The following is a 115343-nucleotide window of genomic DNA, read 5'->3' on the forward strand; positions in this document are numbered from 1 at the left end:
AACTCGCCACTATGCTCAATGCAGGACTACCATTGTCCATGTCACTCAATTTAATACTAAACAACCAGCAAAAAGCTTCATGTAAAGACATGACTTCTGAGATAAAAAATGCAGTTGAAGAAGGGGTTCCATTGTCTGTAGTACTTAACAAAATTGGTTATCAATTTGATGAAATTTACGTGAGCTTAGTTGCCTGTGCAGAGTTATCAGGACAATTAGGAACAACATTTAACCGAATCGCCAATTATCGAGAAAAGGAAGCCTTACAAAAAGCGAAACAAATAAAAGCACTTATTTATCCTTTTGTCGTTATCCTACTAGCATTTTCGATTACTTATCTAATGCTAACAACGGTCATTCCAGAGTTTGAAAAAATGTTTGCTAGCTTCAATGCTCCTTTACCTTGGTTCACACAGCAAATTATTAGCCTATCAAAATGGTTGAGTGCTCATGCCTTTCACCACTTACTGTCCTTATTTTTTCTGGCTGTAATATTTAAACTACTGCTTAAATCTGCACGAGTTGGTTTTATAATAGATAAACAATTAACTTTATTTCCCTTAATTGGCCCCATACTAACCAAGGCGATAATCAGTAGATATAGTGCCACGCTTTCCGTTGCTATACGTTCTGGCATTCCTGTAGCACAAGCGATTATGAGTACTGCTAATGTTACTGGAAACCTGTATTTTAAGCAGACTTTTGAACGGATGTTTGAACAAATTTCCAATGGGCAGCCAATCTACGTTGCAATGAAACAACATCGATGCTTTCCGGGATTAATGATTCAAATGGTCATGGTAGGAGAACAAACTGGCCAATTAGATCTCATGCTCGACAAGGTTTCTGACATTTACACTGTAGAACTGGACCAAACAATGGAGAAACTCGGCGTTCTTATAGAACCATTTTTGATTGTATTTCTAGGCTTAGTTATTGGAGGTTTAGTTGTGGCAATCTACTTACCTATCTTTAAAATGATGAACATATTAGGGTAGAATGATTTTGCTTTTTTCTAATTGAGTCTAACAATGCAATTATTTGACTATTACCCTTGGCTTTATCCTACTTTTATTGGAATTTTTGGACTCATCGTAGGCAGTTTTTTAAATGTTGTCATTCTTCGTCTACCACTAATAATGCAACAACAATGGAAACAAGACTGCATTGATACGTTCCCACAGTTAAATCTAACAAAACATGGCTCAAAGTTAACTTTAAGTACACCTCGCTCTTGTTGCCCTCACTGTAAACAACAGCTAAGAATAATAGATAACGTACCTATTGTGAGTTGGTTACTATTAAAAGGTAAATGCCATCACTGTCAGCAAGCAATTAGCGCCAGGTATCCGTTGATCGAATTACTTACCGCAATCATGAGTATCACTATTGCTATTCATTTCCCTTTTAGTTTTTACTCTATTGCACTGGTCTTTTTTACATTTGCATTAATAGCGGCCACATTTATTGATTTGGACACTATGCTACTGCCTGATCAAATCACTTTGCCTTTAACTTGGTTTGGTATCTTTATCGCTCTAATCAATCAAAGTCCCGTATCTTTAAATGATGCTGTTATTGGAACTATTGCCGGTTACCTCTGCTTATGGAGCGTATATTGGTTATTTAAATTACTAACAGGAAAGGAAGGCATGGGGTATGGTGATTTTAAATTACTTGCCGCATTAGGAGCTTGGCTTGGATGGCAACATCTTCTTATAGTCATCCTCCTGTCCTCTGTAATTGGCTTACTGTTTGGTTTAGTTCAATTGCGCTTACAAAAAAAAGACATAGACATGCAATTCCCATTTGGCCCTTATTTAGCGATAGCTGGATGGGTAAGCTTACTATGGGGAGATAAGATCATGTATTGGTATTATTCCTCCATCTTGAGCATATAATTATGGGATACATAGTAGGATTAACAGGTGGTATTGCTAGCGGTAAAACAACAGTTGCTAATTTATTCCACCAGCATTTTAATATCGGCATCGTTGACGCAGATGTTGTTGCTAGAAAAATAGTACAACCTGAGACTGAAGGTTTAAAAGGTATTGTTCGCCATTTTGGCGCTGAAATACTGCAACAAAACGGTGAGCTAGATAGAGTAAAGCTAAGAGAAATAATTTTCTCCGATAACGATGCTAAAACATGGTTAAATAGTCACCTCCACCCGTTAATCCGGCAAAAAATGCAACAAGACATAAATGAGATTACCTCACCTTATGCATTATTAGTAGTTCCCTTATTGGTTGAAAATCAATTACAATCAATGGCAAATAGAATCTTAGTTGTCGACGTTAATCCTGACGTGCAATTATCACGAACAGTAAAACGTGATAATGTATCTAAAACTCAGGCAGAAATGATACTTGCAACTCAAGCTAGCCGAGAGCAACGACTTAAATACGCTGATGACGTTATTGTAAACAATGATGAAAATTGTAATTTGCTGCCAATGGTAACTAAATTGCATCAACAATATATGCAATTAACTATTAACTATTAACTCAGGGAGAAGATAAGGTCGCGGAATGACAAAACATAAGTTTGAACACCCATTAAATGAAAAAACTCGTATCTATCTGAGAGTCGAAGCACTTGTCAGACAGATGCACCACTCCGCCACTTTTTCCGATAACCTACAGTACCAGCAGTTTTTCCGTTCAATTTTTGATTTACTGGAAATTTTTGAGCAAATCCAATTAAAAGCCGAACTAGCAAAGGATCTGGAAAAACAACGTTTAAACTATAAACACTGGTTAAATGTCGACGGCGTTGATCAAGAGAAATTATCCACTGTATTAACAGAAATTGATACGACACATAAATACCTTATGTCAGCAGAACGATTTGGTCGTTCACTAAAGGATGACCGCTTTTTAAGTTCCATTCGCCAACGGTTTAACTTACCCGGTGGCACTTGTTGTTTTGATTTACCTGCTCTTCATTATTGGAATCATCTTCCATTAGCAGATAGGCAACAAAATGCTAAAAACTGGATGGATACCTTAGCGCCATTATCAAAATCATTAACTCTATGGCTAAAGCTCTGTCGAGAAACGGGTTACTTTACTCCTCAAATTGCTCGAAACGGTTTTTTTCAAAGCGATGCCGACGAAGCAAATATACTCCGACTTAATATCCCACTGGAGTGTGGTGTATTCCCAATGATTTCAGGGCATAAAAATAGATTCGCTATTAAATTTATGTCTTTTGATAGTGGCCAAGCTTGTAGTCAAGACATTGAATTTGATCTAGCTATTTGTAACTAAGCTATTAAAGAACCTGTCATTAATTTTTAAATAACAACTCATTATTTTTGTGTAACAAGGAATAACCTGTCGTGTCAAAACTTACTGTTGTCAAATGCCCTCAATGCAAAACCGATGTTGTTTGGAGTGAGGAAAGTAAATTTCGTCCATTTTGTAGTAAGAAATGTCAAATGATTGATTTTGGTGAATGGGCAGATGAAGAGAATACTATCGCGGGCGCACCAGATATGTCAGATTCTGATGGTTGGTCTGAAGACCAGTATTAACTGTTTTATAGTATGTAATGTTATCTAACTTATAATACTGTAATAAAAAAACGGGTTCCAAATGGAACCCGTTTTCAATTTGAGAATGCTGGTTATAGCATTACTTCTTAGCAAGTTTCTCTTTAATACGAGCTGACTTACCAGAACGCTCACGTAGATAGTACAACTTGGCACGACGTACTGCACCACGGCGCTTAACTTCAATGCTATCAACCATTGGAGAGTGAGTTTGGAACGTACGCTCAACACCTTCACCGTTCGAAATTTTACGAACAGTAAATGCTGAATGTAGGCCACGATTACGAATACCGATTACAACGCCTTCAAAAGCCTGTAAACGTTCGCGATCGCCTTCTTTTACCTTAACTTGAACAACAACAGTGTCACCTGGGCTGAACGTTGGAAGGTCTTGTTTCATTTGCTCTTGTTCAAGAGCTTTGATGATGTTACTCATTTTTTAAATTCCTAGAATAAACTGATACTAAATAAAATAGGTTACTTGATTGCTGTTTATGACGAATTGTCTTTTATAAACTCAACCAGTAATTGTTCCTGTTCGTCAGTCAGAGCTAGGTTTTCCAGGAGCTCTGGTCTTCTTAGCCAAGTACGGCCTAACGATTGCTTTAATCGCCAGCGACGAATATCCTTATGATTTCCGGATTTCAATACCAAAGGTACTTCCACTCCATCTAATACATCAGGACGTGTATAGTGAGGGCAATCTAGCAAACCATTTGCAAAAGAATCTTCTTCTGCTGAGCTAAAATCTCCAAGTACACCAGGAATAAACCTTGAGACTGAATCAATTAACGTCATGGCTGGTAATTCACCGCCTGTCATTACGAAATCCCCTATTGACCATTCTTCGTCAACTTCAGATTCTATAATGCGCTCGTCTATCCCTTCATAACGACCACAAATCAGAATTAAATTCTTATTAGTCGCTAATTCTTCAACACCTTGTTGATCGAGCTTTCGACCTTGAGGTGAGAGATAAATCACTTTCGTCTTTCCTGGTGACGATCTTTTGGCTGTTTGTATGGCATCACGTAAAGGCTGAACCATCATTAACATACCTGGACCACCACCATAAGGTCTATCATCGACAGTTCGATGTTTGTCATGAGTAAAATCACGAGGATTCCATAACTCAACTGACAAAAGACCTTTTTTCACCGCTTGACCTGTAACCCCAAATTCAGTAATTGAACGGAACATATCAGGAAATAGGCTAATTATGCCAACCCACATTTGTTCTCTCGCTCTACTGTGGAGTTAAAACCCAGGATCCCAGTCAACTTCGATCCGTCGAGCATCGCGATCTATATTTATGATCACTTGCTCTTCAAGAAACGGGATTAATCGTTCCTTTTGGCCAAAAGCATCTTTCAAATTTGCTTTCACAACCAAAACATCATTTGAGCCTGTTTCTAACATATCAGAGACAGTACCGAGGTCATATCCTTGCGTTGTTAGAACTTGCATACCAAACAATTCACGCCAGTAGAATTCATCTTCTGACAGTTCTGGTAATGACTCTGGATTAATTGCAATTTCAAAGTTAGTGAGAAGATGTGCATCCTCGCGGACTTCCAAGCCTTCTATTTTAGCCACCATACCTTTGTTATGGCGCTTCCAACTTTCAACTTTGTACTCAACCCATTGACCCTTTTGGTTTATATACCAAGGGCTATAGTCAAAAATGCTTTCAGCATTGTCCGTATAGGAAATAACTTTAAGCCAACCTTTGATACCGTAAGTAGCACCAAATTTGCCCACTACGATTCTTTCAGCTTGCTCTTTCATTAGTTCGTTTCCTTTAACCGACATTTGCTTTGCTACTAACTAATTAAGCCGCTTTTTGAGCGTCTTTAACTAATTTAGCAACACGGTCAGATAATGAAGCACCTTCGCCAACCCAATGGTTAACGCGGTCTAGGTCGATACGTAGACCTTCTTCTTGACCTTGAGCTGTTGGGTTAAAGAAACCAACGTTCTCAATGTAGCGACCAGTAGCTGCATTGCGGCTATCTGCTACTACGATTTGATAAAATGGACGCTTCTTAGCGCCGTGACGTGCCAAACGAATGGTAACCATATCGTCCTCTTTGCTTTCTCAATAATAAAAATAACCCCATACTATGTAAAACAGTTTGGGGTCTCGTGCCAATTTAAAGCCCCCGAATTTTACTCTTATCTGAGGCTTTTGCAAGGATTTTTGTGAGCTTGATTAAATCTAGTTTTAGAAAGGAAAAGGGTTAAAAACATAACCCTTTTATTTGAACTTTTTATACGTTGATAGAGAGATTTTAGCTTCTATTACAAAAGCAACTTATCGACCGAATGGACCACCACCGCCCATTCCTCCCATACCGCCCATGCCACCCATCATGCCTTGCATGTTACGCATCATCCCTTTCATGCCACCTTTCTGCATTTTTTTCATCATTTTTTGCATTTGGGTAAATTGTTTTAGTAAGCGGTTTACATCTTGTACCTGAACGCCTGAACCAGCAGCAATACGTTTCTTACGCGAACCTTTAATCAAATCAGGACGCAAACGTTCTTTCATAGTCATGGAGCTAATAATTGCCTCCATCTGCTTAAACATTTTGTCGTCCACTTTATCTTTCACATTGGCTGGTAAATTATTCATTCCTGGGAGTTTATCCATCATCCCCATCATGCCGCCCATATTTTGCATCTGACCAAGTTGTTCGCGAAAATCTTCTAAATCAAAGCCTTTCTTTTCTTTGAATTTTTTCGCCATTTTAGCGGCTTTATCTTTGTCTACGTTTCTTTCTAAATCTTCAATTAAAGAGAGAACGTCGCCCATACCTAAAATTCGAGAGGCAATACGATCAGGATGGAAAGGTTCTAAAGCATCGGTCTTTTCCCCAACACCTAAAAATTTAATCGGTTTTCCAGTAATATGACGAACAGAAAGTGCGGCACCACCTCTTGCATCACCATCAACTTTTGTAAGAACCACCCCAGTTAATGGAAGAGAATCACCAAAAGCTTTAGCAGTATTCGCTGCATCCTGACCGGTCATAGCATCAACAACAAACAGAGTTTCTACAGGATCAATCGCCTCGTGAAGAGCTTTGATTTCGCCCATCATTTGCTCATCTATTGCTAAGCGACCCGCTGTATCAACTAATAAAACATCATAGAATTTTTTCTTAGCATGATCGATGGCAGCGTTAGCAATATCAATGGGTTTTTGATCAGCCGATGATGGGAAAAAGTCCACACCAATATCACTGGCTAAGGTTTCGAGTTGTTTGATTGCAGCAGGACGATAAACATCGGCAGAAACAACTAATACTTTTTTATTATCTTTTTCTTTCAATAATTTGGATAATTTACCGACACTGGTAGTTTTACCTGCACCTTGTAAACCGGCCATCAAAATAACAGCAGGAGGCTGAGCAGCAAGATTTAGCGCTTCATTAGCCTCGCCCATTACACCTTCAAGTTCTTTTTGAACTATTTTTATAAATTCTTGACCAGGTGTAAGAGATTTAGATACTTCAACACCAACCGCACTTTCTTTCACTCGCTTAACAAAATCACGAACAACAGGAAGGGCAACGTCAGCTTCTAAAAGAGCCATGCGTACTTCACGCAGTGTCTCTTTTATATTGTCTTCGGTTAAGCGGCCTTTGCCGCTTATTGTTTTAAGTGTTCTGGATAGTCTATCCGATAAATTTTCAAACATGTCTGTCTCTTTAGCTGGGACTCTTCGCAAAACCTTTTCGCAAAGCCTTTTAGCAAAGCAAAGGCGAGTAATACTGGCAGTATACCTTAGGTAATTGATCTTCCAAAATCTAAACGCTATTTATTCGATCCTTAGATAGCTCATCGTGCTTAACCGCGTTATAATCGCTTGAATAAATATGAAATCACTAGGACATCATGGACAGTTTAATCGCTATCGCCGCTGCCGTTTTATACACATTAGCCGTCGCAACTATAGTGCCAGGACTCTCTCAACAGAGCTTAATAAAAACTAAAACGGTTTTTGTTAGTGCTTCACTCGCCATTATTTTTCATGGCTGGTTATTACACGGCTTAATCCATAATGGCAATGATGGTCAAAACCTAAGCATGCTAAATGTCGCTTCAGTGGTGAGTTTTATTATCGCTTGGGTTATGAGTATGGCAATGTTTAAAGTCCGACTATGGTTTTTATTGCCAGTAGTTTATGGTTTCTCCATCATCAGTATTCTATCCTCTAGCTTTTTACCAGGCACGTTTATTACTCATTTTGAAGGCAAACATGGATTACTAATTCACATTACAATCGCATTATTTGCCTATGCAACACTCACAATCGCTGCTTTATATGCCATTCAGTTAGCTTGGTTAGATTATAAATTGAAAAATAAAAAAGCGATGGTCGTCAATCCTAATTTTCCGCCGCTGATGAAAGTCGAAAGACAACTTTTTAATATTATTCTCATTGGCAACGGTTTATTAACCTTAACTTTGCTCTCTGGTTTGGTATTCTTAGATGACATGTTTGCAAAAGGTTCTGCACATAAATCCATTTTATCTTTTATTGCTTGGATTATTTACTCCATTTTATTATGGGGGCATTACCAAAAAGGCTGGCGTGGTAAGAGAGTCACATGGTTTGCTATAGCCGGTGCGACTTTATTAACACTTGCTTATTTTGGCAGTCGCTTTGTACGCGAAATTATTTTAGGTTAATCGCTTTATCTACATTCAATATTTCATTTTAATTGACAGTGAAAATTATTTAGGTCATTAATTGTGCGAATAATAAAAAAAGGAAGTCCTAACTTTGGATGACATATCAACGGGTATATTGTTTGCCATTCTCGCATGTCTAATTATCATTTCTGGTTATTTTTCGGGTTCCGAGACAGGAATGATGTCTCTAAACCGTTACAGATTAAAGCACCTTGCAAGTCAAGGTCATAAGGGAGCCAAGCGAGTCGAAAAATTATTAGCTCGACCTGATCGTTTAATTGGCCTCATTTTAATCGGTAACAACTTAGTTAACATTCTTGCTTCTGCTATTGCGACTATTTTAGGCATACGCTTATTTGGTAATGTTGGGGTAGCAATTGCAACAGGATTATTGACGCTAATCGTACTAGTCTTTGCGGAAGTCACGCCTAAGACGTTAGCTGCTTTATATCCAGAAAGAGTTGCCTACGCCAGTAGTATCTTTCTTAATGTACTAATGAAATTACTTTCTCCTTTGGTCATATTAGTTAACCTAATCACCAACGGTGTACTGTTACTCATGGGAATCAAAGCCGATCATGCTGCTCAAGATCATCTTAGCTCCGATGAACTTAGAACGGTAGTAAATGAAGCTGGTGGACTGATACCACGTCGACATCAAGATATGCTTGTTTCCATCTTAGATTTAGAGCATGTCACCGTAAATGACATCATGGTTCCAAGAAATGAAATTACCGGTATTGATATTAATGACGATTGGAAATCAATTGTTCGTCAGTTAACTCACTCCCCTCATGGTCGCGTTGTCTTATATCGGGATCAGATAGATGAGGTCGTGGGCATGTTACGTCTACGTGAAGCTTATCGTTTAATGTTGGAAAAAAATGAGTTCACCAAAGAAACACTCTTACGAGCAGCAGATGAAGTCTATTTCATCCCAGAAGCGACGCCGTTAAATGTTCAACTACTAAAATTCCAGAGAAATAAAGAACGTATTGGTTTAATCGTTGATGAATACGGTGACATTATCGGTCTTATTACATTAGAAGATATCCTGGAAGAAATTGTTGGCGAGTTTACCACCTCTATTGCTCCTAGTTTATCTGAAGAAATCACTCCACAAGGTGATGGCAGTTATCTTATTGAAGGCAGTGCTAATATTCGCGATATCAACAAAGGTTTGAAATGGACGTTACCAACTGATGGCCCAAGGACATTAAATGGACTTATCTTGGAACACTTAGAAGATATTCCTGAAAGTAAAGTAAGCATTGAAATTGAAAAACATTTAATGGAAATTGTTGAGTTTACAGAGAACAAAATTAATTTAGTGAAAGTTTTCCCAGAAAAAAAATAATATAAGTAAAAAAAATGGCATCTTAATCGATGCCGTTTTTTATTTATCTAGACCTATAAATAACTCTATACCTAAATTGAGCTTATTTATTTAGTTCTTGTAGAATGCTATCAGGTAAAGCCAGTTCATCATTTTTATTCACTAACACACCAGCTTTAATAATATCGGTCGCAATGTCTTTTGCTTCCTTCAACGAATGCATATCATAAGTGCCACATTGATATTCATTCAATTCTGGTATTTTATTCTGACTCTCTACTTCAAGCACATCATTCATTGAGTCTAGCCAAGCTTTAGCGACACGCTCTTCTGTTGGTGTACCTATTAAGCTCATATAAAAACCGGTACGACAGCCCATTGGAGATATATCTATAATTTCAACATCCTTCGCATTCAAATGTGAACGCATAAACCCAGCATATAAATGTTCTAATGTATGAATGCCTTTTTCAGAAAGGATGTCTTTATTCGGAGCACAAAAACGTAAATCAAATACCGTTATGGTATCGCCTTTCGGGGTTTGCATTGTTTTGGCCACGCGCACAGCTGGCGCATTCATTTTAGTATGGTCTACAGTAAAGCTATCTAATAAAGGCATTGCTTAATCTCCAATGATTCGATGTTTTGTATCGAATCTTATCATTATTTTAAATATGAAAAATAGTCAGTTAGAAAGTCATCAAAGTTGACCTTATCCGCTTGCTCTATTGCTTTTTGAGCTTGCACAGAAGCTTCTGATTCATTAATCATTTCTTCTTGGCTGTAAACAGTATAGTTGCTGGTTAAATGATATTCCCTATACTGAGAGCCATACTTACAACCTAATTGACCTATACCACCTAACTGTTTGGTTTTTTCTAATAACCGTCCTGAAATAGTAAGTTCAGGATCATCAATCCAGGTCAGCAACTCTTGACAAGTTTGTTGGTATTCATCGCCACCAACGGCTTTATCCATTTCAACAGCAATCAATTTTAAATCAACAAAAATCTGCTTAGTTAGCTCTTGCAGTGATTTTTCGTCACCATTACAACCTTCTGCTAGCATTAAACCGGGTTTACGACCTTCTTGAATCACTCGATTCCAATTCTCTTTCCAGCAACCGAGTTGTTTGTTGTTCATTGGTCCTGTGTCTTTAATTAAACACCAAGTCAAGAAAAGATCGAGGAAACGGATCTGTTGTTTAGTCACACCTACAGGACTAAATGGATTAACATCTAAAGAACGAACTTCAATATATTCTACACCAGCACGCTTTAAAGCTTCTGACGGTTTCTCTCCTTCTTGAGCAACACGTTTTGCTCGTATCGGAGCGTACAATTCATTCTCAATCTGCAAAACATTACTGTTTAATTGCTGATATTCGCCTTCTACTTTAATACCGATTTTAGCGAAATCTTCAGAAGGCGTGTGAATAGCTTTATCTAAACCGACTAAATACTCATCTAAATTATTGTAGCTAATCTTTAATTCACTTTGAGCACTATTGGTATAACCCAGATCACTCAATCGCAATGAAGTTCCATAAGGAAGGTATAAAGTTTGACCGATATTTTCAAATGGAAGAGTGGTTTCTCTACCTTGTAAAAACGAAGAACAAATCGCCGGAGAGGCACCAAAGAAATAGGGAATTAGCCAGCCGAAATGATAGTAATTACGTATTACATTAAAATATTCATCTGAGCGAGTTTGACATCTATCTTGTTCATTTTGTTCGCCATGAAGCGAATCCCAAATGGAATCTGGAAACGAAAAGTTAAAATGCACCCCAGAGATAATCTGCATCAAACTTCCATAACGGTTCTTTAAACCTTTACGATACAAAGTCTTCATCTGGCCAATATTTGAACGGCCGTATTGAGCAAATGCAATATCATCTTCGTTTTCTACATAACATGGCATAGAGAGAGGCCACAGTTTCTCTTGACCCATTGCATTTAATGAGAAATGGTGAATATCTGAAAGTTGACCAATAAGTTCTTCCACATCTGACGAAACAGGAGTAATAAATTCCAACAAAGACTCTGAGAAATCTGTTGTTATCCATTTATTGGTTAGTGCCGCTCCTAATCCTTCAGGGTGAGGCGTTAGCGCTAAATTTCCATTTAAGGTATAACGTAAAGCCTCTCGCTCTACTCCTCTACCTATTTTGGTGAAATTTTCTGGATTCTTTGCTACTTTTTGCAGTCTTGATGAAAAATTTGTCAAAACAAAGGTCACTTTTAATTATGTTTTGGCGTAGATTACGCCTTTTTATATTAATTGCCAGCTTAACAAGCTTCTGTTTTTCAATAGAACGTCTATCGATGTAAGATATGGATTAATGAAACGAATCTATGGCAAATAAACTCACAGTATAAAACCAGTCGATCAAAGAATGGTAAGTATTCACCACTCTTTGATCTCTCTACTCTATGAGATATAGGTACTTTATTTAGCTATTTCAAGTTGTACGATTGGAATAGTTAATTTTTCTAATTGAGGCCTTAAGCTCTTAGCGTCTCCAACCACAATAATCTGAAAATCCTCTGGCTTAAACCATTTGCTAGATACTGCGTTTAAATCGGCCTTAGTGACATTATCTAAAAGAGTATTTCTCTGTTCTATGTAATCTTCATCCAATGAATAATTGACAATATTAGATAATAATCTCGCTTTTTGACTGGGTGTTTCGTATTTTAAAGCATCTTGTTGACCAATCGCTAAACGCATAAAATCGAGTTCGTCACTTGTCATACCTTGCTGGCTGTACTGTTTGAGCTCAGCTAACATTTCTTCAATGGAAGGTAATGTGGAGTCGGCTCTAACTTGAGCGCTGAACAACATAATACCCACTTCTTTATTACTCGCATGGTAGCCACTTGCACCATACGTGTAACCTTTATCTTCTCGCAAATTTTGGTTAATACGGCTATTAAAATTGCCTGCTAAATTAAAATTCGCTAATTGCGTTAAGTATTGTTCACCAACCGTATCGTAAGGCAAACCTTGTTTTACTAATCGAACAACACTTTGTGGTGCATTAGGTTTATCAATTAAATAGATATGTTGAGTCGTATTGGGCTCTATAACTTGTGGTTGTAGAATGGGTGCATCGTACCCTTGCCAATCGCTCAAGAAACTCAGTTTTTTCACTAACGTCGCTTCGTCCACATCACCTACAACCACCACTGACGTTCCCATAGGAGTGTAATTTGAGTGATAAAACGCTTTAACGTCGTCTAACTGTAACTCTTTTATCGATTGTAGAGTGCCGTCATTTGATCGTCCAAAAATGCTGTTACCAAACAGAACTTGTCGAGTTGCTTGCGAAGCAAGCCATGAAGGCTTTTGATGTTCATATATCAATCCTTCGATCGCTTGCTTTTTCAATCGTTCAAAATCAGCAGGATTAAAAGCAGGCTCAAATAACATCTCCTCTACAATCGCCAACGTCTCGGATAAATTTTTATCTAAAGACGAGACACTGATTGTTGTGGTGTAATTACCCGAACCAATACTAATATCACTTCCTAGCTTATCGAGTTCAGATCGAATTTCTTCGATGCTTCGCTGCGTGGTTCCTTCTTGCATCATTTCAGAGGTCAGATTAGCCAGCCCTTCTTTTCCTTTAGGTACATACCGGTGCCCAGCAGGCAAGATTATTTGCAATTCAACCGTTGGAGTTTCTGTGCTTTCAGTCCCCAAGACTTCAATACCATTATCCAAGTACACATTGTACAAATCTGGCATTTTCCCTTTAACCGCCCCTCCAACTTGAGGCATCACGGAACGGTCGAAATCGTCAACCGCCTTAGTATAATTTAACTCACTGTCTTGTATTTTTTTGTACTCGGGTAACGTTCGCTTCGGAGTAACAAAATTGGCTTCTCTCACCGCTAAATCTAATTTACCTTTAGGGATAACACTCAAGGTTACTTTAGATTTTCCATCAACAAATTTTTGATATACCGACATTATTGATTCAGGCGTTACGCCTCTTAATTGCTCTAGTTCCACCTCAATACGATCCGGTTGACCATAAAATGTTTCATTAGCTGCAAGTTGTGCTACCTTTCCTTGTACACTTTGCAGTGCAAACACAGCATTTGATTCGGCACTACCAATAATTTCTTCCAGTTTATCTTGTTCTACACCAGTGACTTTAAATTCATCCAATATAGCCATCAGTTCATCGTATAAATTGGTTAAATTACCACTGTCACCAGAATCCCCCATAGCATAGACATAAAAGCTACAAGATAATTCGGCACATTGATGAAATGCTCCTGCATCAATCGCTTTTTCTGTTTTAACCAGTTTTTGGTAAAGCAGACTATTTTTACCACTGCCCAAAACGGAGGCTAATGTATCTAAAGTGACTTGTTGCTCTTCACCCTTATAGGTGGTTGGCCAGCCGATCATGACCATAGGTTGGCGAATTCTATCTTCTAAGGTAATGTATTTATCTTCTGTTAGAGTGGCTGGCTGCTTCGGAGCGTTGTTGACTTCAGGACCTCTAGGTATTGAAGCAAAGTACTTATTTACCCACTCTAAAGTCTGCTGTACATCAATATCACCACCAATAGTTAACGTTGCATTGTTAGGGCCATACCAGCGTAAAAAAAACGCTTTAAGATCATTCACGTCAACTCGATCTAAATCTTCAACATAACCAATAGTTTGCCATGAATAAGGATGGCCTTCTGGGTACAATGCTTCACCCATTTTTTCCCACATTAATCCATATGGTCGATTATCGTAATTTTGTGCGCGTTCATTTTTTACTGTATCTCTTTGTATTTCGAATTTTTTTTGCGACACAGCATCAATTAAAAACCCCATTCGGTCTGATTCAAGCCAAAGCATTTTCTCTAATTGATTAGACGGAACAGTTTCAAAATAATTGGTTCTATCTTTGTTGGTGGTGCCATTGAGACTCCCACCGGCTTCAGTAATAATTTTAAAATGCTGTTGGTCACCAACATGCTCTGAGCCTTGAAACATCATATGTTCAAAAAAATGAGCAAAGCCAGATTTACCAACCTCTTCTCTTGCCGAACCTACATGATAGGTAACATCAACATGCACCAATGGATCAGAATCATCAGGTGACAATATCAAGGTTAATCCATTGTCTAATTTAAACTTGGAATAAGGAATAGATACTTTGTTCGTTTGATTGGAAGATTGTTCAATAAAGGTAAACCCTTCAGGGATTTGAAGATCATTATCAGGTGACGATAATTGAGAACAGCCATATAAAGCGACCGAAAAGGCCACACTGAGCCAAACTTTTCTCATCAATAACTCCTTAAAAAAAACCAAAATATAGTGCTAGCAAAAAGCTGTATCTTATTGCCTTACCGAAAGCAATTAACATAATACAAGGCATAAATTTCATTCTTAGCCAGCCAGCAACAAGACAAAGAGGATCGCCAATAACAGGTAGCCAACTCAATAAAAGTGCAGCATATCCATACTTATGTAACCATCCCACAGCTTTATGACCATATTTTTCTTTTGAGGTTCGATGCGGCAACCAAAAACCTATCCAATAATTGGTTAAACCACCTAATGTATTTCCCAGCGTCGCAATCAATAGAATCGATACAGCGGTATATTGATGAGTATTCAATGTTGCTATAAAAGTTGCTTCTGACGCGCCAGGTAACAAGGTGGCACTGAAAAAACCTGATATACCCAGAACCCATAGAGCCGATTCACTAAAATAGAGATATAACGACTCTAGCACCGCATATCCAACACTATTTTTCCTCTTGTATGGCCTGTTTCTATCTGCTTATGAGCGTCAACAACTTGTTTGAATGATATGGCGGGCTGTACGTCAACTTTTAACAAACCAACACTCACCATGTATAACATGGCATCAAGTTGCTCTGAACTCGGAGTAACCAACATGCCACTCGCACTAAACCCTAACATTTGTGCTTTTTCACAAATTAAATCTTTAGTTATCGTAGGGACTGTCACTACTCGTGCTTTATCTTTCAGGCATTTAAGTGCATCTAAAGCCGTATCGCCACCAACCAGATCGATCAATACATCAACATCGGAAATTCGTTCAGATGCCGAAGCAAATTCGTAGTTAATCGCGTTAGCACCTAATTGTGCCAAATAATCTAAGTTTGCTTCACTGCACGTTGTATAAACTTCAGCTTGCGCTGCAATCGCAATTTGCACGGCTATGTGACCAACCCCACCAGCACCAGCAAGAATAAGAACTCTATCGCCAGCCTTCACTTCAGCTTGGCTTAGTGCTTGTGCAGCTGTTTGAGATGCAACAGGGAGAGCGGCGGCGGCTTCTAAGGTTACCGCATCAGGCACTAGACTTAATTGCTCTTCAGCCACACATAAATACTGACTATATCCCCCAGCGGTCAATGGAAAACCAACCAACCCAGCGACTGTATTTCCAACCGAAAAACGTTTAGAGTCTTCCCCTAAAGAAACTATTTTCCCTGATATGTCATACCCTGGTGTCCAAGGTAAATTATCTTTATTTTGCTCTGCGGCCCAACCTAATCCTGCTCTGGTTTTTACATCAATCGGATTTAAGCCAGAAAAATAGACCTTAACCAATACTTCACCTTTTGCTGGAACTGGCACTGTGTCAGTCACAAAATCGAGTACTTGAGGCTCTCCAAATTCAGGTATTACTATTTTGATGTTGTCTGTCATAACTATTCCTTTAAATTGACAAAAAAAGGGATGCATTTGCATCCCTTTGACTATAAACCATTTTGTTCTGTTTAGTTAAACCAAATATTCACAGCACAATCTAAGCTATTGAATATTTAATGCTCACTAACCTACCAATGCTAGCAAAATACCGGCTGCAACAGCAGAACCAAGTACACCAGCCACATTAGGTCCCATAGCATGCATCAACAAAAAGTTTTGGGGATTGGCTTCTAGCCCGACTTTATTTACCACACGAGCGGCCATAGGCACAGCTGACACCCCTGCTGCACCGATTAATGGGTTAATATCTTCTTTTGATAGCTTATTCATTAATTTGGCCATCATAACCCCTGCCGCAGTGCCAATACTAAATGCCAAAGCGCCTAGAGCAAGAATACCCAAAGTTTCCAAATTTAAGAATTTATCTGCTTGTAATTTAGACCCAACCCCTAGACCTAAGAAAATAGTGACAATATTGATCAGTTCATTTTGGGCAGTTTTAGATAAACGCTCAACAACACCGGCTTCGCGCATTAAATTACCTAAACAAAACATACCAACTAATGGCGTCGCTGATGGTAAAAACAGAATAGTCATCATTAATACGGCAAGTGGGAAAAGTATTTTTTCTACTTTACCAACATGACGTAATTGAGCCATAGTTATTTTACGTTCATCTGGTGTGGTAAGTGCTTTCATTATCGGAGGTTGGATAATAGGTACTAACGCCATATAGCTATATGCTGCAACCGCGATTGCACCTAATAAATCCGGTGATAGTCGGCTAGATAAAAATATTGCGGTGGGACCATCCGCACCACCAATAATAGCGATAGAAGAAGCATCGGCTAAACTAAACTCCATACCAGGAATGAAATTTAACAAAATGGCACCAAACAGGGTCACAAAAATACCAAACTGAGCGGCAGCACCTAACCATAAAGTTTTTGGATTCGCAATTAAAGCACCAAAATCCGTCATGGCCCCTACACCCATAAATATGAGCAAAGGAAACACGCCTGTCTCTATACCTACATGATAAATATAATATAAGACCCCACCTGGCTCAGTAAAGCCGGCGTTAGGAATATTGGCTAGTATGGCACCAAAACCAATTGGTAACAGCAATAAAGGCTCAAAGCCTTTACGAATAGCCAAAAAGAGCAACAAACAGCCAACTGCAATCATACACAGCTGACCAAACTCAAAGTTGGCTATTCCGGTTTCACTCCAAAGACGCATTAAACCTTCCATGATTCTCCCTTACGTCAAACTTAGCAAAGGAGAGCCAACCGCGACAGCATCCCCTTCTTTTACATTGATATCAGCAACGGTTCCTGCTTTTGCTGCACGAATTTCTGTTTCCATTTTCATCGCTTCCAAAATAATTAACACATCCCCTTCTGCAACTTGTGCTCCTGGTGTAGTAATAACTTTGAAAATAGTACCAGCCAGTGGTGCAACTACTGGCTCTGCATTAGCTGCGGCGGTAGAGTTTATTTCCGGGACTGTAACTTTTTCTGTCGGTGTAGATGACGGTGAAGTAACCGACGTCAACTGTCCTTCAGGGCCAACTTCAACATTATAAACTTGGCCATCTACTTTAACGCTATACGCTTCAACGCCACCACTAGTAGACGACGAAGCGACAGGAGCCGTAGAAATTTCTGGTTCTTTACCAGGGGCAGGTTCGAATGCATCTGGATTACGACGATTTTTCAGGAATTTCAAACCAACTTGAGGGAACAACGCATAGGTTAATACATCATCTACCGTATCTTCTGCTAGTGAAATTCCGTCTGATTTAGCTTTTTCTAGCAGTTCAGTCGTTAGAGTATCTAATTCATCATCGATCAGATCAGCAGGGCGACAGGTGATCGCTTCAGAACCTTCCAATACGCGGGCTTGTAGTTCTTTGTTAACTTCTGCTGGCGCAGTACCATATTCACCTTTTAGTACACCTGCTGTTTCTTTAGTAATGCTTTTATAACGCTCACCAGTAAGAACATTAATAACCGCCTGAGTACCAACAATTTGAGAGGTCGGTGTAACCAAAGGAATAAAACCAAGGTCTTCACGAACACGCGGGATCTCTTGTAGAACTTCATCTATTCGGTCTGCCGCACCTTGCTCTTTTAATTGACCTTCCATATTGGTTAACATGCCACCAGGTACTTGAGCAATAAGAATGCGCGAATCAACGCCTTTCATTGCTCCTTCCCATTTTGCGTATTTTTTACGAACTTCTCTGAAATAAGTAGCAATGGATTCAAGTGGCTCTAATTTCAACCCAGTATCACGCTCTGTTCCTTCAAGCATCGCCACAACTGTTTCTGTTGGAGTGTGCCCATAGGTTTGGCTCATAGACGAAATAGATGTATCTAGAATATCTAACCCCGCTTCGACTGCTTTAACTGCAGTGGCAGTCGAAAGACCGGTTGTTGCATGGCAATGAAGTGCAAGTGGCACATCACAAGAAGCTTTAATTCGAGTAATCAACTCTTCTGCTTCATAAGGTCTTAACAGGCCAGACATATCTTTAATACAAAGAGAATGACAACCTAAATCTTCTAATCGTTTGGCTAAGTCGACCCAAGTATCAGAATTATGCACAGGACTGGTAGTATAAGATAAAGTGCCTTGGGCATGCCCACCCACTTTAACAACCGATTTGACTGCTTGCTGAAAATTACGCACATCATTCATCGCATCAAAGATACGAAAAACATCCATACCATTGACATGGGCACGCTCTACAAATTTTTCTACAACATCATCACCATAATGTCGATACCCCAACAAATTCTGGCCTCTCAATAACATTTGCATTGGCGTGTTTGGCATTGCTTTTTTTAATTCACGCAGGCGTTCCCATGGGTCTTCACCTAAGAAACGAATGCAGGAATCAAACGTCGCTCCACCCCATGTTTCTAATGACCAGTAACCAATTTTATCCAGTTCAGACGCAATAGGTAACATATCTTCAATACGCATACGAGTCGCAAACAGCGATTGATGGGCATCACGCAACACTACATCAGTAATAGCAAGTGGTTTAGGCATGCTCAATAACTCCTTTTAATCTTATTAAAACTACTACTTAGTATTAGAAGTTCGGTATTTATGTACCGCGGCAGATATCGCTGCTACAACTTGTGGACTAACAGTAGATGATGATTGTTGTTGAACTTTAGAATTCTGAAGTGGAGCAACGATCGGCTCTGGGGTTTCTTCCGGTACCATCGAAGACATGAACCGAACGAGGTATACAAGAATGGTAAGAAACAAAAACACAACCGCCATGCCCGTGATCATGAGTGTCGCTGCTTGTTCCAATAAGCTTCCAATATCTGTCATTATGCTTCCTTTCGCTGTCTTAAAGACACATTATCAACAAGTTTGAGATCCATTCGCAAACTCGCACGGATAGGATTATCTCGATTAGTGATCAATTGTCAAACTTGAACTCATAATAAGTTAAGTTAATCAGGTCCTCAGAGCTAGATTATTCATACTAGAAATGCTTATGAACAACTATATAAATAACTGGAATTAACTTGCTTCATAAAACCAAACATACGACAAAAATATATCAAGCGAAAGCAAATACAGACAGAAAAACTGAGAGGCAGGTAATAAAACTAAAATTTCTTTTTTACAAACAAATAATATGTAAACACATAGTGTTTGCAATGATACAAAAATGTTAATTTCAATAAACAGAAATTGGACTATTTAAGAAGAATTGAATTACTCAAGAAAAAGATGGCGCGCTCGGAAGGATTCGAACCTTCGACCGCCTGGTTCGTAGCCAGGTACTCTATCCAGCTGAGCTACGAGCGCGCAGGGTGTAACTAAGATATGTTGTATAAAACTTAACGGGCAATAATTTAATACTCTTACCATCTAAGCTTTTTGAAATAATGGCGCGCTCGGAAGGATTCGAACCTTCGACCGCCTGGTTCGTAGCCAGGTACTCTATCCAGCTGAGCTACGAGCGCGCAGGGTGTAACTAAAATATATTGTATAAAACTTAACGGGTAATAATGTAACGCTTTTACCATCTAAGTTCTTTGAAATAATGGCGCGCTCGGAAGGATTCGAACCTTCGACCGCCTGGTTCGTAGCCAGGTACTCTATCCAGCTGAGCTACGAGCGCGCAGGGTGTAACTAAAACATATTGTATAAAACTTAACGGGTAATAATGTAATGCTATTACCATCTAAGTTCTTTGAAATAATGGCGCGCTCGGAAGGATTCGAACCTTCGACCGCCTGGTTCGTAGCCAGGTACTCTATCCAGCTGAGCTACGAGCGCGCAGGGTATATAATAATAATGGCGGTGAGGGAGGGATTCGAACCCTCGATACGGTATTAAGCCGTATACTCCCTTAGCAGGGGAGCGCCTTCAGCCTCTCGGCCACCTCACCGTTTTTATTCTTTATATTTAACGACTTATCTTTTTAGATGCAAGACTAAAAGGAAAAAACAGCCATTAATTAAATAATATGGCGCGCTCGGAAGGATTCGAACCTTCGACCGCCTGGTTCGTAGCCAGGTACTCTATCCAGCTGAGCTACGAGCGCGCAATTTTTATTTCACAAGAATGGCGGTGAGGGAGGGATTCGAACCCTCGATACGGTATTAAGCCGTATACTCCCTTAGCAGGGGAGCGCCTTCAGCCTCTCGGCCACCTCACCATCTTGCGGAGGCACATATTACGATTTACCCAAAATATGTCAAATACTTTCTGAATTAAATTAGTGAAAAAATGCGTGATAGACCACTAATCAACCAACCAGATGGAAAAACATGCTTTTCTTGCAAATATTCAGCCATTTTACCATCTTCAATGCTCCAACATATTTCAAAGTAATTAGCAGAAACAAAAAAGGCTAGCAACAAGCCAGCCTCCTTCATCAACGGGAAATTTAGAAATTACCTGTTGCTGGAGCAGCACCTTTTTCTGCTTGAATACGCATATAAATTTCTTCACGATGCACGGATACTTCTTTCGGAGCATTAACACCAATTCGAACCTGGTTACCCTTCACACCCAGTACTGTCACTGTTACTTCATCACCTATCATTAGGGTTTCGCCAACCCGGCGAGTTAAAATCAGCATTCTTCCACTCCTTGAGTAATCTCTGAACTTTTAAGCAATAACGCTTATTATCCAACATTAATAGCATTTACGTAAACTAGTCTAGTTAAGAAATAGTTACTTTTATTTGCTTTTCAAGTTCTTCCTTTAAATTTAATTGTTTTTTATCAATAAGCTTCGCACTTTCTTAACAAATTACGGCAACACTAGCTGATATTTCTACCATCAATTGTCAAAATAGCTCTTCCTATTTTATTTTCTACTTATAAAAAGCTTACAGATAGCCGTAAACTTGTTATTTCCTAACTAGAATTAAAGCGTTACTAATAACTATAGTCAACTTATTAACTATTACGGATTTTTTCCACAAAAACCACACCTAACACTACTTATCTTGATGATTATATTGTTTACAACGTCCATAATTCGTTTCTAAGTGTACATAAACAACAGATTTACCATAGGCAGCTCTCACGTTAGCAACACGGAAGTGTTGATTGAACAACCGATAAAAAGCGTTGAGCACACAAAATTCTATTTGATAAAAAAAGCCAACTAATGAGAAATTAGTTGGCTTTTTTAAACTTAACACGCTGAATTAAAAACGTTCTTCTAACCAGCCTTTAACTGTTTTAAGTGCTTCTGGTAAAGCAGCTACGTCTGTACCTCCAGCTTGAGCCATATCTGGACGTCCACCGCCTTTACCACCGATCTGCATGGCGACCATATTTACTAGTTCACCCGCTTTGACCTTGCCAACTAAATCTTTGGTTACACCAGCAATTAGGCCGACTTTGTCACCATTAATATTAGCTAACAAAATAACACCACTACCAATCTGGTTTTTGATGTTATCAACCATAATACGCAAGTTTTTATTATCAGCGTCTTGCAGAGCAGCAACTAATACTTTGTGTCCGGAAATATGCTCAACTTTACCCAGTACATTACTACTTTCTACCGCTGCTAGCTTATTTTTTAGCTGCTCAATCTCTTTTTCTAACCCTTTAGATTTATTAGCAACCTCAGTCAGTTTACTTTCATATTGAGCTTGTTGTGTTTCAATCGCATCAAGAGCAGCTTCACCGGTAGTTGCTTCAATACGTCGGATACCAGCGGCGATACCACTTTCAGAAACAATCTTGAACAGTCCAATATCACCAGTATTATTAGCATGAATACCGCCGCAAAGCTCAGTTGAGAAATCACCCATTGTTAATACGCGAACTTGGTCATCATACTTTTCACCAAACAAAGCCATCGCGCCTTTTTTCTTAGCCGACTCAATGTCCATGATGTTAGTTTCTATCTCATTGTTAGCACGTATTTGGCGGTTTACTATTCTTTCTACTTCGCGCAGTTCTTCCACTTTAACCGCTTCTAAGTGTGAGAAGTCAAAACGTAAACTGTCTGGTTTTACTAATGACCCCTTCTGAGTAACATGTTCACCAAGTACTTGGCGCAAAGCAGCATGAACCAAATGGGTCGCAGAGTGATTTAGAGATATAGCTTGTCGACGTTTTGCATCAACTAACGCTTGAACCACATCTTCTTTAGCAAAAACACCTTCAATTAATTCACCATGGTGGGCAATTGCGCTACCTAACTTCTGAGTATCTTCAACTTTAAATAAGCCCGAAGCCACTTTAAGAATACCCGCGTCTCCACATTGCCCGCCGGATTCAGCATAGAATGGCGTTTCGTCTAAAACAATAATCGCCTTATCCCCTGCTGATAATGACTCAACTTGGTCTCCATCGACAAACATCGCCACCACTTGGCTAGTAGACTCTGTCCCTTGATAACCTAAAAATTCAGTCGTGGCATCAACTTTAATCGCTTCATTATAATCTGTCGCAAATTGTCCCGCTTCACGCGCTCTTTTACGTTGTGCTGACATGGCTTTTTCAAAGCCAGCTTCATCAATCGTAAAGTTACGCTCACGTGCTACGTCAGCGGTTAAATCCGCTGGAAATCCGTAGGTATCATAAAGTTTAAATACCATTTCACCATCAAGTTCTTTTCCTTCAAGCGCATCTAACGCGTCGTTAAGGATGGTCATGCCACGATCAAGTGTACGACTGAAATTTTCTTCTTCAATTCGCAGAACTTTCTCAACCAAAGTCTGTTGTTTTTTCAACTCGACACCGGCCGATCCCATAACATCAGCAAGAACCGCAACCAGTTTATAGAAGAACACCCCTTGCGCACCGAGCTTATTACCATGACGAACAGCACGACGAATAATTCGACGAAGTACATACCCTCGCCCTTCATTAGATGGCATCACGCCGTCAACAATTAAAAATGCACAAGAACGTATATGATCAGCAACAACACGAAGCGACTGATTAGATAAGTCATCATAACCAATCACTTCAGCCGACGCTTTAATTAAGGTTTGGAAAATATCAATTTCATAGTTTGAATGCACACCTTGCATAATAGCGGCAATACGTTCAATCCCCATTCCTGTATCCACTGATGGCTTAGGCAAAGGTTCCATTGTTCCGTCAGCATGGCGATTAAATTGCATAAAGACGTTGTTCCATATTTCTATAAAACGATCACCGTCTTCTTCGGGTGTGCCGGGGCGTCCGCCCCAAATATGCTCACCATGGTCATAAAAAATCTCTGTACAAGGACCACACGGACCGGTATCACCCATTTGCCAGAAGTTGTCTGACTCGTATGCTTTACCGCCTTCTTTATCACCAATGCGAACAATACGATCAGCAGGAATACCGACATCTTTGTTCCAAATATTGAACGCTTCATCATCGGTTTCATACACAGTTACCAATAGTTTTTCTTCTGGTAACTTGAGTACCTTAGTTAAAAACTCCCACGCATAACTAATCGCATCATTTTTAAAATAGTCGCCAAAACTAAAGTTGCCCAACATTTCAAAAAAAGTATGATGGCGAGCAGTGAAGCCAACATTCTCTAAATCATTATGCTTACCACCTGCACGGACACAACGTTGAGCACTTGTTGCTCTTGTGTAAGCTCGTTTATCTATACCTAAAAAACAATCTTTAAACTGGTTCATTCCAGCATTGTTGAACAACAAAGTTGGATCGTTTTCTGGAACCAAGGATGAACTTTCTACTATCTGATGTCCTTTGCTTTCAAAGAACTCTAGAAACGCACGGCGTAACTCGTCGGTGCTCATATACATGCGACTCTTCCTGAAACTTTTGAGATGAATTTAGGGCAATAGCGCCCACAAACAATTATTTGTTGGCTATTGTAAATGAAGGGGCTGGATTCGGCTAGTTTTCTTAAATAAAAGAATTTTACTGTGATTTTTCGATCTAATTATCTAACAATTCACTGTAATAGTGATCATTGTGGCCTTTAATAAAAAATTCCACATACTTCACCTATTAATATAAACAACTCATTTTCAAATAGTTAATAAATCACATCACTTAACTTTGTTGCTCACGGCCCCTTATTAGCATTTAATTTATATTATTTCAATTGTCATGATAATAAATAGCCAAGTATGTTCGAGTAAAGTGCCCTTGATGAATAATCAAATAGTCCGGTTCTCTCTGGATAAATTATCTCTAAAGGGTTTATAAAATGAAAAAAACAAATTTAACATTACTATCTATTGCTGCAATGTTCAGTACTAGTGTTTTAGCTGCACAAGCCAACGTTATTACTTTTCAAGGGGAAGTAACCGACCAAACTTGCGTTGTTGATGTAAATGGAGAAGAAGCAAATCCACTAGTATTACTACCAACCGTATCTACCTCAGATTTAGCAGCAGCAGCGAGCGTTGCGGGTACTACTGAATTTGATATTTCTATTTCTGGATGTACAGCAGGTACTGCAACAGTCATTGATACCGTGTTTGTAGGTAACCAAGTAAATGGTGCTAACCTAGGAAATACCGGGACAGCGGGAAATGTTGATATACAAATTCTAGACACTAAAGGCGTCGCAATTGATTTCAGCAGCAATTATAACGGAGCTGGTGACCTGACTCTTGCTGATGCAACAGCCACAGAAGCTACCGCTACATATAAAGCTCAGTACTATGCTACTGCTGCTTCAACAGCAGGTACGGTAAACGCATCTCTTCAATATGCGATTTCTTATCAGTAAATCGTATTTAGAGAGCGATCTCAAGTACGTGTAATATTAGATTGGATATAAAAATATTTTTATATCCAATCACTTCATTGCCAACGAATAAAACACTCTCAATTATCTACTATTCTTTTAGTTATATAATTTTTTTTTGCAAATATCTTGAACTCTGGGAGTCGTGTTGATCATGAAAAAAATATTTTACTTTCTACTCTTTTTTATTTCGACAAGCACATCTGCCAATATCATTATGACAGGAAGTCGAATTGTATATGATGAAGGCAAAGAGTTCGTCAATGTTCAACTGAACAATAGAAGTGATAAAGTATTTTTTGTTCAGTCTTGGACTGAAAACAGTAACAAAACATCTGAAAATATTGAAGAAACACCTTATGCGGTCATTCCTCCTATTGCTAAATTAGAAGCTAATACTGGGCAGGTAATCCGCACAATTCTCACGGATAAACAGGCGTTTCCTGACGACCGAGAATCGGTATCATACTTCAGTTTTTTACAAGTTCCTGCAAATACTGATGTTGCCGATGGTAATGAAGATAGCAACAAACTTGTCATTACCATAAAGCACAAGGTGAAACTTTTCTATCGACCAAAAAAAATCGCCAATTATGAAACCAATTGGAAACAAGACATTCAAGTGGATGTTATTGAATACAATCATAAAACCATACAATTACGAGTAACCAATAATAGACCATTATACTTATCCATGTCTGGCATGGCGAAGCTTGAGTATGGTGACGAAAAGTTAGCATCGGTAGGCTTAATGGTTGCACCGTATTCTTATCAAGATTTTGAATTTTCTTCAAACTTTGCTGACGATGCATCTTCAAAACCTGCAAACTTTACTTTTTCACCCGTTAATGATCAAGGTGGTCTGACGGAAAGAAAGTATCCTCTTTATTTCTAATTGACGTGGTAACTTTCATGCAAAAAAAGATCCTTGTTGCTGCAGTTTTGGCTCAATTTAGTTGCTTTACTATCGCGGTAGAGAAGCCCCAATTTGATGCTTCTTTATTTCAAGGAAGTGTTAATGTCGATCGTTACTTAAATAATGACTCGGATTTGTCAAACTACGGAATAAATGGCACAAGTACAATCGATCTATATTTGAATGGAAAACTAGTTAAAGCCAATTTTAAGATACGTTCTGCGATGAACCCAACACTGAATAAATTTGAAGGGTGTTTGTCGCTTACTCAATTGGAAATGTTAAGAATACCAGACCCAAAACAGGTTCTTGAGTGTTACTTTGTATCTGATTTAATCCCATCATCGTCATGGAAATTTGAACCATCAAATTTCAAACTTGATTACACGATCCCTCAAGCTTCGTTAATTAGACAACGAGATGGTTACATAGACCCGAGTAAATGGGACGAGGGTATATCGGCTTTATTTATCAAGCATAATTCTAACTATTACTTCACTCAATACGACAACTCAGACAACAGTCAATATTTAAGTAGTAATCTAAAAGTGGGCAGTAACATAGGCTTATGGCAATTTAGGCACGACGGTTTTGTTAGGATCAGTGATGATGAATACGATTACAATACCTTAAATACTTATGTTCAACGGCCAATTTCTAGCATTGGTAGTAACATAATATTAGGTGAATCTTATACTTCAGAAGGCTTATTTGGTAGCTTATCTTACACGGGTATTAAGCTCGAAACAGACAAGCGTATGTGGCCGCAGAGCCAACTAGGTTATGCACCGGAAGTAAATGGAGTGGCTTTAACTAATGCTCTTGTATCCGTTATGCAAAATGGACAGATTATACGGGAAATCACCGTTCCACCAGGCCCATTTGTTATCAATGATTTAAACGATACAAAAAACAACGGTGATTTACAGGTAATTATTCGTGAGAGCGACGGCGTGGTGAATACATTTACTGTGCCTTATTCATCTGTCCCTTTATCAGTAAGGCCAGGGAACGAAGTATTTAACATCGTAACAGGTAAAATACGAGGCTACGACGACGTTAACAGTTGGTTTGCTCAAGGAACTATTCAGCACGGTGTAAGTAATCAACTCACGTTAAACTCAGGAGTCAGAATAGGGAAAGATTATCAATCGTATATGTCTGGTGGAGTACTAGCTACATCAATAGGCGCATTTGGCTTTAAAGGGACCTATGCTTTCACTCAAGCTCATGAAAGCGAACCAGCGACTAAAGGCTGGCAACTAGAAACCTCTTTCTCTCGTTCTTTCGACACGGGCATGCACCTCTCCTTACTCGCCTATCGATATTCGTCTGCTGGTTATATGGAATTAGTAGATGTGTTAAGCAGAAGAGAACAAATAAGTAATGGTGCTACTGGCTATATTTCTGACACTTTTAATCAACGCAACAGATTTACAGTATCACTTAGTCAGTCATTAGCCGAGTTTGGTTCATTAAATATGAGTGGCTCTTTAGTCGATTATTATGACCAAGATAAAGCAAACATCAATTACCAAGCAACATATAACAACAACTGGAACAGTCTTTCTTATAACCTATCTGTGGGAAGGCAATTTAGTTTCACCAATAGCACCGAAGGAAAGTACGAAACAACCATGGCATTAGGTGTATCTATACCATTTGATGCATTCGATCGTTGGTCAACCGTTGGCTTTAACTATACAAAGAGTGATGCAGGAGAATCTGCAACCATTAACGTTGCAGGAACCATAGGTGAAAAGGCTCAAGCGTCATACTCGGCGTACGCTGGTTATGAAAGCGGCAATAATGCTTATGGTGCCAATATGTCAACAAGAACTCGTTATGGCAATCTATCCTTTGGGGCGGCATCGGGTGAAGGCTATAACCGTGTTTCGGCTGGTATGTCAGGGACGGTTATTGCCCACAGCGGAGGCTTGACTTTTGGTCCTTATGTGAGCGACTCGTTTGCATTAGTTCATGCTGAAGGGGGCGAAGGTTTACAGCTACTAAATGGCCAAGGAGCTCAAATAGATGGCAACGGCTATGCTATTTACCCTTCTTTGATGTCGTATCGATATTCTGATGTTGCACTCGGAGCCACCGCAGACACGTACAGTAATGTAGATTTGAACACCAGTAGTAAAAAAGTGGTTCCTTATGCAGGCGCGGTTGTAAAGGTCTCGTTTGAAACTATAACAGGTTATGCCATGTTAATAAGCACGACATTAGAAAACGGTGAATACCCACCAATGGGGGCAGATGCATTTGATGATTCTGGAATGAGTGTGGGAATGGTTGGACAAGCTGGCCAAGTGTATGTTCGGTTGAACAAAAGTGCCAAAGGCATAACTCTACATTGGAATGATAATAAAGAATGTTTTATTCCTATTAACCTCACGTTATTGGATAAAAAGGCACCGCTAAACTCATATTCGCAAACTTGTGAGACAATAAAATGAAAGTAATTATAAAATTAATGACTGTAATGTGTCTATTTTTCAGCTCACTTGCGGTATCTACTTGTCTCAGACTAGATGCCAACAACAATTACTTATTGAGTGCCGAAGCAATCACTGCTGGATATTATACAATGGATAACGTCAACGGTGCTTCTGATGGCAACTATGGCCAACTTGGATTACCTGCGGTTATTAACATTAATAGTGGCAGTGCATTCCAACCCGATGGAACCGTATTAGCATCATCAACCGCTTCATTTTTAACCAGCTCGAACGGTAGTGCCTATGGTGAAAAACAAGTACTTTTTCGCTGCGACATAGAAGATAAAAATGAGTTATACGAATATTATTCAACGAATGCAGATGACCGTTATGCTGGAATGCATGAAGTTAGTGAGCTACCTGGAGTTTCCGGAGCTTACTATACCGAGTACAAATACGCAGCAACACGCTTCACAAACCTAACAACCCAGGAAATTTACTCGCGTAAGTGGAAAGCGAGACAACTCGACCCGAGCAAAATGTTTTCCGACGAACGTTATATTTATGTTCATGCAGGTATGTTTAGCGATGTTTTCGTTGAAGTGATAAAAATATCAGGCGTCAATTTCAATGCCAACAGCAACAGTCGATTTACCCCTTCACGTAGTGGACAAAAAGTATACATTGCTTTTAAAGGAGGGGGGCATAGCTCCGGCTTAACTGTCGGTTGTGATCATCTTACTTGTCATAATGGCTATTATGCTGAGTGGCCCGGTGGGTGGGGATGGCGAGGTCAGGTTACTTTTATTCGTGGGGCTTATTGTGAAGTAACTGACTATACTCCGCATATTCTATTTGCTACCGTTAGTGATGAGTATTTGAATAGTGGTGAAACAGTGACAAGCGATTTCTCTGTCGATTTAACGTGTGAATCCGATGCGATATCAGGTACTACAGCCAATGACAGTACAGATTCATCGACTAAAGCGAGGCCTGTTTCAATGGGATTCTTAGTCAATTCGAGCAACGCGATAATACAAGCTCAAACACTCGGACTCATTAGTACCGGTGGGGGATTAACATACTTACTGAGTAACCACTATGGCGAACAAGGAATAGCCAAAGGTGTGGGCATTAGGCTGTACGATAGTAACAATAGAGCGCTGCAACTGTTACCAAGTTTAACCACCGAAACAGGCAATTCTGGTGGTTGGTATGGTTACCAAGAGCTAACACAGTTGGCAAGTACGGAAGTTGATCATAAAATATATCGAGGCAATTTTTCTGCATCGTTAGAAAAACTGCCCGGAGAAACGGCTACCGCAGGGAGTGTATATGGCCAAGTCCAAATTATTGTTAGTTTTCAATAAACTGGTTATTTTTTTTACTTTCGTCAGCATAAACATTACCAACGCAGCTGCTGAAGTCAACATCGATAAAACACGGCTAATCATTAATGCTAAAGAAGCATTCACCGTATTTAGATTGGTTAATTCTGGCGAGTATCCTACCGCTATTCAATTATGGACCGATACTGGTGATGTATTAACCTCTCCAAACAAGGGGCTAACGCCTGTTTTTGTATTACCGCCCATATTCAAGCTAAATCCCGGTGAAATACGACAAGTCAAAGTGATGGTGAATCGGCAGGATTTAAAAAACTCAACCAATGAAAGCTTATTTTGGTTGAATATATTGCAAATTCCTCAAGACGTCGACGATAGCGAAGTCGTGGCTAAGATCACCTTACCTTTACGCTACCGTTTAAAAATACTAGTCAGGCCCGATGAATTATCCAAACCATCATCTATCGACTACAAAAATATAGGCTTTAAAATAGTAGATAATCAACTCCACATATCGAATAATACCCGATGGCACATGAATTTTTTGGCCATTCAAGTCGGTGATGAACTATTGGAACGCGTTACCACGCCACCTTTAAGTGTCGATATTAAAACGATAGAAATAAAAAATCTTAATACTAACGACATTCGATACTCAATTATTTCTGATGAAGGGCAAGTTGTTGAATTTTCACAATCCATTCAATAACATCTCTTCTTTAAGTTACTCAATATAACGTCTGAAATATCCAATACTAAGATAAATATAACATTCAGCCCAAACCCTCTCTAGCTTTCGCTTTATTCAAGATAACGGTTGCCCCTATATTGCAGGTAAACCGTTTAACTCACCTTCCTACTTATTATTAACTGTTAGCCCATGTTGTAAAGAACATCTTATTTGCAACATGGGTTAACCGTAGTGCCAAATAAGTTGCTATTCCTGCTATGCATTCGCATTAGCATTTAATTTATATTATTTCGATCCAAATGATAATAAACAAATTGATACGTTCAAGTACATTACCCGTATTGATACACGAGCTGAATTATTCAGTTAATCACCAACCAATTATCTTTAAGGGTTTAAAAATGAAAACATTAAATTTAGCATTGCTTCCTATTATTAGCGTATTCAGTACAAGCGTTTTAGCAACGCAAGCAAACATTATTACTTTCCAAGGGGAAGTTACCGACCAAACTTGTACTGTTGATGTAAACGGTGATACAGCTAACCCCGTGGTATTACTGCCTACCGTTTCTACCTCAGATTTAGCTTCGGTTGCTGCCGTTGCTGGTACTACAGAATTCGATATTTCTATTTCTGGTTGTACGGCGGGTGCAACAACCGATATATCCACCGTTTTTATTGGCAACCAAGTCACAACAGATGGAAACTTAGGCAATACAGGTTCTGCTACCGAGGTTGATATACAGCTTATTGACACTCAAAATAATGTGATTGATTTTAGCAGCGATTTTAACGGAAACGGCGACCTTAATCTTGCTGATGCGACGGCCACTACAGCGAATGCTACCTATAAAGCACAATATTATGCAACTGGGGCAACAACAGCTGGTACTGTGAGTGCATCATTACAATATGCTATTTCGTACCAGTAGTCGTTATTAATAATAGCCGTTCGACTACTTCAAATTATGACGGATACAAAAATCATCTTGTCCTCCCTCGATTCATTATCAGCCAATCAAATGAATAAAATGGGCTATCGATTTTCTACTATGCTTTGAGTGATACAAATTTAACTGTTCACTTTCGATAAATGAGTATATGCAGCGAGAGTGTTTGTTTATGCCTAGTTCAATAATAAATTCACAAACTGATTTTGGTACGATTTTGGAAAAAAAATGAAAATAGTTGTCAATCTAATCACTTTAATTTTTCTGTTGTGGAGCTCAATTGCGATATCAAGCTGTAGAAGACTCGATAATAGTAACTCAACTTACTTATTATCTGATGAAGCTATCGCTGCCGGTTATTACGTTAGTAGTAATGTAGATGGTGCGAGTGATGGAAACTACGGCAGTCTTGGGTTACCTGGTACCATTAATATTAATAGTGGCACTGCATTTCAACCAGACGGAACGGTATTAGCGTCCTCTGTCGCGTCATTTTTAACTAGCGCAAACAGAACGGCCTACGGTGAAAAACAAGTCCTTTACCGCTGTGACTTATCGGATAAAGATGAATTGTACGAATTTTATGCAACCAATGGCGATGACGATCGAGCAGGGAAACAAGAAGTGCCCACTCAACCCGGTGCGTATTATACCGATTATCGATATGCGGCATCACGCTTTACAAACCTTGTAACGGGTGAATATTATTCACGTTACTGGAAAGCAAGAAGGCTCGACCCTTCTGAGATGTTTGCTGATAGCAATTATATTTACGTTCATGCAGGTATATTCAGCGATGTTGCAATTGAAGTGATCAAAGTATCAAATGACACTGAAAACGACGGCGCAGATAGTGGCCGATATACCCCAACTAGTAACCGAACATTAGCGTATATCGCTTTTAAAGGCGGTGGCTTAAGTTCTGGGTTGTCTGTTGGATGCGATCATGGCGGGGGTTGTTATAGTGGTTGGTATTCTGATTGGCCTGGCGGCTGGGGGTGGCAAAACCAATTAACTTTTGTTCGAGGTGCTTATTGTAAAGTCACTGATTATACGCCGCATATTATGTTCGCTACGGTTAGTAATGAATATTTGGATGGTGGCGGCACTGTTACAGGCGATTTTTCAGTGGGATTGATGTGCGAAACCGATGCAGTGTCCGGTACTTCAGCGAATACCAGTACGAGTTCTTCAATTACAACAAGGCCAGTATCAATGGGGTTCTTAGCCAATTCAAGTAACGCAATCTCAAAGGCTCAAACACTGGGTCTAACCAGTACAGGTGGAGGACTGACTTATTTGTTAAGTAACAATTACGGTGAACCGGGGATTGCACAAGGTGTCGGCATTAGGATCTATGATAGTAATAATAGAGCGATGCAACTGTTACCAAGTTTGCTTACTGGTACTGGAAATTCTGGTGGTTGGTATGGTTATCAAGAATTGACACAGCTAGCAGCAACTGAAGTGGATCACAATATATATCGGGGCAATTTTTCAGCATCGCTAGAAAAATTACCAGGCGAAACGATTACAGCAGGGAGAGTATATGGTCAGGTTCAAATTATTGTCAGCTTTCAATAACCTGATTGATTCTTTTGAAAAGCATGAGTGTTTTGAAAGCTTGAGTGTTTTGAAAACGTAATTTTTTTAAAAGCTTAACGTTTGAAAACCTCGTGTTAGCGAGGTTTTCATTACTTTTAATTTTTATAACATTGCTTCTGTTACAACTCTGGTTCTGGTTGGATAGCCTCAGGTTCTTCAGATTCATCACTGACGACTGGTGCTAATAGTAATTCACGAAGTTTAGTTTCTATCTCTAGAGCTGTTGCAGTATGCTCGCGCATATATTTGCTGGCATTCGCTTTACCTTGGCCAATTTTATCACCTTGATAACTGTACCACGCCCCTGCTTTTTCAACCAACTTATGCTTAACACCCAAATCAATTAGCTCGCCTTCTCGGTTAAAGCCTTTTCCGTAAAGAATTTGTGTTTCCGCTTGCTTAAATGGCGCTGAGATTTTGTTCTTAACAACTTTAATTCGCGTTTCATTACCTACTACTTCATCACCTTCTTTAATTGCACCGGTACGACGAATATCAAGACGAACAGAAGCGTAAAACTTGAGGGCATTACCACCTGTTGTGGTTTCTGGGCTACCAAACATAACACCAATTTTCATACGAATTTGGTTGATGAAAATACACATGCAATTGGATTGTTTCAGATTACCAGTTAGCTTACGCATTGCTTGAGAAAGCATACGAGCTTGAAGCCCCATATGACTATCACCCATTTCACCTTCAATTTCCGCTTTAGGGGTTAGTGCGGCAACAGAATCGACAACAATAACATCGACTGCGCCAGAACGAGCCAGAGCATCTACAATTTCAAGTGCTTGCTCGCCAGTATCAGGTTGAGAAACCAAAAGTGCATCAATGTCTACACCCAAAGCTTTAGCATAAATAGGATCTAGAGCGTGTTCCGCATCAATAAACGCACACGTTTTTCCTGCACGTTGAGCAGCAGCAATCAACTCAAGTGTTAGTGTTGTTTTACCAGAACTTTCTGGGCCATAAACTTCAACAATTCGTCCCATAGGAAGGCCACCGGCACCTAATGCAATGTCGAGAGACAAAGAACCCGTTGAAATTGTTTCTACGTCCATAGTGCGGTTATCGCCAAGACGCATAATTGAGCCTTTACCGAATTGTTTCTCAATTTGACCTAGAGCCGCTGCCAGCGCCTTTTGCTTATTTTCGTTCATTACTTTCTCCGCACTATTTGCTTAATTGCGATTAATTATACTGTAGATTCATACAGTGTCTATAGCTGTGTGAATCTTTTTTTCTATTTATACCCTAACTCATGGTTTAATTACATGTTGCCATAAAATAATAAGGAAATAGTGAAAAATGGAGATTACTTTTCGCCAAGTAACACGACAAACCACCAGTACAATGCTTGAAATAAAAGATTGGCATATTTCTCAACATCAATCTTGGGGAATATTCAGTACAGAAGGTGATATCGGCTCCATTCTTGGTGATCTACTTTGCCAAGAACAGCAAGTTGATCACGGTGAAATTATAGGTCTGACTAAAAATATCGCACAAATTTCACTAACCGAACAACAGCGTTTATTAGAATCCGAACTGGCTATTGATGATACTGATTTTATGGATAAAATCGATACTGGTAGCACGGTTTATTCTCTTATTTATCAACAGTGCAACGATGATAATCTTACCAACACGCTTATTGAAGAACTTGACCTAACTCACTTGTCACACAGCGGTTTTCGAGTGTTATCAACGGGAGAAACTCGTCGTTTAATGCTTGCACGTGTGCTTGCCTGTCAGCCGAATCTGTTAATATTAGACGAACCCTACGCTGGCTTAGATACATTACATAGAAATAACTTAGCTAGGTATCTTGCTAACCTTGCACAATCCATTCAGTTGATCGTGGTTGTATCACGCGAAGATGAAATGCCAGAATGGGTGGATAACATCGCCTTATTTGATAATGGAAAACTGATCGATACGATGCCGCGATCCAGTTGGAATAATCATCCAATTATAGCTCAACTTGCTGCTCAATCAGAAGTTCAAAGTGAAAAGGTGATGGCTCTCATCCACAAACACAAGCATATTTTTAAATTCGACAATCCACTGTTTGAATTGACCGATGGCAAAGTAGCTTACACTGACACAATCATATTTTCCCAGGTCAATTGGCGTATTAATAATGGCGAACACTGGCAAATTCGTGGCCCAAATGGATGCGGAAAAAGCACTTTATTAGGGCTGATTTTTGGCGATCATCCACAATGTTATAGCAACAACATTCAGATTTTTGGTAAGCAAAGAGGCAGTGGAGAAACGATTTGGGATATAAAGAAAAATATTGGAATGGTGTCATCATCACTTCACCTACAATATAGAGCAAGTTGTAGCGCATTAGATGTCGTATTATCCGGATTTTATGATTCAATTGGTTTGTACACTCAACCATCAAAAAAAGAAATTGATATTGCTAAAGAGTGGCTCGATATTCTGCACATGGAAAAATTTATAAAGACACCATTTAAACAATTAGAATATGGCCAACAACGATTACTGTTGGTTGCAAGAGCCTTAGTAAAACAACCTGCTCTGCTTATTTTAGATGAACCCTATCAAGGGTTAGATAATCTTGGTAGGCGCTTAGTAATGAAAACGTTAGACATGATCGCGAAAGAAAATTTAAGCCAACTACTCTATGTATCTCATTATGAACAAGATACATTAGATAACGTTAAAAACTTTGTCGATTTTGTTACCAATGAAAATAGTAATGGTTATAAAGTCGTCATTCACTCTAGCCAATAATAGCAAGGTAGCAAGGTAGCAAGGTAGCAAAATTATATATAAACAGGACATATTCGGATATAAAAAAGCCGTAATAACTAATCAGGTTATTACGGCTTTATTGTTATTTAATCAGCAAAAAAACTCATTATTTGATTTTTGCATGTAACTCTTGAATTGACGTTACCGATTTACGATTGTCTGCAGTATGCGCCATACAAGTGGCAAATGCGGCATTCAATGTAGTGGTATAATTCACTTTTTCTTGCAGTGCGCCACGACGTAAGACTTTAGAATCTTCAATTGCCTGACGTCCAGCGGCAGTATTAATAATGTAGGTGTACTCATTATTTTTGATACGATCAAGAATGTGAGGTCGACCTTCATGTACTTTGTTTACCAAGCGTGGGTTAATACCCGCTTCGCCTAGAATAACCGCGGTTCCATGGGTTGCATCTAATTGATAACCAAGCTTGGTTAACTTAGAGGCTAAATCTACCACACGTTGTTTATCGTTATTACGAACCGATAACAATGCCCGTCCGCCTTCTGGGTATTCTTTATTACATCCAAGTTCAGCTTTGGCAAACGCTTCAGCGAAAGAGGCACCAATCCCCATAACTTCACCAGTAGAACGCATTTCTGGACCAAGCAATGGATCAACGCCCGGGAATTTATCAAACGGTAATACTACTTCTTTCACCGAATAATAAGGCGGAATAATTTCTTGAGTAAAGCCTTGAGATTGTAAAGACTGCCCAGCCATTACTCGCGCGGCGATTTTAGCTAACGGCGCACCGGTCGCCTTAGAAACAAACGGTACGGTACGCGCAGCACGTGGGTTCACCTCAATGAGATAGACCTCGTTATCTTTAACCGCAAACTGAGTATTCATTAGACCACGAACGCCAAGCTCAAATGCTAGCTTCTCAACTTGCTCGCGCATTACGTCTTGAATTTCTTTACTTAGCGTATAAGCAGGTAAAGAACAAGCTGAATCGCCAGAGTGAACACCAGCTTGTTCAATATGTTCCATAATACCGCCAATGACCACACGCTCGCCATCACAAATAGCATCAACATCCACTTCAACCGCATCATCTAAGAAGCGGTCTAAAAGCACTGGCGATTCATTTGAAACACTAACCGCTTCATTAAAGTAACGCTTTAAATCGGCTTCATCGTACACAATTTCCATTGCACGACCACCAAGAACATACGATGGACGAACCACTAATGGGAAACCGATTTCTTTGGATTTTTCAATCGCGTGTTCCATTGCCGTTACCGTTGCATTCTCTGGCTGTTTAAGGCCAAGACGCTCAACTGCTGCTTGGAAACGTTCGCGGTCTTCTGCTCGGTCAATAGCATCAGGGCTAGTACCAATAATAGGAACGCCTGCTGCTTCTAAAGCTCGTGCAAGTTTAAGAGGTGTTTGACCACCATACTGAACAATGACACCTTTAGGTTTTTCAACTCGAACAATAGATAGCACATCTTCTAACGTGATCGGCTCAAAATAAAGTCGGTCTGATGTGTCGTAATCGGTCGATACCGTCTCAGGGTTACAGTTGACCATAATGGTTTCATAACCATCTTCTCTCAAAGCAAGAGAGGCGTGCACACAGCAATAATCAAATTCAATACCTTGACCGATACGATTTGGACCACCGCCGATAACCATAATTTTTTCTTTATCAGTCGGTTGCGACTCACACTCTTCATCATACGATGAATACATATAAGCGGTATCCGACGAAAATTCTGCTGCACAAGTATCTACACGCTTATAAACAGGGTGAATATCATACTGGTCACGTAAACGACGAATCTCACTTTGCGCTATGCCTAAAAGTGTTGATAAACGTTCATCAGCAAAACCTTTACGTTTCACTTTGCGTAAGATGTCTTTATTTAAACCAGCAAACCCACCCACTTTAAGCTGTTCTTCAATCTGAACCAGTTCTTCAATTTGCACTAAGAACCAACGATCAATAGAGGTAAGATTAAATACGCCATCAACAGATAAACCTGCACGAAATGCATCGGCGATATACCAAATACGCTCAGCACCTGCTTCTTTTAACTCATGACGAATTTTAGTCAACGCATCTGGCGTATCAAGATCAACCATCTCATCGAAGCCAGACGCCCCTACTTCTAGGCCACGTAGCGCTTTATGCATAGATTCTTGAAAGTTACGCCCAATAGCCATAACTTCACCAACCGACTTCATTTGAGTGGTTAGTCGGTCATTAGAACCCGCAAATTTTTCGAAGTTAAAACGAGGGATCTTAGTAACAACATAATCGATGGTTGGTTCGAAAGAAGCTGGAGTCGCGCCACCAGTAATATCATTCATTAACTCATCGAGAGTATAACCAATCGCTAATTTTGCCGCGACTTTTGCGATAGGGAAACCTGTAGCTTTTGAAGCTAACGCAGAAGAACGGGATACACGTGGATTCATCTCAATGATAACCATTCGGCCATCTTTAGGATTGATACCAAACTGAACGTTTGAACCACCTGTTTCTACGCCAATTTCACGCAATACTGCTAACGAAGCATTACGCATTAACTGATATTCTTTATCCGTTAATGTTTGAGCAGGTGCAACAGTAATAGAGTCACCAGTATGGATACCCATTGGGTCAAAGTTTTCTATCGCACAAACAATGATGCAATTATCATTCTTGTCGCGAACCACTTCCATTTCATACTCTTTCCAACCAATAAGCGATTCATCGATCAATAATTCATTGGTTGGTGAAAGATCTAAACCACGTCGGCAAATCTCTTCAAATTCTTCTTTGTTGTAAGCAATACCGCCACCAGTACCACCCATAGTAAACGAAGGGCGAATGATACATGGATAGCCAACCATTTCTTGAACTTTGTACGCTTCTTCCATGGTTTTAGCTGTATCCGCTCTTGGGCACTCTAAACCAATGGATTTCATTGCTTTGTCGAAGCGAGAACGGTCTTCTGCTTTATCGATAGCGTCTGCGGTAGCACCGATCATTTCAACACCGAATTCTTCTAAAACTCCGTATTTTTCTAAATCTAATGCACAGTTAAGAGCCGTTTGTCCGCCCATTGTCGGCAAAACAGCATCTGGACGTTCTTTCTCTATAATATTGCGAACTACTTCCCAATGAATCGGCTCAATGTAGGTTGCATCGGCCATTTCAGGGTCAGTCATAATAGTCGCTGGATTCGAGTTAACCAGAATAACTCGATAACCTTCTTCTCTTAATGCTTTACATGCTTGTGCACCAGAGTAATCAAATTCGCACGCCTGACCGATTACAATCGGGCCAGCACCAAGGATTAGAACACTTTTGATGTCATTACGTTTTGGCATTCTTTTCGACTCCGTTTATGCGCTGTGCTGTTGAATAAGTTCGATAAAATGGTCAAACAATGGGGCTGCATCGTGAGGACCAGGGCTTGCTTCTGGGTGACCTTGGAAGCTAAATGCTGGTTTATCGGTACGATGAATACCTTGTAGTGACCCATCAAAAAGAGAAACATGAGTTGCTCTTAGGTTTTCAGGTAGCGTAGTTTCATCCGCAGCAAAACCATGGTTTTGAGAGGTAATCATCACCACATCTCTATCTAAGTCTTTCACCGGATGGTTAGCGCCATGATGACCAAACTTCATTTTCTTGGTTTTTGCACCCGATGCTAAAGCTAAAATTTGATGCCCTAAGCAAATACCGAAAATAGGCAGTCCTTTGTCCAGAAAAACTTTGGTTGCTTCTATCGCATACGTACAAGGTTCTGGATCGCCTGGGCCATTAGACAAGAAAACACCGTCCGGATTCATCGCGAGAACGTCTTCAGCTGGAGTTTGGGCTGGCACAACCGTTAATCGGCAACCTCTATCAACTAACATACGTAAGATATTTCTTTTGGCTCCAAAATCGTAAGCAACCACATGGTAAGGTAATTCGCTGTCCGCTTTTGCTTCCGGCAAGCCGCCAATCAACGTCCATGAACCTTGCTTCCAAGCAAAAGATTCTTTAGTGGTCACTTCTTTTGCTAAGTCCATCCCTTTTAGGCCTGGGAACTCTTTGGTTTTTGCGAGTGCTAGTGTTTGATCTAAGCTATCACCTGCAACAATACAACCATTTTGAGCGCCTTTCTCTCGTAGGATACGCGTCAGTTTTCGTGTATCAATATCAGCGATACCAACAATATTTTGCGATTTTAAGTAATCCGACAAAGATTGTTCATTACGAAAATTTGAAGCAATAAGAGGTAGATCTCGGATAACTAAACCTTGAGCATGAATTGCGTTAGACTCTTCATCTTCAGTGTTTGTACCGGTATTGCCAATATGAGGGTAGGTAAGGGTAACGATTTGTTGAGAATAGGAAGGATCAGTGAGGATTTCTTGATACCCCGTCATCGAGGTATTAAAAACGACTTCTCCGACTGCAGAACCTAGTGCCCCAATGGAAACCCCGTTAAAAACTGTCCCATCTTCTAGGACAAGCATTGCTGACTTACTCAAGACAACCTCCAGAATAAAAATGCATAAATTTTGTATTAATTTGCAATTCTACCTTCCTTACCGCTGAATACAACAGCTTAATGGAAATTAGACAAATTGGCGGTATTCTAGTGATCCGTGTGATGAGTGTCAACAACATACCGTTTTGTTTTGTTTATTTTTTAAGGGCTAATAAGCTCATCTTCTTCAAAAGCCTTGAAATATGAACTTAACTACAGATAAACGCACCGAAGCACAACAAATCAGTCAAAATAAAACGATATTATAAAAAAACACAAAATATAACACACAGTAACAATAGCAAACGATAACGCACGCCAGTTAAGTAACACTTTTAAAGGAAATAGACTACAAATAGGATAGAAAAGAGAAAAAGAATAGATAAAAACCGAGAATGGCTCAATAATTTCGCTTTAATAGTTAAAGAAAAAAGTCATCAGCTGTATAAGCGCCAACCTGGGTTGACGCATAAATATGTAATTATAAATCGTTGAGTTGTAATACATCTGTCATAGTATAGAAGCCGGCTTGCTTTTGATTTAACCAAACAGCAGCTTTTACTGCACCATTTGCAAATGTCATTCTGTCCGTTGCTTTGTGGGTGATCTCAACTCTTTCACCAATATCAGCAAACATCGCAGTATGTTCACCAACAATATCACCGGCTCTAATAGTTGCAAAACCAATTTCATTTTTGCTACGTTCGCCTGTAATACCTTCACGAGCATAAACCGCTACATCACTCAAATTGTTATCCATTGCTCCGGCAATGGCTTCCCCCATACCGATTGCGGTTCCAGAAGGCGCATCGACTTTAAAACGATGGTGCGCTTCAACAATTTCGATATCGCAATAATCGCCCATTACTTTTGCGGCTTTTTCTAGCAACTTAAATACTAAGTTGACTCCAACACTGTAATTTGGAGCCATAACAATAGAAATTTGTTTAGAGGCTTCATCAATCAACTTTTGTTCATCGGCAGAAAAGCCTGTGGTGCCAATAACTAATTTTTTCTTATGCTTTTTGCATAATTCAATATTAGCTAAAGTACTTTGGGGTACCGTAAAATCAATAATGACATCAAACTCAGCGATCGCCTTTTCTAGATTATCGACAAGAGCAATATTAAAATGCCCTTCTCCACATAGTTCACCAACATCAACACCAACAAGTGATGACTCTGGTCGCTCAGATGCTGCTCCAACAGATGCGTCTGAGGTGTGGTGAGTAGCTTTTACTAAATTGCGGCCCATTCGACCCGCGGCTCCTGCAATCGCAATTCGAACCATTGCGTCTATCTCCATATGTTTGAGTTAAATCCAATTTAACTGAATTAACTATGTGCTTCAAGATTTGTTGAGCATGCTCATTGCTGTAACTTAGCTTACGCGTGCCTATTACGTATAACTTGAACACTGCTTGTAACTTAGAACCGATCATAACTTAAAATCGATCGTAACTTGAAAATTGAATATAGAATGAGGCATTTAAACTCTTAACTCAATTAGTTTATGTACTATAGGTACATTCGCTTTAGGGAATTGGTAATCTACTAGTGATTCTAATTTGACCCATTGTCCTAATTGTCCTTCTTTACCAAAAGGTTCATGTTCAAATTGAGTAACTGTAAAAAAGTCAAATTTTAGTGATTTATCGGGGTAGTCATAATTAAGGTGTTCAAATAGGCTCAATTCGCTTACCACGATCCCTACTTCTTCATACAGTTCTCGAATCAAACCTTGCTGAGCACTTTCATTGTTCTCTACTTTACCTCCGGGAAATTCCCACAAGCCACCTTGATGTGCATCTTTCGCGCGTTTAGTAATAAATATCTTATCTTTTTCGGCATTAAAAATAATGGCCGCGACAATGTGTAACCGTTTCATATTTAGCCCATATACTGATTGTTAGCTAACTAATCTGAACTCTGGATATCCTAAATTAACTGACAGCATAAATGGACATCCTTTATATTTCAACCAACCAATTTTATATTTCATGCATAAAAAAGGCCGCTTTACGCGACCTTTTATTACCCACTACTCAACTCACTGCCCTAGCCTATTTTGCCATGGCACTGTTTGTATTTTTTACCAGAACCACATGGACAAGGTTCATTTCGACCAACTTTACGTTCGTCACGAACCATAGGTTTTGAACCGTCACTTGTTTGTTCTTCTTCTAACTGATTTTCAGTCGTGCTGTGTTGGAATTGTTGGCGACGTGCAGCCTCTTCTGCCTGTGCTTGACGCTCGGCCTCCATTTTATCCACTTCTTCTGGTTGCTGAACTCTTACTTTACTTAAAATCATAATCACATCGGTTTTAAGCATCTCAAGTAAGTTTTCAAATAACTCAAAAGATTCGCGCTTGTATTCTTGTTTAGGGTTTTTCTGAGCATAACCACGTAAATGGATACCTTGACGTAAATGGTCCATCGCAGCAAGGTGCTCTTTCCATAAGTTATCAAGCGTTTGTAGCATTACCGATTTTTCGAAATTACGTAAAACTTGAGCCCCAACGGTCTCTTCTTTTGCCTTATAAACTTCAACAGCAGTAGCTAAAATACGTTCACGCAACGCTTCTTCATACAGTTTATCGTCTTCATCTAGCCAAGTTTGAATGGGTAAATCAAGATCGAAGTCATTTTTCAAACGCGCTTGTAACCCTTCAATATCCCACATATCTTCAAGTGATTGCGGTGGAATATATTCATTCATTACTGCATCGAATACATCTTCTCTGTTGTGATCGATCATTTCGCTGATATCATCAACTTCCATTAATTCATCACGGAGTTCATATACAACTTTACGCTGGTCATTGGCTACATCATCATAATCAAGAAGCTGTTTACGAATATCGAAGTTCCTACCTTCAACTTTACGTTGGGCTTTCTCGATTGAGCGAGAAAGCATACGACTTTCAATCGCTTCACCTTCATCCATACCACTTTGAATTAGACCTGCCATGCGGTCTGAAGTGAAGATACGTAATAATGAGTCTTCCATCGATAAATAGAATCGTGATGAACCTGCATCACCTTGACGGCCTGAACGACCACGTAACTGGTTATCTATACGTCGTGAATCATGGCGCTCGGTACCAATAATATGTAGGCCACCAGACGCAAGCACTTTATCGTGTTCTACTTGCCATTTTGCTTTAATTTCTTCAATTTGAGCTTCACTAGGCGACTCTATTTTGCTGACTTGAGCTTGCCAACTGCCACCGAGTACAATATCGGTACCACGACCTGCCATGTTGGTGGCAATGGTTACCGCGCCGGGAGCACCCGCAAAAGCAACAATGTCTGCTTCTTGTTCGTGAAATTTAGCATTCAGTACATTGTGCTTAATTTTGGCTTTCTTTAAAGCGTTCGAAAGTAGTTCTGATTTTTCAATTGAAACCGTACCGACTAGAATTGGCTGGCCTTTAGCTACTCGTTCTTTTATATCTTCAATAATTGCCGCAAATTTCTCCGATTCTGTGCGATAAACCACATCGGGCATGTCGTCTCTAACCATAGGTTTGTTGGTTGGAATAACTACGGTATCCAAGTAATAAATTGACTGAAATTCAAACGCTTCCGTATCCGCTGTACCTGTCATACCAGAAAGTTTCTCGTATAGTCGGAAATAATTCTGGAAGGTAATAGATGCTAACGTCTGGTTTTCGTTCTGAATTTTTACGCCTTCTTTAGCTTCTACTGCTTGGTGTAATCCTTCAGACCAACGACGTCCTGGCATAGTTCGTCCAGTATGTTCATCAACAATGATCACTTCATCATCTTTAACGATATAATCAACGTCTCTTTCAAACAATACATGAGCTCTAAGTGCCGCATTCACATGATGAAGTAAACTAATATTAGTTGGAGAATAAAGAGTATCTCCCTCTTCCATCATTCCATTACTAATAAGCAGCTGTTCAACAAACTCTTGACCAGTTTCAGTCAAATGAACCTGTTTAGATTTCTCATCTAGCGTGTAGTGCCCATCACCTCGATATTCCTCGGTATCTTCTTCTTCTTGACGTTGAAGTGAAGGAATAAGCGTATTAATTTTGGTATAAAGTTCGGAGCTGTCTTCAGCTGGACCAGATATAATTAGTGGTGTTCTTGCTTCATCAATAAGAATGGAGTCAACTTCATCCACAACCGCAAAATAGCGATCTCTCTGCACTCGGTCTTCTTTACGGAATGCCATGTTATCTCGAAGGTAATCAAAGCCAAACTCGTTGTTTGTACCGTAAAGAATGTCGCATTGGTACGCTTGCTGTTTTTCTGGTGGTGACATATTAGGAACGTTAATGCCTACCGTCATACCTAAAAATTCGAATAAAGCTCGGTTGGTTTCTGCATCTCGTCGAGCAAGATAGTCATTGACTGTAACAATGTGTACCCCTTTACCGGGCAAAGCATTTAGGTAAGCGGCCAATGTTGCTGTTAATGTTTTACCTTCACCTGTACGCATTTCGGCGATTTCGCCAGAGTTCAGTACCATACCGCCGATAAGTTGAACATCGAAATGGCGCATACCATAGATGCGTTTGGAGGCTTCGCGTACCGTTGCAAATGCTTCTGGTAGAATTTGATCGAGTGACTCACCTTTTTCTATACGTTGGCGAAACTCAACAGTTTTTCCTTGCAGTTCTTCATCTGAATAAGCGGTAAATTCAGGTTCGAAATTATTAATTTGTTTTACAATCTTTCGTAATCGACGCAGTGTTCGATCATTACGACTGCCAACAACTTTCGTCAGTAGCTTACTTATCATTTTGTGCCTATCTCATGTTGTTTGGCTTGAAGCCTTCTCAATGCTTTCTCGTTTAGACCGATTAGTCTCATTTAAAACAAGAACTCTGAAAAATATTCTATTGGTCAGATACTTTTTCTATTGAACAAATATTATTCTGTGGACCAGATACTATTCTATGAACCAGATATTGTGGCTAGCCTGATGAAATTCAAGTTATGTTTAAAAAGATCTCATCATATTAAGGGATAAATCGATTTATTCCATCAGCAATTAGATTATTTTGACTCAGATAGAGTTTTTTTGTTCACAATGCTCAGTAAACAAACAAGTTTACTCAATATTTGTCTTCAATAATGATGTTGTAGATCATCAAATCCGGCAATTGAGCGTTATTGTCATCGATAAGTGACAATTGTTGCCGCTTTTTAATGTTGATTAAGACTGGCTCATAACGGTAGCAATTATATAGGAAAAATAATTGGTAAAAAATTAAGTAAAAAAAACCAGACTAAAAGTCTGGTTTTTTACAAATGATGTAAAAGTATTTTTGTTTATGCTAGAACCATATTTGGTTCGACAAAAGCAACAGGCGAGCCAGCTTCTTCTTCAAAGGTTGCCCATTCCCACGCTTCTTGATCGGCAAGAACGGCACGTAATAGTTGATTATTTAGCGCATGGCCAGATTTATAAGCGCGAAGCTCTCCAACAATGCTATGACCACACATATACAGATCGCCAATAGCATCCAATACTTTATGTGTTACGAACTCATTATCAAAACGAAGACCTTCTTCATTAAGAATACGGTATTCATCAAGGACGATTGCACAATCGAAACTACCACCTAAACACAGATTTTGAGATTGGAGGTACTCAATATCATGCATAAAACCGAACGTACGCGCACGCGATATATCTTTAATAAAGGCATGAGTCGAAAAGTCGAATAGAAGGTGCTGTTCATCTGCATCAATCGCAGGGTGCTCAAATTCTATTTCGAAATCCATACGGAATCCGTTATAAGGCACAAGTTCAGCCCATTTATCGCCATCGGTAAAACGCACTGGTTTTTTGATACGAATGAACCGCTTTGGTGCATTCAATGTTTCTATACCAGCAGATTGCAATAAATAAACAAATGGGCTTGCGCTGCCATCCATAATAGGAATTTCCGGCGCATTGACTTCAACGATAACATTGTCGATACCCATGCCAGCCAGTGCTGCATTTAAGTGCTCAACAGTCGAAATTCGTACGCCTTCATCATTAACAAGAGCGGTACACAGCATGGTATCACGCACAGACGAAGGGTCTGCTGGGAAATCAACCGCAGGGTTAAGATCGGTACGACGATAGATAACACCTGTGTTGGCAGCTGCTGGACGCAAGGTAAGCGTAACTTTACGTCCGGAGTGCAAACCAACCCCAGTTGTTTTTACGATTTCTTTCAGAGTACGTTGTCTGATCATCTACCTTGCCTCTAGTTAGTGTTATTTATCACTGCCAGTGATAAAACTGACCGCGGATACTACCACAAACTAGACCTTTGTCAAATTTATAGTCTATTTCTTAGTCAGCTTGGCGACGAAGAAATGCGGGAATATCCAAGTAACCACTTTCTTTATCCGTCTTAGGAGCCGCGCTTTGGCTTGCATTACCGCTTGCTTGTGACGAGCTATTTGCCTCTGAATGACTACTAGCTTGTGCATGCGACTGACTACTATTTGACGTTGTTGATTGTTGTGGCTTTAATTCTTCTTTTTGATGCAAAACCTGTGCCGTTTTATCTTCAACTTTGGCGGCTATAGGTTGAGCATTTGCTGGTTTCGGTTTTGCTGCCGAGCCAGCGACTAATGTCATTTCAGGTTTTCTTTCTGCGCCAATGCCTGTTGCAACTACGGTTACACGGAACTCTTCACTCATATCAGGGTCAAGAGAAGTACCGATTACTACAGTTGCGTTATCTGAGGCAAACGCTTTTACTGTATTACCAACGGTTTCGAATTCGTCTAAACGCATATCTAGACCAGCGGTAATATTAACTAACACACCACGAGCACCTGATAAGTCGATATCTTCGAGTAAAGGGGAAGATATTGCCGCTTCAGCAGCAAGTTCTGCACGCTCTTCACCACTACCAACTCCGCTGCCCATCATCGCATGACCCATTTCAGACATTACGGTTCTTACATCCGCAAAGTCGACGTTAATCATGCCTGGTCGCGTGATAAGCTCCGCGATCCCTTGAACTGCATTTTTTAGTACATCGTTTGCATAACCAAATGCTTCAAGCAAGGTTACGCTTCGACCATATACTTTAAGTAATTTTTCGTTCGGAATTGTTATCAAAGAGTCAACATGTTTAGAAAGTTCTTCAATTCCTTGCTCTGCAAATGCTAGACGCTTTTTACCTTCAAAGCCAAATGGCTTTGTTACTACGGCAACGGTAAGGATATTTAGTTCCTTTGCTACTTCAGCAATAACCGGTGCAGCACCAGTACCTGTGCCCCCACCCATTCCGGCAGCGATGAATACCATATCGGCACCATTAAGCACTTCTTTAAGTTTTTCTTTGTCTTCCAGAGCGGAATCACGACCAACTTGAGGATTAGCACCCGCTCCTAACCCTTTGGTAATATCACCACCGATTTGGATAACACTACTAACACTGGCTTTACGCAATGCTTGAGCATCAGTGTTGACACTAATAAACTCAACGCCCTCTATAGATTCACGAACCATGTGCTCTAACGCGTTACCGCCACCACCACCAACACCAACGACCTTAATTACTGCATCGTCAGACATTTCCATCATCGGCTCAAACATGTGTTATCTCCGCTTTTCCTGCTCTCAGGTTAAAACTCATTTTGTATCCAATTACGCATTCTACTAAAAACTGAGGCAAATGAGGAACGTTTTGGTTCACTATATTCACCATCATCATTAATTTGACTATCTTTTGCGTAATGAAGTAATCCAACAGCCGTAGAATTATACGGCTCTTTAACGTAATCAGTAAGCCCACTGACTTCTAAAGGCTTACCTACTCGAACTCGGTTAGCACCAAAAACACGTTCAGCACATTCAACCATTCCTTCCATTTGCGAAGCACCACCGGTTAAGACAACACCAGCAGCAAGGTGATGTTTAATACCATCATCTCTTAGCTTCGCTTGCACGGTATTCATTGACTGATTAATAAAGCCCATTAATTCAGCGTACCGTGCTTCAATAACGCCAGACAATTCTTGACGTTTTAAGATTCTCGAAGGTCTACCACCAACACTTGGTACATTTACTGTATCATCTTTGCTGACTAATTCGCCAAGTGCACAACCATACCTAACTTTTATTTCTTCTGCATCACCAACAGGCGTACCAAAAGCGAAAGCAATGTCACTGGTTACAGAGTTACCCGCATAAGAAAAAACCTCTGTATGTCTTAGAGCGCCACCAGTCCATATTGAAACGTCCATAGTGCCAGCTCCGATATCAACTACGCAAACTCCGAGTTCTCTTTCATCTTCGGTTATGACAGCATTGCTTGATGCCAAACCAGAAAATACCAGTTGTTCTACTTTTAAGTTGCATCGTTCAACCGCTTTTATAATATTTCTCGCCATATCGTTGTGGCAAGAAATAAGATGAACGCTGACTTCCATCCGAACACCAGACAAACCTAATGGGTTTTTTATGCCTTCTTGATAGTCAATCGTAAACTCTTGTGGGATAACATGCAAAATTCGCTGTTCTTCACCAATTTTTATCGATTTAGCGGTATGGATCGCTCTGTCCATATCATCTTGAGATACTTCTTCGTCGGCAATAGTACCCATGCCTTTTTCTATACGGCTAGCAATATGTTTACCTGAAATAGATAAATACACACTGCTGATATTACACTCAGCCATCAATTCGGCTTGGTCGATTGCTCTTTGTACTGACTTAACTACCGACTCAAGGTCGTTAACACCGCCTTTATCCATGCCTCTGGACGGGCTACTTCCCGCACCGATTATGTTGACTTGACCATCGGGAAGTACTTCCCCAACTAATGCAGATACACTTGCAGTGCCAATATCTAGGCCAACGATAATATTGTCGTCTGCATTTCTAGTCATTTATTCTCTCTTGTTCTAAATCATCTTCAGGAAACCAACCCACCGCAGCTCCTGTATCATATCTAAGATCTATATAACTCACTCGTTGAGTCTCGTCACCTAAACGGTGATACAAAGACAAAAACCGTTCAAGCCTTTCATCCAATGAATCTTTACCTAATTCTAGTCGAATACCATTATCTAGTATAATTTGCCAAGCATGGCGGTCATTCAGTACTAGCGAAGATATATGTAACCCTAACGGTACAAACAATGGGCTAATTTTATGCCATGTAGCAAGCACTTCTCTATTACTGCCTGAAGGCCCATAAAGTTTAACTTTATCTTCTTTCAATTCTGCCACGTCGGCTTTAAATACATCACCAGATAGGTTTAATAATGCGTTTCCATTCCAAATAGCAGACGCTTTATGCTCAACTAAATAAACTTTAATTAAGTCAGGCCACTGCTTACGAATAGAAACCTGCGCTACCCAAGGTAACTCAGTAATAGTTTGTTGTAATTCATCCACATTTTGTGACATGAATGTACCAATACTATCCATATTACTCAGTGCAAGTTGTATATCTTTGCCTGAAATATATTCGAGTTCACCTTGCAATATCAATTTTGAAAGGGGAAGACGTTGTTCATCTAACATCCAACTAAAAGTAAGATGTAATAAAAAGCCGATGGAAAATAATACTAGCAGTAAGAACATGCTTCCAATAGCATGCTTTTTGATTTTTTTTACATACTTCTGATCAACTCTATATTCAGAAGTCATTTCGCTTACTGCTCTATTCATAAATATAACGTTTTTCACACTAACAAGTTAACCTCTTTTTACAAAGAGTCTAATTTATTAATGCATCCATTCTAGCAATCAAATTATACTTAGCCTTAGCAAAGTATCTACCCCTGCCGAATAATATTCGACTAAAAAACCATAAATCATATCATTTTAATCAGAAATAAGATTACTTATTATTTCGCATGGCGTTTATATTTAATTTCAAACTCGCCAGTTGTTTCGCGACTTTTCCAACGTCACCCGCCCCTTGAGTCAAGACTAAATCACCATCTTTCATCAGATTTGCCAACACCGATGGCAAGGCTTCTTGATTAGCAACAAATACTGGGTCAATTTGGCCTCGAGTGCGTATCGTTCTGCATAATGACCGGCTGTCGGCTCCTTGTATTGGTTTTTCCCCAGCAGAATAAACATCTAGCATAATAAGTACGTCGACATTCTCTAATACATTGGCAAAATCGTCATATAAATCTCGAGTACGGCTGTAGCGATGAGGCTGAAAAATCATCACAAGCCTTTTGTCTCCCCACCCTGCTCTTGCGGCTTGAATCGTTACGTCAACTTCACTCGGATGGTGTCCATAATCATCCACTAACATAACGTTACCGTTACCTGTTTCAAACTCGCCTAAATGATCAAAACGACGACCAGTTCCTTCTGTACCGGCCATTGCTTTCATAATCGCGGTATCAGAAATATCATCTTCGGTGGCAACAGCAATCGCTGCTGTTGCGTTTAATGCATTGTGACGACCTGGAATATTTAGAGTAATATTTAGCGGCTCTTTTCCCGCTCGAATAACAGTAAATGTTCCTTGCTGACCTTGTTGTGAGTAATTTTCTAAACGAACATCAGCATCTTTAGAAAAGCCATAAGTAATAACTTGACGACTAATTTGTGGAATCAGTTCTCTAACAACAGGATCATCAATACAGACAATTGCTTGGCCGTAAAAAGGCAAATTATGTAAAAAATCGATAAAAGTTTGCTTAAGGACGGCAAAGTCACCACCGTAAGTATCCATATGATCAGCTTCAATATTGGTTACTATGCTGACCATAGGTTGAAGGTGTAAAAAAGACGCATCACTTTCATCTGCTTCTGCGATTAAAATACGGCTGGATCCTAAGCGTGCATTTGTTCCTGCACTTTTAACTAAGCCACCATTAACAAATGTAGGATCCATTCCAGCTTCAAAATATATTTGAGTAACTAATGCCGTGGTGGTTGTTTTACCGTGAGTACCGGCTACAGCGATACCATGACGAAAACGCATTAGCTCAGCCAACATTTCTGCTCGTTGAACAACAGGAATTCGCTTATTTTTTGCTGCGACGAGCTCGGGATTATCAGCTTTGATTGCGGTTGATACGACAACAACACTAGCCTTTTCAATATTTTTCTCTGAATGACCAAAGTAAATATCTGCCCCTTTACTACTTAGATTATCGGTAACCGCATTAGAAGCCAGATCAGAACCTGAAATTTGATAGCCTTCATTCAGCAACACTTCTGCAATGCCGCTCATTCCTGCACCACCAATACCCACAAAGTGGATACATTTTACGCGCCGCATTTCAGGGACAACTGCGCGAATTTTTAGTAAATCTTGAGTAGGGTCTAAGGTCATTACATTGTTCTCATTTTTCTGTTAAGGCTACAATTGCCTTAGCAACAATTTTATCCGCGTCTAGTTGAGCGGCTATTCTTGCATTCTTTGCCATGATTAAAAGTTGGCTTCTATCTAAAGACGACAACATATTAGTTAACTTTTCTACACTTAGATCGGGTTGTTCTATCATCTTTGCAGCACCACATGCGACCAAATGATCGGCATTAAGAGCTTGTTGTCGATCTTTATGCATAAAGGGGATAAAAATAGCCCCAACGCCTGCCGCAGAAACTTCTGATACTGTGAGTGCTCCGGAACGACAAACTAAAATATCAGCCCATTGATAAGCTGCTGCCACATCATTGATAAATTCGGTGACTTCTGCGTGGCTAACTTCGGCTTTATCATACGCTGCTTGTACCGTTTGTTGATTATTACTTCCAACTTGATGACAAACGACATAATCATTACCCAAATTTTTCATTACGTCCGGCATGGTAGTATTTAGAACTCTTGCTCCTTGACTACCACCCATAACCAAAATTCGTATTGGTCCACTTCTTTGTGACCATCTTTGCTGCGGCGACTCAAGTTGTACTACATCTTGTCTAACGGGATTGCCCACCACTTGCGCATGTTTAAATGCACCAGGAAACGCTTGGAATACTTTCTTAGCTATCTTTGATAGCCATTGATTAGTTAAACCTGCTACTGCATTTTGTTCATGTAGGACAACAGGAATACCACTTAACCAAGCTGCAATGCCTCCGGGACCACTGACATAGCCTCCCATTCCTAACACCACATCCGGTTGCCAATGATTAATATGTCGTTTTGCTTGTATAATGGCATTAATAATCTGAAAGGGCGCCTTAATAAGTTTTATTATTCCTTGGCCTCGCAATCCTTTAACTTTAATAAAGTCTATTTCAATACCGTGCTGAGGAACTAAATCTGCTTCCATTCGATCTGCAGTGCCTAACCAACGAATATCCCAACCTTCAAGCTGCAATTGTTTCGCGACTGCTAGTCCCGGAAATACATGACCACCGGTACCACCCGCCATAACCAATAATTTTTTGTTATTTTTCATTATATTATTCTTGGTCCTTAATAGATTATTGTTAGCTTTACTGCACGGTGCGTTTTCTTGACTGCTTTATCTATGTTGTATAATAGCGTGCTGTTGGGTTTGACTATTTGTATCTTCAATATCTTGTTGGCTATTATTGAACGACCCGAGCCGACGTTCATGATCAATACGCAATAAAATAGAAACAGCAATAGACATGGTAATTAAACTAGAACCACCATAACTAATCAAAGGAAGGGTTAATCCTTTAGTTGGGACAATACCTGCCGCAGCGCCTACATTAACCATAGATTGAAAAGCAAACCAAACACCAATACCAAACGCTAAATAACCGCCAAATTGTTCTCTGGATTCCAACGCTTTTTTACCAATTAAAATCGCTTTCACAACTAACGAAAAAATAAGGAGCAGCACTAACGTCACACCGACAAATCCTAGCTCCTCAGCAATAACAGCAAACACAAAGTCTGTGTGTGCTTCAGGTAAATATTCCAATTTTTGAATTGAATTGCCTAAGCCTTGTCCGAACCAATTACCACGCCCAAATGCCATTAAAGATTGAGTAAGTTGATAACCACTACCAAATGGGTCATCCCAAGGGTCTAAAAAAGACGTTATCCGCCTCATTCGATAAGGTTCAATAAAGATGAGTAGTGCAACCCCCGCGATACCCACCATCATTAGAGCAATAAATTGCCATAATTTAGCACCAGCAATAAACAGCATAGCGAACAGAGTTACCAGCATAACAACGACGGTGCCTAAATCCGGCTGCTTTAACAATAGAACGGCTAAAATGGCAAAAATAATTAACGGCTTGGCAAAACCATTAAAAAAAGTTTCTCTAACGGCTTCGCCTTTACGAACGAAGTAGCCCGCCATAAATATAAATAGAGACAGTTTTGCCAGTTCTGCGGGTTGCAAGTTAAATAAGCCAAGCGGTATCCAACGAGATGCGCCATTAACTGACTTACCAACAACCAACACGACTATTAGCAATAGAATGGAAAATGCGAGTAAGTGGTAGCTGTATTTGAGCCATTTTTCTATCGGAATATACAGAACAACCGCTGACGCTAAAATTGCGAGAACAACAAAAAAACCGTGCCGAAACATGAAATAAAAAGGCTGGTCAGTTAAGCGAGAGCTAATTGGAAATGATGCAGATGTCACCATGACTAAACCGGTCAGCATAAGACACAGAGAAATCCAGACCAACTGGCGGTCAAATAACGCATCTGGCGCATTAGAGCGACTGAGTTGTCGGATACTTTCCTTAATCATGGCAAACTTTGGCACTAATCACTCATCCTAAGCATTCTGTTTAGCTAATTGGGTAAACGCATCCCCTCTAGCCATAAAATTGTTGTATTGATCAAAACTAGCGCAAGCAGGTGAAAGCATAACCATATCACCTGATTGCAGAGTGGGCGCTATAGCCTGAACAATATCATCGATACGCTCCCAACGACTTGCTGAAGGATGCAACGACATAAACTGATCACCGTCTCTACCAAAGCAGTATAACTTCACATTTAACTTTGCTAATACAGGCGCCAATTCAGAAAAATCCGCGCCTTTTCCAACACCGCCAACAAATAAATGTAATGTACCTTGCAGATCCAGTCCTGAAAGTGCAGCTAATGTACTCGCTACATTCGTCGCCTTTGAATCATTGACCCACCGAATACCACGATTATCTACTACCACTTGGCATCTATGTGTCAACCCTGTGTAAGACTTAAGAGCTTCAAGAATATTTTGGTTATTTATACCAACACATGAAAGTAAAGCCAATACTGTCAATACGTTAGCTATATTATGCTGACCGACCAATGCCAAATCAGTCACAGGTAAAATAGGTTCACCAGAATTAGATAACCATTCCATACCATCAATCGACATGATACGAAACTGACCGGATTGTAAACCAAAACTGATAAGATTCTGTTGCGGGATTAACTCAATAGGATATGTTTCTTTATCTTCATGATTTACAATAATATTTTCAGCATTATCAAAAATTTTAAGCTTAGCCTGTTTATAAGACAGCATGCTTGGGTAGCGATCCATATGATCTTCAGAAAGGTTAAGAAATGCCGCTGCAATCAATGACAAACTGGATGTGGTTTCTAACTGAAAGCTGGAAAGCTCTAACACATAAAGGTCACGAGGTTCTATCAGCAAATCGAGAGCAGGGACACCAATATTACCACCAATAGCAACATCAATACCTGCTGCTTCTGCTAATACCCCTGTAAGATCCGTTACCGTACTTTTACCGTTAGAACCAGTAATGGCAATAACCGGAGCATTTACAGCCCAAGCGAAGAGCTCGATATCCCCAACTACTGGTATATTGGCTTGCAGAACTTGTTGAATTTCGCTGGTTGCTAGTGCAATACCGGGATTAACCACCACTAAGTCAGCAGCTAGCAACCATTCGGAATTCCAATTACCTGTATGTAACGGAATGCTCTTATCTAATTCTCTACGGCCTGGTGGTTCTTCTCGTGTATCAATAACCTTAATATTTAACGATTTATTTAATCTAATAAGGTAATTAACAACCGATAGACCGGTAACACCAAGCCCAACTACAACAACATTGTTAATATCGTTCCAACGATCCATTTTTATCGAACCTTCAGTGTTGCCAACCCAATTAACACCAGAACGATAGAGATAATCCAAAACCGAACAATAACTCTCGGTTCTGGCCAACCTTTTAATTCATAGTGATGGTGAATGGGGGCCATTCTAAATACTCTCTGCCCGCGAATTTTATATGAACCAACTTGTAATATGACCGATAAAGTTTCCATTACAAAAACCCCACCCATAATAACAAGAACAAATTCTTGTCGAACTAATACAGCAATCGTGCCTAACGCGCCACCTAAAGCAAGTGAACCAACATCGCCCATAAAGACTTGTGCTGGGTAGGTATTAAACCATAAAAAACCTAACCCAGCTCCGACCATCGCGGTGCAAACAACCACTAATTCACTAGCTAGAGGAACATGAGGAATATGTAAGTACTGTGAAAAATTGACGTTACCTGTTGCCCATGCTATTGCAGCAAAACCAGCAGATACTAATACGGTAGGCATAATAGCCAACCCATCAAGCCCATCAGTTAAATTAACAGCATTACTGGTTCCAACAATAACAAAGTAGGTTAGTACAATATAAAACAGACCTAATTGTGGCATGACATCTTTAAAAAACGGCACCACAAGTTGTGTTGCTACCGTGTCTTTACCGTGCGCATAAAGTGCAAATGCTACCACTAACGCGATCGCTGATTGCCAGAAGTATTTCCATCTAGCAATTAATCCAGCAGGATCTTTTCTCACTACTTTACGGTAATCATCAACGAAACCAACGACACCATAACCAAGTAAAACCGAAATAACAGCCCAAACATAAATATTAGTAAGATCAGCCCAAAGTAAAACGGTAACTAAGATAGAGGCCAAAATCATAACCCCTCCCATCGTTGGAGTTCCGCGTTTACTAAAATGAGATTCAGGCCCATCGTTTCTAACAACTTGACCAATTTGCAATAACTGCAATCGCTCAATTAATTTAGGTCCCATCCATAAAGATAAACTTAACGCTGTAATAACACTTAGTATAGAGCGAAAAGATAAGTACTCGAATAATCGAAAAAACGAGAAATATGGCTGTAATAAATCAGCAAGCCAGATGATCATTTATGCTTCTCCTTTAAAGCTTCAGCCACAATACTCATTCGAGCACCGTTCGCACCTTTAATTAACACCGTATGAACTTGTTCCGTTGTATCTTGCAATTGTTGATTTAGATACTCGATTAATTCATCGTGTGTTGAAAAATGTAGGCCATGGCACAATTTGCTAATCACCTTCGCATCTTCACCGAAGGTAACAACATGTTCAAAATTAAATTGAGCTGCATATTCCCCGAGTTGGCGATGAAGTTCAAGACTTTCTTGACCTAACTCAGCCATGTAGCCAAGAACTAACCAACGCGTACCCTTAAAGGTAGAGAGTAAATCTACTGCAGCATTCATCGCAGGAACACTGGCGTTATAACTATCATCAATAAGCGTCAACTTATCGTGTAAGGGCTTAACTTCAACACGACCGTGAACATTAACAACCGTACCTAATCCATTAACAACGCTTTGTAAGGTTGCGCCAAATTCAATCGCTAACGCAGCCGCAGCGAGTGCGTTAGCAACATTATGTCGACCAATAACAGATAGCCGAATTTTACATTCACCAATAGGAGTGTGCATTATAAAATGGGCGTAACCCAAATGATCTAATTGAATATCTTTTGCGTAATAATCCGCTTGAGAATTCAATTCAGAAAATGATTTAACTGTTTTATTCTCAAGGACGCTTTGCCATAAACTGCCGCCTTGGCTGTCTAAATTCAAAATAGCGATTCCAGTAGAAGGTAGGCCTTCGAATATTTCTCCTTTAGCCTTTTTAACACCATCGATAGAACCAAAACCTTCTAAATGGGCGGCTGCAACATTATTAACTAATGCAACACTAGGCTTTACCAACTGAGTGGTATAGCTAATTTCACCAATATGATTAGCGCCTAACTCTATCACGGCGTAGTCATCATCAGGCTGACTGCGTAATAACGTTAATGGGACCCCTATTTCATTATTAAAATTGCCAGCCGTTGCGAGTACTTTGCCAGTTAAGCTTAAAATAGAACAAACCATTTCTTTCACTGTGGTTTTACCGCAACTCCCTGTTATTGCCAGTGTTTTAACATCACATTGCTTATGTACCCAAGCAGACAGCAAACCAAGTGCCTGTTTAGTGTCTTTGACAATAATTTGCGGTAATTCAATATCCAATTTTTTTTCAACTAATAGCGCACCTGCACCATTTTCTTGCGCAACATGGCAAAAGTCATGCGCATCGAAATTATCTCCAACTAATGCGATAAACAACGCACCATGATTAATGCTTCTTGTGTCTGTAGAGACAGAATCAATGGTTACATTTCTTCCTATTATCTCAGCATCAAGAGCTTGAGCAATAGTAAATACAGAAGTAGAAATCATGATTTTATTCCTAATATCTTCAAAGCGGATTCTCTATCTGAATAATGAATCGTTTCGCCGTTTAGAACCTGATAATCTTCATGTCCTTTGCCTGCCAGAAGAATAATATCATTCTGACTAGCTTGATGACTTGCGGCTTGTAAGGCTTGATATCTATCATGTATAACCAAGGCATTGTCTGGTTTGTTCATGCCAGCCAATAGATCATTCATAATCATTGACGGATCATCACTGCGAGGATTGTCATCAGTCAAAATCACTTTATCGGCTAACCTTTCAGCAATCTTTGCCATCATAGGTCGTTTACCCGTATCTCTTTCGCCACCACACCCAAAAATAACCCAGAGTTGCCCCGAACAATGTACACGCAGAGCGGCAAGTGCTTTTTCTAACGCATCGGGGGTATGTGCATAGTCGACAACAATTTTCGCTTTATGCTGCACTTGAAATAGTTCCATTCTGCCAATTACGGGCTGTAAATTTGATGACTGACTCAATAATTCATCTTTGTCAAAGCCTAGTGATAATAAGGTGGCCAAACTCAGCAGTAAATTTGACGCATTAAAATCGCCAATTAATGATGCTGTAAAGTGCCCTTTTCCCCAATAACCATCAAACCAAACTGTAATACCTTTCTCTGTATATTCGAGCTTATCTGCCCATAAACTTAGTTTTCGTTCTATTTTTCCTTTGAGAGAAACAGCAATTGCATTAGGTAATGAAGCTAACCATCTTGCTCCAACCTTATCGTCAGCATTAATGATCGCTCGTTGACAATCGTGCTCAGTGAATAAAGTTAACTTTGCCTGTGCGTAGGCCTCCATCGTACCGTGATAATCCAGATGATCTCGGCTCAAATTGGTAAATATTGCGGCAGAAAATGGTAAGGTTTTAACTCGCCCTTGAACCAATCCGTGAGAAGATATTTCCAGCATGGCATAACGAGCACCTAAATCTGACAACTCAGCTAATGTTCGATGAATATCGATTGCACTGCCCGTTGTGTTACTGGAAGAACGTAAATCATTTAAAAAACCGTTACCTGTTGTTCCCATCACGGCTGCACGTTGGTCAAGCAATTCAATCCACTGAGCTATTATCTGCGTAATGGTCGTTTTACCATTGGTTCCTGTCACCCCAACAAGTTTAGAATCGCTATGATAAAGACGAGCAGACAATTCAGACAAAATATAATTTAGTTGCTCAATGTAAATAATAGGACAACTAGAATCGACATCAATAAAGCCATGTGAATGCATATTATCAGCTTGAGCAATAACCGCTACCGCACCATTTTCGATAGCATTATTGATAAATAATCGTCCATCAATGGCGTGCCCTTTAATGGCAATAAAAATATCACCTGAAACAACTTTCCTGCTATCTAATTCAAGATTACTCACGGCTATCTTGCGTAAAATAGCTTGCTGGTTGTCAGATATTAACGACTCGAACCAAGGGGACAGCAACGACATTAAACTTTGCTTGTTCAGCATAAAGTTTACCTTTCAATTTTATTATTTTAGTAAGATGACCCAACCCATTAGACTATTTGGCATCTGGCGGGACATTTAAAATTTGTAATGTTGATCTCATCACATCAGAAAAAACAGGACCTGCGACGGTACCACCGTAATATTGATCGCCTTGCGGTTCATTAACCACGACGACCATCGCCACTTTGGGATGACTAATGGGTGCGACTCCCGCGACAATAGCTACATATTCGTCGCTGTACCCACCAGCAATCGCTTTACGTGATGTGCCTGTTTTCGCCGCAATACGGTAACCAGGAACTGCAGCTCTTGTTGCTGTACCACCTTGTTGAGTCACACCTTCTAGCATCTCTAAAACATATTTGGCGTTTTGTTCGCTGATCACTCTCTGAGAACGTTCAAATTTATTGTCATTAATTATATGCAATGAACGATAAAGACCGTGGCTGCCTAACGTTGCGTAGGCATGAGCCAGTTGAATAGGTGTCACCGCTATTCCATAACCGAAAGCCAATGTTGCTATTTCAAACTTTGACCATCGCCGACGATCCGGGAATAAACCTTGGGTTTCTCCCACTAAATCAATGCCACTCAACGAGCCAAACCCAACCGAACTGTACATACCTAACAAGGCATTTAGTGGCATATCTAAAGCAAGTTTAGCAACACCAATATTGCTCGATTTTTTTAGAATAGTCGCGAGATCAGCTTTGCCAATTTTGGAGCTATCTCGAACTCGGCTACCACCAATTTGCATTATGCCCGTTCCGGTATCTATTACCGTATCAATATCTGCAGAACCATTTTCTAAAGCAGCTAGAACCACAAAAGGTTTCATTGTTGAACCCGGCTCTAATGAATCGGTAATCGTCCGGTTTCTCATTTTGAAACTTTGTAGTTGTTCTTTATTGTTCGGGTTATAAGAAGGAGCATTGACCATTGCTAGCACTCCTCCAGTATCAACATCTAATATAATGACGGAACCAGACGTCGCTCGATAATCTGCAACCGCTTGCTTAATCGCTTGATAAGCAATGGCTTGTAGACGCTGATCTATCGTTAACTGAATAGGGTTGCCTTCTTTTCTTTCATTCAGAGCAATATTTTCGACCACTCGGCCATAACGATCTTTGCGGATCGTTTTTTTGCCTGCTTCACCGGTCAAATATGAATCATAGCTTCTTTCTACGCCTTCCAGACCATGATCATCAATACCAGTCACCCCTATAACATGGGCGCTCACTTCTCCAGTAGGGTAATATCGTCGAGATTCACTATTCAAGCCAACGCCAGCAAGTTTCAATTCACGAATGTAATTTGCCATCGCAGAACTAACCTGCCGCTGTAAGTAGATAAAGCGACGTTTCTTATTTTTCTCTATTTTTTGAAGGAGTTCTTCTCGCTTGATTCCAAGAACATCGGCCAAAGCATACCAACGATCTCGCTCTTCAAACCCACCGGCTTTAAAAATAGCAACAGGATCAGCCCAAACGGCTTGAACTGGCACACTAACAGCAAGCTGTTCATCATTTCTATCTGAGATAATACCTCGAGCAGAAGGGATAGATTTAACACGAACGGAGCGCATATCCCCTTGCTTAACAAGATCATCCGGCTCGATTACTTGAATATAAGCTACACGTGCAATAAGAGCAGAAAAAATAATGAACACAAAAGCAATAACAAGATAAAACCGCCAAGGAATAAGCAGAATATCTTCTTTTTTCTCAACTCTTTTATTAGCGACTTTCTTTTTAGCCGGACTTTTCGCTCGCTTTACCACTTTCTTAGTATTCATTGGGAAGAAATCACCACTTCTTTGTCCCCATCTGGACGTTTCATCTCAAGATCATCAATCGCCATTTCTTGAACTCGGCTATGTTCCGCCAACGCATTTTCTTCCAATATTAAATTTCGCCACTCATTATCAAGACGCTCACGCTCTTCATAAGCTTGATCTTTGGCTGAAATAGATTGACGAGTTTGATGGGTATTGAAAACAATACCCATAGCTATCGCAAATATGATTATTAGCAATATAAAAGGAATTGGGCCCACTGTAATAATGTCTTTGCCAATGAGCTTGGTTAGGCTAGGCTTGTGCTCCATTATAGTTTTTCAGCAATCCTTAACATTGAGCTACGTGAACGGTTATTAACTTCAATTTCATCACTCGACGGTTTTATTGCTTTGCTCACAGTTTTTAACGCAGCACTGCCTAATGCGTTAATTTGTTGTTCAGTTAGAGGAATGCCATGCGGTACTTCCGGTCCTCGGCTCTCTTTGCGCATAAATCGCTTCACCATACGATCTTCTAGTGAGTGGAAACTAATCACTGATAATCGACCTTTAGGAGCTAAAACACTCAACGCACCCTTTAAGGCTAAATCGATCTCTTCAAGTTCACTATTAATATAAATTCGGATAGCTTGAAAACTTCGTGTCGCTGGATGTTTCTTTTTTTCTCGAGAGGGAGATACATCAGAAATCAGTTTAGCTAAGTGACTGGTGCGAGTTAGAGGATCTTTTTGTTCATCTTCTCGATGAGCGACAATCGCTCGAGCAATACGTCGGGCAAATTTTTCTTCTCCAAACTCTCTTAATACCCAGGTAATATCATCAAGTTCCGCTTCAAGTAACCATTGAGCAGCGGATATTCCACTCGTCGGGTCCATTCTCATATCTAATGGCCCATCTTTCATAAAACTAAAGCCACGTTCCGCATCATCAAGCTGAGGCGAGGAGACGCCCAGATCAAGAAGAACACCGTCTACTTTACCAACCAGATCAAATTGTGCAGCGTAATCCGCAATACCTGAAAACGGACCATGAATAATAGTGAACCGAGGGTCATCAATCTTTTTTGCTTCCGCTATTGCAGTAGGATCTCTATCAATACTGTATAAACGACCGTTTTCTCCTAGCTTAGAGAGAATATTTCGACTGTGCCCTCCTCGCCCAAATGTTCCATCGATGTAGATGCCATCAGGCTTAATGGCAAGTCCCTCAATAGATTCATTAAGCAATACAGAAATATGTTGGAATGGTTCAGTCATGTTAAGTGCTCTTATCCTTAGGCTTCAATTTGAAGTGTTAACGCTATAGTGTACCGAATTGCAGCCTTCTCGCCAGCAACAATCTTTCAATTCTGGTGTAATCTTAGAAAAAAACCTTAAATACCCTCATTTCTATACTTACTCGAGAGTTAAATAAGCATATTGTGCCGTTCATTAAGCCAATTAGTTATCCGACAACAACAGCGAGAATGTCAAGCGATAAAAGCAGAGATGTTGGTTTGTTTATATTCAATTCAAAGGGTAGAATCAGCAGGTTGCAAAGGAGATATTTTTTGAGTTCAAAATTCACATTTTACGCATGGGAAAAATCCCTAAAATCAGCTGATGAAAAGTTGGTATTACTCAAATTAGCCGATATGGCTGATAATGAAGGTATGGTCTCATTTGAATTAAACAGTATCGCTGAGGAATGTTTATCGAATGAGTTTGGACTAGCCAACACACTAATGTCTATTGCTAACCAAGGCTTGATTGAAAAAACGCATGTAGAAAGACGAGCAGGAAAAGAGATTCATCACTTCAAGTTATTACTTTCTGATACGGTTGAATTACAAGTATTCACTCCTACTGAGATAGTGCAAAACGCCCCAGCAACAATAAAACCAATCGACCAATCTCCCGCACCGCACTGGACAAGTCGCTCTTTTGGGCTTTACAACATACCAGCGGCAAGTAGAGAAATTATTTGGCAAAAATTTGCACGAGAAAATAATATTCAAACCACCAACTTAACTCGACTTGAACGCGATTTTGATAATTGGTTAGATCACGCCAAACAAGCAGGTGGTCTAAGTGAATTTATTGGCGATAAACCCACTACCTTTAAGCGCAGTAATGCAAGCCAGCCTAAAGCCGCCAATGGCGGAGGTTATTTATCAACCCATGATCTTGATGAAAACTCTCTCCCCGACTGGGCACAACAAACTCTTTTACATGGCGGGTTACAAACCGATCCCGTATTGTTTTGGGAAAAATTTGTGGTTTACTATAAATCCAGAGCAAACGAATATATTTCCAAAACTCAGTTACTCAATAAATTACGCTACTGGATCGTCAATGAGAAACAATCTGCCGCAAATAGAAAGCAAGCGGAAGAACGTAGGCAACAAGCATATCAAACCAATAGTACGCAAAAAAAAGCGCTTAGTCCTTCTGAAGAATTCAGGGAATACTTGCGAGCACAAGGTAAAAAGCCTAATTTTTAGTCGTAAGGTCGCGACATCCAAGTCACTCAATACCGTTTATGGATAAAAATATGAAAAAGCCACAAAAACCAGAAAATATTGATTTTTCCGCGATGGAAAAAAAATTACGTGAACTTGGTATTGATAATGGCATTGAACATCTTAGTGAAAATCAAACCACAAGAAATACGCCTACAACTTCTAAGTCTAGCTCAACGTCAACTTCTGGAATAGCTCCTGCTCCACGAACGACTTCTGTTGCCCGAACAAAGAAAATGGCAGAACAAGCACGCCAAGTACCACAAAAATTAGCCATTAAAGATGATACAGAGCGCCTTCCTAGTGATTGGTGTAACTATGTATTTGGTACGTTACTCAGTATCTATGAATCTACTTGGATAAAATCCTATGGTGGCCGTCCTACTGGCCGATTTTTGGACTTTGCTGACAGCCTGACAGAAGAAGAGCTAATGCGAATTATTCAGCATTGTCGTGAACGTTTGCAAGCAGGAGAAACTTGGCCACCTATAATGGGAGAGCTGACCATTTTAAAAAGTCAGCCAACAGGCTCTGAACTCATGGATGCACAAATGAGAGTCATTAATAAAGAACCACAAAATCCAGTAGAAAAATGGATTATACAAAATAAAGGTTTCGAATTACGCCGACTACCTCAATCTCAGTTAGCAAGACGCTTTAAAGAGTTTTATCTTGAAGCAACCAAACTGCAAGAAAAAGGCAAACTAAGAACGGAGATGCCAAAAGCGCTTGCCCCCCATTCTGTTAAAAACTTAAACGACCAGAAACTAGAAGAATACGTACAAACCCATGGAAGACAAATTAACCCACGTATCCAACAAATTATAGACAGCAAAAAAGACACTGAGTAAAGAATCATTAAATGTTGCTAGCTGAGCAAAGATAATGTCATAGTAATAAGTGAGTTAGACGTTAGTTATTTCACAATGATAATTAGTTGAATACCTATAAAAATCAACAATAAAAAAGCCTCGCATAATGCGAGGCTTTTTTATTTACCAATAGGTGGAGCTAACTTGTAAGCCGGGTTCTGTATCCGCTTTCGCGGTGATAGCCATTCGTCTAGGCCAGCAATCGCTCACTGGCTCAAGCAACCTACCCGCTCCCTAACACGAGCCGCGCTATGTGGAAGCCTATTTGGTCTTGCTCCGGGTGGAGTTTACCTTGCTACGAACTGTTGCCAGACGCACGGTGCGCTCTTACCACACCCTTTCACCCTTACCTGTTCAACCTTTTCTTGCGAAAAGTATTGCCATCGGCGGTCTTCTCTCTGCTGCACTTGTCGTGGGCTTGCGCCCCCCAGGTGTTACCTGGCACCCTGCTCTATGGAGCCCGGACTTTCCTCCCCTTCGTCAGTCTCCACAGGATAAACCGTAGGACATCAACGAAGCAGCGACTACCCAGTCAACTCCGGCGCGGATTGTAGCGGAACCCATCAGAGATGTCGAGCGATAGCGTATCTAATTGCTCCAAGCATTCATTTAACTCTACACTCGATTAAAATATTCGCTATGAATTTAAATTCTCTAAGCCCCATTTATAGAGATCATTCTTTTTTAACCCATGTAGCTGAGCCGCTATTGCGGCTGCTTTTTTTAATGGTAATTCTGAAACCAGTGCCTTGATCAGGCGAATTGCCTCAAGTGGGATTTCATCTTTAGCCTGCTCTCTGTAGCCATGAATTAACAAAACCATTTCACCCCTTTTGCGATTTGAGTCTTCTTCTATCCAGGAAATGAGATCAGCCAAAGGCATACCTTGTATGGTTTCAAATGTTTTCGTTAACTCGCGTGCTAATACGACTTGTCGATCAGGGCCTAATACTGCCAGCATATCTTGCAATGAATCCATAATACGGTGAGGTGATTCATAAAAAATACAGGTGCGTTCTGCTCGTTCAATTTCTTTAAACTTATCTTGACGCCCTTTGCTTTTAGCAGGAAGAAAACCTTCAAAACTAAAACGATCAGACGGTAAACCAGAGGCACTTAATGCTGTTACGAAAGCACAAGCACCAGGAAGAGGAACAACTTTAACACCCGCTTGACGACATTGATTGACTAAATGGTATCCTGGATCACTAATAAGAGGTGTTCCTGCATCCGAAACAAGTGCTATTGTTTGTCCTTTCAGTAATCTTTCAACTAGCATTTGCGCTTTTTGTTGTTCATTATGGTCGTGTAATGCAATAGTTTTAGTTGAAATATTAAAGTGAGCGAGTAACTTTCCTGTATGTCGAGTGTCTTCAGCAGCAATGACATCCACGCAGGACAAAACCTCGATGGCTCGCTGAGTTATATCACCCAAATTACCAATTGGGGTGGGTACAATGTAGAGAGTTGGGATCTCTGACGGAAAAGTTTTGTTATCTGTCATTTGTTTACCATCACTTCAGCGATTAATATAGAGATAATTTTACACATAGTTGAATAAAAATTTATGGCTAGAAAGAACCAGCAGCAGATAAGTGTAACACGCCTTGTAACTTCAATTGCACTAGCAATTACTCTTGCAGCGTGTTCTTCTCAATCTAACGTTTCTAATAACGTTGATATCACGACCGATCCCACTTTGACAGCACAAGCTTATACCGTCAAAGCTGATTCACTACAAGGCAGTATTCAAAATGACTGGCTTATTATGGCGCTGAAAGCAGCGATACAAGAAGGTGATTTAGAACGTAGCAATCTTTTGATCATGCGTTTAGACAAACAGCAACTATCCGAAGTGCAACAAGCCGAGCTCTTATTGGCGAAAGCCGAATATAACATCGAGCAAGGTCAACCAACAATTGCTCTGGAACAACTTACCTTTCCTCAATGGTGGAAGTTACCTTCTCAGCAATGGAAAGATTATCATCAACTGCGTGCCCAGTTGCTGACTCAACAAAAAGATTATATTAATGCTAGTCGAGAATATATCTTTATAAACCAGTTGGATTCTCAAGAGCAACCAGCAGAATTAGCTGAAAAAATTTGGATGAATTTATCTCAATATTCACAATATGAGATAAATTCCATCACGCCATTGGACAACGAAGCCGATTTGCAAGGATGGCTTCAACTTGTTACCTACATGAAGACGCTCAATACTAATATTCCACAGTTAAAAGGTGCATTAGAGACATGGTTAATCGATAACCCAATGCATTTAGCGGCTACTTATTTACCTAGTGATATTCAAGCTATTCTTGATCTAGATATTGTTCAACCTCAGAACACCGCTTTGTTACTACCGATATCAGGTAAGTATGAAACACAAGCAAAACTGGTTCGTGATGGTTTTTTAATGGCATTAATGAATGATGCTGAACGTAGTGAAGATGCGACTCTTTCTATTATTGATACCAATAAAACGAGCAATGCAGAAATTGAGAAAATGCTAGATAACAAACAAATTGATTTTATTGTTGGACCACTAATTAAAGATGAAATTGAAGCGATAACTGCATTACAAGCAAACAAAATTGAGCCAGTTCCAATGCTTGCTCTTAACTTTCCTAGTGAGATTGAACTCAATTCTACTATTTGCTACTTAACACTATCTCCAGAACAAGAAGTTCAGCAAGCTGCAAAATACTTGTTTGCCCAAGGGTTTAAGTTTCCATTAATTTTAGCCCCCAAAGGTTCGTTAGGGGAGCGGGTCGCTATTGCTTTTCAAAATGAATGGAAAAAATACAGTAACAATCAAGCTGTAGTAAGTTATTTTGGAACCACTGCCCAACTGCAACAAGATATTAATTCTGTATTAGGTATAAAAGAGAGCCAAAGTCGAATAGCGCAAATGGAAAATCTAGTAGGAATGCAATTGGAGCATCAAGCTAGGAGTCGAAGAGATATTGATTCAATGTATATCATATCAAAAAGCTCGGAACTCACTCTAATAAAACCTTTTATAGAAGTGGCGATCAATCCAGAAGTCAGCCCCCCTAAGCTGTTTGCAAGTTCAAGAAGTAATAATGGCGGTCAACGCCAATTTGAAGATTTATCCGGCGTGATCTTTAGTGATATTCCTATGCTAATTGAGAGTGACAATATATCAAATAGACAAATTGATGAAATTTGGCCAGATCAAAGTAACGCGCAAAAACGTTTACAAGCATTAGGCATGGATGCTTATAAACTGATCAATGAATTACCGCAAATGAAAGTAATTCAAGGTCTCAAAGTGCCGGGACAAACGGGTGAACTTAGTATTGATGAGAACTGTGTTGTTCAAAGAGAACTAAGCTGGGCGGAGCATAATGCTCTTTAATAAAAGAGCCGTTGGCAATCATTATGAATCCTTGGCAAATAAATATCTTATTGGTCAAGGATTAGCTTTAATTGAGCGTAACTTTACAACTAAATTTGGCGAAATAGACTTAATTATGCAGGATAATGAGGCCATTGTTTTTGTCGAAGTTAAATATCGAAAGCAAAACCAATTTGGTTACGCTGAAGAATTTGTCACGCATAGCAAGCGCAAAAAACTTATCAAAACCGCCTTTATATGGCTTAATAAAAAAGGCTATCCAGCCCAATTAACCTGTTTTAGATTTGATGTTGTTGCCATTAATCAAACTGATAACGGTATTAATTGGATTAAAAACGCGATTACCCAGGATTAACGTCATCATGCATGAAAGTATTAAAGCAAGCTTTACCGAAAGTATTCAAATTCAAATAGCCGCTGCCGAGGCATTACCCGATGGGATAACTCATGCGGCTCAAGCCATGGTATCCACTTTACTCAACGGTAATAAGATATTGTGTTGTGGTAATGGAGGCTCAGCGGCTAACGCACAACAATTTGTATCCTGTCTTCTTAATCACTTTGAGACAGAACGCCCAAGCTTACCCGCGATGGCTTTAACGGCTGATAATACGACACTGACCGCAGTCGCCAATGACTACGATTATAGACAAATATTTGCTAAGCAAGTCAAAGCGTTTGGACAAGCTGGCGATATATTATTAGCAATTTCAACCAGTGGTAATAGTCAAAACATAGTTAAGGCAATGGAAGCAGCGGTAACAAGAGATATGACTATTATCGCATTAACCGGAAAAGATGGTGGCGAAATGGCGGGTTTACTAGGAGAACACGATGTCGAAATTCGCATTCCATCTCATCGTACCGCTCGTATTCATGAAGTGCATATGGTGACGTTACATTGCCTATGCGACCTAATTGATCAAGTTCTGTTTCCTGCTCATGAGGAGTAGTTGTCTAAAAATGAAAAAATTACGAATTTTAGTTGTTTGTCTGCTCGTTAGCACGCTGTCTGGGTGTGCTGGCCTTTTTATTGCTGGTGCAGCTACTGCTGTTTACGTCGTTACCGACCCCAGAAGTAGCTCTGAACTTGCCAACGACCAAAATATATCTTTGCAAGTGGGCGCATTAGGTAACAAATCACCTTACCAATTTAATATTAGGGTAACAGCAAATACCTTTAGAGGTAATGTACTGCTTATGGGACAAGCGGTGTCTCAAAGCTATTTAGATCAAGTCGAGGCTGATGTTCGCAAAATTGCCGGAGTTAAAGTCGTTTATAACCAAATGAAAGTGAGACCTCTACTTTCTATTGGGGCAATAAGCAAAGATACCTGGATAACAACTAAGGTAAAATCAGCCTTACTTGCTGATAGTGAATTAAGAGAAACTAAAATTACTGTTTATACGGAAGATACAGAGGTATTCCTTGTCGGTGCTTTATCACCTTATCACGCTGATAAAGCGGTAGACGTCACGCGTAATATCTCTGGCGTAACCCGCGTGATTAGAGCTTTCTATTACGGTGATGCACCTGAAGCGCAAAAAGTACAACAGCAACAACAAGGTGAGATACTGTCGAGTAACACGCCTTCTGAAAGTGAAACCTCTCTGCCAACATCAACCAGTATTCAGATTGACAACACCGACGATAATGATGTGATTGAGGAAGACATACCTTACATTGTCCCTATTGAAGAATAAGATTTAATGCGTTGAATAAATCCAAATTTTCCAGATAAAAAAGCCGCTTTAACTGCGGCTTTTTTGTTAATTATGAAAAGTTATATTACTTAACAACTTTCAGGCTTGGACGACCCTTTGGAGGCGTTGGAGGCTCATCATCCGGTTCTATATCACCATCATAACTTTCGGCTAAACCTATTATCGGAGTGGCCTCGAGATCAGGTGCTTCATCTTCTATTTCTATACTGTGCTCAAACTCACTATCGTAACCTTCTTCAGGTTCAAACATTGTACCAGCACCGTTCTCTCTAGCATAAATAGCTTGTACAGCATAAATAGGGACGATAACTGAATGCGGCTTACCACTAAAACGGGCACTAAATGTCACCGCTTCGTTACCCAGTTCTAGATTACCTACCGCTCTTGGTGCAACATTGAGAATAATTTGTCCATCTTGAACAAATTGCTCAGGTACTCGTACACCAGGTAAATCGGCTTCAACAACCAAATGAGGGGTAAGTTCATTGTCCACTAGCCATTCATAAAATGCTCTTAGCACATAAGGGCGACGTGGAGTCATTTTGCTACTATCCATATCAACTAGCCCAACTTAACGTACTAAACGCATCTCACGTTCAGCTTCTGTTAAAGAAGCTAAAAATGAATCGCGTTCAAAGACACGGCTCATATAAATTTTAAGCTCTTTAGAGCCTGGACCAGTAAGTTCGATACCATAAGTAGGTAAACGCCATAAAAGAGGGGCTAAGTAGCAATCAATTAAGCTGAACTCTTCACTCATAAAATATTCATATTCAGCGAATACAGGTCCTAATGTAAGAAGATCATTACGCAACTTCTGACGAGCAGCTTCAGCTTGCTCAGGGTTACCTTCAATAATTTTCTTAGCTAATGAGTACCAATTACGCTCGATACGATAAATCATCAAACGAGTATTACCACGAGCTACAGGGTATACCGGCATTAATGGTGGATGAGGGAATCTCTCATCTAAGTATTCCATAATGATCTTCGAGTCATAAAGAGCAAGCTCGCGATCAATCAAAGTGGGTACTGATTTATACGGGTTTAGTTCGATTAGTTCATTAGGCAAATTGGCATCATCGACCAACTCAACTTCAACACTTACCCCTTTTTCAGCTAAAACGATACGAACCTGATGACTATATAAATCAGATGCGCTTGAAAAAAGAGTCATAACAGAACGTTTATTGGCAGCTACAGCCATCGAGCCCTCCAGTGCACTTACAAACAGAAAAAAAATGGAGGCTAACCGCCTCCATTACATAAAATTAGCATGGCATTATAGCATATTTAGTGCACGTCGCGCCAATACTCTTTCTTCAAGAAAATAACCACGATAGTAAATATTACTAAGAACCCCATTACCCACCAACCTAATGCTTGACGCTCTAGTTTAACAGGGTCACCTGAATAGGCTAAGAAGTTAACGATATCACGCACAGCATTATCATATTCAGATGTGCTTAGCTCTCCGCTACCATCCGTTGATGTACCAACTACCACTTTCACTTTACTTTCAACTCCATCAACCACGTGAGTTTCAAAGATTGGAGTAGGAATACCTTGCAGTTCTTCTAAAACGTGTGGCATACCAACACTTGGAAAAACAATATTGTTTACGCCAAATGGTCTCGATGGGTCCGCGTAAAATGAACGCAAGTAAGTATATAACCAATCAGTACCACGTACGCGAGCAACTAATGTTAAGTCAGGTGGTGGAGCACCAAACCATTTAGCGGCTGAATCATCAGGAATAGCATTTTCCATTAATTCGCCAACCTTAGTATCAGGATCAAAGATTAAATGTTCTTTCATCAAATCTAATGGAATATCTAAGTCATTAGCAACACGTTGATAGCGCTGATACTGCGTAGAATGACACGCAAAGCAGTAATTCATGAATAACTTAGCACCATTTTGCAATGAAGCCTTATCGCTGATGTCGTTATTTGCTTGATCTAAATGAACACTACTACCACTTGCAAAAGCTAAAGATGGTAACAATGCAAAAAGTACTACAATCCACTTCTTCATTTGAATGTCACCCTTTCTGGTAATGGTTTAGTCGCTTCATTTTTACTGTACACAAACAGTAAAACAAAAAACATGAAATATCCGAGAGAGAAAATACGTGCCAATAGTGTATATAAATCGGTTACAGGCAAGGCTCCCAGAATACCAAGGGCAATAAAGCTTATCGTAAACTGAACAATATTAAGCAAATGTAACTTACTACGATAGCGATATGAACGAACTTTGCAGCGATCTAACCACGGTAGAAGGAATAGCACAACTATGGCACCACCCATTGCTACTACACCTAATAGCTTATCTGGTACAGCACGAAGAATTGCGTAGAATGGTGTGAAATACCATACAGGGGCAATATGCTCCGGTGTTTTAAGAGGGTTAGCCGCTTCGAAGTTTGGTGGCTCAAGGAAATAACCACCCATCTCAGGGTTAAAAAACAGCACGTAACAGAAAAAGAATAAGAAACCAGCAATACCAATGAAATCTTTTACCGTACCGTATGGATGGAAAGGTATTGAATCAATGATGTCATATTTTTTGGTGTAATATTCATGGAACTTAAACGAACTTTCATAGCCTTCGCCCATGCTACCTTTAGGTAATTTAGTATCAATACCATCTGGGTTATTAGAGCCGACTTCATGTAAAGCGAGCAAATGCAAAACAACTAATAGAAGTAGCACTATTGGTAATGCAATAACATGCAGCGCGAAGAAACGATTCAGTGTAGCACCAGAGATAACATAGTCACCACGAATCCAAAGTGTTAAATCATCACCGATAACTGGAATAGCACCAAACAAGGAGATAATAACCTGCGCTCCCCAGTAAGACATTTGCCCCCAAGGAAGTAGATACCCCATGAACGCTTCAGCCATTAATACAAGGAAAATCAACATGCCGAAAACCCACACTAGTTCGCGTGGTTTTTGATACGAGCCGTAGATAAAACCACGGAACATGTGCATATAAATAACAATAAAGAAAGCAGATGCACCGGTAGAGTGCATGTAGCGCAGTAGCCAACCATAATCAACATCACGCATGATGTATTCTACAGAGGCGAACGCGCCATCTCCAGAAGGCTCATAACTCATTGTTAACCAGATACCTGTTACTAATTGATTCACTAACACCAACATGGCTAACGAACCAAACAAGTACCAAAAATTAAAGTTTTTAGGCATCGGATATTCTGATAAATGCTTTTTATAAGCATTTATAGAAGGCAGACGCTTTTCAAACCATTCAGCTAAAGCTTGCATCAGGCTTCTCCTTCTTCATCGATACCAATAATAACTTTGCTATCGCTCAAATACATGTGTTTTGGTATCACCAAGTTATATGGAGCAGGTACACCCTGGAATACGCGCCCAGCCATATCGAATTTAGAGCCATGACACGGACAGAAGAAGCCTGAACTTACTCCCTTAACTTGCTCACTAAAACTGTCAGGTAAATAGGTAGGTGAACAACCGAGGTGAGTACATATTCCAACCGCAATGAAATACTCTGGCTTGATAGAGCGATACTCATTTTGAGCATAAGCGGGCTGTTGCTCTTCAGTTGACGAAGGATCCACTAGTTGATTGTCTGCATCTTTCAGTGCATTAACAATAGATTCAGCACGTCGAACAACCCAAACAGGTTTACCACGCCATTCGACACGGACCATTTGACCTTCTTCGAGTTTACTAATATCGACTTCAACGGGGGCTCCCGCTGCTCTGGCTTTTTCACTTGGGTTCCAAGATTTAATAAAAGGAACAGCTACGGCTGCAGCTCCAAAACCACCAACAACGGCTGTTGTTGCGGTCAAGAAGCGCCTACGTCCGCTGTTTAAAGGCGCATTGCTCATATCCAGCATATCTCCCATTTGCCCTTCTTTATCTTTATGCTTTTAGAAGAGCACGGCTAACAGAAATTAAAATTATTGTATTTATAACAGTACATGATAAGTAAATTCGTACCTTTTGTTAACTTTTATAACAAAAATTCGCTCATTACTTCACAAAAAAGTGAATAGATTCAAGATCTAGTTACCCATCACTATGTTCTTAGGTAAATTCAGCGCATCAACAATATTTTCTATTGCCAATAAATAGCCAACAATTAAAGGTATGACACTAAAGAATATCAACCTTAGATAGCACTGCCAAACCTATATTTTGTTACAGGCATATATTTTAAGTACAAAAAAGCTCGGTATAAACCGAGCTTTTTATTCCACAATCTAGCATAAGCCAGAACGCAATATTCTGACAGAATATTAACGTTTTGAAAATTGTGGGCGACGACGTGCTTTACGTAGACCGACTTTCTTACGCTCGACTTTACGAGCATCACGAGTTACATAACCCGCAGCACGTAGAGCTGGACGTAGTGTTTCGTCATACTCCATAAGAGCACGAGTGATACCGTGACGGATCGCACCAGCTTGACCAGAAATACCACCACCTTTAACAGTAATGTATAGATCCAGTTTTTCTAACATTTCAACTAACTCTAGTGGTTGACGAACAACCATACGAGAAGTTTCACGACCAAAGTAAACTTCAAGGCTACGCTTGTTGATTACGATGTTACCACTGCCTGGTTTAATGAAAACACGAGCAGCTGAGCTTTTGCGACGACCAGTGCCGTAGTATTGATTCTCTGCCATTGTCATAATCCCCGATTAGATGTCTAATACTGTTGGTTGTTGAGCGATATGGTTATGCTCAGCACCAGCGTAAACTTTAAGCTTACGGTACATAGCACGGCCAAGAGGACCACGTGGCAACATACCTTTAACAGCAAGTTCAAGAACCATCTCTGGTTTCTTATCAATCAGTTTTTCAAAAGTGATTGATTTTAGACCACCAGGGAACTCAGAGTGACGGTAATACACTTTACCTTTAGCTTTGTTACCTGTTACAGCAACTTTCTCAGCGTTGATAACGATAATATAATCGCCAGTATCTACGTGAGGTGTGTATTCAGCTTTATGCTTGCCACGAAGGCGAGATGCAATTTCACTTGCAAGACGGCCAAGAGTTTTACCTTCAGCGTCTACAACATACCAGTCACGTTTTACAGTAGCTGGTTTAGCAACGAAAGTTTTCATGCTAATAATAACCCATTAATTTAGTTTTACACACAAGGAGTAGTTATACTCCCACTGTCTAAGAGCCCATATCATCACCCCTTCGAGTGTTGGCACTCTCGGCCATATTTTGGAATAAATAGACCTGCAGTAACGGTGGGTCGCAGGATTATAGAGAAGTGCGAAGAAAAAATCATCTATTATTTGAAAAATCCGGCAAGTTTTTTTCTATTATTTCACTTGAATAAAGCTACTACGCTAAATGCTCTCTCGCTAAGTATTCATGACTTTGCATTTCAATTAAACGAGACAAACAACGTTTAAACTCAAATTCTAATCGACCGGAGACATAAAGTGACGCCATTTTCACTTCGGCTGAAATAATTAGCTTTACGTGTCGCTCATAAAATTCGTCTACCAATGCAATAAAACGTCTAGCCGCATCATCATTCTGAGCATCCATTTGAATCACTCCTGACAACAACACTGTATGATATAACCGAGATATCTCTATGTAATCATTTTGGCTTCGACTTGTCTGACATAATTGTGCAAAACTGGCAAAAAGAACACCATCACAGGCTTTTCTTACTGCCACACTTCTATGGTTAATTTCAATTGATGGCTGCGTATTTTTCCCATCTGAAGTTAACTGTCCATAATAAGTATTTAAATTATATTCAGCCTTATCATCAAGTGGTGAATGGTAAATTTCAGCCTGCTGTAATGTCCTTAATCGGTAATCAATACCGCTGTCTACATTAATAATCTGACAGTGAGTTTCAATCAAATCGATAGCCGGTAAAAAACGCGCACGCTGTAAGCCATTTTTGTATAAATCTTTAGGTGGTATATTTGATGTTGCAACTAACACAATATCTTTTTCAAAAAGGGCTTTAAATAACGTACCTAAAATCATTGCATCAGTGATATCTGAAACAAAAAACTCATCAAAGCAAATAATGTCGGTTTCTGTTTTAAAAATATCAGCGACTTTTTCTAAGGGATCACTAGTATCAACTAATGCTTTTAATTCATCATGCACCCGCAACATAAATCGATGAAAATGCACTCTCATAACTCGTTCACTATTAACGGATTCACAAAAGGTATCCATTAAATAGGTTTTACCTCTACCTACTCCACCCCATAGATAAAGCCCTTTAGGTAATTTAGGTTGCTCTACCTTTTTTCTTAATAGCCGCTGAAAATGGCTAATTTTAGGCAAGGGTGTATTCAAATAGAGAGTGTAGTTTTGATATAGTTGTTCAAGATGACGTACCGCGACCTGTTGTGCTTCATCAACTTGAAAGCCAAATTCTTGAATATCGTTTCGATATTTTTCTAATGGTGTCATTAATTCCCTTCACTACTCAAGCTCATTTGCGGTAACAAAATACCATTATGCTACGTATCTGCTTTATCCTACTGCGTACTCATAGTAACATGGAGAAAAGATATGTGTAATTTGTATGTAAACAACATGTTAACTTAGACCATTTTAAAGGAGCTGTTATGCCTTGGATATATGCAGTTGTAGGCCTTTTAGTAGGCGCTATTTTAGGTATTGTTATATCGCGTATAAAAACCCCTCAATACAAAAAGCATCAACAAATAAAATCAGAACTCGCGTCGACTAAATTTGAGTTAGAACAGCAACGACAAGAATTAACCGATCATTTCTCAACCACCGCCGAATTACTTGATGTACTCGGTAAAGATTACACCAAGCTATATCAACATATTGCCAATACCTCATCTGAACTTTTAGCTAACTTACCCGTTCAAGACCAACCTTTCGATAAAAAACTCGCTAAAGTTGAAGAAAATACAACAGATGCAACAGATGAATCTCAGCCTAAAGATTATGCAAAAGGGGCAACCGGATTATTAACACCAGAGAAAAAAGAAATTATTGAAGCGCCTGAAGTTGTCAAGGCACCGTAATTCAGGTTGAAAAATTTAATAAATATTTTTTAGGTTATTTTGAACTAGAGTCAGGTTTTTGAGTCATACACTTCATAACAAGAAAGAGGAGTAAATGATGAAGAAACACATACTTTCGTTAAGTGTATTGGCTCTAAGTTTAGGTACAATTGTCGCACCAACACCTGTAACCGCAGCACTTCCCCTGACTGTCGGTAACGAACAATTGCCAAGTCTTGCTCCAATGTTAGAGCAAGTCACCCCCGCTGTAGTCAGTATAGCAGTAGAAGGAAAACAAGTTTCACGGCAGCAAATCCCTGAATCGTTTCGATTTTTCTTTGGTCCCGATTTCCCATCAGAACAACTGCAAGAGAGGCCTTTTAGAGGCTTAGGTTCTGGCGTCATTATTGATTCGAAAAAAGGCCATATCGTTACCAATTATCACGTCATAAAAGGCGCAGATAAAATTCGAGTCAAACTCCATGATGGTAGAGAATACGACGCTGAACTTATCGGCGGCGACGAAATGTCTGATATTGCTTTACTAAAATTAGAATCAAGCAAAAACCTGACACAGATTAAAGTCGCAGACTCAGATAAATTGCGAGTTGGTGATTTCAGTGTAGCAATAGGAAACCCATTTGGTTTAGGACAAACTGTCACTTCTGGTATTGTCTCGGCACTTGGTAGAAGCGGTTTAAATATCGAAAATTTTGAAAACTTCATCCAAACGGATGCTGCGATTAATAGCGGTAACTCTGGTGGCGCTCTAGTCAATTTAAGAGGGGAACTCATTGGTATCAACACCGCCATACTTGGGCCAAGTGGTGGCAACATTGGTATCGGTTTTGCTATTCCATCAAATATGGTCGCCAATTTGACTGAGCAGATTTTAGAATTTGGTGAGGTGAAACGTGGCATGTTAGGAGTTCAAGGTGGTGAAGTAACATCAGAGTTAGCAGAGGCCCTTGGCTATGAACATAGTAAAGGTGCATTTGTTAGCCAAGTGGTTCAAGACAGCGCTGCTGATAAAGCAGGGATTGAAGCTGGCGATATTATTGTCAAAATAAATAACAAAGAAATACGAACATTTAGCGAACTGAGAGCCAAAGTGGCAACACTAGGGGCTGGTAAAGAGATCACGCTAGGAATTGTTCGGGATGGCAAAGAAAAAACATTTGATGTAACGCTTGGAGAAGCCTCTGATAGTAAAACTAAAGCTGATTCTTTACATGAAGGCCTTAAAGGTGCAGAACTAGCCAATACGAATTCTAACGATTCAGTAGAAGGTGTAAAAGTCACAGCGATTGAAAAAGGCTCTAAAGCGGATGCATTCCAGCTAAAAGAGGGAGATATCATTGTTGGAGTAAATCGCCAACGAGTACACAACCTTGGCGAGTTTAGAAGCATTTTGGAAGATAATCCAAGTGTTCTCGCTCTTAATATTCAACGTGGAGATCGTACTCTGTATCTTGTTGTACGATAATTAAACCTCTTTACATCACTCAATTAGAGAAGATTACATTGTAATCTTCTCTATCTTTTATAAACGCCTCTCTGTATCCTTAGCTTTTTAATCGTTGATTTTAATAATTTGTTTCACGTTTTGCTCTACAGCACTAGGGGATACATGGCGAATTTTTTCTTACGTTCTATCGGGTTAGGCTTAATAGCTGCGCTAATCATATTGCTCGCAGTCCCTTCTTTACGTTCTAATATTATTCCAGAAGATATCGTAGATAAAGTAACTGATATGCAAGATATCCGCGTATCTTTTAGTGATGCTGTTCAAAGAGCCGCTCCCGCTGTAGTGAATATATATAGCCGAAAATACACAGCGGAAGATCGCACAACACTAAAAACTCAAGGGTTAGGCTCAGGTGTCATCGTTAGTGATAAGGGCTATATCATTACCAATTTTCACGTAATAGCGAAAGCGGATCAAATCATTGTAGCTTTGCAAGATGGACGTATTGCAGATGCGCAACTTGTTGGTAAAGATCAACGCACAGATCTCGCTATTTTACGCATAGAAATGTCTGATTTGCCCACTATTCCGCTTAATCCAGATTATCAAGCTCAAGTAGGTGATATCGTTCTGGCTATTGGTAACCCTTATAATCTAGGCCAAACGACAACATTCGGTATTATTTCAGCAACAGGACGTTCTTCGATTAGTGCTGATCGAAGGCAAGCTTTTATTCAAACAGATGCCGCTATCAACAGAGGCAACTCTGGAGGCGCTCTAGTCAATACACATGGTGAGCTTGTCGGTATTAATACCGCGTCATTTCAACAAGCGACCGACCTTGAAACCTATGGAATATCTTTTGCTATACCTTACACTTTAGCAAATAAAATAATGCAGAAAATCATTGCCGATGGACGCGTTATTCGCGGCTATATTGGCGTTGACGGGCAAGATGTAAATACGATGACATCTCGACTGCTCGGTGGTGATTATGTTGGTGCTATTATTGTATTAGGTATTGATCCTGGAGGCCCTGCAGCATTAGCTGGATTGCAGAAAAATGATGTTTTACTAAGTATCGATGATAGAAAAATAATTGGTCGTCAAAGTGTGATGGATATTGTTGCCGACTTAAGGCCAGGTAGTACAGTTGATGTAATTTTACTTCGAGATGGGGAGACCATGTCTCTACCGGTCGTTGTTGGTGAAGTGGTCGATGAAGAGTAATCAGTCAACCAAAAATTAAGCTCTATATACAAAAAAGCAAAGGGCACTTGACCCTTTGCTATAATATTTTCGGTTAGTTAACGATTACTCGGAAGCATCAGATAATTCTGAATTCGAGCCCACATCTATTTCAATGTTAGTTACTCGTTGCAAACCACGCGGTAAAACACTCCCTCTGCGTCCTCTTTCTCCTTTAAAGTTCTCCAAGTCAGCTGCTTTCAATCCCATTTTACGCTTACCGGCATAAAGAGTAACTGAAGCACCTTCAGGAAGTGATATTAAATGAGACACAATCTCTTCTCTCGCTTTAGCTTTGGCTGCAGGAATATTAATAATTTTATTTCCCTTACCTTTACCTAATTGCGGAAGATCTTTAATTGGGAAGATCAACATTCGGCCTTGATTAGTGATAACTAAAATTTCATCTAAATCGATATTTTCTACCGGTTTTGGCGTTAACACTTCTGAGTTAGCCGGTAAATTAACTAAAGCCTTACCACTACGGTTCTTAGATAAGAGATCCGAGCCCTTACAAACAAAGCCATAACCTGCATCTGAACCCACTAACCACAACTGATCATTTTCGCCCATTACAACTTGACGAATAGACGTGCCTTCAGCAATATTCAGACGGCCAGTAATGGGCTCTCCTTGGCTTCTAGCAGAAGGTAACGAATGGGATTCTAACGAATAACTTCGGCCGTCAGTCCCAAGGAACACAGCTTGTTGGTTACTCTTACCACAAGCATGAGCAAGGTAGCTATCACCCGATTTATAATTCAAGCTGCTTGCATCAACATCATGGCCTTTTGCGTGCCTAATCCAACCTTTATCAGATAAAACGACAGTAATAGGTTCACTCGGAATCAAGTCGCGCTCGGTCAAGGCTTTCGCTTCGCCACGCTCAATGAGTGGTGAACGTCTATCATCCCCGTATTTATCAGCATCAGCTTGAATTTCTTTTTTCAACAGCGTATTCATTCTACGCTCAGAGCCGAGCAACAACTGCAATTTATCACGTTCTTTTTCTAATTCAGACTGCTCGCCTCTAATCTTTAACTCTTCAAGTTTAGCAAGGTTACGCAATCTCGTATCTAAAATAGCATCAGCTTGAATATCTGAAAGAGCAAAGCGTTCCATCAATACCGCTTTAGGATGATCCTCGGTACGAATGATCTCAATAACTTCATCCAAATTAAGATAGGCGATCAATAAACCTTCTAAAATATGCAGACGAGCAAGAATTTTATCCAACCGATACTGCAAACGACGTCGTACCGTAGTACGACGAAACTCAATCCATTCGGATAAAATTTGCAGTAAACTTTTAACTTGAGGACGATTATCTAAACCGATCATATTCAAGTTAACACGGAAATTTTTCTCTAAATCGGTTGAAGCAAACAAATGGTTCATTAATTGGTCACAATCCACACGATTTGAACGCGGAACAATAACAATTCGAGTTGGGTTCTCATGATCTGACTCATCTCTCAAGTCATCGACCATTGGTAATTTTTTCGCTCGCATTTGAGCCGCTATCTGTTCGAGTAATTTCGCGCCAGAGACTTGGTGAGGAAGCGAGGTAATAACAATATCTGAACTTTCTTTATGCCAAACGGCTCGCATTTTAATACTGCCACGACCCGTTTTATAAATTTTCTCGATATCGCTAGCTGGCGATATTATCTCAGCTTCTGTTGGATAGTCGGGGCCTTTAATATGCTCCATAATAGCGGGTAAATCCGCTTTAGGGTTATCCAATATATGGATAGCAGCATTCGCGACTTCACGAACATTATGCGGTGGAATATCGGTTGCCATTCCAACTGCAATACCAGTAATACCATTGAGTAGAATATGAGGTAATCGTGCTGGTAACATTAACGGTTCTTTCATTGTACCGTCAAAGTTTGGTTGCCAGTCGACTGTTCCTTGACCAAGTTCACCTAATAGTATTTCAGCAAACTTGGATAATTTCGATTCAGTATAACGCATCGCGGCGAACGATTTAGGATCATCGGGAGCTCCCCAGTTACCTTGTCCATCAACTAAAGGATATCGATAGGTAAAAGGCTGCGCCATAATGACCATGGCTTCATAACAAGCTGAATCACCATGTGGATGATACTTACCTAATACGTCACCAACGGTTCGTGCAGATTTTTTGTATTTTGCAGAAGCAGATAGTCCCAATTCGGACATCGCATAAATAATACGTCTTTGAACCGGTTTTAAACCATCACCAATATAAGGTAACGCACGGTCCATAATAACGTACATAGAATAATTCAGATACGCGTCTTCGGTAAACTTGCGCATTGGCATTTGTTCAATGCCTTCATAAGTTATTTCAGTCGACATTCATTAAACCTCAGCTAAATCGCCATTACTTTGCAACCAAGTACGGCGGTCATCCGCTCTCTTTTTACCTAGTAACATATCTAACATTTGATTGGTAAGTTCATCATCATCGATTGTCAACTGCACTAAGCGACGAGTATTTGGATCCATGGTTGTTTCACGAAGTTGTAAGGGATTCATTTCACCTAATCCTTTAAATCGCTGCACATTGATTTTGGCTTTTTTCTTGCTCAATCGCTCTAATATCGCCTCTTTTTCATCTTCATCCAGCGCATAAAAAACTTCTTTACCACAATCGATTCTAAACAGTGGCGGCATCGCAACATACACATGCCCATTGGCAACAAGCGATCTAAAGTGACGAGTAAATAAAGCACAAAGTAGCGTTGCAATATGCAAACCATCTGAATCCGCATCGGCCAAGATACACACTTTACCATAGCGAAGTGTATCAAGATTATCGGAATCAGGGTCAATACCTAACGCCACTGAAATATCATGTACTTCTTGAGACGCTAAAACTTGATCCGCAGACACTTCCCACGTATTCAGTATTTTGCCTCGCAGCGGCATTATCGCTTGAAATTCACGATCTCGTGCTTGTTTGGCCGAGCCTCCAGCGGAATCCCCTTCCACAAAAAATATTTCTGTTCGACTTAAGTCTTGGACCGAACAATCGGTTAATTTTCCGGGTAAAGCGGGACCTGATGCCACTTTTTTACGGACTACTTTCTTGCTAGCTCGCATACGTCTATGTGCATTCGAAATACACATTTCTGCCATCAGCTCCGCGACTTGAGGACGCTCGTTTAACCAGAGACTAAATGCATCTTTCACAACACCAGAAACAAAAGCAGCGCATTGTCTTGAAGATAAACGCTCTTTGGTTTGACCCGCAAATTGAGGATCTTGCATTTTGATAGAAAGTACGTAAGAACAACGATCAAAAATATCATCACCGGTCAATTTCACACCACGAGGGAGTAGATTTCGAAACTCACAAAACTCTCGCATCGCGTCCAACAACCCTTGGCGCAAACCGTTAACATGCGTACCACCGAGGGCTGTCGGGATCAAATTCACATAACTTTCGGTTATCTGTTCGCCACCTTCTGGTTGCCAAATAATTGCCCAGCTAGCACCTTCAATTTCTGAGGAAAACTCTCCCGTAAATGGCTCTTCAGGTAATAGGGTATAACCTTTCACCCCTTCAGAAAGATAATCTTTAAGACCATCTTCATAATACCATTTGTGTACATCACCATTTACTTTGTCAGTAAAAACAATTTCTAATCCAGGACAAAGTACCGCTTTAGCTCTTAAATTATTAATCAGTTTACTGACAGAAAAATTGCTCGAATCAAAATATTTTGGCTCAGGCCAAAAATGAACACTGGTTCCGCTATTGCGTTTACCACAGGTACCGGTAACCGTTAAGTCGGAGACTTTATCTCCGTGTTCAAATGCAATGTCGTAAACTTGACCATCACGTCTAACGGTAACTTCAACTCTTTTAGAGAGAGCATTGACTACCGAAATACCAACACCATGCAAACCACCTGAGAATTGGTAGCTTTTATTAGAAAATTTACCTCCAGCATGCAATTTACATAGGATAAGTTCCACCCCAGATACTTTTTCTTCTGGGTGAATATCAACTGGCATACCACGCCCATCATCAATCACTTCTAAGGATTGATCAGCATGAAGAATCACTTGCACTTTAGATGCATGACCAGCCAGTGCTTCATCCACACTGTTATCGATAACTTCTTGCCCTAAGTGATTAGGGCGAACGGTATCCGTATACATCCCAGGTCTACGACGTACCGGCTCTAGGCCATTAAGAACCTCAATGGCTCCAGCATTATATTGTTCAGTCATAATACGGAAATAGTCTTATAAGTTTAGGAGTACTTTGCTATAAAAAATCTGGTTTTACATTTATTTGGCTACAAACCGATGAAATGGGTATTTTGCTATAAAACCGATTGTTTCATACAGAGTAAATTCAATAGAACATAGTCTGGAACAAGGGCCCAGATGTCAAGCCCATTACTCATAGGATGCAAAAATTATGATGCTTGCCCCACCAAAAACTGGGCTTTTACCTATGAAATGATGATGTTTGATCGATAAAAATGATCAAAGTTTTAAAAATTCTACTATTTGTTGTGGATAACGTTCAAAGCCAATAAAGCTATGATTACCACCGTCTTCAACTGTTAATTTGGCCTTACAAGATAAGTTTGCTTCAGAAAACTTATTCACTGCTTGATGATAATCTAATACTTCATCGCCTTTTTGTTGTAATAACCAAAATTTAGATGGTTGCTGTACGGTATCCACTTCCAACGATTTAAGTTGCTCTACATGCTCTTGTTGCAGAACATATATCTCATTAGTATAAGGATTAGTCTGCTCACCTAGATAGTCTTGCAGAAGCTCATATGGCTTAATTGCTGGATTAATTAATACCGCCGAGAACCCATACAAACTATTTAACCAAATTGACATATACCCGCCTAACGAACTACCAACCAAACCAATTTGATAGGTCGATTTATAGTGTTCTACAAGTTCAATCAGATAGGTTTTGGCCTGTTCAGGTAACGAGGGTAGTTGCGGTGTCAGCACTTTAATTTCTGGTCGATATTTCTCGCAGTATACTCTCATCTGATTGGCTTTTAACGACTGTGGTGAACTATTAAAACCATGGAGGTAGAGCAGTAAAGAAGGCTTCATTAATACCCTCCAGCAGTAAAATCTGGAGTAAATTTTCCATTTGCTAAACGTTGTACTTTCGTTTCAATTTTACCATCAGGAAAAAGTTGTAATACTCGCCACCCAGGTGAAACCGTATCTAAAGCAAAGTCTTTAGAATTGGGTTTAAACTGAACACAAGTGGATGGGGTAGTCATTACTCTTGTATTACCAACCAGTTGATTAAAATCTTGATGTACATGGCCACCCAAAATTGCTTTTACATTATTATGTTTCGCCACTATATTCCATAACATATCTGCATTGTGCAAAGTATGTTGATCTAACCATTCACTCCCGACTAAAACAGGATGATGGTGAATCAACACTAATGTATGCAGACTTTCATTTTGTGCTAATTGACTATCAAGAAACGTAAGTTGACTCTCTGAAAGACGCCCATGAGGTACACCGCTAACTTGGCTATCCAATAAGATAACTTGCCAATGTTCCCCTGCTAATAGATGGGTATTGTCGTAAACATTTTCCGATGGAATGATGCTGTCCATACTGAGTCTAAAATCATGATTGCCAGGCAACCAAAAGCAGGGCTTACCCAATTGGGTTATCCCTTGTTCAAACCTTTGGTATGAACGAATAGAATGATCTTGGGATATATCTCCAGTAGCAAATACTGCATCAAACTCGATATCTTGAGCCTTGATTTCTTCGATGACAGCATGAAAACTATCCAGAGTATTAACCCCTAACAAACACCCATCTGCTTCTGAAAACAAATGGGGATCAGTAATCTGTAAAACGCTTATGCTGTCGTTTTTTACGGCTGCTGATATCTTCAAAATATTAAACCTAATTTCTCTTACCTAATTTAAACCGTATTCTCGTGCATCACTTTACTTAGAGTTGTAAATTATAGTTTTAATTTATTATAGTTTTAGCTGTTATATTCAAACATGAATTAGAAGCGAACTCAAAAAAGAGGAGCTCGACTGATACCATGTTTTAAACAGAAAGAAAGCCAATCACTTAAGAATTGATTTAATTGAAACTTTTCGTCTTTCTGCATCATTTTAGCGTTAGGGTAATCATAACGGGGTTGCACTCTAGAAATCTGTTCACTTGCACACACTTCCGCAACCCTAGCATCGTGATACAACCTCACTTTCATTTTTGGCAAAGGAAATATGGGCTCAATATCACACTGACTAACCTCAATCACTGTTGTATATTTAGTTATTTCACTGACTTCCAACTGATAGGCAATCTTCGCAACTTGATATGAACGAATATCACCCACCGCAGGTTGAGCAGGTAATAAAGCATTCAACTTGGCATAGTTCGTTTCATAAATCCGCATTAATCCCGCAAGATCAACATGGTATTGTTTGCCTGAGACAGTTACAGCCATTCTTGTCTTAACCTTTGATAATTAAGCTCTAACCATTGCAGCGCAATAATAGAGGCACCATTTTCTATTTGCCCTTCCGTGATCATTGAATAGGCTTTGCTGCGGCTAACCACATGCGCTTTTATATCTTCATTTTCATACTCTAGGCCGTAAATTCCCCCTGCGCCTACAGTACTCACCTGCCCTACAAACACATCTAATTTTTCCGAGCAACCACCAGCAGAAGGATAATAACTCACTACAGATTCAACCTTTTTAACCTCTAGTCCTGCCTCTTCCATTGCCTCACGTCTAACTAGCTCTTCAACATCTTCATCTGCATCCATAATTCCAGCAACAATTTCAAATTGCCAAGGATTAGTATGTTCTAGAGCTCCAACACGTATTTGTTCAATCAAAACTACTTCGTCTCGAACAGCATCATACGGTAACATTGCAGCAGCATGACTACGGTCAAATAATTCACGTTCAACTGGTTGACTCCAACCACCTTCGAACAATTTGTACTGAAATGTGTACTTAATCATTCGAAAAAAACCTTTAAACAAAGTTTCTTTCGAGATGATCTTTAAATCTTCTGATTTAAATTGCTGTTTCATAGCGTGTATCTCTTATCAGGGCATTCAGCCGAGTATTTTAATCATAGAGCAACTTTTACACCAATGATATGTCTCAAAATTTTTAATAAAGTTTAAATTTTATTTTAATTTATCTTTATTTTATTGCACGTACGTATAATAAAGTGTAAAAAAGAACAAAGATTACCACCAAATAGTCTCAACTTAGGTTAAACTCTTGAAGAATCGATCCTTAATCAAGGCAGGAATACATAAAATGAATAAGCTGCTTCCTCTATTTATTAGCGTCGCACTAGGTACAACGTCTACATTAGCTTTTGCTGATGATCTTGCTGAAATCTATAATTTAGCAAAAGAAAACGATCCAACGTTACTTCGTTCAGCTGCCCAACGTGATGCAGCTTTTGAAGCAATTAATTCTAGCCGCGCCACACTTTTACCGCAAATTGATCTAACGGCTAGCTACGATATTAATCGTAGCGATTATACCAGTTCACAATATAACGTCTTCTCTGCTGCAATAGGCTTCTCTCAAGAACTATATCAACGCTCAAGTTGGATAAATTTGGATACAGCAGAAAAACTTGCTAGACAATCTGATGCAGCTTACGCAGCTCAACAACAAGATTTGATTCTTAGAGTTTCAACCGCTTACTTTGAAGTATTACGAGCACAAGATAGTTTAGAATTCGTTAGAGCAGAAAAAGCGGCAGTAGCCAGACAATTAGAGCAAACAAAACAACGTTTTGAAGTTGGTTTATCGGCTATTACCGATGTACATGATGCTCAAGCTGAATATGATAGTGTATTAGCCAATGAAGTGGTTAGTGAAAATGACCTAATAAACAGCTATGAATCACTCCGTGAGATCACAGGACGTGAGCATACTAATTTAAATGTTTTGGATACAGAGACATTCTCTGCAACCAAAAACCTAGAGTCTCCAGAAGAACTACTGGAAATGGCGCAAACTAAAAACTTGACTCTATTAACAGCAAGAATATCTCAAGATATTGCTCGTGATAACATCTCGTTAGCAAGTTCTGGTCATTTACCGTCACTCACATTAGATGGTGGATATTCGTTAACTGATCGCCATAACAGTGAATCATCAAGTAGTGATTACAATTCCGATACTTTTAATATTGGCTTAAATTTATCGGTTCCACTTTATACAGGTGGAGACATTACCTCTCAGGTAAAACAAGCAGAATATAATTATGTTGCTGCCAGTGAAGATTTAGAAGCAACTTATCGTAGCATCGTCACGACCGTTCGTAGTTCAAACAATAATATTAATGCCACTATTGGTACTATTCGTGCTTACGAGCAATCTGTTATTTCAGCTCAATCGGCTTTAGAAGCGACCGAAGCTGGATTTGATGTGGGAACCCGAACCATTGTTGACGTATTAGATTCAACTCGTCGTTTATACGATGCAAACCGAAATTTATCTGATGCGCGATACAACTACATCATCAGCGTGTTGAATTTACGTGATGCAACTGGTTCACTTAGTGAGCAAGAGATCATCAATATAAACGCAGCATTAAAAGTTGCAGATCCAGCTAAAAAGTAAAAACCTCATCAATTATTGATGGATGGTAATAAAGAAATAAAGGTTGGCATTCGCCAACCTTTATTTCTTATTTAACTTAACCATTTATCCCACTGCACTTGAACACAAGCACGTTCTTCAGTAAATCGTATTTCATCAACATCGGCATCTTGATTCAGTAAATTTCTATGATGGATTTCATCTCTCAATGTTGTATAAGCATGATTCAGCCCTATCGCTTCATCTTTACTGATCAAACCTTCGCTTGCTAATGATTCAAAAATTCGAACATTGTCCGACCAACGAGTCAGTGCTGGATATTTATAACTAAAGTTTAACACCAAGTATTGCGCAAGAAATTCAATATCGGTAATCCCGCCTTTATCCTGCTTTAGCATAAAGCGTCCCGGTTTTTTATTGCCTAAGTGATTACGCATTTTACTTCTCATCTCAACCACTTCTTTTTTTAACGTTGCTTCTGTTCTTCCCTTGCTTATCACTCTATGACGAATATCATTAAAAGCATGTTCTAATTCGGTGTCACCGTAAATTAATCTTGTCCGCACTAATGCTTGATGCTCCCATGTCCATGCATCATTTTGCTGATATTCATCAAAAGCCGTTGTTGGGCTAACCAGTAAACCAGAAACTCCAGAGGGTCTTAATCGAGTATCAATTTCATACAAAATGCCCGACGGGGTTCGAATAGAAAAGATATGCACTATTCTTTGTGCTAAGCGTAAGTAAAACTGCCTTGCATCAATTTCTTTTTTACCATCGGTGTACACATCAGCCGGACAATCATGTAAAAAAACAATATCCAAATCTGAATTATATCCAAGCTCCCAACCTCCTACTTTTCCATAGCCCACAACAGCAAAACCTTTGCCTTCTCGATTGCGCAAATGTGTCGGTTCGCCATACTTTTCTGATAATTGCAGCCACGCCTGATTGATCACCGCTTCGACGATAGCTTCTGCTAGAAAAGTCAGGTGATCACTCACCTTCATGACCGGGAGTACGCCAGCAATATCTGCCGCTGCAATTTTTAAACTGCATATTTGTTTAAACTGACGTAACGCCTCCATCTGTTGTTCCATGTCATCTTCAGGAATACGAGCCAAGTAATCACGCAATTCAGCGCGATAAGATTCAGGAGGCACAGGATTATATAGATGAGTAGGGTCTAGCAGCTCATCAAGCAGTATTGGATATCGACTAAGCTGCTCTGATATCATTGGGCTAGCAGTACAAAGCCGTACTAACTGGGTTAATGCCGCATTGTGCTCATCAAATAACTCTAAGTAAGTGGTTCTAGTTACAATATTTTTTAATAAATGGAGCACTCGAGGTAAGCCAAACTCCGCATCTTTATGTTCAAATATCGCCTGAAATACTTTGGGCATGAGTCTATTTAAAACTTCCCGTCCTCTGGGCCCTAGTGTTTTTTTAACAAGGTCATTTTTAAAACCAATAATGATCTTTGCTTCATAACTCGGCTGTTTTCTCGCTAAATCGTGCGTTAAAACATGCTCAATGACTTCTGTTTCATGAGCCATATCCCATAACTCACAGAAATATTTAGCGACCGCGCAAGATTCTTCTTCCTCTTCTCCAATTAATTGCTCAAAGATTACATGTACAGATTGCATATATTGTTGGGTCTGCTGCAACATTCCATCCCAAGATTCAAACCCCATGGCGAACGCAAGTTTAAGTTGATCCACTTCATTTTCAGGCAAGGTTTGAGTCTGCTTATCAGCCATTGCTTGCAACAAATTCTCTTGTTTTCTTAAAAAACAATACGCATCCTCAAGCTGCTCTACGTCTGCTTTGTCTAACAATTCTAGCTCTTTAACGGCAGTAAGCGTTTCTAATAATCCTCTGCCACGTAAACTTGGTTCTCGACCACCTCGAACCAGTTGAAATACTTGAGCAATAAACTCGATTTCACGAATCCCTCCCGCTCCAAGTTTAATATTATTACTCAAACCTCGACGTCGAACTTCGCTCGATATCATCGATTTCATTCTTCTGAGTGATTGAATTGCACTAAAATCAATATAACGCCTAAAGACAAATGGACGTAACATTTGTCTTAATTCTTGGTATTGAGGATACATTTCACTGCCCATGACTCGGGCTTTCACCATTGCGTATCGCTCCCAGTCTCTACCTTGCTCTTGGTAGTAGTCTTCAATGGCAGCATAACTCATTACTAAAGGGCCACTTTCACCAAAAGGGCGCAAACGCATATCAACCCGATAACAAAATCCATCTAACGTTTGCTGATCTAACGATTTTATAATTCGTTGTCCTAAGCGAGTAAAAAATTGCGCATTAGCAAGACTTCTTCTTCCTCCTTGAGTTTCGCCATTTTCAGGATAAGTAAAGATAAGGTCTATATCAGAAGAAAAATTCAGTTCACCGCCACCAAGCTTACCCATGCCTATAATAAGCATAGGTTGCGTTTCACCAGCTTGATTGCAAGGCGTGCCCCATTCCTTACAACATAAATCATATTGCCAACGGTAGGTTTCGAAAATCATTGCTTCCGCAAGCATAGAAATGTGATTTAAACTTTCATCAAGTTGCCAACTATTAGAAAAATCTCGCCAAGCGATATAAACCATTTCTCGACGCCTAAATTGACGCAAAACTCTAAGGCCACTGGTTTCATCAGGACAATGCTCAAGTAATGCAGCTAACCGTTCTCTATACAATTCAGCTCGTGATTCTTCCGTTAGCATCTGAGGTAACAGTTGAATGAGTTCAACATCTTGGCCAAGAGATTCGCAGACAAACTGACTTAGAATCACCACTCTTTTCAAGTTCTCTCTCATAGATTCAGACCAAGATTGAATGACACATTGTCCTTCTTCACTAATCTGTGCATACGATGTTTTATATTCTGAAAGTAAATGATCGGGCAATTGCATCTGATTTCCTTGTAATGACGAATAAGCAACGAACTATGTAACTAAGCTGGACGCTGGATAAAAAAGTACGGCAGAAAGACTTAGATTATTCAAGCCTATGGTTCACTATAATACTTTAACAATAAAAAAGACCCGCTAAAACTGAGCGAGCCTTTTAAAGTGAGGATAAGTGATCTCACTGACAACTATTGTTCACGACCTGAATGCTAAATTTTAAACGATTGAATTTTTTCACCTAATTCATCTGCATTCTGCTGCATTTCTTCCGACATTTCTAATAGCTCAGAAACAACAAGTACTGACGCTTCAACCAATTCTCTAACATTAGTGAGATTCTGACTCATTTCGTCCGCAACACTGCTTTGCTGTTCAGCAGCACTGGCTATTTGAAAGTTCATATCATTGATATTAGTTACTTGATCGACAATACCACTAAGTTCATCGCCAGCGCTACTGACCAAGTCAGCACCATCCGCCGCCTCTACGACACTTTTTTCCATCATGCTCACAGCTGAATTGGCACTACTTTGCAATTGCGTAATCATATCTTGAATTTCAACCGTTGCTTTTTGAGTGCTTTGTGCCAAGTTTCGAACTTCATCTGCCACTACAGCAAACCCTCTGCCTGCCTCACCGGCTCTTGCTGCTTCTATTGCAGCATTCAAAGCCAACAAATTGGTTTGCTCTGATATATTTTGAATAGTACCTACAACACTGCTTATTGAATCAACTCGAACTTCAACTTGATTCACTGCTTCAGCAGACTTACTTATGTCCGCCGATAATTCTTTCATTTTGTGAATGCTATCCAAAACAAACTGTTGGCCAGTTTGGGCTTGCCCTTGCGCTTGTTCTGTGACTAACGACGCACTCTTAGCATGATCCGCTACGGTTTGAACTGTACTGGTCATTTCACTCATGGCAGTAGCAAGCTGAGCTATTTCGTTAAACTCTTCTTTTGCTGACTCTTTTGTTTCAGCCATACTAATAGACATCACTTCAGTCAATCCTGAGAGCTCTTGCGAACTGTGAACTTGAGTTTTAATCACATCCTGTAACTGGGTTCTGGTTGTTTCTAACTCTCTAGCCAAATCACCGTATTCATCTTTACAATCCATAACAATAGGCGTTGAAAGATTTTTATTAGCCATATCTTTAATTGATTCGGTAATATAATTGGTTTGACGTAACATGATTTTAGCTGCACCGAGTAAAATAATCAGAAAAATAACGATCATGATCGTCGTTTGAAACGCGACACTTTTTATATACGCATCGTAGTGCTTTTGCGCTACATCAGAATTTTGAGACACAACGAGTACAGAATTTGAATTTTGTAACTTAATTGCATGTTCAAAACGCTCTCCACCTTCCAATACAAGACTTCCAGCTGTTGATAGTTGAGAAAAAAACTGCTTTAACGTCTGTCCATCATTAAGCGATAAGGTCATTAAACTGGTAGACGAAAAATCTGGGTGACCAATCACTTCTCCGTTATCTAAATCAACAAAATACGTATAATATTGATTATCCGTGTTTTTATTGCTGCTTTTAATGATCGCTTCAACTGTTTGATTATCAGAGCTAGATAAAATCGCATCGACAAAATTTGCCGTCGACTCAGCTCTAATGGCTATTTGCTCGACCTGAATAGAAATGGCGGAATGATAAAACGTACGAGCATCCCATAGTTGTTTAGATATAATCAAGATAGTACTAAAAATCATCAGTATAAATAACTTAGGTACTAACCTAATATCGGTGATTACTCGTTCCCACGGCCTAAACGTGATACTTGCCATTCTATATTCTCCACGTATTCTTATTAAGACTCGATCCACTAACCTAACTTTAGTGTCGCTTCATTAACATTAGTCGATAACGAAAAACCCACGTAATTTATATTTAATTTGAGCATCGAATGAAAAAACATAATAGCAAAAATGAAATAAAACCTATGGGATTAATGTCTTTAGTTCTGTCTTTTTTATCGTTATTTGTGATCTCTGGTTTGCTATTTTTCAATCACAACCCAGAAACCTATTCATTACTTATCGGCATTGATACGGTTATCTGTAGTCTTTTTTTGTTACAGCTCAGTATTGATCTCTTTCGTGCGAAGAATCGTCGACAATTTATCAAACAGCATTGGATGGATTTCGTGGCGAGCATCCCTTTGGTCGAACCTCTTAGATATGGTCGTATCTTTCAAATTCTGCGGGTTATTCGAGTTATTCGTTCAGGGAAAAATATTTTTTCACAAATAAATCAAAACCGAAAAGAAGCCACAGTGGCTTCTATTCTTTTATTACTAATGTTGCTATTAACTTTAGGCTCTGGCGCTATACTACTTGCAGAACAAGGAAAAATAGGAACCAATATAAACACAATGGGGGATGCACTTTGGTGGGCTATTGTCACTGTTTCAACGGTTGGTTATGGTGATCATTATCCAATCACCGATTTAGGCCGAATCATTGCTTCTGTTATTTTAATTTGTGGTGTGGGTATATTCGGTATGATTTCAGGTTTAATTACCTCATTAATAACCACACCAAACCACACAACACCGCATACTCAGATAGAAAAAAACAACCAATTGCTGCTACAGCTCATTGAGCAACAGAAAATTCTGACTGAAAAAATTAAAAAATTAGAAGAACTAGAAAAATAGAAAGCAAAAAAGTGTGACCTAAAGTCACACCATCACTAATTAGTCCAGTAAGGAGGCACTTCTACGCTCATGGCTCTGGTTTGTTCCATAGCATGTAAAATTGATGTCTCCTGTCTATCTATCCATCTTTCTAGTTGATTTTGATCCGCCGGCTCTAATTCACTCAATAGTGATTGAAGTGGTTGTAACATCAACAAATCATCAATACCGTGCAACAAATCATTCCATGGCATTCTAAAATTATTTCTCTGTTCAATATTATAAATTGAAGCAAAACAAATGCCTGAATAGAGGCTTCGCATTAACTTATAGCGCTCAGCAATATATTCATCGCGCGTCAGTGTTTTATTAGGAGGGAAAGATTCCATCAATTCAGCCCAAATACGATCAAGCTGATGCTGAGAGAAGGGTTTAATATTTTCGGCCATTTTTTCTTTTGATTTTTCATCAAGAAAAGGGTGCCAACCTCTTGCCATCAACCAACGACTTAAATCCAACAACAGCCCAGTGTAACGAGAGGAAGTAAACAACGTTGTCATTTCATCTTGATTAGGAAACTGTTCTTCACGCAGTTTAAGTTTATTTAGTAATAGTTTTTGTGCATCGAGTTTTCGTAACACATGACCTTTATCTTCACATAGACCATCTATGTAATCAGCTACTTTTAACCAAGAGAGCTCTTCATCTAACCATTTTAATTCTTGGCGTAAAATCGCACTAGCTCGACGTGGCACAATGCTGCCATATACGGTTAAGATTTGTCGAATGAAAGAGATGGCATTGCTGATTTGCGACAGTGCTTGATTAGAGGGATGCTCAAAATAAATCTGTTCATGGTAGTGCCAATGAGACAAAGCATGCTCAAGCGAATTAATAAAACAAGTTTCAACACTGTCTTCTATCTTGGTATTAACAAGCGCTAGCGTTTTCACTTCATCGCCTTCATAGCCTTGAGCTAAACGATACCCTCTCGCCGCTTTGCTTAAATTACCAAGCCGCATTCCACCTTCATCAACTAAACTGCGAGCAAGCGTAAATAATGAATCTGCTTGCCCTGATTTTAGTTCTAGTTCCACCTCGCAAATAGGAGATTCATTCTCACCTGCAACTACAACACCTTGATCAAACGCCACTTCAATTTGGCTTCCATCAGGCATGCCAACTAACCACTGTTCACGAGTAAAATTAGTTGAAAAAATAGGCTCTATTTCTTGTTGAAGCTGTTCAATTGATTTGTCATCAGGCCAGATATCTTGAGGATGTAATGAAAGATCAGGCACATTACTACTGTGTTCGGCATTATACTCTGGCCTTTGGTGCAAGCCGGCAACCACTCTTCCTGCCGTTTTTACCGTCTGAACATAAACGTCATCAAAACGTCGAATACGTAAACCAATATCATGCTGACGTAACCAGTTGTCTCGAGTATCAAAATAAATATTACCTAGTTCCCTACAACTGCTCTGAAGAATTTTTGTTTCAGCTAGTTTTCGTTGCAGCTTTTCAGAAAAATCAGAGGCTACAAAAAACTTCAGTTCTATCTCGGTTTCCATTCGCTATTTATACCTTTCAAAGTAAACTTACACAGGATATTGCCTATTATTGTTGACCGCAAGATCGAAATTTAACCGTCTAGATGATCTAAATCAGTTTTATTGGTCAATTTATTAGGTTAACATGCGCCACTTTATAGCCCTACGCAATCATATATTATTTTAGTCTATGGTTTATATAGGTTCTATTTTTAGGTCTAATCACTATGCCAGTAAATACAATTATGGGGTTGTTTGCCAAGTCCCCAATAAAACCACTACAACAGCATGTAGAGGTTGTAGATGAATGTTGCTCGTATCTTGTCGAGTTTTTTGAAACCTGCCACCAAGGTGACTGGGAAAAAGCACAGACGATTCGCACGCGCATTTCTGAACTAGAGAAAGAAGCCGATGTTTTAAAGCGAGAAATTCGCTTAAAACTCCCTAGCGGTTTGTTTATGCCTGTCGATCGTACCGACATGTTGGATCTTATTACTCAACAAGACAAACTGGCTAACCTAGCCAAAGATATTTCAGGACGCGTTATAGGACGCAAACTGAACATTCCAGAGACCATCAATGATAACTTTGTTGCCTATGTGAAACGTTGCCTCGATGCTGCGCACCTCGCATATAAAGTTGTTCAAGAGTTCGATGAACTTTTGGAAACGGGGTTCAAAGGTCGAGAAGTCAATTTAGTGGCTGAGATGATCAATCAATTAGATGTTATCGAAGATGATACGGATTTAATGCAAGTTCAATTACGCCAACAACTAATGGCGATTGAACATGATTACAGTCCAATTGACATCATGTTTATGTACAAAATTCTTGAATGGGTCGGTGAAATCGCTGACCAAGCTCAGCGAGTAGGTAATCGCTTAGAGCTTATGCTTTCTCGTTCATAATTTTTCAGTCACTTTGTAAAATCAGATGAATTAAGTGCAGTAAAATCAGCATAGTAAACCTGTGCTTCACTTAATCGCTGAATTACTAATAAACTAAGGTATAACCATGGATATCCTCGCTAATTACGGCACTGTCCTTATTATTATTGCGGCGTTTTTCGGATTTTTAATGGCAATTGGTATTGGTGCAAATGATGTCGCCAATGCAATGGGTACGTCAGTCGGCTCAAAAGCACTTACAGTAAAACAAGCGATATTTATCGCGATGATATTTGAATTTGCCGGTGCTTATCTTGCTGGTGGTGAAGTCACTGATACGATCAGAAAAGGTGTTATCGATACGTCTTTATTTGAAAGCCAACCTGATATTCTCGTATTTGGTATGATGTCAGCTCTCTTAGCAGCAGGAACTTGGTTATTGCTTGCTTCATTTAGAGGTTGGCCTGTTTCAACAACACATTCCATCATTGGCGCGATAATTGGTTTTGCCGTCGTGTCTGTCGGTTCAGAAGCAGTAGATTGGAAATCTGTACAAGGAATCGTCGGTAGTTGGATTGTAACGCCACTTATTTCAGGTGTTATCGCTTACTATATTTTCGTAACCGCACAGAGACTTATTTTTGACACTGAAACACCTCTTCTTAATGCTAAACGTTTCGTTCCCGTTTATATGTTTATCACCACTTTGGTTATCGCTTTAGTTACTATTAAAAAAGGCTTAAAACATATCGGGTTACACTTAACAGGATTTGAAGCCTGGGGATGGGCAATAGCGGTTTCAGCCATAGTCATGATTGGCGGTTATATTTACATTGGTAAAAAATTCGAAACCAATAAAGATGATCATAGCTTCGCTGGTGTAGAGAAAATATTCAGTACCTTAATGGTGATTACCGCTTGTGCAATGGCATTTGCACACGGCTCAAATGATGTCGCCAATGCCATTGGTCCTCTATCTGCAATTGCATCTACCATTGAAAACATGGGTGAAATAACCTCAAAAAGTGCTATTGCTTGGTGGATATTGCCACTCGGTGGCGTCGGAATCGTGGTTGGCTTGGCAACGATGGGCCATAAAGTAATGGCGACGGTAGGAACAGGTATAACCGAGTTGACGCCAAGTCGCGGTTTCGCGGCTCAATTAGCCACCGCATCGACGGTTGTATTAGCTTCTGGTACAGGATTACCTATTTCAACCACACAAACTTTAGTCGGTGCAGTTTTAGGCGTTGGTTTTGCACGTGGTATTGCCGCACTCAATTTAGGTGTAGTTAGAAATATCGTCGTTTCTTGGGTCGTTACCTTGCCTGCCGGCGCAATTTTAGCAATTATATTTTTCTATATTCTGGAAGCAATATTTATCTAACTCATGTTAGAGTTATGTCATATTTGATTCAAAACTAATAAAAGGCACGCATAGACGTGCCTTGTTGGTTGCATGAAGAGTCTAAAATTCTTACTATTCCCACATTGGAATATTCTAATAACGGCTAAACGAAATATGAGGTCTATACTCCTCATAGTTTTGTAAGGGATACACTGTGAAAAAATTGCTTTCTATTGTTTTGTTTGTTTGCCTATCAATACCTAATGCATTTGCTGCATCAAGATATATCGCGGACAACTTGTTCACCTATATGCATTCGGGTCCTAGTAACGAATTTCGTATCATTGGTAGCGTTAATGCTGGCGATAAAGTAGAACTATTAGATGTAAACTCCAACAGCAAATATAGCCAAATTGTCGATACAAAAGGCCGTAAAGGTTGGGTTGAAAGCCGCTTTATTACTAGCCAAGCAAGTATGGCTGAACGTTTACCAAAATTGGAACAAGAACTTGCAAGCGTGAAAGCGAAATTGGCCGTAGCTCAACAAAGCTCTGACGAAGAAAAAGCCGATTTGGTTCAATCTTTAGATATTCGTAATAAACGCATTGCAGAACTTGAGCTCAGTTACACTGATATGAACCAACAACTTACTAGCTCTCAATCTGAAATTAGAGAGTTGAGAGCCAAGCTAGATACGCAAAAAGAAGATTTGTTGCTGAAATATTTTATGTATGGCGGCGGAGTAGCTGGCGTTGGCTTACTTCTTGGACTCATTCTTCCTCATATTATTCCACGTCGTAAAAAAGCCCCTGACGGCTGGGCATAAATCTCGCTTTAATTTTAGTGTTAGTAAGAGTGAGTTAAATACTTATTGAAAGGTCTCGATAGATTCTATCGCGACCTTTTGCTTTTTTATCTGTCGCCTTGTCTCTTGGTTGCACTTATTTTTAACCCGAATCAACCTTACCTGCTCATCATCGATTCAATAGCAACGGTTTATCCTTTCCATTCGTATAGTGCTGGGATTTCAATAATATCCCCTTCAAACCTTATCGTAATATACCTTGGAGTAATGGTCAGTAGCTGAATATTCCCATCTAACCAATCACCTTCATACAGCTCTACACCGTTGATCTTTACCCAGCGTCCTTGTGCTCGACTCGAATACATATGCGTTTGCAAGTTCATTGCTGGTAAGTGGCCTTTAAACTTATCCGAATAATTAACCAACTCAAATGTTCTTTCTGTATTATTTTTTCCTATTTCGGATGGCGGCTCTTCAACAAGTAATGTGTCCTCATCCAAAATACCTTGAACTTTTGAAGCTAACTCAGGTGAGAGACCACTCAAATCTAGCGATTGTAAATCCCAGTTATCTGTTGGTACATTATCTGAAACGGAAGGTAGTCCTTCCCTTGAGACAAGGACACTATCATCCGCTCGTGTTAACGGATCAGTATCGTTATCTGGTTGTAAAATCGAAACATCTTGTTCTGTAGTCACTAATTGTCGCACCATTTTGTACTCAGACAATAATGCCAAGGGTTCAGGTGCTGGATAATGTAAATATTCAACTGGCGAGACACGAGGTCTACTCTGTAACTCTTTTTGCTTGTTCAATGCTTGATTAGCTTGTTCAATATCTTGTTGCCATGACTGATGGACCTGAAAACCTAAATACCCAATAGCAAGGCAGACAGGTAATAAACACACACTGCCTAATAAAACTAAGCGAAGGTACTTATGCATTCTAACTTGCTCACTTGGTTTAACTTCTGATGAAACATTTGTTTTTATTGACTCAGGCATTAGTTAGCAGCCTCATGAACGGAAAGTAATTTAGGGGCAAAATCCGTTGTGATCAAATCGAGCAGTTTTAAAGTATTTCGGCCAACGATGCCATCTGAAGTGAGTCCTTGCCAGGCTTGAAAGGCTTTTACTCGATTTTCTAATTGCGTACTAAAAATTGAGCTATCTGTTTTGTCTGTCTGCAATGCTTTAGCCAGTAAAGCGTCCAATCTTTCTACCGACTTCCCATTGCTGTCTATTTTTAGTACTTGATCTATTTCGCTGTACCATAATGTCTGATACTCTCCAGACCAATGATTTTCCAGCCACTTTATTGGCAGCGATAAACGTTGTTCGGAATTGATCAGTTCAATTTTATCTTGATAAACACCATATAACACAGCAAAAAAAGGGCCATTTGGGCTTTGCAATGTTAAAACAACCGGCCTATCTTGAGCAATGATACTTTGCAAATCTCCATTTCGACGTTCGCAAAAAAAAGGCATGTTATCTTTACATTCAGCATCTAGAATAGATGCTTTTATACCCCATAAGCGATATAAAGCCACCATTGCATCCATTGGATTGTAACTGTTTTCGACAAAGGATTTTATTTCGTGGTCAATATCATAGACATGATTTGGTGAACTTTGGTCGACAAGAGTACTTTGGTCAACAATAGTAATAGGTGGATAGTAAGAACGAATAACCTCTTTAATTCGTCCTTCGAAATTGAGTGCTAGGCCAAACAAAATAATCGACAATACCATCGCGCTCACTCGAAATGGAAAAACAGCTTTATTGTTCGCGCGGTTATTGCTGGGAATGTTAGCCGTTGTCGTACCATTTATTGGTACGTTAGTCGTGATAGTCGATTTAATAGTGTCGGCTGTAGTTCTAGAAGACTCATGTCTTACAAAGGTTACCGGAGCTTGAAAAGACATCACATCCTGACAAGCGGTTTCCGCTTGATGGACACTAATCTGTTTTTCACCACTATAAAAAGCGTACAGCAGAGCCTTATCACAAATTAAATTAATCAATCGAGGGACACCGTGAGAGTACTGAGCAATAACTTTCAAGGCTTTATTATGAAATAAGGACTGCTGACCTCCTGCAATACGTAAACGAAATTCAATATATTGTGAAATCTCTTCTTCTGACAAAGGCAATAAATGATAGCGTCCGGTAATACGTTGTGCTAATTGCCTAAGTTCACTGGTTTGCAGTTTAGTTTGCAGTTCAGGTTGACCGATCAACAACACTTTTAATAATTTATGTGTGTCGGTTTCTAAATTGGTTAATAAACGGAGTTGCTCTAATACTTGTGCAGAAAGGTGTTGAGCTTCATCGATTAACAGCAAGGATTGATATCCTTTAGCGTGATTATCTAATAAATATCGATGAATACCTTGGGTTAATTGCTTAAATGATGATGGCTGTGAGTATTCAATCGCAAACTCATCACAAATTGCTTCGAGAAAATCCTGTTCAGAAAACGTAGGGGTCAGAATCAATCCAGCTTTCACATTTTCATCAAATGAAGCGAGTAATGCCTTAGATACCGTAGTTTTTCCTGTCCCAACCTCTCCTGTCAACATAGCAAAACCGCCACCATCACCAAGACCTGCTTGAAGATGTCCCATAGCTTCTCTATGCCGTCGACTTAAAAATAGATATCGCGAGCTTGGAACTATCGAAAACGGTGCTTCAATAAATCCGAAAAAATCTTTATACATTAACCGCTCTCTGTTGAGTCATATTTCATATACGTTAGATAAACCAATTACGTTCAACCAAAAATCAATTACATTCAATAGACCAATTGTTGTTATGCAAAGTACCACTGGCTGATAGAATGTAAAGCTTAACTCATCGTTTCACTATGGAGCCTTGTATGCAAACCTATCTTGTTGGTGGCGCTGTCCGAGATAAATTACTGAATTTACCCTGTGACGATCATGACTGGGTTGTTGTTGGCTCCACAGTCGATGACATGCTGTCTCGTGGCTTCCATGCCGTTGGCAAAGATTTTCCTGTCTTTCTGCATCCCAAAACTAAACAAGAATACGCTTTAGCAAGGACGGAACGTAAATCTGGTGTTGGCTATACAGGTTTTCAATGTCACTTTTCCAGCGATGTTTCGTTGGAAGATGATCTTATGCGTCGCGATCTTACGATTAACGCAATGGCGCAAGATGATCATGGTCTAATAATTGATCCATTTGATGGTCAAAAAGATCTTAACCATCGTTTACTTCGCCATGTATCCCCAGCCTTTGCCGAAGATCCATTACGAATATTACGTGTTGCTCGCTTCGCCGCAAGGTTTTTTACTTTAGGTTTTACTATTGCCCCAGAAACAATGGAATTAATGAAAGTAATGGTGAAATCTGGAGAACTGGAACACCTTACCCAAGAGAGAGTGTGGCAAGAATGGCACAAGTCCTTAATAACTGAGCGGCCAGATGTTTTTCTCTCGGTGCTAAAAGAATGCGGTGCACTGGCTGTTATTCTACCAGAGTTAGATTGTCTGTTTGGTGTTCCTCAACCAGAAAAATGGCACCCAGAAATTGATACAGGGATTCATACCTTACTGGTTACTCAACAGGCAGCGAAATTAACACGCTCGCCAATAATTCGCTTTGCAGCCCAAGTGCATGATCTGGGTAAAGGAGTTACACCTCCATCTGAATGGCCAAGTCACAAAATGCATGCGCATACAGGCATTGCCATTATTAAATCCCTCTGTAACCGCGTTAGAGTACCCAACGATTATAAAGAAATAGCTCTCGCGGTTTGTGCTCAACATACCAATATACATAGAGCTGAAGAGCTAAAACCAGCCACTTATCTTAAAATATTGAACAAACTCGATGTATGGAGAAAACCAGAAAAACTTGAACAAGTGCTTATTGCTTGTGTTGCAGATAGCCAAGGACGAACAGGCCACCAACAATCAGATTATCCTCAAAAAGAACGTTTTGAGAACGCGTATAAAGCAGCATTAAGTGTCAACGTGCAAGAGGTAATTAAAGATGGGTTTAAGGGGCAAGGTATCCGTGAAGAATTAGACAAGAGACGAATTACTGCTATTGCAAACATTCTTCCGCCTAAATAATTAGACAGTAATAGAGAATAAAGAAGCTATTGATCTCTTCATTCTCTATTACGTTTTATTCTATTAATGTCCACCAAGTAACAAAAAGCCAAACAAACCAAAACCTAATATCAATCGATAAATGACAAACGGCAACATCCCCATCTTAGAAATAAGTTTTAAGAAAAAGAAAATACAAATATACGCACTAACAAATGACGTCACTATGCCAGTCAATAAAAAACCTAAGTGTACTGGTTCTGCACTACTGACTAACTTTAACCCAAGATAACCACCTGCCAGCATAATAATAGGAATAGACATCAAGAAAGAAAAACGTGCAGCAGCTTCTCGAGTAAAGCCCAAATAAAGAGCAGCTGTAATAGTTGCACCAGAACGAGATGTACCAGGAATCATAGCTAGCGCTTGAGCAATACCGATAACAAGCGATTTTTTGCTATCCACTTGATATTCATCACTGTTCATTTTAGCGTGATTATCTACCCACCAAAGAAGTAGCGCAAATACGACTGTCGTAGTAGCAATAACCCATGCACTTCTAAGATAAATTTCGATAATATCCTTCATAAACAACCCAAACACACAGGCGGGAATAGTAGCCAAAATTAGCATCCATGCTAACTTGCTTTCTTTTGAATTCTGGCGTTTAAATATAGAAGAAAACAGAGCGCTTACAAGCGTCACAACTTCATTTCTAAAATAAATAACCACCGCGGCCAATGTCCCCACGTGCACAGCTACATCAAAAGCAAGCCCTTGATCTTCCCAGCCTAAGATTGCTGATGGCAATATTAAATGGGCTGAACTAGATATAGGAAGAAACTCTGTAAAGCCTTGTACTAAGGCAAGTATAAATGCTTCAAAATATGTCATTATTATTCCATTATTAAATTAATTCTATTTTGCTCAAAGTGTTAAGGTTATCCATATCCTGCCAAATATCTTTCACTGTTCGACCATCCATCGGGATAACCAAATCAGGCACAAGATCATACAAAGGCTGAATGACAAATGGGTACTTAAATATATCTTCCCGAGGCACGATTGGTGATGACAATGAAACTTCTTCACCAAATAATAAAATATCTAAATCTAAGCTTCTATCTTGAAACTTTTTAGCGGTTGAGCTTCTTCCCCACTTAATTTCGATACTACGCATTAATTGTGAAAAATCGGACAAACTTTCAGTTGTTTTTAACTCAACAACAAAATTATAAAATGGCGTACTATCAAACCCTAGTGACTCACATTCATAGATAGACGAAACGCGGCATAAATGTGTCAATGAAGACAACGCCTCAATCGCGGCTTTAGCATGTTTCTCTCTCTCAACATTCGTCCCAACGCCAATATAGACCATTGTCATCAGTCTTTAGCGCCTCGTTCGATTACTACTCCAACACCTGATGCTTGTGGTACCGCTCCTGGTTTAGTTAAGCGAATATGTACCCACGGTACAGAAAACTGCGTCATGATTAATTCAGCAATCTCTTCTGCTACACGTTCTACCAATAAAAATTGACCATTTTCTATGTGAGAAATAACCGCTTGGCTTACTTGTGCATAATCAAGAGCATCTTCAACATCATCGCTTTTTCCGGCTGATTTATTGTTATGAGCCATCTCGATATCAAGTACCAGCTTCTGTTTTATTTCCTGTTCCCAGTCATACACGCCGATAGTCGTTATTACTTCTAATTTTTCAATAAACACTTTATCAAATGCCATTTTTGTTCCTATTCATTCTGGATAAAACACTGAACTTTATATTGCAAGATACTCGCTATCTCGGTCATTTCTCATTCATTTCGATATCAGCCACTATCCGGTATCAACGACTTACTATGTAATTCAACTAATAAGCAACGAAGAATCCCCAAAATATGCCTGTTTGTTGTCGACAATTTATTGCACAACGGAATCAATTCACTAAGGCAATATCGAGCCACTAATTAGTTTGCATGAATGTGCCAGTCTACATGAGGAAAAGTATCCCGCGAAGTAACGAATATAAATTTGAAGAAATTTCATTAAATTATTCTCATAAAGAATAATTTTTCCAGTTTTGTTATACAGGTCGGATAACATATGAAGATAAAAAAACGTATTATTTTTCTTTCGAGCTATACTTTATGCGCGAAAGAAACCATTAATTCCATACTTTTGTTTTAATCATTAGGGATACATATGACACCACTGTCACTTGGTATGATCATTTTTGCCTATCTATTAGGTTCGATATCGAGTGCGGTATTGATTTGTCGTTTTCTAAAACTTCCCGATCCAAGAGAAAATGGTTCTAATAACCCAGGAGCGACTAACGTGTTGCGTATTGGAGGCAAATCAGCAGCCATTACAGTCTTATTCGTTGATATGCTCAAAGGAACTATTCCAGTATGGATAAGTTATTACCTCACTATTGAACCGCTTTATTTAGGCTTGATTGGTATTTCAGCCTGTTTAGGCCACATCTATCCGATTTTCTTCCATTTTAAAGGAGGGAAAGGAGTTGCAACCGCTATTGGTGCGATAGCGCCTATTGGTTGGGGATTAACAGGTTTACTTGGGGTAACTTGGCTTATCGCAGCCTTAGTTACTCGATACTCGTCGCTTGCCGCTATCATCACAGCGTTATTGGCTCCGTTTTACGCTTGGATGTTTAAGCCTCTCTACACACTTCCGGTTGCCATGTTGTGTTGCTTAATTTTACTTCGACATCAAGATAACATTCGTCGTTTAATCGATGGCACTGAGCCAAAAATTGGCTCAGCTTCTTAATATAATACTTAAGAATACATCAATTATTGATAGGCGATAACTGATCGATTGGCCAACGAGGCTGAGCCTTAACAGACAAATCTGAAGATTCATTATTCTTTAAGCGTTGCATACCTGCATAGGCGATCATTGCACCGTTGTCGGTACAAAATTCAGTTCTTGGATAAAAAACCTCTCCGCCTACTTTTTGAGCTAACCCTTCTAATTCTGCTCGCAATTGTTTATTTGCACTTACACCACCAGCAATAACAATTCGTTTCATCCCAGTCAATTCTAGTGCTCGCTTACATTTTATAGCCAAAGTCGCGCAAACTGCTTCTTGAAATGCATAAGCTATATCTGCACGTGTTTGCTCATCATCCTCATTCGCTCTAATTGTATTGGCTGCAAAGGTTTTTAAACCAGAAAAACTCATATCTAACCCTGGACGATCAGTCATTGGTCGTGGGAATTTAAATCGCCCTGGAATACCTTTCTCTGCTAAACGCGAGAGCAATGGCCCACCAGGATAATCAAGCCCCATTAATTTTGCGGTTTTATCAAAGGCTTCACCGGCTGCATCATCAATAGACTCGCCTAAAATTTTATATTCACCAATGCCTTTCACTTCAACTATCATGGTATGACCGCCTGAGACCAATAATGCAACAAACGGAAACGGTGGCGGATTATCTTCTAGCATTGGAGCTAATAAATGACCTTCCATATGGTGTACCGCAATAGCAGGAACATTCCACGCATAAGCCATACTTCGACCAATCGTAGCGCCAACTAAAAGCGCACCAACCAAACCTGGACCTGCGGTATAAGCAATACCATCAATATCATCTCGGCTTAAATTTGCTTGTTTTAACGCTTCTTTAATTAATGGAATCGTTTTTTTAACGTGGTCTCTAGAAGCTAACTCAGGAACTACACCACCGTAATCGGCATGCAATTTTACTTGGCTATACAATTGATGAGAAAGCAACCCTTTCTCGTCGTCATAAATAGCTACGCCTGTTTCATCACACGACGTTTCAATACCTAAAATACGCATTGTTTACTCATTGAAATCGGAAATTAAGCCAATATTACCTAATCTAACAAAATTTGACCACGATAATACTTTACAAAGGCACACTGATCGGATTAAAATTCCGCACCATTTTTGATTTAGCTGATTAACGACCAATCGATAGCGATTTGAGTCCTAATAATTAGCATTAACGAATAACCCCTGAGGTGAAAGGCATATGCCAGTAGTTAAAGTACGTGAAAACGAACCGTTCGACGTTGCATTACGTCGTTTCAAACGCTCTTGCGAAAAAGCAGGTATCCTTTCAGAAGTTCGCCGTCGTGAGCATTATGAAAAACCTACTACAGTACGCAAACGCGCTAAAGCAGCAGCTCAAAAGCGTCACGCTAAGAAGCTATCTCGCGAAAACGCTCGTCGCGTACGTTTGTACTAATAACTGAATCCCAAGAAAGGAATTAGTTATGGCTCTTATTGACCAACTCAAAGAAGAGCAGAAAGTTTCGATGAAAGCCAAGGATAAATTACGCCTTGGCACTATTCGTTTAGCCCTTTCAGCAATTAAGCAACGAGAAGTTGACGAGCGGATTACTCTGACCGACGACGATATCGTAGCAATATTAACTAAAATGGTTAAGCAGCGTCGTGATTCTGTCTCGCAATTTGAAACAGCAAATCGTCAAGATTTAGCTGATGCTGAGAAAGCAGAAATTACTGTACTTGAGGAGTTTATGCCTCAACCGCTATCAGAACAAGAAGTGGCCGCACTCATTGAAAGTGCAATTTCTGGATCTGGTGCTGCGGGCATGCAAGACATGGGTAAAGTAATGGGTGTACTTAAGCCGCAAATTCAAGGGCGAGCAGATATGGGCAAAGTAAGCAGTTTAGTTCGCTCTAAATTAGCTTAATATCCCACATCAATTGAACAAGCCGTGCTATTCTTTGTTGAATACACGGCTTGTTTTGTCTCTGCACACTAGCGAGTAAGTTGAAACAAAAATTAGTTTGTTGATGCATTAAGTTAGTTAATATAAATAAACGAGTTAGCGTAGTAAGGTTTTATGGCTGGACATATCCCACGACACTTTATAGATGATTTGCTTGCAAGAGTTGATATCGTCGACGTTGTCGATTCCCGCGTAAAATTAAAGAAAAAAGGTAAAAATTACAGCGCATGCTGTCCTTTTCATAACGAAAAAACCCCCTCTTTTTCAGTAAGCCAAGAAAAACAATTTTATCACTGCTTTGGTTGTGGTGTTCACGGTAACTCTATCGACTTTGTTATGGAATTCGATCGATTAGATTTCGTTGAAGCCATAGAAGAAATAGCCTCGGGATTAGGCTTAGAAGTTCCAAGAGAACAAAGAAATAATGGAAAGTTTAACAATGCTCCCCGAGCAAATTCTGAGGAAAAACGTAACCTATATGATTTGATGGGAAGTATTGCTCAATTTTATCGTTCACAATTAAAAATATCAGCAAACAAACATGCTATCGATTACTTAAAAGATCGTGGACTTTCCGGTGAAGTGGTACAAAAATTTGGAATCGGATTTGTTCCAGATGAATGGGATGCCGTTCGTAAAAACTTCGGTCAGCATAAAGCAACCCAAGATATGCTTGTTACTGGTGGAATGTTAATAGAAAACGATAAAGGCAATCGATACGACCGCTTCCGTGGCAGGATTATGTTTCCTATACACGACCGTCGTGGCCGTGTGATTGGCTTTGGTGGTCGAGTGATTGGCGATGGCACACCAAAGTACCTCAACTCTCCAGAAACACCAATATTCCATAAAGGAAAAGAACTTTATGGATTATATGAAGTACTGCAAGCTTACCGAGAACCACCTCAAGTTCTAGTAGTAGAAGGCTACATGGATGTCGTTGCATTAGCTCAATATGGTGTCGATTATTCTGTCGCGTCATTAGGTACTTCGACGACAGGTGATCACTTACAACTTTTGTTTCGACAAACAAACACCGTTGTTTGCTGCTACGACGGAGACCGAGCTGGACGCGAAGCGGCGTGGCGAGCACTAGAAAATGCGCTCGGTTATCTAAAAAGTGGCAATATTCTTAAATTTCTTTTTTTACCTGATGGCGATGACCCGGACAGTTTTATTAGAACACATGGTAAAGAAGCATTTGAGAAAAAAGTTAAAGAGGCGACTCCGCTCTCAGAGTACTTTTTTAATAATTTAACTGACCAAGTCCAAGTTGGAAGCGATGAAGGTAAGGCAGCCCTTTCCGCGCTATCGGTTCCACTTATTGAAAAAATTCCAGACGAGTACTTACAAAGTCAGCTGTTTAAAATATTAGGCCAAAAAACGGGCATTTTCTTAGAGCATCAAAATAGCTCAAAAAAAGTCCACACTAGTCAAAATAAGGCGCCACAAAAGATAGCAAAAACCCCAATGCGCGTAGTTATTGCTCTCTTAGTTCAAAATCCGAGCTATAGTGTAGAAGTGCCCGATCTCTCAAGTGTTCAAGATATCGCCGTTCCTGGGTTAAGTTTATTGATAGAAGTGCTTGATAAATGCCTATCAAATCCCCATATAACCACTGGTCAGCTTTTAGAGAATTGGCGCAACGACAAAAATGAAAACATGTTGTCTCGTCTAGCAAGTTGGACTATCCCGTTAAATAAGGATGAAGATAACGAAAGAGATATATTTTTAGATTCATTGGACAAAATAATTTACCAGTGCATCGAAAAACAAATTGAAACTTTGTTGGCACGAGAAAGAAGTGTCGGTTTATCAACCGAAGAGAAAAGGGAGCTACTAGCGTTAATGCTAGACTTAAAAGCGTAACCCTATAGTAGTCAGCACAGTTTATATTTGTTATAATTGGCGGTTCGCAATTCGCAACCTTTCACCATCACACAGACCTCAAGTTGGATATCGTCTATGGATCAAAATCCGCAGTCACAGCTAAAGTTACTTGTCATTAAGGGTAAGGAACAAGGCTATCTGACCTACGCCGAAGTAAATGACCACTTACCTGCAGAAATCGTAGATTCTGAACAGGTTGAAGATATCATTCAAATGATCAACGACATGGGTATTAAAGTCGTTGAAACTGCACCAGATGCAGATGAAATGTCCATCAATGAAGATAACAATATCACTGATGAAGACGCTGCCGAAGCAGCCGCTGCTGCACTTTCAAGTGTAGAAAGCGAGATTGGCCGCACTACTGACCCTGTTCGTATGTATATGCGTGAAATGGGTACTGTAGAACTGTTAACTCGTGAAGGCGAAATTGATATAGCTAAACGTATTGAAGATGGAATTAACCAAGTTCAATGCTCTGTAGCTGAATACCCTGGTACTATCTCTTATGTTCTTGAACAGTTTGATAAAGTTCAAGCAGAAGAGCTACGCTTAACCGACATTATCTCTGGGTTTGTTGATCCGAATGATGATGGTTCTGCCGCGCCAACTGCAACCCACATTGGTTCAGAACTTGCGACATCAGATCTAGAAGATGCAGATGATGAAGACGCAGATAATGACGAAGACGATGAAGAAGAAGATACAGGTATCGATCCTGAACTCGCTTTAGAAAAGTTCACGTCGCTTAGAAATACTTATCAAGATATGCAACTTGCTATCAACGAATATGGTCGTGAAAGCAACCAAACGGCTGATGCAAAAGAAGCATTATTGGAAGTTTTTAGAGAATTTCGTCTGATCCCAAAACAATTTGATTACCTAGTTAACGAACTGCGTACTTCAATGGAACGTGTTCGAACACAAGAACGATTAATTATTCGTCAGTGTGTAGAATACGGAAAAATGCCGAAGAAAACTTTTGTTCAAGCCTTCACTGGCAACGAATCATCTGATGCATGGTTAGATCAAGCTCTTGCTTCTGATAAGCCTTATGCAGAGAAGATCAAACGTAACGAAGAAGATATTCGACGCAGTATTCTGAAACTTCGTACTATCGAAAAAGAAACATCATTACCGGTTCAAACCATTAAAGATATCAGTCGTCGCATGTCTATTGGTGAAGCGAAAGCTCGCCGTGCGAAGAAAGAAATGGTTGAAGCTAACCTTCGTTTGGTTATTTCTATCGCAAAGAAATATACCAACCGTGGTTTGCAATTCTTGGATCTAATCCAAGAAGGTAACATCGGTCTAATGAAAGCAGTAGACAAGTTCGAATATCGTCGTGGTTATAAATTCTCGACCTACGCAACATGGTGGATCCGTCAGGCAATCACTCGCTCTATTGCTGACCAAGCTCGTACCATACGTATTCCTGTTCATATGATAGAAACTATCAATAAATTGAACAGAATCTCTCGCCAAATGCTGCAAGAGATGGGACGTGAGCCGTTACCAGAAGAACTTGCTGAACGCATGCAAATGCCAGAAGACAAAATTCGCAAAGTACTTAAAATTGCCAAAGAGCCAATCTCAATGGAAACACCAATTGGTGATGACGAAGATTCGCATCTAGGTGACTTTATTGAGGATACCACGTTAGAGCTTCCTCTCGACTCAGCCACCTCTGGTAGCTTAAAAGTCGCGACAAAAGACGTTCTAGCAGGGTTAACGCCTCGTGAAGCAAAAGTACTGCGTATGCGTTTTGGTATTGACATGAATACCGACCACACTCTTGAAGAGGTAGGTAAGCAATTCGACGTTACTCGTGAACGTATTCGTCAAATAGAAGCCAAAGCACTACGTAAGCTTCGCCACCCAAGCCGCTCAGAAACTCTGCGTAGCTTCCTAGACGAATAGAAAAGACATTTTTGATTAAAAGGTGAGCAGTTGCTCACCTTTTTTATCAAAAATGGTTTAAGTGGATAAAAACTAAGCGCAATTGACCCATAAAGCATCTAGACAGCTAGAGTAACATCCCCTATAATCGTCAACCTAATTTGGCCCCTTAGCTCAGTGGTTAGAGCGCTCGACTCATAATCGATCGGTCCGCAGTTCAAATCTGCGAGGGGCCACCAAATTTAAAGGCCTGATAGCGTTTTCGTTCTCAGGCCTTTTTCTTTGAAATCTATTTATAGCATATTTATAGCAGTTTTCTGCTATACAGGATTTATAGCAAAGCACTTTTCAAATTAGCGTCAAACTTCCCCCCTTACCCATGTAACTGCTACTCAGAAAGAAAATGTCTCAAGAAAATAACTATACAATTAACGTAGTTGATAATACCTACAAGAAATATCGAAGGCATAAATGTTGAGGAGGTATAAGACACTTTTGGACATAAACGCGTTTGAAGCTTCGGTCGAAATCTACCCATCATAGAGTTTTCCATCTCCAAAGCAGCAGAAGGGCACCACTTCAGGTGATGCCGCTCGTGCACGATACTGGACATAACCTTCCATCTCTGATCCGTGGTGTTAGATTCACTTTATGCAGAACTTTTTGTAGAACATGCACATTACACAGATCCTTAAGTAATTTTTCATGTCGTGTATTTTAAGATATGATCTTTGAAAAAGGGCATTACTATGAAAATTGCAACGTTGGTTATTAATGGATTTCATATAGAAGTTTTATCAGCTCCCATTTGGGGAACTGTGGGGACAGTTGCCACTATTTTTGCCGCAGTAGCAACCGCATTAGCTGCATGGGCGGCACATAGATCTGCTAAAGCGGCTGAAAAAAGCTCTAATCAGTGGAGAGAGCAAGCCATATTTGATCAGATTCTATTATCAACTGCATCAACCAGAACCAGCCTTCCGCTGTATGTCAATTATGCTCTGTTGATATGTAGTCATCGTTCACATGATAAGATAATTGGGAAGTCTTCTTTAAAGACGCATGATTTTCTGAAGTTTTCTTCATTGGAAACCCGTGATCTCAATAAGCTACAACAAACTCGCTTAATAAAATTCAAAGAGTTTGTTTCAGAAAAAAAGAACTTCATTGAAACAGAAAAAAAGAATGAAATTGAAAAGCTTTATTTAACATACTATTTGGCTAGAGATTTTTCTCAGTTGAAGCAAGATGAGAAAGATAAGATTCGAAATGTCATACACAACTTTGAAATAAGTATTAATGATCTGATTAATAATGTTGATCTACTATGGGAAAGTAAAGTTAACAGTAAAGCTATAGAACATTATTTCGGGACAAATGATCAAGCTTCTGAAATGTATTTTTTTTTCTTAATGTGCCAAGAGATCTTTGAACTGTTTTTCGATTATGTGACGAGTCCTACTAGTAGTGAGAATCTAATGCAAGCCATCACTAAGCTTGAAACTAGATTCAATTAAGTTGTAGTAACTCACCGCCACATCTATGTAAAGAGACGCACAAGGGCGTTTTTTTTCATTTCTAATATCGCGTCAAATCAACACTTTAGTTTGAAATCGAGCTCAAATTTGTCCATTCCTATCCAAGTTTTTTGTAATGATAAAAGTAATGCTTTGATGTTTTATCTGAAATCAGCATTACTTTTGGGAGGCAGATGTGGCGAATTCAAAGGCTAAAGATAGTTTATTGCAAATCTATGCACACTGGAAATCTGCAATTAGTACACCTTTTATTGTTCAGAACTGGGAGGTTTTGAGTACTGCTCTTTAGCTACTTGTCACTCCTGCAAGCCCAATTAATTGGGGATGGTATTTATCGGCCTGAATTATGGGCAGCTTCGTGTTACTCGACTCCACGAGAAACAATCTAGGTAAAACCTTACCAGTGATTATTCACGGTTTAATTCCAGCTACAATCTGTTTGAACATCAATGCAGAAGATAGATGCGCTGCTGGGCTTTCTGAGAACGCCTCACCATACTCCTTTAAATCACTTCGGAACTCTTTTTCGTCTTTCTCTAGTCTTCTGATGATTCGATCTACCGAGTTTAAGATACTTTCGATAAACATTGATGTACATTTCTCAGCATTCACACAGCAAATATCCGCATCAATATCGTGATAATCCAAAACTGTAGCTGACAGGTCAATGGAATACTCTCCATTACTGTATTCGCACATTACTCGCAATACTTCTGCGTTAAGAAAGCAGCGCTCAGTGGCTCTTGTTACAACTGAGGATACTCGTTGAATGCGCTTTAAATCATTTATTATACTAGCCATTAACCACTTCCCTTTCCTCTAAAAACTTGGACTCTTCATACTGCGCAGCAACAATATCCCGAACCAAGTTAAAGTCACCTTCAACAAACTCATTTAAAGCCTCTTCAACTTCTTCAAAAGTCAGGTTAAAGAACTCTCTTCGGTGATTGACTTTGTTGACTCTTCGAGAGGCAAACTTAGAATGAAGTTTGTTTTCCAAGGCAGGGGCATCATCAGATGGTATAAGAGCATGGACATCAAAAAAGAACGGAACAGATGCATCTCCCAACTCCCTCACACGATCCATAGGCTCTAAACGTCGTGTCATTCCAATCTTGTACACATTTTCACCAAACGATCCCTTGTTTGAGATAACATAAACATATCCTGACCTTGTGAGCTGAGCCATACTTAGCGCCCGCTCTTTCTCAGAAGTTGCACGTTCCAATTTAAGCTTCAGCTCTTCGATATGAGAGTTGAGCTTTTCTACTTCTTCTTGGTTCGCTGTTTGAACTCTGGCTAGAGCATCACTCAAATCTTTTTGAAAAGCTTTTTCCTCCTTTTCACGAGCAGTGACAAAGCTTTCTATCTCTTTTTTAACTTTGGCTTCTTCACGCAGAGACTCTTTCATGAATCGTTGTTCTTCTAGCTCCATCTCCTTTTTATACTTATATTCAAAGGCATGGCGATGCTCTTCCAGACGCAAAAATAATAGAGTTCTATTCAGCTCTACGTAGCTATCATCACCACTCTTATTGACCTTTTGAAACCACTTGTCTATTTTTTTTGCATTAGCGGTGAAGTTACGTGCGTTAGTATTAGCTATAATATTGTCTACTTCTGCATTAAAGGCAGTTATCAGAAATTTACCATGTCTCTTTTGCCTTGCCTTTCCTTTAGCAAGATTGTCATTCCAAAGAATATCTTGAAGAATATCAAATGCGTTACCCTGTTTTATCAGTTCCTTCTGTTTATTTTTTACTTGTTGCAAAGATACCTTAATTTCATCGCTAGTAGGCCCATCAAGAAGGTGTTCAAATGGTGTCACTGTAGAGAGGAGATCCTGATGTTCTTTAGTTAACTCCAAGTCACGCAACTCTTCTCGGAGCTTCTCAATACTGCTAAAAAGTACCTTTTCGCGGTTTTCTCCTGTTTCAATTTTTTTCTCAACATCCGCTAGTGCTTTATCTGCACGAGCCGTTGCTTTATCGACGATGGCTTGGGCTTCAGCTTCCGCATTACTAAGAACTTTTTTACGTTCAGCTTTCACTTCAGTCAGAATTAGGTCTTTTTGTCTATGTGCATTCTCAATTTCTTCAGCTAATTCTGACTTTGCTAGTCCTATAGAATTTTCATTCTCTTGTAATACGAGTGCACACTGTTTTTCTATATCAGCAAGGTGCTCTCTGGCAGCCGCTTTATCTTTCTCGCACTGGACTCTAACGTCATGACAAGTAGATCTAAGCACGAGCAATTCCTCTTCGAGCTTCATTAAATCTGTAGCCTTGATATATTCAGGGGAGGCTAAAACTTTTTGAATACTCGACAATTCTTCTTTCGCTTCACTTAACTGTTTTTCAAGCTCAGTAACGTTAGCTTGGGCATCCATCAAGAGGGACTTTTTGACTAATCCAAACATTGTTTTTCAAACCTAGATATGTGATGTATTGATTAACTTGGTAAAGAACCGACTGAACACCCACCAAATTTATAGACACTTTGTGGCATAAGGAAAAATAGGTCAAATAACCTCGTATAGAAATGAGACACAAAACAGTTCTAGCTTAGAATGGGGCACTTGTGAGTTATGAAGTGCTAACTGTAAGTGTCC

Annotated in this window: 97 protein-coding genes, 8 tRNA genes, 1 other RNA gene and 1 pseudogene (1 of these 107 only partly in view); 37 read left to right on the plus strand and 70 right to left on the minus strand. The window is 39.6% G+C overall.

Going from position 1 to position 115343, the window contains the following annotated elements:
- The 5 genes from R3X26_RS08580 to yacG all read left to right on the plus strand — a co-directional run.
- Positions 1–998 carry the 3' portion of a type II secretion system F family protein gene (locus tag R3X26_RS08580; RefSeq protein WP_317716898.1) on the plus strand. The gene continues 223 nt to the left of window position 1, outside the view, so the window shows 998 of its 1221 coding nt (coding positions 224–1221); its start codon lies beyond the left edge, outside the window; the stop codon is at positions 996–998.
- 33 nt (positions 999–1031) lie between these two features.
- Complete coding sequence (locus tag R3X26_RS08585; protein ID WP_317716899.1) at positions 1032–1901, plus strand: A24 family peptidase; 870 nt, start codon at positions 1032–1034, stop codon at positions 1899–1901.
- A gap of 2 nt (positions 1902–1903) precedes the next feature.
- Positions 1904–2509, plus strand: a complete 606-nt coding sequence (gene coaE, locus R3X26_RS08590) for a dephospho-CoA kinase (protein ID WP_317716900.1) — start codon at positions 1904–1906, stop codon at positions 2507–2509.
- Between the two features lie 25 nt (positions 2510–2534).
- On the plus strand, positions 2535–3275 hold the full coding sequence (gene zapD / locus R3X26_RS08595) for a cell division protein ZapD (protein ID WP_317716901.1): 741 nt from the start codon (positions 2535–2537) through the stop codon (positions 3273–3275).
- A 71-nt stretch (positions 3276–3346) separates the two neighbouring features.
- Entirely contained in the window at positions 3347–3541 is a 195-nt protein-coding gene (gene yacG, locus R3X26_RS08600) for a DNA gyrase inhibitor YacG (RefSeq protein WP_317716902.1), read from the plus strand.
- 100 nt (positions 3542–3641) lie between these two features.
- Here the strand turns inward: yacG and rplS are convergent, their stop codons facing one another.
- The 5 genes from rplS to ffh all read right to left on the minus strand — a co-directional run bounded on the left by rplS (position 3642) and on the right by ffh (position 7265).
- The gene (gene rplS, locus R3X26_RS08605) at positions 3642–3995 is read right to left on the minus strand and encodes a 50S ribosomal protein L19 (RefSeq protein ID WP_317716903.1); all 354 of its coding nucleotides are present in this window, start codon (positions 3993–3995) and stop codon (positions 3642–3644) included.
- Between the two features lie 56 nt (positions 3996–4051).
- The gene (gene trmD, locus R3X26_RS08610; protein WP_317716904.1) at positions 4052–4792 is read right to left on the minus strand and encodes a tRNA (guanosine(37)-N1)-methyltransferase TrmD; all 741 of its coding nucleotides are present in this window, start codon (positions 4790–4792) and stop codon (positions 4052–4054) included.
- 24 nt (positions 4793–4816) lie between these two features.
- Positions 4817–5371 carry a ribosome maturation factor RimM gene (rimM, locus tag R3X26_RS08615; RefSeq protein WP_317716905.1) on the minus strand — a complete coding sequence of 185 codons (555 nt, stop codon included), beginning with the start codon at positions 5369–5371 and terminating at the stop codon, positions 4817–4819.
- Between the two features lie 19 nt (positions 5372–5390).
- On the minus strand, positions 5391–5639 hold the full coding sequence (rpsP, locus tag R3X26_RS08620; protein ID WP_317716906.1) for a 30S ribosomal protein S16: 249 nt from the start codon (positions 5637–5639) through the stop codon (positions 5391–5393).
- A 234-nt stretch (positions 5640–5873) separates the two neighbouring features.
- Entirely contained in the window at positions 5874–7265 is a 1392-nt protein-coding gene (gene ffh, locus R3X26_RS08625; RefSeq protein ID WP_317716907.1) for a signal recognition particle protein, read from the minus strand.
- A gap of 197 nt (positions 7266–7462) precedes the next feature.
- Between ffh and R3X26_RS08630 the strand changes: the two genes are divergently transcribed.
- Positions 7463–8260: an inner membrane protein YpjD gene (locus R3X26_RS08630; RefSeq protein ID WP_317716908.1), complete on the plus strand. Its 798-nt coding sequence runs from the start codon at positions 7463–7465 to the stop codon at positions 8258–8260.
- Positions 8261–8354: 94 nt separating this feature from the next.
- Entirely contained in the window at positions 8355–9620 is a 1266-nt protein-coding gene (locus R3X26_RS08635; RefSeq protein ID WP_317716909.1) for an HlyC/CorC family transporter, read from the plus strand.
- A gap of 82 nt (positions 9621–9702) precedes the next feature.
- Here the strand turns inward: R3X26_RS08635 and luxS are convergent, their stop codons facing one another.
- The 18 genes from luxS to alaS all read right to left on the minus strand — a co-directional run bounded on the left by luxS (position 9703) and on the right by alaS (position 24589).
- Complete coding sequence (luxS, locus tag R3X26_RS08640) at positions 9703–10218, minus strand: S-ribosylhomocysteine lyase (protein ID WP_317716910.1); 516 nt, start codon at positions 10216–10218, stop codon at positions 9703–9705.
- Positions 10219–10262: 44 nt separating this feature from the next.
- Entirely contained in the window at positions 10263–11828 is a 1566-nt protein-coding gene (gene gshA, locus R3X26_RS08645; protein ID WP_317716911.1) for a glutamate--cysteine ligase, read from the minus strand.
- Between the two features lie 222 nt (positions 11829–12050).
- Positions 12051–14903: a pitrilysin family protein gene (locus tag R3X26_RS08650; protein WP_317716912.1), complete on the minus strand. Its 2853-nt coding sequence runs from the start codon at positions 14901–14903 to the stop codon at positions 12051–12053.
- 10 nt (positions 14904–14913) lie between these two features.
- Complete coding sequence (locus tag R3X26_RS08655; protein ID WP_317716913.1) at positions 14914–15354, minus strand: YqaA family protein; 441 nt, start codon at positions 15352–15354, stop codon at positions 14914–14916.
- Positions 15348–16301: an NADP-dependent oxidoreductase gene (locus R3X26_RS08660; protein WP_317716914.1), complete on the minus strand. Its 954-nt coding sequence runs from the start codon at positions 16299–16301 to the stop codon at positions 15348–15350. The genes R3X26_RS08655 and R3X26_RS08660 overlap by 7 nt, the downstream gene beginning before the upstream one ends.
- A 126-nt stretch (positions 16302–16427) precedes the next feature.
- Entirely contained in the window at positions 16428–17558 is a 1131-nt protein-coding gene (locus R3X26_RS08665) for a sodium ion-translocating decarboxylase subunit beta (protein WP_317716915.1), read from the minus strand.
- 9 nt (positions 17559–17567) lie between these two features.
- Positions 17568–19367 carry a sodium-extruding oxaloacetate decarboxylase subunit alpha gene (oadA, locus tag R3X26_RS08670; protein WP_317716916.1) on the minus strand — a complete coding sequence of 600 codons (1800 nt, stop codon included), beginning with the start codon at positions 19365–19367 and terminating at the stop codon, positions 17568–17570.
- 33 nt (positions 19368–19400) lie between these two features.
- Positions 19401–19661: an oxaloacetate decarboxylase subunit gamma gene (locus R3X26_RS08675; RefSeq protein ID WP_317716917.1), complete on the minus strand. Its 261-nt coding sequence runs from the start codon at positions 19659–19661 to the stop codon at positions 19401–19403.
- Between the two features lie 409 nt (positions 19662–20070).
- Positions 20071–20147, minus strand: a tRNA-Arg gene (locus tag R3X26_RS08680).
- Between the two features lie 81 nt (positions 20148–20228).
- A tRNA-Arg gene (locus R3X26_RS08685) sits at positions 20229–20305 on the minus strand.
- An 81-nt stretch (positions 20306–20386) separates the two neighbouring features.
- Positions 20387–20463 (minus strand) — tRNA-Arg (locus tag R3X26_RS08690).
- A gap of 81 nt (positions 20464–20544) precedes the next feature.
- A tRNA-Arg gene (locus R3X26_RS08695) sits at positions 20545–20621 on the minus strand.
- A gap of 19 nt (positions 20622–20640) precedes the next feature.
- Positions 20641–20733: transfer RNA gene (locus R3X26_RS08700), tRNA-Ser, on the minus strand.
- 79 nt (positions 20734–20812) lie between these two features.
- Positions 20813–20889, minus strand: a tRNA-Arg gene (locus R3X26_RS08705).
- Positions 20890–20910: 21 nt separating this feature from the next.
- Positions 20911–21003 (minus strand) — tRNA-Ser (locus R3X26_RS08710).
- A 55-nt stretch (positions 21004–21058) separates the two neighbouring features.
- A complete protein-coding gene (locus R3X26_RS08715) occupies positions 21059–21208 on the minus strand; it encodes a hypothetical protein (protein ID WP_317716918.1) in 150 nt (49 codons plus the stop codon).
- A 26-nt stretch (positions 21209–21234) separates the two neighbouring features.
- Positions 21235–21429, minus strand: a complete 195-nt coding sequence (gene csrA, locus R3X26_RS08720) for a carbon storage regulator CsrA (RefSeq protein ID WP_317716919.1) — start codon at positions 21427–21429, stop codon at positions 21235–21237.
- Between the two features lie 577 nt (positions 21430–22006).
- Entirely contained in the window at positions 22007–24589 is a 2583-nt protein-coding gene (gene alaS, locus R3X26_RS08725) for an alanine--tRNA ligase (protein ID WP_317716920.1), read from the minus strand.
- A 410-nt stretch (positions 24590–24999) separates the two neighbouring features.
- Between alaS and R3X26_RS08730 the strand changes: the two genes are divergently transcribed.
- From R3X26_RS08730 to stbD (R3X26_RS08760), 7 genes are all read left to right on the plus strand, one after another.
- Entirely contained in the window at positions 25000–25527 is a 528-nt protein-coding gene (locus R3X26_RS08730) for a fimbrial protein (protein WP_317716921.1), read from the plus strand.
- Between the two features lie 172 nt (positions 25528–25699).
- On the plus strand, positions 25700–26440 hold the full coding sequence (locus R3X26_RS08735; RefSeq protein ID WP_317716922.1) for a molecular chaperone: 741 nt from the start codon (positions 25700–25702) through the stop codon (positions 26438–26440).
- Between the two features lie 17 nt (positions 26441–26457).
- Positions 26458–28923, plus strand: a complete 2466-nt coding sequence (locus tag R3X26_RS08740) for a fimbria/pilus outer membrane usher protein (RefSeq protein WP_317716923.1) — start codon at positions 26458–26460, stop codon at positions 28921–28923.
- Complete coding sequence (gene stbD, locus R3X26_RS08745; protein WP_317716924.1) at positions 28920–30275, plus strand: fimbrial usher protein StbD; 1356 nt, start codon at positions 28920–28922, stop codon at positions 30273–30275. Before R3X26_RS08740 ends, stbD (R3X26_RS08745) begins: the two co-directional genes overlap by 4 nt.
- Positions 30241–30960 carry a fimbria/pilus periplasmic chaperone gene (locus R3X26_RS08750; protein ID WP_317716925.1) on the plus strand — a complete coding sequence of 240 codons (720 nt, stop codon included), beginning with the start codon at positions 30241–30243 and terminating at the stop codon, positions 30958–30960. The genes stbD (R3X26_RS08745) and R3X26_RS08750 overlap by 35 nt, the downstream gene beginning before the upstream one ends.
- 383 nt (positions 30961–31343) lie before the next feature.
- Entirely contained in the window at positions 31344–31874 is a 531-nt protein-coding gene (locus R3X26_RS08755) for a fimbrial protein (protein ID WP_317716926.1), read from the plus strand.
- Between the two features lie 246 nt (positions 31875–32120).
- Entirely contained in the window at positions 32121–33476 is a 1356-nt protein-coding gene (gene stbD, locus R3X26_RS08760; protein ID WP_317716927.1) for a fimbrial usher protein StbD, read from the plus strand.
- Positions 33477–33616: 140 nt separating this feature from the next.
- Here stbD (R3X26_RS08760) and recA read toward each other — a convergent pair whose 3' ends face one another.
- Complete coding sequence (gene recA, locus R3X26_RS08765; RefSeq protein ID WP_317716928.1) at positions 33617–34660, minus strand: recombinase RecA; 1044 nt, start codon at positions 34658–34660, stop codon at positions 33617–33619.
- A 148-nt stretch (positions 34661–34808) separates the two neighbouring features.
- Between recA and modF the strand changes: the two genes are divergently transcribed.
- Entirely contained in the window at positions 34809–36266 is a 1458-nt protein-coding gene (gene modF, locus R3X26_RS08770) for a molybdate ABC transporter ATP-binding protein ModF (RefSeq protein WP_317716929.1), read from the plus strand.
- Between the two features lie 127 nt (positions 36267–36393).
- On the opposite strand, the gene carB is transcribed toward modF, so the two are convergent.
- From carB to rsmH, 19 genes are all read right to left on the minus strand, one after another.
- Entirely contained in the window at positions 36394–39612 is a 3219-nt protein-coding gene (gene carB / locus R3X26_RS08775) for a carbamoyl-phosphate synthase large subunit (protein WP_317716930.1), read from the minus strand.
- A 15-nt stretch (positions 39613–39627) separates the two neighbouring features.
- Positions 39628–40767, minus strand: coding sequence for a glutamine-hydrolyzing carbamoyl-phosphate synthase small subunit (carA, locus tag R3X26_RS08780; protein WP_317716931.1), 1140 nt, complete (start codon positions 40765–40767; stop codon positions 39628–39630).
- 480 nt (positions 40768–41247) lie between these two features.
- A complete protein-coding gene (gene dapB / locus R3X26_RS08785; protein ID WP_317716932.1) occupies positions 41248–42072 on the minus strand; it encodes a 4-hydroxy-tetrahydrodipicolinate reductase in 825 nt (274 codons plus the stop codon).
- Between the two features lie 183 nt (positions 42073–42255).
- Complete coding sequence (mutT, locus tag R3X26_RS08790) at positions 42256–42654, minus strand: 8-oxo-dGTP diphosphatase MutT (protein ID WP_317716933.1); 399 nt, start codon at positions 42652–42654, stop codon at positions 42256–42258.
- Positions 42655–42824: 170 nt separating this feature from the next.
- A complete protein-coding gene (gene secA, locus R3X26_RS08795; RefSeq protein ID WP_317716934.1) occupies positions 42825–45545 on the minus strand; it encodes a preprotein translocase subunit SecA in 2721 nt (906 codons plus the stop codon).
- A gap of 533 nt (positions 45546–46078) precedes the next feature.
- Entirely contained in the window at positions 46079–46996 is a 918-nt protein-coding gene (gene lpxC / locus R3X26_RS08800) for a UDP-3-O-acyl-N-acetylglucosamine deacetylase (protein WP_317716935.1), read from the minus strand.
- 100 nt (positions 46997–47096) lie between these two features.
- Positions 47097–48356, minus strand: a complete 1260-nt coding sequence (gene ftsZ, locus R3X26_RS08805) for a cell division protein FtsZ (protein WP_317716936.1) — start codon at positions 48354–48356, stop codon at positions 47097–47099.
- A gap of 29 nt (positions 48357–48385) precedes the next feature.
- On the minus strand, positions 48386–49651 hold the full coding sequence (ftsA, locus tag R3X26_RS08810) for a cell division protein FtsA (RefSeq protein WP_317716937.1): 1266 nt from the start codon (positions 49649–49651) through the stop codon (positions 48386–48388).
- Positions 49644–50417 (minus strand): cell division protein FtsQ/DivIB, encoded by a 774-nt coding sequence (locus R3X26_RS08815; RefSeq protein ID WP_317716991.1) that lies wholly within the window; start codon positions 50415–50417, stop codon positions 49644–49646. The genes ftsA and R3X26_RS08815 overlap by 8 nt, the downstream gene beginning before the upstream one ends.
- A 193-nt stretch (positions 50418–50610) precedes the next feature.
- Positions 50611–52074, minus strand: coding sequence for a UDP-N-acetylmuramate--L-alanine ligase (gene murC, locus R3X26_RS08820; RefSeq protein WP_317716938.1), 1464 nt, complete (start codon positions 52072–52074; stop codon positions 50611–50613).
- A 10-nt stretch (positions 52075–52084) separates the two neighbouring features.
- Positions 52085–53149, minus strand: coding sequence for an undecaprenyldiphospho-muramoylpentapeptide beta-N-acetylglucosaminyltransferase (gene murG, locus R3X26_RS08825; RefSeq protein ID WP_317716939.1), 1065 nt, complete (start codon positions 53147–53149; stop codon positions 52085–52087).
- 66 nt (positions 53150–53215) lie between these two features.
- Positions 53216–54433, minus strand: coding sequence for a cell division protein FtsW (ftsW, locus tag R3X26_RS08830; RefSeq protein ID WP_317716992.1), 1218 nt, complete (start codon positions 54431–54433; stop codon positions 53216–53218).
- A gap of 27 nt (positions 54434–54460) precedes the next feature.
- Positions 54461–55783, minus strand: coding sequence for a UDP-N-acetylmuramoyl-L-alanine--D-glutamate ligase (gene murD / locus R3X26_RS08835; protein ID WP_317716940.1), 1323 nt, complete (start codon positions 55781–55783; stop codon positions 54461–54463).
- A gap of 2 nt (positions 55784–55785) precedes the next feature.
- Positions 55786–56868 (minus strand): phospho-N-acetylmuramoyl-pentapeptide-transferase, encoded by a 1083-nt coding sequence (mraY, locus tag R3X26_RS08840; protein WP_317716941.1) that lies wholly within the window; start codon positions 56866–56868, stop codon positions 55786–55788.
- Positions 56865–58226, minus strand: a complete 1362-nt coding sequence (locus R3X26_RS08845; RefSeq protein ID WP_317716942.1) for a UDP-N-acetylmuramoyl-tripeptide--D-alanyl-D-alanine ligase — start codon at positions 58224–58226, stop codon at positions 56865–56867. The genes mraY and R3X26_RS08845 overlap by 4 nt, the downstream gene beginning before the upstream one ends.
- On the minus strand, positions 58223–59722 hold the full coding sequence (gene murE / locus R3X26_RS08850) for a UDP-N-acetylmuramoyl-L-alanyl-D-glutamate--2,6-diaminopimelate ligase (protein WP_317716943.1): 1500 nt from the start codon (positions 59720–59722) through the stop codon (positions 58223–58225). The genes R3X26_RS08845 and murE overlap by 4 nt, the downstream gene beginning before the upstream one ends.
- Before the next feature lie 52 nt (positions 59723–59774).
- Positions 59775–61520 carry a penicillin-binding transpeptidase domain-containing protein gene (locus R3X26_RS08855; protein ID WP_317716944.1) on the minus strand — a complete coding sequence of 582 codons (1746 nt, stop codon included), beginning with the start codon at positions 61518–61520 and terminating at the stop codon, positions 59775–59777.
- A complete protein-coding gene (ftsL, locus tag R3X26_RS08860; protein ID WP_317716945.1) occupies positions 61517–61831 on the minus strand; it encodes a cell division protein FtsL in 315 nt (104 codons plus the stop codon). Before ftsL ends, R3X26_RS08855 begins: the two co-directional genes overlap by 4 nt.
- Entirely contained in the window at positions 61831–62778 is a 948-nt protein-coding gene (gene rsmH, locus R3X26_RS08865; RefSeq protein WP_317716946.1) for a 16S rRNA (cytosine(1402)-N(4))-methyltransferase RsmH, read from the minus strand. Before rsmH ends, ftsL begins: the two co-directional genes overlap by 1 nt.
- A 293-nt stretch (positions 62779–63071) precedes the next feature.
- On the opposite strand from rsmH, the gene R3X26_RS08870 reads away from it, so the two are divergent.
- Positions 63072–64004 (plus strand): hypothetical protein, encoded by a 933-nt coding sequence (locus R3X26_RS08870; RefSeq protein ID WP_317716947.1) that lies wholly within the window; start codon positions 63072–63074, stop codon positions 64002–64004.
- A 50-nt stretch (positions 64005–64054) separates the two neighbouring features.
- Complete coding sequence (locus R3X26_RS08875) at positions 64055–64873, plus strand: hypothetical protein (protein WP_317716948.1); 819 nt, start codon at positions 64055–64057, stop codon at positions 64871–64873.
- A 152-nt stretch (positions 64874–65025) separates the two neighbouring features.
- Here R3X26_RS08875 and rnpB read toward each other — a convergent pair.
- Together rnpB and rsmI are read right to left on the minus strand one after the other, a co-directional pair.
- Positions 65026–65434: RNase P RNA component class A (rnpB, locus tag R3X26_RS08880), an RNA gene on the minus strand.
- Between the two features lie 97 nt (positions 65435–65531).
- Complete coding sequence (gene rsmI, locus R3X26_RS08885; RefSeq protein ID WP_317716949.1) at positions 65532–66398, minus strand: 16S rRNA (cytidine(1402)-2'-O)-methyltransferase; 867 nt, start codon at positions 66396–66398, stop codon at positions 65532–65534.
- Between the two features lie 63 nt (positions 66399–66461).
- On the opposite strand from rsmI, the gene R3X26_RS08890 reads away from it, so the two are divergent.
- The 4 genes and pseudogenes from R3X26_RS08890 to R3X26_RS08905 form a co-directional block, all read left to right on the plus strand.
- Positions 66462–68276 carry a penicillin-binding protein activator gene (locus R3X26_RS08890; RefSeq protein ID WP_317716950.1) on the plus strand — a complete coding sequence of 605 codons (1815 nt, stop codon included), beginning with the start codon at positions 66462–66464 and terminating at the stop codon, positions 68274–68276.
- A complete protein-coding gene (locus tag R3X26_RS08895; RefSeq protein WP_411572406.1) occupies positions 68266–68631 on the plus strand; it encodes a YraN family protein in 366 nt (121 codons plus the stop codon). Before R3X26_RS08890 ends, R3X26_RS08895 begins: the two co-directional genes overlap by 11 nt.
- 7 nt (positions 68632–68638) lie before the next feature.
- Positions 68639–69229, plus strand: a complete 591-nt coding sequence (locus R3X26_RS08900; protein ID WP_317716951.1) for a phosphoheptose isomerase — start codon at positions 68639–68641, stop codon at positions 69227–69229.
- Between the two features lie 10 nt (positions 69230–69239).
- Positions 69240–69815: pseudogene (locus R3X26_RS08905) on the plus strand (BON domain-containing protein); the annotation flags it as partial.
- Positions 69816–70065: 250 nt separating this feature from the next.
- Here R3X26_RS08905 and sspB read toward each other — a convergent pair.
- The 8 genes from sspB to zapE all read right to left on the minus strand — a co-directional run bounded on the left by sspB (position 70066) and on the right by zapE (position 76477).
- Entirely contained in the window at positions 70066–70557 is a 492-nt protein-coding gene (sspB, locus tag R3X26_RS08910; protein WP_317716952.1) for a ClpXP protease specificity-enhancing factor, read from the minus strand.
- A gap of 15 nt (positions 70558–70572) precedes the next feature.
- Complete coding sequence (gene sspA, locus R3X26_RS08915) at positions 70573–71208, minus strand: stringent starvation protein SspA (RefSeq protein WP_317716953.1); 636 nt, start codon at positions 71206–71208, stop codon at positions 70573–70575.
- 86 nt (positions 71209–71294) lie between these two features.
- Complete coding sequence (locus R3X26_RS08920) at positions 71295–72038, minus strand: cytochrome c1 (RefSeq protein WP_317716954.1); 744 nt, start codon at positions 72036–72038, stop codon at positions 71295–71297.
- Positions 72035–73300, minus strand: coding sequence for a cytochrome bc complex cytochrome b subunit (locus R3X26_RS08925; RefSeq protein WP_317716955.1), 1266 nt, complete (start codon positions 73298–73300; stop codon positions 72035–72037). The genes R3X26_RS08920 and R3X26_RS08925 overlap by 4 nt, the downstream gene beginning before the upstream one ends.
- Positions 73300–73893, minus strand: a complete 594-nt coding sequence (gene petA, locus R3X26_RS08930) for a ubiquinol-cytochrome c reductase iron-sulfur subunit (protein WP_317716994.1) — start codon at positions 73891–73893, stop codon at positions 73300–73302. Before petA ends, R3X26_RS08925 begins: the two co-directional genes overlap by 1 nt.
- A gap of 411 nt (positions 73894–74304) precedes the next feature.
- Entirely contained in the window at positions 74305–74697 is a 393-nt protein-coding gene (rpsI, locus tag R3X26_RS08935; protein ID WP_317716956.1) for a 30S ribosomal protein S9, read from the minus strand.
- Positions 74698–74712: 15 nt separating this feature from the next.
- Positions 74713–75141 carry a 50S ribosomal protein L13 gene (gene rplM, locus R3X26_RS08940; RefSeq protein ID WP_171752644.1) on the minus strand — a complete coding sequence of 143 codons (429 nt, stop codon included), beginning with the start codon at positions 75139–75141 and terminating at the stop codon, positions 74713–74715.
- A 232-nt stretch (positions 75142–75373) separates the two neighbouring features.
- A complete protein-coding gene (zapE, locus tag R3X26_RS08945; RefSeq protein WP_317716957.1) occupies positions 75374–76477 on the minus strand; it encodes a cell division protein ZapE in 1104 nt (367 codons plus the stop codon).
- A 158-nt stretch (positions 76478–76635) separates the two neighbouring features.
- Between zapE and zapG the strand changes: the two genes are divergently transcribed.
- The 3 genes from zapG (at position 76636) to degS (ending at position 79744) form a co-directional block, all read left to right on the plus strand.
- The gene (gene zapG / locus R3X26_RS08950) at positions 76636–77067 is read left to right on the plus strand and encodes a Z-ring associated protein ZapG (RefSeq protein ID WP_317716958.1); all 432 of its coding nucleotides are present in this window, start codon (positions 76636–76638) and stop codon (positions 77065–77067) included.
- Positions 77068–77164: 97 nt separating this feature from the next.
- A complete protein-coding gene (locus tag R3X26_RS08955) occupies positions 77165–78532 on the plus strand; it encodes a DegQ family serine endoprotease (RefSeq protein WP_317716995.1) in 1368 nt (455 codons plus the stop codon).
- Between the two features lie 144 nt (positions 78533–78676).
- Positions 78677–79744 (plus strand): outer membrane-stress sensor serine endopeptidase DegS, encoded by a 1068-nt coding sequence (gene degS / locus R3X26_RS08960; protein ID WP_317716959.1) that lies wholly within the window; start codon positions 78677–78679, stop codon positions 79742–79744.
- An 84-nt stretch (positions 79745–79828) separates the two neighbouring features.
- Here the strand turns inward: degS and parC are convergent, their stop codons facing one another.
- The 6 genes from parC to nudF form a co-directional block, all read right to left on the minus strand.
- Positions 79829–82108: a DNA topoisomerase IV subunit A gene (parC, locus tag R3X26_RS08965; protein ID WP_317716960.1), complete on the minus strand. Its 2280-nt coding sequence runs from the start codon at positions 82106–82108 to the stop codon at positions 79829–79831.
- A 3-nt stretch (positions 82109–82111) separates the two neighbouring features.
- Complete coding sequence (gene parE, locus R3X26_RS08970; RefSeq protein ID WP_317716961.1) at positions 82112–83992, minus strand: DNA topoisomerase IV subunit B; 1881 nt, start codon at positions 83990–83992, stop codon at positions 82112–82114.
- 261 nt (positions 83993–84253) lie between these two features.
- Positions 84254–84853, minus strand: coding sequence for an esterase YqiA (gene yqiA, locus R3X26_RS08975; RefSeq protein WP_317716962.1), 600 nt, complete (start codon positions 84851–84853; stop codon positions 84254–84256).
- A complete protein-coding gene (gene cpdA, locus R3X26_RS08980; RefSeq protein WP_317716963.1) occupies positions 84853–85671 on the minus strand; it encodes a 3',5'-cyclic-AMP phosphodiesterase in 819 nt (272 codons plus the stop codon). The genes yqiA and cpdA overlap by 1 nt, the downstream gene beginning before the upstream one ends.
- Positions 85672–85802: 131 nt before the next feature.
- Positions 85803–86240 (minus strand): DUF1249 family protein, encoded by a 438-nt coding sequence (locus tag R3X26_RS08985; protein WP_317716964.1) that lies wholly within the window; start codon positions 86238–86240, stop codon positions 85803–85805.
- Positions 86231–86839 carry an ADP-ribose diphosphatase gene (nudF, locus tag R3X26_RS08990; protein WP_317716965.1) on the minus strand — a complete coding sequence of 203 codons (609 nt, stop codon included), beginning with the start codon at positions 86837–86839 and terminating at the stop codon, positions 86231–86233. The genes R3X26_RS08985 and nudF overlap by 10 nt, the downstream gene beginning before the upstream one ends.
- 235 nt (positions 86840–87074) lie before the next feature.
- Between nudF and tolC the strand changes: the two genes are divergently transcribed.
- A complete protein-coding gene (tolC, locus tag R3X26_RS08995; RefSeq protein ID WP_317716966.1) occupies positions 87075–88397 on the plus strand; it encodes an outer membrane channel protein TolC in 1323 nt (440 codons plus the stop codon).
- Positions 88398–88468: 71 nt separating this feature from the next.
- Here the strand turns inward: tolC and glnE are convergent, their stop codons facing one another.
- Entirely contained in the window at positions 88469–91315 is a 2847-nt protein-coding gene (glnE, locus tag R3X26_RS09000; protein ID WP_317716967.1) for a bifunctional [glutamate--ammonia ligase]-adenylyl-L-tyrosine phosphorylase/[glutamate--ammonia-ligase] adenylyltransferase, read from the minus strand.
- A gap of 206 nt (positions 91316–91521) precedes the next feature.
- Positions 91522–93117, minus strand: a complete 1596-nt coding sequence (locus tag R3X26_RS09005) for a methyl-accepting chemotaxis protein (RefSeq protein WP_317716968.1) — start codon at positions 93115–93117, stop codon at positions 91522–91524.
- 119 nt (positions 93118–93236) lie between these two features.
- On the opposite strand from R3X26_RS09005, the gene R3X26_RS09010 reads away from it, so the two are divergent.
- Positions 93237–93989 carry a potassium channel family protein gene (locus tag R3X26_RS09010; protein WP_317716969.1) on the plus strand — a complete coding sequence of 251 codons (753 nt, stop codon included), beginning with the start codon at positions 93237–93239 and terminating at the stop codon, positions 93987–93989.
- 35 nt (positions 93990–94024) lie between these two features.
- On the opposite strand, the gene R3X26_RS09015 is transcribed toward R3X26_RS09010, so the two are convergent.
- A complete protein-coding gene (locus tag R3X26_RS09015; RefSeq protein ID WP_317716970.1) occupies positions 94025–95542 on the minus strand; it encodes an inorganic triphosphatase in 1518 nt (505 codons plus the stop codon).
- Positions 95543–95748: 206 nt separating this feature from the next.
- Between R3X26_RS09015 and R3X26_RS09020 the strand changes: the two genes are divergently transcribed.
- The 3 genes from R3X26_RS09020 to R3X26_RS09030 all read left to right on the plus strand — a co-directional run bounded on the left by R3X26_RS09020 (position 95749) and on the right by R3X26_RS09030 (position 98582).
- On the plus strand, positions 95749–96429 hold the full coding sequence (locus R3X26_RS09020; protein ID WP_317716971.1) for a TIGR00153 family protein: 681 nt from the start codon (positions 95749–95751) through the stop codon (positions 96427–96429).
- Positions 96430–96535: 106 nt separating this feature from the next.
- Positions 96536–97795 carry an inorganic phosphate transporter gene (locus tag R3X26_RS09025; RefSeq protein ID WP_317716972.1) on the plus strand — a complete coding sequence of 420 codons (1260 nt, stop codon included), beginning with the start codon at positions 96536–96538 and terminating at the stop codon, positions 97793–97795.
- 175 nt (positions 97796–97970) lie between these two features.
- Positions 97971–98582, plus strand: coding sequence for a TIGR04211 family SH3 domain-containing protein (locus R3X26_RS09030; RefSeq protein ID WP_317716973.1), 612 nt, complete (start codon positions 97971–97973; stop codon positions 98580–98582).
- Between the two features lie 170 nt (positions 98583–98752).
- Here R3X26_RS09030 and R3X26_RS09035 read toward each other — a convergent pair whose 3' ends face one another.
- Together R3X26_RS09035 and R3X26_RS09040 are read right to left on the minus strand one after the other, a co-directional pair.
- Positions 98753–99565, minus strand: a complete 813-nt coding sequence (locus R3X26_RS09035) for a general secretion pathway protein GspB (protein ID WP_317716974.1) — start codon at positions 99563–99565, stop codon at positions 98753–98755.
- Positions 99565–101283, minus strand: coding sequence for an ExeA family protein (locus R3X26_RS09040; protein ID WP_317716975.1), 1719 nt, complete (start codon positions 101281–101283; stop codon positions 99565–99567). The genes R3X26_RS09035 and R3X26_RS09040 overlap by 1 nt, the downstream gene beginning before the upstream one ends.
- A gap of 158 nt (positions 101284–101441) precedes the next feature.
- Between R3X26_RS09040 and R3X26_RS09045 the strand changes: the two genes are divergently transcribed.
- Complete coding sequence (locus tag R3X26_RS09045) at positions 101442–102665, plus strand: multifunctional CCA addition/repair protein (RefSeq protein WP_317716976.1); 1224 nt, start codon at positions 101442–101444, stop codon at positions 102663–102665.
- A gap of 63 nt (positions 102666–102728) precedes the next feature.
- Here the strand turns inward: R3X26_RS09045 and R3X26_RS09050 are convergent, their stop codons facing one another.
- The 3 genes from R3X26_RS09050 to folB are packed head-to-tail and all read right to left on the minus strand — an operon-like array spanning position 102729 to position 104393.
- Complete coding sequence (locus R3X26_RS09050) at positions 102729–103538, minus strand: undecaprenyl-diphosphate phosphatase (RefSeq protein WP_317716977.1); 810 nt, start codon at positions 103536–103538, stop codon at positions 102729–102731.
- A 13-nt stretch (positions 103539–103551) separates the two neighbouring features.
- Positions 103552–104031: a 2-amino-4-hydroxy-6-hydroxymethyldihydropteridine diphosphokinase gene (gene folK, locus R3X26_RS09055; RefSeq protein ID WP_317716978.1), complete on the minus strand. Its 480-nt coding sequence runs from the start codon at positions 104029–104031 to the stop codon at positions 103552–103554.
- On the minus strand, positions 104031–104393 hold the full coding sequence (folB, locus tag R3X26_RS09060) for a dihydroneopterin aldolase (RefSeq protein WP_317716979.1): 363 nt from the start codon (positions 104391–104393) through the stop codon (positions 104031–104033). Before folB ends, folK begins: the two co-directional genes overlap by 1 nt.
- A gap of 459 nt (positions 104394–104852) precedes the next feature.
- On the opposite strand from folB, the gene plsY reads away from it, so the two are divergent.
- Positions 104853–105443: a glycerol-3-phosphate 1-O-acyltransferase PlsY gene (gene plsY, locus R3X26_RS09065; RefSeq protein WP_317716980.1), complete on the plus strand. Its 591-nt coding sequence runs from the start codon at positions 104853–104855 to the stop codon at positions 105441–105443.
- 19 nt (positions 105444–105462) lie between these two features.
- On the opposite strand, the gene tsaD is transcribed toward plsY, so the two are convergent.
- Entirely contained in the window at positions 105463–106482 is a 1020-nt protein-coding gene (gene tsaD, locus R3X26_RS09070; RefSeq protein ID WP_317716981.1) for a tRNA (adenosine(37)-N6)-threonylcarbamoyltransferase complex transferase subunit TsaD, read from the minus strand.
- A 196-nt stretch (positions 106483–106678) separates the two neighbouring features.
- On the opposite strand from tsaD, the gene rpsU reads away from it, so the two are divergent.
- The 6 genes from rpsU (at position 106679) to R3X26_RS09100 (ending at position 112711) form a co-directional block, all read left to right on the plus strand.
- Entirely contained in the window at positions 106679–106894 is a 216-nt protein-coding gene (gene rpsU / locus R3X26_RS09075) for a 30S ribosomal protein S21 (protein ID WP_005421025.1), read from the plus strand.
- Positions 106895–106922: 28 nt separating this feature from the next.
- Positions 106923–107366: a GatB/YqeY domain-containing protein gene (locus tag R3X26_RS09080; protein ID WP_317716982.1), complete on the plus strand. Its 444-nt coding sequence runs from the start codon at positions 106923–106925 to the stop codon at positions 107364–107366.
- Positions 107367–107519: 153 nt separating this feature from the next.
- Entirely contained in the window at positions 107520–109274 is a 1755-nt protein-coding gene (dnaG, locus tag R3X26_RS09085; protein ID WP_317716983.1) for a DNA primase, read from the plus strand.
- A gap of 87 nt (positions 109275–109361) precedes the next feature.
- Complete coding sequence (gene rpoD, locus R3X26_RS09090; RefSeq protein ID WP_317716996.1) at positions 109362–111215, plus strand: RNA polymerase sigma factor RpoD; 1854 nt, start codon at positions 109362–109364, stop codon at positions 111213–111215.
- 142 nt (positions 111216–111357) lie between these two features.
- Positions 111358–111433 (plus strand) — tRNA-Ile (locus R3X26_RS09095).
- A 510-nt stretch (positions 111434–111943) separates the two neighbouring features.
- On the plus strand, positions 111944–112711 hold the full coding sequence (locus R3X26_RS09100; RefSeq protein WP_317716984.1) for a hypothetical protein: 768 nt from the start codon (positions 111944–111946) through the stop codon (positions 112709–112711).
- Positions 112712–113143: 432 nt separating this feature from the next.
- Here R3X26_RS09100 and R3X26_RS09105 read toward each other — a convergent pair whose 3' ends face one another.
- Positions 113144–113533 (minus strand): hypothetical protein, encoded by a 390-nt coding sequence (locus R3X26_RS09105; RefSeq protein WP_317716985.1) that lies wholly within the window; start codon positions 113531–113533, stop codon positions 113144–113146.
- Complete coding sequence (locus R3X26_RS09110) at positions 113526–115151, minus strand: DUF4041 domain-containing protein (protein ID WP_317716986.1); 1626 nt, start codon at positions 115149–115151, stop codon at positions 113526–113528. The genes R3X26_RS09105 and R3X26_RS09110 overlap by 8 nt, the downstream gene beginning before the upstream one ends.
- Positions 115152–115343: the final 192 nt, after the last annotated feature.

Origin of the sequence: Vibrio sp. TH_r3, from assembly GCF_033101115.1 — a bacterium.
GTDB lineage: Bacteria > Pseudomonadota > Gammaproteobacteria > Enterobacterales > Vibrionaceae > Vibrio.

What these genes read in the sequence shown, in the direction of transcription:
- R3X26_RS08585 (WP_317716899.1), top strand. Translation starts at nt 1,032, where the DNA reads ATGCAATTATTTGACTATTACCCTTGGCTTTATCCTACTTTTATTGGA.
- coaE (WP_317716900.1), top strand. Translation starts at nt 1,904, where the DNA reads ATGGGATACATAGTAGGATTAACAGGTGGTATTGCTAGCGGTAAAACA.
- zapD (WP_317716901.1), top strand. Translation starts at nt 2,535, where the DNA reads ATGACAAAACATAAGTTTGAACACCCATTAAATGAAAAAACTCGTATC.
- rplS (WP_317716903.1), bottom strand. Translation starts at nt 3,995, where the DNA reads ATGAGTAACATCATCAAAGCTCTTGAACAAGAGCAAATGAAACAAGAC.
- trmD (WP_317716904.1), bottom strand. Translation starts at nt 4,792, where the DNA reads ATGTGGGTTGGCATAATTAGCCTATTTCCTGATATGTTCCGTTCAATT.
- rimM (WP_317716905.1), bottom strand. Translation starts at nt 5,371, where the DNA reads ATGTCGGTTAAAGGAAACGAACTAATGAAAGAGCAAGCTGAAAGAATC.
- rpsP (WP_317716906.1), bottom strand. Translation starts at nt 5,639, where the DNA reads ATGGTTACCATTCGTTTGGCACGTCACGGCGCTAAGAAGCGTCCATTT.
- ffh (WP_317716907.1), bottom strand. Translation starts at nt 7,265, where the DNA reads ATGTTTGAAAATTTATCGGATAGACTATCCAGAACACTTAAAACAATA.
- R3X26_RS08630 (WP_317716908.1), top strand. Translation starts at nt 7,463, where the DNA reads ATGGACAGTTTAATCGCTATCGCCGCTGCCGTTTTATACACATTAGCC.
- luxS (WP_317716910.1), bottom strand. Translation starts at nt 10,218, where the DNA reads ATGCCTTTATTAGATAGCTTTACTGTAGACCATACTAAAATGAATGCG.
- R3X26_RS08650 (WP_317716912.1), bottom strand. Translation starts at nt 14,903, where the DNA reads ATGAGAAAAGTTTGGCTCAGTGTGGCCTTTTCGGTCGCTTTATATGGC.
- R3X26_RS08660 (WP_317716914.1), bottom strand. Translation starts at nt 16,301, where the DNA reads ATGACAGACAACATCAAAATAGTAATACCTGAATTTGGAGAGCCTCAA.
- R3X26_RS08665 (WP_317716915.1), bottom strand. Translation starts at nt 17,558, where the DNA reads ATGGAAGGTTTAATGCGTCTTTGGAGTGAAACCGGAATAGCCAACTTT.
- oadA (WP_317716916.1), bottom strand. Translation starts at nt 19,367, where the DNA reads ATGCCTAAACCACTTGCTATTACTGATGTAGTGTTGCGTGATGCCCAT.
- R3X26_RS08675 (WP_317716917.1), bottom strand. Translation starts at nt 19,661, where the DNA reads ATGACAGATATTGGAAGCTTATTGGAACAAGCAGCGACACTCATGATC.
- csrA (WP_317716919.1), bottom strand. Translation starts at nt 21,429, where the DNA reads ATGCTGATTTTAACTCGCCGGGTTGGCGAAACCCTAATGATAGGTGAT.
- alaS (WP_317716920.1), bottom strand. Translation starts at nt 24,589, where the DNA reads ATGTATATGAGCACCGACGAGTTACGCCGTGCGTTTCTAGAGTTCTTT.
- R3X26_RS08730 (WP_317716921.1), top strand. Translation starts at nt 25,000, where the DNA reads ATGAAAAAAACAAATTTAACATTACTATCTATTGCTGCAATGTTCAGT.
- R3X26_RS08735 (WP_317716922.1), top strand. Translation starts at nt 25,700, where the DNA reads ATGAAAAAAATATTTTACTTTCTACTCTTTTTTATTTCGACAAGCACA.
- R3X26_RS08740 (WP_317716923.1), top strand. Translation starts at nt 26,458, where the DNA reads ATGCAAAAAAAGATCCTTGTTGCTGCAGTTTTGGCTCAATTTAGTTGC.
- stbD (WP_317716924.1), top strand. Translation starts at nt 28,920, where the DNA reads ATGAAAGTAATTATAAAATTAATGACTGTAATGTGTCTATTTTTCAGC.
- R3X26_RS08750 (WP_317716925.1), top strand. Translation starts at nt 30,241, where the DNA reads ATGGCCAAGTCCAAATTATTGTTAGTTTTCAATAAACTGGTTATTTTT.
- R3X26_RS08755 (WP_317716926.1), top strand. Translation starts at nt 31,344, where the DNA reads ATGAAAACATTAAATTTAGCATTGCTTCCTATTATTAGCGTATTCAGT.
- stbD (WP_317716927.1), top strand. Translation starts at nt 32,121, where the DNA reads ATGAAAATAGTTGTCAATCTAATCACTTTAATTTTTCTGTTGTGGAGC.
- recA (WP_317716928.1), bottom strand. Translation starts at nt 34,660, where the DNA reads ATGAACGAAAATAAGCAAAAGGCGCTGGCAGCGGCTCTAGGTCAAATT.
- modF (WP_317716929.1), top strand. Translation starts at nt 34,809, where the DNA reads ATGGAGATTACTTTTCGCCAAGTAACACGACAAACCACCAGTACAATG.
- carB (WP_317716930.1), bottom strand. Translation starts at nt 39,612, where the DNA reads ATGCCAAAACGTAATGACATCAAAAGTGTTCTAATCCTTGGTGCTGGC.
- dapB (WP_317716932.1), bottom strand. Translation starts at nt 42,072, where the DNA reads ATGGAGATAGACGCAATGGTTCGAATTGCGATTGCAGGAGCCGCGGGT.
- mutT (WP_317716933.1), bottom strand. Translation starts at nt 42,654, where the DNA reads ATGAAACGGTTACACATTGTCGCGGCCATTATTTTTAATGCCGAAAAA.
- secA (WP_317716934.1), bottom strand. Translation starts at nt 45,545, where the DNA reads ATGATAAGTAAGCTACTGACGAAAGTTGTTGGCAGTCGTAATGATCGA.
- lpxC (WP_317716935.1), bottom strand. Translation starts at nt 46,996, where the DNA reads ATGATCAGACAACGTACTCTGAAAGAAATCGTAAAAACAACTGGGGTT.
- ftsZ (WP_317716936.1), bottom strand. Translation starts at nt 48,356, where the DNA reads ATGTTTGAGCCGATGATGGAAATGTCTGACGATGCAGTAATTAAGGTC.
- ftsA (WP_317716937.1), bottom strand. Translation starts at nt 49,651, where the DNA reads ATGACTAGAAATGCAGACGACAATATTATCGTTGGCCTAGATATTGGC.
- R3X26_RS08815 (WP_317716991.1), bottom strand. Translation starts at nt 50,417, where the DNA reads ATGACTTCTGAATATAGAGTTGATCAGAAGTATGTAAAAAAAATCAAA.
- murC (WP_317716938.1), bottom strand. Translation starts at nt 52,074, where the DNA reads ATGACCTTAGACCCTACTCAAGATTTACTAAAAATTCGCGCAGTTGTC.
- murG (WP_317716939.1), bottom strand. Translation starts at nt 53,149, where the DNA reads ATGAAAAATAACAAAAAATTATTGGTTATGGCGGGTGGTACCGGTGGT.
- ftsW (WP_317716992.1), bottom strand. Translation starts at nt 54,433, where the DNA reads ATGATTAAGGAAAGTATCCGACAACTCAGTCGCTCTAATGCGCCAGAT.
- murD (WP_317716940.1), bottom strand. Translation starts at nt 55,783, where the DNA reads ATGGATCGTTGGAACGATATTAACAATGTTGTTGTAGTTGGGCTTGGT.
- mraY (WP_317716941.1), bottom strand. Translation starts at nt 56,868, where the DNA reads ATGATCATCTGGCTTGCTGATTTATTACAGCCATATTTCTCGTTTTTT.
- R3X26_RS08845 (WP_317716942.1), bottom strand. Translation starts at nt 58,226, where the DNA reads ATGATTTCTACTTCTGTATTTACTATTGCTCAAGCTCTTGATGCTGAG.
- murE (WP_317716943.1), bottom strand. Translation starts at nt 59,722, where the DNA reads ATGCTGAACAAGCAAAGTTTAATGTCGTTGCTGTCCCCTTGGTTCGAG.
- R3X26_RS08855 (WP_317716944.1), bottom strand. Translation starts at nt 61,520, where the DNA reads ATGAATACTAAGAAAGTGGTAAAGCGAGCGAAAAGTCCGGCTAAAAAG.
- ftsL (WP_317716945.1), bottom strand. Translation starts at nt 61,831, where the DNA reads ATGGAGCACAAGCCTAGCCTAACCAAGCTCATTGGCAAAGACATTATT.
- rsmH (WP_317716946.1), bottom strand. Translation starts at nt 62,778, where the DNA reads ATGACTGAACCATTCCAACATATTTCTGTATTGCTTAATGAATCTATT.
- R3X26_RS08875 (WP_317716948.1), top strand. Translation starts at nt 64,055, where the DNA reads ATGAAAAAGCCACAAAAACCAGAAAATATTGATTTTTCCGCGATGGAA.
- rsmI (WP_317716949.1), bottom strand. Translation starts at nt 66,398, where the DNA reads ATGACAGATAACAAAACTTTTCCGTCAGAGATCCCAACTCTCTACATT.
- R3X26_RS08890 (WP_317716950.1), top strand. Translation starts at nt 66,462, where the DNA reads ATGGCTAGAAAGAACCAGCAGCAGATAAGTGTAACACGCCTTGTAACT.
- R3X26_RS08895 (WP_411572406.1), top strand. Translation starts at nt 68,266, where the DNA reads ATGCTCTTTAATAAAAGAGCCGTTGGCAATCATTATGAATCCTTGGCA.
- R3X26_RS08900 (WP_317716951.1), top strand. Translation starts at nt 68,639, where the DNA reads ATGCATGAAAGTATTAAAGCAAGCTTTACCGAAAGTATTCAAATTCAA.
- sspB (WP_317716952.1), bottom strand. Translation starts at nt 70,557, where the DNA reads ATGGATAGTAGCAAAATGACTCCACGTCGCCCTTATGTGCTAAGAGCA.
- sspA (WP_317716953.1), bottom strand. Translation starts at nt 71,208, where the DNA reads ATGGCTGTAGCTGCCAATAAACGTTCTGTTATGACTCTTTTTTCAAGC.
- R3X26_RS08920 (WP_317716954.1), bottom strand. Translation starts at nt 72,038, where the DNA reads ATGAAGAAGTGGATTGTAGTACTTTTTGCATTGTTACCATCTTTAGCT.
- R3X26_RS08925 (WP_317716955.1), bottom strand. Translation starts at nt 73,300, where the DNA reads ATGCAAGCTTTAGCTGAATGGTTTGAAAAGCGTCTGCCTTCTATAAAT.
- petA (WP_317716994.1), bottom strand. Translation starts at nt 73,893, where the DNA reads ATGAGCAATGCGCCTTTAAACAGCGGACGTAGGCGCTTCTTGACCGCA.
- rpsI (WP_317716956.1), bottom strand. Translation starts at nt 74,697, where the DNA reads ATGGCAGAGAATCAATACTACGGCACTGGTCGTCGCAAAAGCTCAGCT.
- rplM (WP_171752644.1), bottom strand. Translation starts at nt 75,141, where the DNA reads ATGAAAACTTTCGTTGCTAAACCAGCTACTGTAAAACGTGACTGGTAT.
- zapE (WP_317716957.1), bottom strand. Translation starts at nt 76,477, where the DNA reads ATGACACCATTAGAAAAATATCGAAACGATATTCAAGAATTTGGCTTT.
- zapG (WP_317716958.1), top strand. Translation starts at nt 76,636, where the DNA reads ATGCCTTGGATATATGCAGTTGTAGGCCTTTTAGTAGGCGCTATTTTA.
- R3X26_RS08955 (WP_317716995.1), top strand. Translation starts at nt 77,165, where the DNA reads ATGAAGAAACACATACTTTCGTTAAGTGTATTGGCTCTAAGTTTAGGT.
- degS (WP_317716959.1), top strand. Translation starts at nt 78,677, where the DNA reads ATGGCGAATTTTTTCTTACGTTCTATCGGGTTAGGCTTAATAGCTGCG.
- parC (WP_317716960.1), bottom strand. Translation starts at nt 82,108, where the DNA reads ATGTCGACTGAAATAACTTATGAAGGCATTGAACAAATGCCAATGCGC.
- parE (WP_317716961.1), bottom strand. Translation starts at nt 83,992, where the DNA reads ATGACTGAACAATATAATGCTGGAGCCATTGAGGTTCTTAATGGCCTA.
- yqiA (WP_317716962.1), bottom strand. Translation starts at nt 84,853, where the DNA reads ATGAAGCCTTCTTTACTGCTCTACCTCCATGGTTTTAATAGTTCACCA.
- R3X26_RS08985 (WP_317716964.1), bottom strand. Translation starts at nt 86,240, where the DNA reads ATGGCTGTAACTGTCTCAGGCAAACAATACCATGTTGATCTTGCGGGA.
- nudF (WP_317716965.1), bottom strand. Translation starts at nt 86,839, where the DNA reads ATGAAACAGCAATTTAAATCAGAAGATTTAAAGATCATCTCGAAAGAA.
- tolC (WP_317716966.1), top strand. Translation starts at nt 87,075, where the DNA reads ATGAATAAGCTGCTTCCTCTATTTATTAGCGTCGCACTAGGTACAACG.
- glnE (WP_317716967.1), bottom strand. Translation starts at nt 91,315, where the DNA reads ATGCAATTGCCCGATCATTTACTTTCAGAATATAAAACATCGTATGCA.
- R3X26_RS09005 (WP_317716968.1), bottom strand. Translation starts at nt 93,117, where the DNA reads ATGGCAAGTATCACGTTTAGGCCGTGGGAACGAGTAATCACCGATATT.
- R3X26_RS09010 (WP_317716969.1), top strand. Translation starts at nt 93,237, where the DNA reads ATGAAAAAACATAATAGCAAAAATGAAATAAAACCTATGGGATTAATG.
- R3X26_RS09015 (WP_317716970.1), bottom strand. Translation starts at nt 95,542, where the DNA reads ATGGAAACCGAGATAGAACTGAAGTTTTTTGTAGCCTCTGATTTTTCT.
- R3X26_RS09020 (WP_317716971.1), top strand. Translation starts at nt 95,749, where the DNA reads ATGCCAGTAAATACAATTATGGGGTTGTTTGCCAAGTCCCCAATAAAA.
- R3X26_RS09025 (WP_317716972.1), top strand. Translation starts at nt 96,536, where the DNA reads ATGGATATCCTCGCTAATTACGGCACTGTCCTTATTATTATTGCGGCG.
- R3X26_RS09035 (WP_317716974.1), bottom strand. Translation starts at nt 99,565, where the DNA reads ATGCCTGAGTCAATAAAAACAAATGTTTCATCAGAAGTTAAACCAAGT.
- R3X26_RS09040 (WP_317716975.1), bottom strand. Translation starts at nt 101,283, where the DNA reads ATGTATAAAGATTTTTTCGGATTTATTGAAGCACCGTTTTCGATAGTT.
- R3X26_RS09045 (WP_317716976.1), top strand. Translation starts at nt 101,442, where the DNA reads ATGCAAACCTATCTTGTTGGTGGCGCTGTCCGAGATAAATTACTGAAT.
- R3X26_RS09050 (WP_317716977.1), bottom strand. Translation starts at nt 103,538, where the DNA reads ATGACATATTTTGAAGCATTTATACTTGCCTTAGTACAAGGCTTTACA.
- folK (WP_317716978.1), bottom strand. Translation starts at nt 104,031, where the DNA reads ATGACAATGGTCTATATTGGCGTTGGGACGAATGTTGAGAGAGAGAAA.
- folB (WP_317716979.1), bottom strand. Translation starts at nt 104,393, where the DNA reads ATGGCATTTGATAAAGTGTTTATTGAAAAATTAGAAGTAATAACGACT.
- plsY (WP_317716980.1), top strand. Translation starts at nt 104,853, where the DNA reads ATGACACCACTGTCACTTGGTATGATCATTTTTGCCTATCTATTAGGT.
- tsaD (WP_317716981.1), bottom strand. Translation starts at nt 106,482, where the DNA reads ATGCGTATTTTAGGTATTGAAACGTCGTGTGATGAAACAGGCGTAGCT.
- rpsU (WP_005421025.1), top strand. Translation starts at nt 106,679, where the DNA reads ATGCCAGTAGTTAAAGTACGTGAAAACGAACCGTTCGACGTTGCATTA.
- R3X26_RS09080 (WP_317716982.1), top strand. Translation starts at nt 106,923, where the DNA reads ATGGCTCTTATTGACCAACTCAAAGAAGAGCAGAAAGTTTCGATGAAA.
- dnaG (WP_317716983.1), top strand. Translation starts at nt 107,520, where the DNA reads ATGGCTGGACATATCCCACGACACTTTATAGATGATTTGCTTGCAAGA.
- R3X26_RS09100 (WP_317716984.1), top strand. Translation starts at nt 111,944, where the DNA reads ATGAAAATTGCAACGTTGGTTATTAATGGATTTCATATAGAAGTTTTA.
- R3X26_RS09105 (WP_317716985.1), bottom strand. Translation starts at nt 113,533, where the DNA reads ATGGCTAGTATAATAAATGATTTAAAGCGCATTCAACGAGTATCCTCA.
- R3X26_RS09110 (WP_317716986.1), bottom strand. Translation starts at nt 115,151, where the DNA reads ATGTTTGGATTAGTCAAAAAGTCCCTCTTGATGGATGCCCAAGCTAAC.